This is a genomic window from Methylobacterium sp. J-001, assembly GCF_022829565.1.
GTDB lineage: Bacteria > Pseudomonadota > Alphaproteobacteria > Rhizobiales > Beijerinckiaceae > Methylobacterium.
In genome coordinates this window covers 1-108933 of the sequence record NZ_JAKSYN010000196.1, presented here as the reverse complement: position 1 = coordinate 108933, position 108933 = coordinate 1, and the positions used below count along the sequence as shown (strand labels likewise).

At 70.1% G+C, this 108933-nt stretch carries 119 protein-coding genes (1 of these 119 only partly in view); 49 read left to right on the top strand and 70 right to left on the bottom strand.

Annotated elements, in window-relative coordinates; all coding sequences use genetic code 11:
• Together MKK65_RS23550 and MKK65_RS23545 are read left to right on the top strand one after the other, a co-directional pair.
• Positions 1-1467, top strand: partial view of a ribonuclease E/G gene (locus MKK65_RS23550; RefSeq protein ID WP_243960425.1) — the 3' portion only. It extends 1644 nt beyond the left edge of the window; only the last 1467 of its 3111 coding nucleotides appear in the window; the start codon falls outside the window, past its left edge; its stop codon occupies positions 1465-1467.
• Between the two features lie 153 nt (positions 1468-1620).
• Positions 1621-2862, top strand: a complete 1242-nt coding sequence (locus MKK65_RS23545; RefSeq protein WP_243960424.1) for a methyl-accepting chemotaxis protein — start codon at positions 1621-1623, stop codon at positions 2860-2862.
• A 3-nt stretch (positions 2863-2865) separates the two neighbouring features.
• On the opposite strand, the gene uraD is transcribed toward MKK65_RS23545, so the two are convergent.
• The 7 genes from uraD to MKK65_RS23510 all read right to left on the bottom strand — a co-directional run bounded on the left by uraD (position 2866) and on the right by MKK65_RS23510 (position 5888).
• Positions 2866-3375, bottom strand: a complete 510-nt coding sequence (uraD, locus tag MKK65_RS23540) for a 2-oxo-4-hydroxy-4-carboxy-5-ureidoimidazoline decarboxylase (protein WP_243960423.1) — start codon at positions 3373-3375, stop codon at positions 2866-2868.
• A gap of 4 nt (positions 3376-3379) precedes the next feature.
• Positions 3380-3733 (bottom strand): hydroxyisourate hydrolase, encoded by a 354-nt coding sequence (uraH, locus tag MKK65_RS23535; RefSeq protein WP_243960422.1) that lies wholly within the window; start codon positions 3731-3733, stop codon positions 3380-3382.
• Positions 3734-3759: 26 nt separating this feature from the next.
• Positions 3760-4284, bottom strand: a complete 525-nt coding sequence (uraH, locus tag MKK65_RS23530; protein ID WP_243960421.1) for a hydroxyisourate hydrolase — start codon at positions 4282-4284, stop codon at positions 3760-3762.
• Positions 4285-4444: 160 nt separating this feature from the next.
• Positions 4445-4636: a DUF2934 domain-containing protein gene (locus MKK65_RS23525; RefSeq protein WP_243960420.1), complete on the bottom strand. Its 192-nt coding sequence runs from the start codon at positions 4634-4636 to the stop codon at positions 4445-4447.
• A gap of 104 nt (positions 4637-4740) precedes the next feature.
• Positions 4741-4911, bottom strand: coding sequence for a DUF3606 domain-containing protein (locus MKK65_RS23520; protein ID WP_082643189.1), 171 nt, complete (start codon positions 4909-4911; stop codon positions 4741-4743).
• Positions 4912-5075: 164 nt separating this feature from the next.
• Positions 5076-5420: a membrane protein insertion efficiency factor YidD gene (gene yidD / locus MKK65_RS23515; RefSeq protein WP_243960419.1), complete on the bottom strand. Its 345-nt coding sequence runs from the start codon at positions 5418-5420 to the stop codon at positions 5076-5078.
• Between the two features lie 6 nt (positions 5421-5426).
• Complete coding sequence (locus tag MKK65_RS23510; RefSeq protein WP_058191601.1) at positions 5427-5888, bottom strand: iron-sulfur cluster assembly scaffold protein; 462 nt, start codon at positions 5886-5888, stop codon at positions 5427-5429.
• A gap of 249 nt (positions 5889-6137) precedes the next feature.
• Here MKK65_RS23510 and folE point away from each other — a divergent pair, with 249 nt between their 5' ends.
• From folE to MKK65_RS23490, 4 genes are all read left to right on the top strand, one after another.
• Complete coding sequence (gene folE / locus MKK65_RS23505) at positions 6138-6974, top strand: GTP cyclohydrolase I FolE (RefSeq protein ID WP_058191546.1); 837 nt, start codon at positions 6138-6140, stop codon at positions 6972-6974.
• Positions 6975-7081: 107 nt separating this feature from the next.
• Positions 7082-7504, top strand: coding sequence for a phosphoribosyl-AMP cyclohydrolase (hisI, locus tag MKK65_RS23500; RefSeq protein WP_058191547.1), 423 nt, complete (start codon positions 7082-7084; stop codon positions 7502-7504).
• Positions 7501-8484 (top strand): patatin-like phospholipase family protein, encoded by a 984-nt coding sequence (locus MKK65_RS23495; protein ID WP_243960418.1) that lies wholly within the window; start codon positions 7501-7503, stop codon positions 8482-8484. The genes hisI and MKK65_RS23495 overlap by 4 nt, the downstream gene beginning before the upstream one ends.
• Positions 8485-8635: 151 nt before the next feature.
• Complete coding sequence (locus MKK65_RS23490) at positions 8636-10207, top strand: alkaline phosphatase D family protein (protein WP_243960417.1); 1572 nt, start codon at positions 8636-8638, stop codon at positions 10205-10207.
• Positions 10208-10232: 25 nt separating this feature from the next.
• Here the strand turns inward: MKK65_RS23490 and MKK65_RS23485 are convergent, their stop codons facing one another.
• Both MKK65_RS23485 and MKK65_RS23480 read right to left on the bottom strand, forming a co-directional pair.
• The gene (locus MKK65_RS23485; protein ID WP_058191549.1) at positions 10233-10664 is read right to left on the bottom strand and encodes a CBS domain-containing protein; all 432 of its coding nucleotides are present in this window, start codon (positions 10662-10664) and stop codon (positions 10233-10235) included.
• A 129-nt stretch (positions 10665-10793) separates the two neighbouring features.
• On the bottom strand, positions 10794-11615 hold the full coding sequence (locus tag MKK65_RS23480) for a rhomboid family intramembrane serine protease (RefSeq protein ID WP_243960416.1): 822 nt from the start codon (positions 11613-11615) through the stop codon (positions 10794-10796).
• Positions 11616-11921: 306 nt separating this feature from the next.
• Between MKK65_RS23480 and MKK65_RS23475 the strand changes: the two genes are divergently transcribed.
• Complete coding sequence (locus MKK65_RS23475; protein WP_243960415.1) at positions 11922-12521, top strand: PAS domain-containing protein; 600 nt, start codon at positions 11922-11924, stop codon at positions 12519-12521.
• A 229-nt stretch (positions 12522-12750) separates the two neighbouring features.
• A complete protein-coding gene (locus MKK65_RS23470) occupies positions 12751-13389 on the top strand; it encodes a PilZ domain-containing protein (protein ID WP_243960414.1) in 639 nt (212 codons plus the stop codon).
• Positions 13390-13407: 18 nt separating this feature from the next.
• Here MKK65_RS23470 and MKK65_RS23465 read toward each other — a convergent pair whose 3' ends face one another.
• From MKK65_RS23465 to MKK65_RS23455, 3 genes are all read right to left on the bottom strand, one after another.
• Positions 13408-13989 carry an SCO family protein gene (locus MKK65_RS23465; protein WP_243960413.1) on the bottom strand — a complete coding sequence of 194 codons (582 nt, stop codon included), beginning with the start codon at positions 13987-13989 and terminating at the stop codon, positions 13408-13410.
• Between the two features lie 97 nt (positions 13990-14086).
• Positions 14087-14590 (bottom strand): PRC-barrel domain-containing protein, encoded by a 504-nt coding sequence (locus MKK65_RS23460; protein WP_243960412.1) that lies wholly within the window; start codon positions 14588-14590, stop codon positions 14087-14089.
• Positions 14591-14672: 82 nt separating this feature from the next.
• Positions 14673-15650, bottom strand: coding sequence for a LysR family transcriptional regulator (locus tag MKK65_RS23455; protein ID WP_243960411.1), 978 nt, complete (start codon positions 15648-15650; stop codon positions 14673-14675).
• Positions 15651-15827: 177 nt separating this feature from the next.
• On the opposite strand from MKK65_RS23455, the gene MKK65_RS23450 reads away from it, so the two are divergent.
• Positions 15828-16454, top strand: a complete 627-nt coding sequence (locus MKK65_RS23450; RefSeq protein ID WP_243960410.1) for a LysE family transporter — start codon at positions 15828-15830, stop codon at positions 16452-16454.
• A gap of 60 nt (positions 16455-16514) precedes the next feature.
• The gene (locus MKK65_RS23445) at positions 16515-16994 is read left to right on the top strand and encodes a tRNA (cytidine(34)-2'-O)-methyltransferase (RefSeq protein ID WP_058191557.1); all 480 of its coding nucleotides are present in this window, start codon (positions 16515-16517) and stop codon (positions 16992-16994) included.
• Between the two features lie 106 nt (positions 16995-17100).
• On the opposite strand, the gene MKK65_RS23440 is transcribed toward MKK65_RS23445, so the two are convergent.
• The gene (locus tag MKK65_RS23440; protein ID WP_243960409.1) at positions 17101-17370 is read right to left on the bottom strand and encodes a hypothetical protein; all 270 of its coding nucleotides are present in this window, start codon (positions 17368-17370) and stop codon (positions 17101-17103) included.
• A gap of 167 nt (positions 17371-17537) precedes the next feature.
• Here MKK65_RS23440 and MKK65_RS23435 point away from each other — a divergent pair, with 167 nt between their 5' ends.
• On the top strand, positions 17538-17765 hold the full coding sequence (locus tag MKK65_RS23435; RefSeq protein ID WP_058191603.1) for a hypothetical protein: 228 nt from the start codon (positions 17538-17540) through the stop codon (positions 17763-17765).
• Positions 17766-17773: 8 nt separating this feature from the next.
• On the top strand, positions 17774-18130 hold the full coding sequence (locus MKK65_RS23430) for a hypothetical protein (RefSeq protein WP_243960408.1): 357 nt from the start codon (positions 17774-17776) through the stop codon (positions 18128-18130).
• Here MKK65_RS23430 and MKK65_RS23425 read toward each other — a convergent pair.
• From MKK65_RS23425 to MKK65_RS23410, 4 genes are all read right to left on the bottom strand, one after another.
• Complete coding sequence (locus MKK65_RS23425) at positions 18102-19265, bottom strand: GNAT family N-acetyltransferase (RefSeq protein WP_243960407.1); 1164 nt, start codon at positions 19263-19265, stop codon at positions 18102-18104. The two genes, MKK65_RS23430 and MKK65_RS23425, sit on opposite strands and share 29 nt — an antisense overlap.
• A 10-nt stretch (positions 19266-19275) precedes the next feature.
• Positions 19276-20691, bottom strand: coding sequence for a lipopolysaccharide biosynthesis protein (locus MKK65_RS23420; protein WP_243960406.1), 1416 nt, complete (start codon positions 20689-20691; stop codon positions 19276-19278).
• 172 nt (positions 20692-20863) lie between these two features.
• Positions 20864-22363: a 2,3-bisphosphoglycerate-independent phosphoglycerate mutase gene (gpmI, locus tag MKK65_RS23415; protein WP_243960465.1), complete on the bottom strand. Its 1500-nt coding sequence runs from the start codon at positions 22361-22363 to the stop codon at positions 20864-20866.
• 214 nt (positions 22364-22577) lie between these two features.
• Positions 22578-23657 carry a glycosyltransferase family 2 protein gene (locus tag MKK65_RS23410; protein WP_243960405.1) on the bottom strand — a complete coding sequence of 360 codons (1080 nt, stop codon included), beginning with the start codon at positions 23655-23657 and terminating at the stop codon, positions 22578-22580.
• 355 nt (positions 23658-24012) lie between these two features.
• Between MKK65_RS23410 and MKK65_RS23405 the strand changes: the two genes are divergently transcribed.
• From MKK65_RS23405 to MKK65_RS23395, 3 genes are read left to right on the top strand one after another with little or no spacing between them, the layout of a single operon-like run.
• On the top strand, positions 24013-24909 hold the full coding sequence (locus MKK65_RS23405; protein ID WP_243960404.1) for an ABC transporter permease: 897 nt from the start codon (positions 24013-24015) through the stop codon (positions 24907-24909).
• The gene (locus MKK65_RS23400; RefSeq protein ID WP_243960403.1) at positions 24909-26141 is read left to right on the top strand and encodes an ABC transporter ATP-binding protein; all 1233 of its coding nucleotides are present in this window, start codon (positions 24909-24911) and stop codon (positions 26139-26141) included. Before MKK65_RS23405 ends, MKK65_RS23400 begins: the two co-directional genes overlap by 1 nt.
• A 15-nt stretch (positions 26142-26156) precedes the next feature.
• Positions 26157-27824 (top strand): glycosyltransferase, encoded by a 1668-nt coding sequence (locus MKK65_RS23395; protein ID WP_243960402.1) that lies wholly within the window; start codon positions 26157-26159, stop codon positions 27822-27824.
• 203 nt (positions 27825-28027) lie between these two features.
• Here the strand turns inward: MKK65_RS23395 and MKK65_RS23390 are convergent, their stop codons facing one another.
• Genes MKK65_RS23390 through MKK65_RS23360 form a run of 7 tightly spaced genes read right to left on the bottom strand, consistent with a single transcriptional unit; the run spans position 28028 to position 34626 of the window.
• Entirely contained in the window at positions 28028-28996 is a 969-nt protein-coding gene (locus tag MKK65_RS23390; RefSeq protein WP_243960401.1) for a glycosyltransferase family 2 protein, read from the bottom strand.
• Complete coding sequence (locus MKK65_RS23385; RefSeq protein WP_243960400.1) at positions 28993-29793, bottom strand: polysaccharide deacetylase family protein; 801 nt, start codon at positions 29791-29793, stop codon at positions 28993-28995. Before MKK65_RS23385 ends, MKK65_RS23390 begins: the two co-directional genes overlap by 4 nt.
• Complete coding sequence (locus MKK65_RS23380) at positions 29790-30938, bottom strand: DegT/DnrJ/EryC1/StrS family aminotransferase (RefSeq protein WP_243960399.1); 1149 nt, start codon at positions 30936-30938, stop codon at positions 29790-29792. The genes MKK65_RS23385 and MKK65_RS23380 overlap by 4 nt, the downstream gene beginning before the upstream one ends.
• The gene (locus MKK65_RS23375) at positions 30935-31966 is read right to left on the bottom strand and encodes an SDR family NAD(P)-dependent oxidoreductase (RefSeq protein WP_243960398.1); all 1032 of its coding nucleotides are present in this window, start codon (positions 31964-31966) and stop codon (positions 30935-30937) included. The genes MKK65_RS23380 and MKK65_RS23375 overlap by 4 nt, the downstream gene beginning before the upstream one ends.
• Positions 31950-33065, bottom strand: a complete 1116-nt coding sequence (locus MKK65_RS23370) for a DegT/DnrJ/EryC1/StrS family aminotransferase (RefSeq protein WP_243960397.1) — start codon at positions 33063-33065, stop codon at positions 31950-31952. The genes MKK65_RS23375 and MKK65_RS23370 overlap by 17 nt, the downstream gene beginning before the upstream one ends.
• Positions 33062-34090: a Gfo/Idh/MocA family protein gene (locus MKK65_RS23365; RefSeq protein ID WP_058191571.1), complete on the bottom strand. Its 1029-nt coding sequence runs from the start codon at positions 34088-34090 to the stop codon at positions 33062-33064. Before MKK65_RS23365 ends, MKK65_RS23370 begins: the two co-directional genes overlap by 4 nt.
• A 14-nt stretch (positions 34091-34104) precedes the next feature.
• Complete coding sequence (locus tag MKK65_RS23360; protein WP_243960396.1) at positions 34105-34626, bottom strand: acyltransferase; 522 nt, start codon at positions 34624-34626, stop codon at positions 34105-34107.
• A 249-nt stretch (positions 34627-34875) separates the two neighbouring features.
• Between MKK65_RS23360 and MKK65_RS23355 the strand changes: the two genes are divergently transcribed.
• The 4 genes from MKK65_RS23355 (at position 34876) to MKK65_RS23340 (ending at position 42016) form a co-directional block, all read left to right on the top strand.
• Complete coding sequence (locus tag MKK65_RS23355; RefSeq protein ID WP_243960395.1) at positions 34876-36228, top strand: polysaccharide biosynthesis/export family protein; 1353 nt, start codon at positions 34876-34878, stop codon at positions 36226-36228.
• 244 nt (positions 36229-36472) lie between these two features.
• A complete protein-coding gene (locus MKK65_RS23350) occupies positions 36473-38869 on the top strand; it encodes a GumC family protein (RefSeq protein ID WP_243960394.1) in 2397 nt (798 codons plus the stop codon).
• 268 nt (positions 38870-39137) lie between these two features.
• Positions 39138-40301 carry a glucosyl transferase gene (locus MKK65_RS23345; protein ID WP_243960393.1) on the top strand — a complete coding sequence of 388 codons (1164 nt, stop codon included), beginning with the start codon at positions 39138-39140 and terminating at the stop codon, positions 40299-40301.
• 872 nt (positions 40302-41173) lie between these two features.
• The gene (locus MKK65_RS23340; protein ID WP_058191576.1) at positions 41174-42016 is read left to right on the top strand and encodes a response regulator transcription factor; all 843 of its coding nucleotides are present in this window, start codon (positions 41174-41176) and stop codon (positions 42014-42016) included.
• A gap of 116 nt (positions 42017-42132) precedes the next feature.
• Here MKK65_RS23340 and MKK65_RS23335 read toward each other — a convergent pair whose 3' ends face one another.
• Positions 42133-43485 (bottom strand): UDP-glucose dehydrogenase family protein, encoded by a 1353-nt coding sequence (locus tag MKK65_RS23335; protein ID WP_243960392.1) that lies wholly within the window; start codon positions 43483-43485, stop codon positions 42133-42135.
• Between the two features lie 400 nt (positions 43486-43885).
• Here MKK65_RS23335 and MKK65_RS23330 point away from each other — a divergent pair, with 400 nt between their 5' ends.
• Positions 43886-44107: a DUF6894 family protein gene (locus MKK65_RS23330; RefSeq protein ID WP_058191578.1), complete on the top strand. Its 222-nt coding sequence runs from the start codon at positions 43886-43888 to the stop codon at positions 44105-44107.
• A gap of 172 nt (positions 44108-44279) precedes the next feature.
• Positions 44280-44507 (top strand): hypothetical protein, encoded by a 228-nt coding sequence (locus tag MKK65_RS23325; RefSeq protein WP_243960391.1) that lies wholly within the window; start codon positions 44280-44282, stop codon positions 44505-44507.
• Between the two features lie 62 nt (positions 44508-44569).
• Here MKK65_RS23325 and MKK65_RS23320 read toward each other — a convergent pair whose 3' ends face one another.
• Positions 44570-46231 (bottom strand): methyl-accepting chemotaxis protein, encoded by a 1662-nt coding sequence (locus MKK65_RS23320; protein ID WP_409565488.1) that lies wholly within the window; start codon positions 46229-46231, stop codon positions 44570-44572.
• 616 nt (positions 46232-46847) lie between these two features.
• Between MKK65_RS23320 and MKK65_RS23315 the strand changes: the two genes are divergently transcribed.
• Together MKK65_RS23315 and MKK65_RS23310 are read left to right on the top strand one after the other, a co-directional pair.
• Entirely contained in the window at positions 46848-47111 is a 264-nt protein-coding gene (locus MKK65_RS23315) for a hypothetical protein (protein WP_243960390.1), read from the top strand.
• A gap of 174 nt (positions 47112-47285) precedes the next feature.
• Positions 47286-47594 carry a hypothetical protein gene (locus tag MKK65_RS23310; RefSeq protein ID WP_243960389.1) on the top strand — a complete coding sequence of 103 codons (309 nt, stop codon included), beginning with the start codon at positions 47286-47288 and terminating at the stop codon, positions 47592-47594.
• Positions 47595-47732: 138 nt separating this feature from the next.
• Here MKK65_RS23310 and MKK65_RS23305 read toward each other — a convergent pair whose 3' ends face one another.
• Positions 47733-48755 carry a glycosyltransferase family 2 protein gene (locus MKK65_RS23305; protein WP_243960388.1) on the bottom strand — a complete coding sequence of 341 codons (1023 nt, stop codon included), beginning with the start codon at positions 48753-48755 and terminating at the stop codon, positions 47733-47735.
• A 200-nt stretch (positions 48756-48955) separates the two neighbouring features.
• On the opposite strand from MKK65_RS23305, the gene MKK65_RS23300 reads away from it, so the two are divergent.
• A complete protein-coding gene (locus MKK65_RS23300; protein ID WP_243960387.1) occupies positions 48956-49792 on the top strand; it encodes a family 16 glycosylhydrolase in 837 nt (278 codons plus the stop codon).
• 298 nt (positions 49793-50090) lie between these two features.
• Here the strand turns inward: MKK65_RS23300 and MKK65_RS23295 are convergent, their stop codons facing one another.
• A complete protein-coding gene (locus MKK65_RS23295) occupies positions 50091-50828 on the bottom strand; it encodes a sugar transferase (RefSeq protein ID WP_243960386.1) in 738 nt (245 codons plus the stop codon).
• Positions 50829-51030: 202 nt separating this feature from the next.
• On the opposite strand from MKK65_RS23295, the gene MKK65_RS23290 reads away from it, so the two are divergent.
• The 3 genes from MKK65_RS23290 (at position 51031) to MKK65_RS23280 (ending at position 54065) form a co-directional block, all read left to right on the top strand.
• Positions 51031-51183, top strand: a complete 153-nt coding sequence (locus tag MKK65_RS23290) for a hypothetical protein (RefSeq protein ID WP_243960385.1) — start codon at positions 51031-51033, stop codon at positions 51181-51183.
• Between the two features lie 329 nt (positions 51184-51512).
• The gene (locus MKK65_RS23285; protein WP_243960384.1) at positions 51513-52592 is read left to right on the top strand and encodes an acyltransferase family protein; all 1080 of its coding nucleotides are present in this window, start codon (positions 51513-51515) and stop codon (positions 52590-52592) included.
• 726 nt (positions 52593-53318) lie between these two features.
• Complete coding sequence (locus tag MKK65_RS23280) at positions 53319-54065, top strand: hypothetical protein (protein ID WP_243960383.1); 747 nt, start codon at positions 53319-53321, stop codon at positions 54063-54065.
• Here MKK65_RS23280 and MKK65_RS23275 read toward each other — a convergent pair.
• Complete coding sequence (locus MKK65_RS23275; protein ID WP_058191588.1) at positions 54055-54276, bottom strand: DUF6894 family protein; 222 nt, start codon at positions 54274-54276, stop codon at positions 54055-54057. The two genes, MKK65_RS23280 and MKK65_RS23275, sit on opposite strands and share 11 nt — an antisense overlap.
• 75 nt (positions 54277-54351) lie before the next feature.
• Positions 54352-54576, bottom strand: coding sequence for a hypothetical protein (locus tag MKK65_RS23270; RefSeq protein ID WP_243960382.1), 225 nt, complete (start codon positions 54574-54576; stop codon positions 54352-54354).
• A 125-nt stretch (positions 54577-54701) separates the two neighbouring features.
• Here MKK65_RS23270 and MKK65_RS23265 point away from each other — a divergent pair, with 125 nt between their 5' ends.
• Positions 54702-55733 (top strand): glycosyltransferase family 2 protein, encoded by a 1032-nt coding sequence (locus MKK65_RS23265; RefSeq protein ID WP_243960381.1) that lies wholly within the window; start codon positions 54702-54704, stop codon positions 55731-55733.
• A 5-nt stretch (positions 55734-55738) separates the two neighbouring features.
• A complete protein-coding gene (locus MKK65_RS23260; RefSeq protein WP_243960380.1) occupies positions 55739-56671 on the top strand; it encodes a glycosyltransferase family 2 protein in 933 nt (310 codons plus the stop codon).
• A gap of 4 nt (positions 56672-56675) precedes the next feature.
• On the opposite strand, the gene MKK65_RS31425 is transcribed toward MKK65_RS23260, so the two are convergent.
• The 7 genes from MKK65_RS31425 to MKK65_RS23230 all read right to left on the bottom strand — a co-directional run bounded on the left by MKK65_RS31425 (position 56676) and on the right by MKK65_RS23230 (position 62591).
• Positions 56676-57803 (bottom strand): TonB-dependent receptor domain-containing protein, encoded by a 1128-nt coding sequence (locus MKK65_RS31425; protein WP_313902060.1) that lies wholly within the window; start codon positions 57801-57803, stop codon positions 56676-56678.
• On the bottom strand, positions 57800-58822 hold the full coding sequence (locus tag MKK65_RS31420; protein WP_313902059.1) for a TonB-dependent receptor plug domain-containing protein: 1023 nt from the start codon (positions 58820-58822) through the stop codon (positions 57800-57802). The genes MKK65_RS31425 and MKK65_RS31420 overlap by 4 nt, the downstream gene beginning before the upstream one ends.
• A gap of 180 nt (positions 58823-59002) precedes the next feature.
• The gene (locus tag MKK65_RS23250) at positions 59003-59827 is read right to left on the bottom strand and encodes a heme ABC transporter ATP-binding protein (RefSeq protein ID WP_243960379.1); all 825 of its coding nucleotides are present in this window, start codon (positions 59825-59827) and stop codon (positions 59003-59005) included.
• A complete protein-coding gene (locus tag MKK65_RS23245; protein ID WP_409565487.1) occupies positions 59820-60902 on the bottom strand; it encodes a FecCD family ABC transporter permease in 1083 nt (360 codons plus the stop codon). The genes MKK65_RS23250 and MKK65_RS23245 overlap by 8 nt, the downstream gene beginning before the upstream one ends.
• A 150-nt stretch (positions 60903-61052) precedes the next feature.
• Positions 61053-61931, bottom strand: coding sequence for a hemin ABC transporter substrate-binding protein (locus MKK65_RS23240; RefSeq protein WP_243960378.1), 879 nt, complete (start codon positions 61929-61931; stop codon positions 61053-61055).
• Positions 61928-62140, bottom strand: a complete 213-nt coding sequence (gene hemP, locus MKK65_RS23235) for a hemin uptake protein HemP (RefSeq protein WP_243960377.1) — start codon at positions 62138-62140, stop codon at positions 61928-61930. Before hemP ends, MKK65_RS23240 begins: the two co-directional genes overlap by 4 nt.
• 292 nt (positions 62141-62432) lie before the next feature.
• A complete protein-coding gene (locus MKK65_RS23230; protein ID WP_201025730.1) occupies positions 62433-62591 on the bottom strand; it encodes a hypothetical protein in 159 nt (52 codons plus the stop codon).
• A gap of 778 nt (positions 62592-63369) precedes the next feature.
• Between MKK65_RS23230 and MKK65_RS23225 the strand changes: the two genes are divergently transcribed.
• From MKK65_RS23225 to MKK65_RS23205, 5 genes are all read left to right on the top strand, one after another.
• Positions 63370-63642, top strand: a complete 273-nt coding sequence (locus tag MKK65_RS23225) for a hypothetical protein (RefSeq protein WP_243960376.1) — start codon at positions 63370-63372, stop codon at positions 63640-63642.
• Positions 63642-64517 (top strand): CheR family methyltransferase, encoded by an 876-nt coding sequence (locus MKK65_RS23220; protein WP_243960375.1) that lies wholly within the window; start codon positions 63642-63644, stop codon positions 64515-64517. Before MKK65_RS23225 ends, MKK65_RS23220 begins: the two co-directional genes overlap by 1 nt.
• A gap of 545 nt (positions 64518-65062) precedes the next feature.
• The gene (locus tag MKK65_RS23215) at positions 65063-65284 is read left to right on the top strand and encodes a hypothetical protein (RefSeq protein WP_058191599.1); all 222 of its coding nucleotides are present in this window, start codon (positions 65063-65065) and stop codon (positions 65282-65284) included.
• A gap of 107 nt (positions 65285-65391) precedes the next feature.
• On the top strand, positions 65392-65613 hold the full coding sequence (locus MKK65_RS23210; protein WP_243960374.1) for a hypothetical protein: 222 nt from the start codon (positions 65392-65394) through the stop codon (positions 65611-65613).
• A 75-nt stretch (positions 65614-65688) separates the two neighbouring features.
• Positions 65689-66129 (top strand): hypothetical protein, encoded by a 441-nt coding sequence (locus tag MKK65_RS23205; RefSeq protein WP_243960373.1) that lies wholly within the window; start codon positions 65689-65691, stop codon positions 66127-66129.
• 8 nt (positions 66130-66137) lie between these two features.
• Here the strand turns inward: MKK65_RS23205 and MKK65_RS23200 are convergent, their stop codons facing one another.
• The 6 genes from MKK65_RS23200 to MKK65_RS23175 all read right to left on the bottom strand — a co-directional run bounded on the left by MKK65_RS23200 (position 66138) and on the right by MKK65_RS23175 (position 69966).
• Positions 66138-67547, bottom strand: coding sequence for a TAXI family TRAP transporter solute-binding subunit (locus tag MKK65_RS23200; protein ID WP_243960372.1), 1410 nt, complete (start codon positions 67545-67547; stop codon positions 66138-66140).
• Between the two features lie 140 nt (positions 67548-67687).
• Complete coding sequence (locus tag MKK65_RS23195) at positions 67688-68071, bottom strand: CsbD family protein (protein ID WP_243960371.1); 384 nt, start codon at positions 68069-68071, stop codon at positions 67688-67690.
• 64 nt (positions 68072-68135) lie between these two features.
• Positions 68136-68339, bottom strand: a complete 204-nt coding sequence (locus MKK65_RS23190; protein WP_058191783.1) for a CsbD family protein — start codon at positions 68337-68339, stop codon at positions 68136-68138.
• Between the two features lie 83 nt (positions 68340-68422).
• A complete protein-coding gene (locus tag MKK65_RS23185) occupies positions 68423-69346 on the bottom strand; it encodes a PhnA-like protein (RefSeq protein WP_243960370.1) in 924 nt (307 codons plus the stop codon).
• A 46-nt stretch (positions 69347-69392) separates the two neighbouring features.
• Entirely contained in the window at positions 69393-69740 is a 348-nt protein-coding gene (locus tag MKK65_RS23180) for a CsbD family protein (protein ID WP_243960369.1), read from the bottom strand.
• A 67-nt stretch (positions 69741-69807) separates the two neighbouring features.
• Positions 69808-69966: a CsbD family protein gene (locus tag MKK65_RS23175; RefSeq protein ID WP_243960368.1), complete on the bottom strand. Its 159-nt coding sequence runs from the start codon at positions 69964-69966 to the stop codon at positions 69808-69810.
• A 616-nt stretch (positions 69967-70582) separates the two neighbouring features.
• Between MKK65_RS23175 and MKK65_RS23170 the strand changes: the two genes are divergently transcribed.
• From MKK65_RS23170 to MKK65_RS23145, 6 genes are all read left to right on the top strand, one after another.
• Positions 70583-70765, top strand: a complete 183-nt coding sequence (locus tag MKK65_RS23170) for a hypothetical protein (RefSeq protein ID WP_058191780.1) — start codon at positions 70583-70585, stop codon at positions 70763-70765.
• Positions 70766-70930: 165 nt separating this feature from the next.
• Positions 70931-71224 (top strand): hypothetical protein, encoded by a 294-nt coding sequence (locus MKK65_RS23165; protein ID WP_058191779.1) that lies wholly within the window; start codon positions 70931-70933, stop codon positions 71222-71224.
• Positions 71221-71451: a hypothetical protein gene (locus tag MKK65_RS23160; protein WP_058191778.1), complete on the top strand. Its 231-nt coding sequence runs from the start codon at positions 71221-71223 to the stop codon at positions 71449-71451. The genes MKK65_RS23165 and MKK65_RS23160 overlap by 4 nt, the downstream gene beginning before the upstream one ends.
• 162 nt (positions 71452-71613) lie before the next feature.
• Positions 71614-72576 (top strand): transaldolase, encoded by a 963-nt coding sequence (gene tal, locus MKK65_RS23155; protein WP_243960367.1) that lies wholly within the window; start codon positions 71614-71616, stop codon positions 72574-72576.
• Positions 72577-72707: 131 nt separating this feature from the next.
• A complete protein-coding gene (locus tag MKK65_RS23150; RefSeq protein ID WP_058191776.1) occupies positions 72708-72956 on the top strand; it encodes a hypothetical protein in 249 nt (82 codons plus the stop codon).
• Positions 72957-73002: 46 nt separating this feature from the next.
• Entirely contained in the window at positions 73003-73239 is a 237-nt protein-coding gene (locus MKK65_RS23145) for a hypothetical protein (RefSeq protein WP_058191775.1), read from the top strand.
• A gap of 141 nt (positions 73240-73380) precedes the next feature.
• Here MKK65_RS23145 and MKK65_RS23140 read toward each other — a convergent pair whose 3' ends face one another.
• From MKK65_RS23140 to MKK65_RS23125, 4 genes are all read right to left on the bottom strand, one after another.
• Positions 73381-73524, bottom strand: a complete 144-nt coding sequence (locus MKK65_RS23140) for a hypothetical protein (RefSeq protein WP_243960467.1) — start codon at positions 73522-73524, stop codon at positions 73381-73383.
• Positions 73521-73754, bottom strand: a complete 234-nt coding sequence (locus MKK65_RS23135; RefSeq protein WP_243960366.1) for a hypothetical protein — start codon at positions 73752-73754, stop codon at positions 73521-73523. Before MKK65_RS23135 ends, MKK65_RS23140 begins: the two co-directional genes overlap by 4 nt.
• 121 nt (positions 73755-73875) lie before the next feature.
• Entirely contained in the window at positions 73876-74034 is a 159-nt protein-coding gene (locus MKK65_RS23130; protein ID WP_201025735.1) for a hypothetical protein, read from the bottom strand.
• A 176-nt stretch (positions 74035-74210) separates the two neighbouring features.
• Entirely contained in the window at positions 74211-75074 is an 864-nt protein-coding gene (locus MKK65_RS23125) for a class II aldolase/adducin family protein (RefSeq protein WP_243960365.1), read from the bottom strand.
• A 138-nt stretch (positions 75075-75212) separates the two neighbouring features.
• On the opposite strand from MKK65_RS23125, the gene MKK65_RS23120 reads away from it, so the two are divergent.
• A complete protein-coding gene (locus MKK65_RS23120; RefSeq protein ID WP_058191771.1) occupies positions 75213-76118 on the top strand; it encodes a LysR substrate-binding domain-containing protein in 906 nt (301 codons plus the stop codon).
• A 147-nt stretch (positions 76119-76265) separates the two neighbouring features.
• Positions 76266-77642, top strand: a complete 1377-nt coding sequence (locus tag MKK65_RS23115; protein WP_243960364.1) for an NAD(P)H-dependent oxidoreductase — start codon at positions 76266-76268, stop codon at positions 77640-77642.
• Between the two features lie 39 nt (positions 77643-77681).
• On the opposite strand, the gene MKK65_RS23110 is transcribed toward MKK65_RS23115, so the two are convergent.
• The 8 genes from MKK65_RS23110 to MKK65_RS31605 form a co-directional block, all read right to left on the bottom strand.
• On the bottom strand, positions 77682-78416 hold the full coding sequence (locus MKK65_RS23110; RefSeq protein WP_348272354.1) for a DeoR/GlpR family DNA-binding transcription regulator: 735 nt from the start codon (positions 78414-78416) through the stop codon (positions 77682-77684).
• Positions 78417-78506: 90 nt separating this feature from the next.
• Positions 78507-79508 carry a 4-hydroxythreonine-4-phosphate dehydrogenase PdxA gene (gene pdxA / locus MKK65_RS23105; protein WP_243960362.1) on the bottom strand — a complete coding sequence of 334 codons (1002 nt, stop codon included), beginning with the start codon at positions 79506-79508 and terminating at the stop codon, positions 78507-78509.
• Positions 79505-80746: a four-carbon acid sugar kinase family protein gene (locus MKK65_RS23100; RefSeq protein WP_243960361.1), complete on the bottom strand. Its 1242-nt coding sequence runs from the start codon at positions 80744-80746 to the stop codon at positions 79505-79507. Before MKK65_RS23100 ends, pdxA begins: the two co-directional genes overlap by 4 nt.
• A gap of 1 nt (position 80747) precedes the next feature.
• Positions 80748-81761: a 2-keto-3-deoxygluconate permease gene (locus MKK65_RS23095; RefSeq protein WP_058191766.1), complete on the bottom strand. Its 1014-nt coding sequence runs from the start codon at positions 81759-81761 to the stop codon at positions 80748-80750.
• Positions 81762-82299: 538 nt separating this feature from the next.
• Positions 82300-83595 (bottom strand): MFS transporter, encoded by a 1296-nt coding sequence (locus tag MKK65_RS23090; RefSeq protein ID WP_058191765.1) that lies wholly within the window; start codon positions 83593-83595, stop codon positions 82300-82302.
• An 89-nt stretch (positions 83596-83684) separates the two neighbouring features.
• Entirely contained in the window at positions 83685-85277 is a 1593-nt protein-coding gene (locus MKK65_RS23085) for a gamma-glutamyltransferase family protein (protein ID WP_243960360.1), read from the bottom strand.
• A gap of 320 nt (positions 85278-85597) precedes the next feature.
• Positions 85598-86266, bottom strand: coding sequence for a helix-turn-helix domain-containing protein (locus tag MKK65_RS23080; protein WP_409565486.1), 669 nt, complete (start codon positions 86264-86266; stop codon positions 85598-85600).
• The gene (locus tag MKK65_RS31605; RefSeq protein WP_409565485.1) at positions 86203-86820 is read right to left on the bottom strand and encodes a hypothetical protein; all 618 of its coding nucleotides are present in this window, start codon (positions 86818-86820) and stop codon (positions 86203-86205) included. The genes MKK65_RS23080 and MKK65_RS31605 overlap by 64 nt, the downstream gene beginning before the upstream one ends.
• A 226-nt stretch (positions 86821-87046) precedes the next feature.
• Between MKK65_RS31605 and MKK65_RS23070 the strand changes: the two genes are divergently transcribed.
• From MKK65_RS23070 to MKK65_RS23060, 3 genes are all read left to right on the top strand, one after another.
• Positions 87047-91570, top strand: coding sequence for a S8 family serine peptidase (locus MKK65_RS23070; RefSeq protein WP_279596919.1), 4524 nt, complete (start codon positions 87047-87049; stop codon positions 91568-91570).
• A gap of 268 nt (positions 91571-91838) precedes the next feature.
• On the top strand, positions 91839-92186 hold the full coding sequence (locus MKK65_RS23065) for a hypothetical protein (protein ID WP_243960359.1): 348 nt from the start codon (positions 91839-91841) through the stop codon (positions 92184-92186).
• Between the two features lie 219 nt (positions 92187-92405).
• Complete coding sequence (locus tag MKK65_RS23060) at positions 92406-93800, top strand: FAD/NAD(P)-binding protein (RefSeq protein WP_243960358.1); 1395 nt, start codon at positions 92406-92408, stop codon at positions 93798-93800.
• A gap of 21 nt (positions 93801-93821) precedes the next feature.
• Here MKK65_RS23060 and MKK65_RS23055 read toward each other — a convergent pair whose 3' ends face one another.
• Positions 93822-94226 carry a helix-turn-helix domain-containing protein gene (locus tag MKK65_RS23055; RefSeq protein ID WP_058191762.1) on the bottom strand — a complete coding sequence of 135 codons (405 nt, stop codon included), beginning with the start codon at positions 94224-94226 and terminating at the stop codon, positions 93822-93824.
• Between the two features lie 457 nt (positions 94227-94683).
• Between MKK65_RS23055 and MKK65_RS23050 the strand changes: the two genes are divergently transcribed.
• Together MKK65_RS23050 and MKK65_RS23045 are read left to right on the top strand one after the other, a co-directional pair.
• The gene (locus MKK65_RS23050; protein WP_409565484.1) at positions 94684-97026 is read left to right on the top strand and encodes a TonB-dependent siderophore receptor; all 2343 of its coding nucleotides are present in this window, start codon (positions 94684-94686) and stop codon (positions 97024-97026) included.
• Positions 97027-97036: 10 nt separating this feature from the next.
• Entirely contained in the window at positions 97037-98635 is a 1599-nt protein-coding gene (locus MKK65_RS23045) for a PepSY-associated TM helix domain-containing protein (protein WP_243960357.1), read from the top strand.
• Positions 98636-98684: 49 nt separating this feature from the next.
• Here the strand turns inward: MKK65_RS23045 and MKK65_RS23040 are convergent, their stop codons facing one another.
• Entirely contained in the window at positions 98685-99194 is a 510-nt protein-coding gene (locus MKK65_RS23040; RefSeq protein ID WP_058191759.1) for a DUF3016 domain-containing protein, read from the bottom strand.
• Between the two features lie 267 nt (positions 99195-99461).
• Here MKK65_RS23040 and MKK65_RS31280 point away from each other — a divergent pair, with 267 nt between their 5' ends.
• Positions 99462-99590 (top strand): hypothetical protein, encoded by a 129-nt coding sequence (locus MKK65_RS31280; protein WP_279596917.1) that lies wholly within the window; start codon positions 99462-99464, stop codon positions 99588-99590.
• A gap of 14 nt (positions 99591-99604) precedes the next feature.
• On the opposite strand, the gene MKK65_RS23035 is transcribed toward MKK65_RS31280, so the two are convergent.
• The 7 genes from MKK65_RS23035 to MKK65_RS23005 form a co-directional block, all read right to left on the bottom strand.
• Positions 99605-99883 (bottom strand): hypothetical protein, encoded by a 279-nt coding sequence (locus tag MKK65_RS23035; RefSeq protein WP_058191758.1) that lies wholly within the window; start codon positions 99881-99883, stop codon positions 99605-99607.
• A 133-nt stretch (positions 99884-100016) separates the two neighbouring features.
• Entirely contained in the window at positions 100017-100262 is a 246-nt protein-coding gene (locus MKK65_RS23030; RefSeq protein ID WP_058191829.1) for a DUF6894 family protein, read from the bottom strand.
• Between the two features lie 453 nt (positions 100263-100715).
• On the bottom strand, positions 100716-101174 hold the full coding sequence (locus tag MKK65_RS23025; protein ID WP_058191757.1) for a MucR family transcriptional regulator: 459 nt from the start codon (positions 101172-101174) through the stop codon (positions 100716-100718).
• Positions 101175-101431: 257 nt separating this feature from the next.
• Positions 101432-102085, bottom strand: a complete 654-nt coding sequence (locus MKK65_RS23020; protein ID WP_243960355.1) for a hypothetical protein — start codon at positions 102083-102085, stop codon at positions 101432-101434.
• Positions 102086-102114: 29 nt separating this feature from the next.
• Positions 102115-102498: a hypothetical protein gene (locus MKK65_RS23015; RefSeq protein WP_058191755.1), complete on the bottom strand. Its 384-nt coding sequence runs from the start codon at positions 102496-102498 to the stop codon at positions 102115-102117.
• Between the two features lie 281 nt (positions 102499-102779).
• A complete protein-coding gene (locus tag MKK65_RS23010; protein WP_243960354.1) occupies positions 102780-103004 on the bottom strand; it encodes a hypothetical protein in 225 nt (74 codons plus the stop codon).
• A 104-nt stretch (positions 103005-103108) separates the two neighbouring features.
• A complete protein-coding gene (locus tag MKK65_RS23005) occupies positions 103109-103720 on the bottom strand; it encodes a PAS domain-containing protein (RefSeq protein WP_243960353.1) in 612 nt (203 codons plus the stop codon).
• Positions 103721-103899: 179 nt separating this feature from the next.
• Here MKK65_RS23005 and MKK65_RS23000 point away from each other — a divergent pair, with 179 nt between their 5' ends.
• A complete protein-coding gene (locus MKK65_RS23000) occupies positions 103900-104166 on the top strand; it encodes a hypothetical protein (RefSeq protein ID WP_243960352.1) in 267 nt (88 codons plus the stop codon).
• Between the two features lie 64 nt (positions 104167-104230).
• On the opposite strand, the gene MKK65_RS22995 is transcribed toward MKK65_RS23000, so the two are convergent.
• The 6 genes from MKK65_RS22995 to MKK65_RS22970 are packed head-to-tail and all read right to left on the bottom strand — an operon-like array spanning position 104231 to position 108556.
• On the bottom strand, positions 104231-104917 hold the full coding sequence (locus MKK65_RS22995) for a response regulator transcription factor (RefSeq protein ID WP_058191751.1): 687 nt from the start codon (positions 104915-104917) through the stop codon (positions 104231-104233).
• Positions 104918-104927: 10 nt separating this feature from the next.
• Positions 104928-105464 carry a hypothetical protein gene (locus MKK65_RS22990; RefSeq protein ID WP_058191750.1) on the bottom strand — a complete coding sequence of 179 codons (537 nt, stop codon included), beginning with the start codon at positions 105462-105464 and terminating at the stop codon, positions 104928-104930.
• Entirely contained in the window at positions 105461-106417 is a 957-nt protein-coding gene (locus MKK65_RS22985; protein WP_243960351.1) for a cytochrome D1 domain-containing protein, read from the bottom strand. Before MKK65_RS22985 ends, MKK65_RS22990 begins: the two co-directional genes overlap by 4 nt.
• Positions 106414-106947 carry an SRPBCC family protein gene (locus tag MKK65_RS22980; RefSeq protein WP_243960350.1) on the bottom strand — a complete coding sequence of 178 codons (534 nt, stop codon included), beginning with the start codon at positions 106945-106947 and terminating at the stop codon, positions 106414-106416. The genes MKK65_RS22985 and MKK65_RS22980 overlap by 4 nt, the downstream gene beginning before the upstream one ends.
• 2 nt (positions 106948-106949) lie before the next feature.
• Positions 106950-107981, bottom strand: a complete 1032-nt coding sequence (locus MKK65_RS22975) for a vWA domain-containing protein (protein ID WP_243960349.1) — start codon at positions 107979-107981, stop codon at positions 106950-106952.
• The gene (locus MKK65_RS22970) at positions 107978-108556 is read right to left on the bottom strand and encodes an MxaK protein (protein WP_243960459.1); all 579 of its coding nucleotides are present in this window, start codon (positions 108554-108556) and stop codon (positions 107978-107980) included. The genes MKK65_RS22975 and MKK65_RS22970 overlap by 4 nt, the downstream gene beginning before the upstream one ends.
• Positions 108557-108933: the final 377 nt, after the last annotated feature.

The following is a 108933-nucleotide window of genomic DNA, read 5'->3' as shown; positions in this document are numbered from 1 at the left end:
GTCTCGCTGAAATCCGGCGGCTACCTCGTTATCAACCCGACCGAGGCGCTGGTCTCGATCGACGTGAACTCGGGCCGCTCGACCCGCGAGCACGACATCGAAGACACCGCGCTGCGGACGAACCTGGAGGCGGCCGAGGAGGTCGCTCGCCAGCTGCGCCTGCGCGACCTCGCAGGCCTGATCGTCATCGACTTCATCGACATGGAGGAGAAGCGCAACAACCGCGCGGTCGAGAAGAAGCTCAACGACTGCCTGAAGAACGACCGCGCCCGCATCCAGGTCGGCCGGATCTCGCCCTTCGGCCTGATGGAGATGAGCCGCCAGCGCATCCGCACCGGCGTGCTCGAATCGTCCTCGATCCCGTGCGTGCATTGCGGCGGCTCGGGCTACGTGCGGGCCACCGCCTCGGTGGCGCTGCACATCCTGCGCTCCATCGAGGAGGCGCTGCTCAAGTCGGCCTCCCACAACCTGATCTTGCGCACCCGGACCGAGGTGGCGCTGTACATCCTCAATCAGAAGCGCGGCCACCTGCGCGAGCTGGAAATCCGCTTCGGCGTCACGATCACGATCGCGGCCGACGAGCGGCTGGCTGTGACCACGGCGTTCCAGCTCGACCGCGGCGAGCCGGCCCAGCGGGCGGAAGGCCCGGTGACGGGTGTGCGTGCGCAGGCGATCTCGCCCGCCATGGAGTTCGAGGACGAGGACGACGTCGAGGAGACCGACGAGCCCGAGGCGGATGCCGAGGGCGAGTCCGAGGAGGGCCGGACCGAGGAACGCGCCGACGAGTCGCGTGACGAGGGCGCCCGCGAAGACGGGACGCGTGACGAGGGCGACGGCCGCCGCCGCCGGCGTCGGCGCCGCCGGCGCGGTGGCCGCCAGGACGGCCGGTCCGAGGAGGGCCAAGCCGAGGGCGAGCGTCAGGACGAGGACGACCAGGATGAGGAGCGCGGCCCCGAGGAGGCGCCCGACTTCGCCGAGGCCGCGATCGCGGCCATGGCGCCCGAGAGTGGCGAATCCGACGAGACCGTCGCCGGCTCGGAGGAGGGTGCCCGGACCGAGGAGGATGGCACGCGCCGCCGCCGCCGCGGCCGCCGGGGTGGCCGCGGCCGCGCCGAGGGCCGCACCCGTGAGGGCAGCGATGCGGAGGGCTCCGCCGAGATGGAGTCCGATGCGGTCGCCCTGTCGGCCGAGGAGCCGGTGAGCGCTGAGGCGGTGGCCGAGGCGGTCGAGGCTGCGCCGGCCCCCGTCCACGACGAAATCGCCGTCGACCTGCCGGTCGCCGCGGCGCCGGAGCCTGCGACGCGCGCGGAGATCCCGGCCGCGGAGCCCCAGCCCGAGGTGGCGCCGGCAGAGCCTGCGCCGCCGCGTGAGCCGGTGGCGGTGGTGCTGACCCAGCCCAGCGATCCGGATCGGCCCAAGCGCGCCGGCTGGTGGTCCCGCACCAAGGCCGCACTGACCGGCGAATGAGCTGAGCTGGCGCCCCCGGACGGACCAGTCCGGGGGCGCCGACCGGGAACGGATACCGTTGTCCAAATCCAGTAAGGGACATTTATCCTTCATCTTCGGTTGAAGGTTGCGTGCAATTATGGGCTCCGAATCGATCTTCGCAGGAGCCTTCGCATGTTGAGTTTGCGCCGCAAGCGCCCGGTCCAGGATCTGGCCGGGACCGCGGTGACGGCCGAGGCCCAGGCGTCCGCGCCCGTCGCGACGCCCGTTCAGGATGCCGTCCCGCAGGCTGTTGCCGCCCCCGATCAGGAATTGATGGCGCTCCTGGCGCGCCTGTCGGCCGCGGCCTCGGATGCCGGCACCTCGATCGGCTGGATGACGCACGACGCCTCCGGCACCGCCGAGCAGGCCCGGCTGATCGCCGCCGCCAGCGAGGAACTCGCCGCCAGCACCAGCGAGATCGCGGCCCGCTCCTCCTCGGCCGCCGAGACCGCCGAGACCGCCCGGTCCGGCATCGCCACCTGCGTCGACGACCTCCAGCGCGCCAGCGACGGCATGCGCGGGATCGAGCAGGGCACCGAGGAGATCGGCAGCCGGCTGGACAGCTTCTCCGCGGCCGCCCTGCGGATCGAGGAGATGGCCGGGACCATCGCGGCGATCTCGGCCCAGACCAACCTGCTGGCGCTCAACGCCACGATCGAGGCCGCGCGGGCCGGCGAGGCCGGACGCGGCTTCGCCGTCGTTGCGGCGGAAGTGAAGATGCTCTCCGCACAGACTGCGAAGGCAACCGACGAGATCCGCGCCCGGCTCGGCGGATTACGCGAAGAGATGGCCGCGATGCAGGCCGCCGTCACGCGCAGCCGCAGCGCCGTCGAAACCGGCGCCGCCGCCATGGTTCGGGCCAATGTCCGGGTCGAGGCGGAGAGCGGCGCCGTCGCCACGGTGGCGGCGCAGATGCGCGAAGCCTCCGAGATCATGAGCCAGCAGATCCAGGCCACCGGGGAGATCGCCCGGAGCGTCGGTCGTATTGCCGAGGGCACCGACAAGGGCCGCCGGGAGATCGGCGACGCCCTGGGCCAGCTCGACCGGATCGAGGATCTCGGCCGCACCCTGCTCGACCGGCAGGCCGGGGACGACGCGACGATGCGGCTCGCCCGCATTCCGGCCGATTGCGCCGCCTGGCGCCGGGCCATGGCGGCGACCCTGGTGGGAATGCGCCCGGCGGACACGCCGCCGGTTGGCATCCCGGCCGATCCGAGCCGCCCGGCCGCCGTGGAATCAGCTCTGACCCGGGCCCGGGAACTCGCCGCTTCCCTGGCACGGCACGTTCGCGCCCAGGCCTGGGACGAGGCGACCACGGCCTTCACCAGCTTCGAGGCGGCCCTTGTCGAGGCCAAGGCTGCAGTCGGCGGCTGACGCTCAGTCCGAGACCAGCCCGTCCAGGCGCATGCGGGTGATCTGGGCGACCTCCTCCAGGGCGGTCGCCTCCTCGACGGCCGGGTCCCGGGTGAGCCGCGTTTCGAAGGCGACCAGGATTTCGGCGCGCCCACGCCCGCGCACCGCGATGATGAACGGAAAGCCGAACCGCGCCCGATAGGCCGCGTTCAGGTGGTCGAAAGCCGCGGCTTCGTCCGCCGTGATGCGGTCGAGGCCGGCGCTGCCCTGCTCGCTGGCCGAATCCGACGTCAGGGTGCGGGCCCGCGCCTCCGGGCCGGCGAGGTCCGGGTGGTTGTTGAGGAAGGCGCGGCGCCGCTCCGCCGGGGCGACGCGCACCGCCTGCATCATCGCGGCGTGCAGGGCGCCGACGGTGGCGAAGGGCCGGTGCGGGCAGGCCGCCTCGGCAATCCAGGGCGCATGCTCGAACACCCCGCCGAGCAGCGCCACGAAGGCCTCCGGCTCCATCCGGTTGACTGCAGCGAGATCAAGCATGGCCTCAGCTGCCGCGATAGGTGGTGAAGCTCGCCGGCGCGCACAGCATCGGCACATGGTAATGCTGCTTGGCGTCGAAGATCGCAAAGCGCACCACCGGGTCGTCGATGAAGATGTCGGCCTCGTCGGTACCAGGGCGCTGCCGGAAATACGCGCCGACGTGGAAGACCAGCTCGTACTGACCGGTCCTGGCCTCGCCGGCCGGCAGAATCGGCGCGTCCGTGCGCCCATCCGCGTTGGTGACCACGCTTCTGACCGGCCGCCAGGTCTCGCCATCGAGGACCGAGAGGTCGATGCGCACCCCGGCGGCGGGACGGCCGCGATCGGTATCGAGGACATGGGTCGAGATGCCGGCCATGGATGCAATATCCCGGGTGGGTGGGCTCAGCTGCCGCGATAGTAGGAATAGCCCCAGGGCGTGAACAGCACCGGCAGATGGTAGCGCTGGCGCGCATCGCGGATCTGGAAGCGGATCGGCACGCGATCCAAGAAATTCGGACTCGGAAGCGTCACGCCGAGCGCCGCGAAATACGTCGCGACATGCAGCAACACTTCGTAACGGCCGGGCTTCAGCGCATCGTCGATTAAGAGCGGTTCGGCCGGGCGGCCGTTGGCCTGGGTGATGACCGTCTTGATCGGCCGGTAAACGTCGCCCTCGCGGATCGACAGGTCGCAGACGAGAGCGGCGCCCGGGGTGCCATGGGCATTGTCGATCGCGTGCAGGGTCAGACGGGGCCCGAGCCCGTCCTGCGAGGTCGGTGCCACGGCGAGCGCTCCGGGGCGACCGTCAGGGATCGAGCCGCTCGACCCGGCCTGCGCCCGTGTACCGCCCGCACTCGCCGCGGCGGCGGCGGCCCCACCGAGTCCGAGCCCGGCGAGGCTCCGGCGGGTCAGAGCGAGAGGATCCACACCAGGCTCCCGTTCGTTCCAGGACGCGGAAGGCGTTTCAGCCACGCCGGACGGCGAAACCGGTGTGAAACGGATCTTGGCCTCATCTTGCACGGCCCTCGTGCTGTCGACACCTTCGTGCCGCAGGATCACGCAAGGGCTGAGCCAGCCGTCAGGACCTTCAGGGTTTGCCTGGATCGGTAGCTGGGTTTGCCTGTGCCTCATCGGCCCTCTTGCGGTCACGCTCTTTGCGCAGCTCCCGCTCGGCCAGCAGCCAGAACTCGATCTCGAACCCTTCGGGCCGGTGGTTGCGCTCCCATAATTCGTAGGCCCGTTCCCGGATTTGCTCGAAGGGGATCGCGTCCGGCGCCACCTTGTCCTCGGACCGATGCGGGGGCGGACGCGGGCCGCTCCCCGGAGCGCCAGGCTCCAGGGAAGACCGTACGTCGGGTCCGGATTCCGACGCCTCGGCTTTCATCAGGACGCCGGCTTGTCGAGATAGGCGGCGACGCTGGTGATCCGGCTTCCCACCATGGTCACGGCCTTGCGCAGCCGCTCCTCGCTCACGCCGAAGCGCTGCGCCCACTCTTCGCGCATCACCCGGTCGAAGATGTCGATATGCGTCTTGCCTTTGAACTCGGTGGACATGGTTCGCACGCTCTGCATTGCCGCTCAGCCGCGATCGTGCCGGGCTGTCTGGAAGGACAACCGGAATGGGCGTGATCGGTTGCCAGAGCGCGTCCGATCGGATGCGGCCTGTGAGGCTGCCGCGCACGGTCGTCAGGAGCGTCGGAACGCTGCGTCCCGCCTCCCTAAGCCGAGCGCCCGGGCCCGGCATCCTCCGACCCCACGGCCTCGCACTCGAAGGGCGATGGCGGTGCCTCGACACCGCGCCAGCGGGCATAGGCCCAGGGTCGGTACCAGGCTGCGTCCGCCGGCAGCCGGTCCGGCACGAGATCGATGCCGTGTGTGCCGAACGGGCCGCAGCGGCAGATCCGGGCAAAGCCCATCCAGCCGCCCGGCCAGAGCCCGTGTTGGGCGATGGCCTGGTCGGTATACGCGGAGCAACTCGGCCAATGGCGGCACTGACGGCCGATCAGGCCCGACAGGGTGAGCTGGTAGGCGCGAATCGCCCAATGCGCCGCGCGCCGGACCATCGGTCCCTACGCGGCAGCCGTCTTGGCAGGGACTTGGCGCTTGGCCGCGATCTGGTCGAGGGCATCGACCACCGCGTCGAAGGTCAGCAGCGTCGAGGCGTGGCGCGCCTTGAACTCCCGCACCGGCTCCAGGACCGCGAGATCCGCCCAGGCCCCGTCGGGGGTCGGGCCGTTGGCCTTGAGCATCGCCCGCATGGTCTCCCGGACGCTGCGCAATTCATCCTCGGTGGCGCCGACCACGTGCCGGCCCATCAGCGACGAGGAGGCCTGACCCAGGGCGCAGGCCCGGACCTCCTGGGCGAAATCGGCCACACGGCCATCCGCGCCGAGCACCAGGTCGACGGTCACGGTGGAGCCGCACAGGCGCGAATGCGCGGTGGCGCTGGCGTCGGGCTGCTCCAGGCGTCCCAGCCGCGGGATGTCGGCGGCCAGTTCAAGGATACGGCGGTTATAGATGTCGTCGAGCATCGGGGCCTCGGCCGGGTGCGTCATCCGATCGGCTTTTGCCCATCGGGATTCTGCCGCGCGACGTGTGCATTGCGTGTTGCCGCGCGAACAATGATATAGGCCGCAAGCGGTCGCTTCGCGAGGAGGCGGTTCGTCGACCAGGGTCGCGCCCACGGCCAAGGTAGTTCCCACGGCTCAAGTCCAACCGGGGCGCCGGCTCGAACCTGCTTCGAGCCCGGGATCTCCCTCTCAGCCCGACGCGATCCGACGATGTATGCCAAGCCTGATAGCACCACGATGAAGTCCCGTGTGGCGCGGGCCGGAGATGCCATGGATGCCGCGCTTAAATCATTGTCCTACCGGGGCGAGGGCAACGGTCTGGACCGTGGCGGCGTCGATGGGCGAGATCTGGGACAGAGTCTGACGGGCATGCGCAACGATAACCGACCGGTCGATGACGGCCGCCCCGCAGCGGTCGAGATTGCGCCGGAGCCCGCCTCCGCCACCCGCGTGCCCGAGGGCATCGAGACCGGCCGTCCCAGCCGCGCCGAGGCCGAGGCCGCCGTGCGCACGCTCCTGCGCTGGGCCGGCGACGATCCGACCCGCGAGGGCCTGCGCGACACCCCGGCCCGGGTTACCAAGGCGTTCGGACAGCTGTTCGGCGGCTACGAGATGGACGCCGAGGCCCTGCTGGCGCGCGTCTTCGAGGAGGTCGAAGGCTATTCGGATATCGTGTTGGTGCGCGACATCCCGTTCTACTCCCATTGCGAGCACCACATGGTGCCGTTCATGGGGCTCGCCCACATCGCCTATTATCCGACCCGCGGCGTCGTCGGGCTGTCGAAGCTCGCCCGCGTGGTCGACACCTTCGCGCGCCGCCTGCAGACGCAGGAGACGATGACCGCCCAGATCGCCGACGTGATCGAGAGCATCCTCAAGCCCCGCGGCGTCGCCGTGATGGTGGAGGCCGAGCATCTCTGCATGGCGATGCGCGGCGTGCAGAAGGCCGGCGTCTCGACCATCACCAGCCAGTTCCGCGGCGTGTTCAAGGACGACGCCAGCGAGCAGGTGCGCTTCCTCACCTTGGTGCGCGGCGGCACGAAGTAACTGCAGGCCGGATGGCCCGATCAGGCCGCGACCGTCACGCGGCTTTCATCGATGAGCCTACACCCCATAGCCTCGACTCAAGCTTCACCGGACTAGCGTTTGCCGCCATGACCGCAAGCGACACTGCGTTTGATCCCCCCGGCACCCGGGCCGAAGTCGAGGAAGGCACGGGCTTCACCCCGCGCTTCGACCGGGACGGCCTGGTCGCCTGCATCGCGGTCGACGCCCAGGACGGGCGGGTGCTGATGCTCGCCCACATGAATGCCGAATCGCTGGCGCGGACCATCGCCACCGGGGAGGCCTGGTACTGGTCGCGGTCCCGGCAGGAACTCTGGCACAAGGGCGCGACCAGCGGGCAGATCCAGCGCGTGGTCGAGATGCGGGTCGATTGCGACCAGGACGCGCTCCTGATTCGCGTGGAGGTCGGCGGCGACGGCGGCTGCTGCCACACGGGCCGCCGGGCTTGCTTCTACCGCCGCGTCGTCCGCGGGGCGGATGGCGCCGTCACCCTGGAGGCTGCCGGGGCATGAGCTCGTCCCTTGCCTTGCAGTGGCAAGCGTGTCCGGCCATCCCGTACATCCTCCCCGGCACCGTCGAGCCGATCCGGACCCTTCCCAACGCCGGTCCCCGGATCGGGCTGGCCCTCGGCGGCGGGTCGGCCCGGGGCTGGGCCCATATCGGGGTGATCCGCGCCCTCGAGGAAGGCGGCATCCATCCCACCGTGGTGGCGGGTTGCTCGATCGGAGCCGTGGTCGGCGCCTGCTACGCTGCGGGGCGCCTAGACCGCCTGGAGAGCTTCGCGCGGGAACTCACCCGGCGCCGGGTGGTCCGGCTGATCGATCCGCGCTTTCCCGGATCCGGGCTGATCGCCGGCAACCGCCTGCGTCGGCGGCTGTTCGCCGATCTCGGCTCGCGCCCGATCGAGAGCCTGCCGATCCGCTTCGGCTGCGTCGCTACCGAGTTCGGCAGCGGCCTGGAGGTGAGCCTGACCCAAGGCTCGACCGTGGAGGCCGTGCGGGCCTCCTACGCGATCCCGGGCCTGTTTCCGCCGGTGACCCACGAGGGCCGCGTGCTGATGGACGGGACCCTGGTCAACCCGGTGCCGGTGGCGCTTGCCCGCACGCTCGGGGCCGACCTCGTGATCTGCGTCAACCTCAACGGCGATACCGGCGGCCCGGTGGTGCACGAGGTGCCGACGCCGGCCCCGCGCCGCCGCTTCCTCCAGGTGATCCGCGAGCGCCTGCCGGGCTTCGAGCCCCAGGAGCCCGAGATCCCGGTCCCGGGCATCGCCCGGGTGGTGCTCGGCGCCTTCAACATCACCCAGGACCGGATCTCCCGGGCGCGGCTGGAGCGCGACCCGCCGGACGTGGCCATCGGCCCGGACGTGGCCCGCTTCGGACTGTTCGACTTCCACAAGGCCGCCGAGGGGATCGATATCGGCTACCGGGCGGCGCGGGCGGCCCTGCCCCGGATCCGCGCCGTCGTGAACGGCGCCGCCGCGCGGGCCTAGATTCGGGGTTCGACGCGCTCGCTTGCGCCGAACCGGTATCCCCGTCGGCGGCGCGCGCCCTCGACGTCCTGTCGATCGGCGGCGCGCCAGGATCGTCATGCGGTTGTCGCCGCCGGTTGCGATGGGCCCTCATCGACCTAGAGGGCTTCCAATGTATACGAGCCGCCGTCAGATCCTCCTGTCCGGAGGCGCGAGCCTCGTCGGGATGGCCACCGGCCTGGCCCGTCCCGGCCTGAGCCGGGCCGCCGACCGGCCACTCCTGAGCCACGGCCTCCAGTCCGGCGATGTCGGCACGGATTCGGCCGTGGTCTGGGCGCGCTCGGACCGGCCGGCCCGGGCGATCATCGAGTGGGCGACCACCGAGAGCTTCGCCGAGATCCGCGGCGGCGTCTTCGCGGACGCGCTGCCCGAGAGCGACGGCACCGTGAAGGTGGCGCTGACCGGGCTGCCGCCGGGGCAGGACGTGTTCTACCGGGTCCGGCTCCAGGATGTCGCCGCACCGACCATCGTCGGCCCCGCGCAGGTCGGCCGGTTCCGTACCGCGCCGGCGGACAAACGCTCGGTCTCGTTCTGCTGGTCGGGGGACACGGTCGGCCAGGGCTGGGGCATCGACGAGACGCGCGGCGGCATGACGATCTACTCGGCCATCCTCAAGAACCGGCCGGACTTCTTCATCCATTCCGGCGACACGATCTACGCCGACGGGCCGATCCAGGCCGAGGTGAAACTCCCGGACGGCAGCCTCTGGCGCAACCGCGTCACCGAGGAGGTCTCGAAGCCCGCCGAGACGCTCGCCGAGTTCCGCGGGCGCCACAAGTACAACCTCACCGACCGGAACGTGCTGGCGATGAACGCCGCCGTGCCGATCCTGGCCCAGTGGGACGACCACGAGGTCACCAACAACTGGTGGCCGGGCGAGCCGCTCACCCGGGCCGAGCACCTGAAGAAGAAATACGCCGACCCGAACGTGCTTTCGATGCAGCTGCGCGCGGCCCGCGCCTTCCACGAATACATGCCGATGCGCTTCGAGCCGGCCGAGCCCGGCCGGGTCTACCGCAAGATCGCCTACGGCCCCCTGGTCGACGTGTTCATGCTCGACATGCGCTCCTACCGGGGCCCGAACGGCGAGAATCGGCAGACGGAATACGGCCCCGACGCCTATTTCCTCGGGCCGCAGCAGATCGCCTGGCTGAAGCGGGCGCTCACCGAATCGCGCGCGACCTGGAAGGTGATCGCCGCCGACATGCCGCTCGGCCTCGTGGTGACCTACGACGTCGACCGCGATTTCGGCTCGGAGGCAGTGGCGCAGGGCGACGGGCCGCCGCTCGGGCGCGAGCTCGAGATCGGCGACCTGCTGCGCTTCATCAAGCAGTCCAAGATCCGCAACACGGTCTGGCTGACCGCGGACGTGCATTACACGGCCGCCCACTACTACGACCCCAACAAGGCGCAGTTCCAGGATTTCGACCCGTTCTGGGAGTTCGTCTCCGGGCCGCTGCACGCCGGCACCTTCGGCCCCAACGCGCTGGACAACACGTTCGGCCCGCAGTTGCGCTACGTGAAGGCGCCCGAGAAGGGCCAGGTGAACCTGTCCCCGGCCGCCGGCTACCAGTTCTTCGGCCACGTCGCGGTGGACGGCGCCACCGAGCAGATGACCGTGACCCTCAAGGACGCGGCCGATACCGACCTCTGGCACGTCACCCTCGACCCCGCGAAGGCGTGAGGGCGACGCCCGGCCGTCGCAGGGCCTACGCCATGGTGATGTAATCGCGCAGGGCTTGGTGCTCGGCCACCACGGTGGCGATGCGGCGTGCCACCACGTCGCCGATCGAGACCAGGCCGATGAGGCGGCCGTCCTCGCAGACCGGGACGTGACGGAAGCGCCCTTCGGTCATCAGGCCCATCACCTCCTCGATGGTGCTGCTCCGGCCGCAGGTCGTGACCTGGGTGGTCATGTGGTCCGAGACGGGGGCGTCGAAGGTCGCGCCCCCGTGACGGGCCAGGGCCCGCATGATGTCGCGCTCCGAGATGATGCCGGCCACCGCCCCGTTGGAATGGGCGACCACGAGCGCGCCGATCCGCTTCTCGGCCAGGATCTGGATCACCTCCTCGAGAGTCTTGTCGGGGCTCACGGTGACGACGGAGCTCCCCTTCTCGGCGAGGATGCGTGCGACGGTCATGGCTCTCTCCCTGTGACGCGGCCTGGGCGCCGTCAGCCGCGGCGCCATCGATACGCTGTCGTCCGGGTTGGCCCCGGCTCGTTCACATGTTGGTGAGTGTGTGACCGAACCGCCGCGTTGGCAAGGTGCTTAGGAGGGGGCCGTCTCGCGCCGATCGAGCAGCGGGAACAGCAGGAAGCCCGCGATGAAGCCGCCCAGATGCGCGTCCCACGCGATCGCGGCGTTCTCGCCCACGAGCGGCACGCTCACGAGCCCGAACAGCAGGTTGGTGACGAGCCAGATCGCCAGGAAGGCCACCGCGGTCCGATTGTGCAGGAGTTCGGGAATCGTCTCGGCCGGCCGGTGCGGCGGCAGTTGCCAGGCCGGTCCGGCATACCCGGAGGCAGGCGGCTGGAACACGAAGCGGGCAGCCGCCGCCATCAGGGCCGAGATCCCCGCAGAGGCGCCGACCAGCGGCCCCGCACTGAGGGGATCGATCAGCACGTGCAGCACGCCGCCGGCCACCGTTCCGGCGAGGGCGATCAGGAAGTACCGCCAGGCGCCACAGCGCCGGGCCACCGGCGACCCGAAGGCGGCCAGCCAGACGCTGTTGAAGATCACGTGCATCCAGGAGCCGTGCAGCAGGGCGTAGGTGCCCAGCGTCCAAGGCAGCAGCGCATGCTCGGAGGTGATGTAGCGGGCGAAGGCCTCGCGGGCCGCCTCCATGTCCGGATCGCCGATTCCGGCCGCCGCCTGGATCACATCGGCGGCCTTCCCGGGATCGAACCACACGGTCCAGCGGGCGGGCACCAGCGCCAGGTCGAGGACGACCCGGATGTCGAACATGTCCGATAGCAGGAACTCACGCACCGCCTGGATCGCCATCAGCAATCCGATCGAGAGCGTCACCACCCCCGGCATGTTGAACACGGGCACGCGGCTCTGGCGCGGGAATTCAGGGGAGGCGTCCATCCCGGCACCATGTCGGGGCGACAGGGGTTCGGGCAAGTCCCGGCGACGTATTGAAGCCTTTTCGGGCGATGTTTGGGTTTCATCGCGGCATTGAGGGCGGTCGACCATCGCCTTGATCACCGCCCCCGTAGGACCCGCTCCAGGCCCCCCGGCATCGCGCCGCGTTCGATCCCGGCAGAATCCTGAGCCGGGCGGCACGGCGAATGCGCTGGAAGCCCGAGATCGCCCTGGATCTCCGGCTCGTTCCACGCGGATGTGCCAAACCGATCCAGGGACGGACAACAGGCGTATCGATCCGGGACTCCGATGAAACATCCCACGAGCCGCATGCTCCATGCCTATTGGGAGCGCCTGCGCGGTGAGCGCGCCGCGCCCGAGCGTGCCGAGATCGAGCCGGGCGAGATCCGGCATCTGCTGGCCGACAGCCTGATCCTGGAACTCGACATGGCCACGCGCGCAGCCACGATCCGACTGGCCGGTACGCGGGTCTGCGCCCTCTACGGCCGGGAGCTGAAGGGCACGGACTTCGCCAGCCTATGGGGCTCGGACGCGCCCGACCCTTGGCGCATCGTCGACATCGTCGCCAGCGACACCCTCGGCGTGGTGGCGGGCCTGCGCGGCGTGAACACGGCCGGCGAGGCTGTGGACCTCGAGCTGCTGCTCCTGCCCCTGCGCCATCGCGGGCGCATGCAGGTCCGGGCTCTCGGGACCCTGAGCCTCGACAGCACGCCGCACTGGATCGGCCTGCGCCCGCTGGTTCAGGCGGAGACCACCTCCCTGCGCATCCTGCCCGGCCGCAGGATGGAGGCCGCTCCGCCGGCGCGACCGGCACTGCGGGGTCCGGCCGGCTTCCCTGGCCCGGTGCGCCGGGGACATCTTCTCGTCCATGCCGGCGGGCGCGCCTGATACCGTGAGACAAAATCTGAATTCGATATATTCAACATCAATTTTTCGGCGAGATATCGAATGCGTTCGGCGCAAATAGGGGCCTGTACAGGCCAAGCCGAATCGTACCACCGCGCAGGACAGAAAAATCCACCCTGCAGTGGATATTGCTGAATCGGAGAAAAGACTTTCGTAACAGTCCGCGTCTAGCCTGCGATAACGATTGTCGCGGCGCGGAGCCCATCTCGGTATGATCGCGGTCGACGCCACCGCCGGAACGGATGCGGGCCGCCACGTCAGCCGCGGGCGCGACGCCGCCGACCAGCGCCGCCACCAGCGCGTGCGGGTCTCCGTGCTCGGCCGCTACATGCTGGCCAACCGCCGGGAATATCCCTGCCAGACCGTGGACATGTCGCCGGGCGGCGTCCGGCTGACCTGCGCCGTGGTGGGCGAGATCGGCGAGCGCGTGGTGCTCTACCTGGAGCATATCGGCCGGATCGAAGGCGTCATCGTGCGCCACAGTGCCGGCGGCTTCGCGGTCCAGCTCAACGCGACGCCCCGCAAGCGGGATAAGATCGCGTCCCAGCTCACCTGGCTCGCCAACCGGGAGATACTGGGCCTGCCCGAGGGGCGCTCCCACGAGCGCCTTGTCCCGACGCATACGGCAGTGACGCTGCGGGTCGAGAGCGGGCGGGAGATCCAGGCCCGGCTCATCGATATCTCGATGTCGGGCGTGGCGATCGCCAGTTCGGCGACGCTGCATCTCGGGGCGTCCGTGACGGTGGGCAGCACCCCTGGACGGCTGGTCCGCTACTTCGATGGCGGTTTCGGCGTGCAGTTCCTGCTCCCGCTCTCCCCCGACCGCTTCCATGCCGGGATGACGCTGTAGGGTTTTCCTGGGACCAGCTCAGATCTTCTTCGCCAGCTGGGCCGCGGTCTCCTCAGCCGGACGGGACAGGTCCAGGGCGCCCAGAAAGCGGTTCTGCGCGTCCATCACGTAGACGATCGCCGTGTGCTCCATAGTGTAATCCCCGTCCTTGCCGGGCACCTTACGCGCATAGGCGCGGTACGCCTTCTCGGTGGCGACGATCTGCTCGGGGCTTCCGGTGAGGCCGGTGATGCGCGGATCGAAGCTCGACAGGTAGGTCTTCAGACTCGCCGGGTCATCGCGCTCGGGATCCACGGTGACGAAGGCAACGCGCATGCGCGCAGCCTTCGGCCCGAGGGCGGCGAGCACGTCCGAGACCTGCTGCAGCGTCGTCGGGCACACGTCCGGGCAATGGGTGAAGCCGAAGAACACGAGGTGCGGGGCGCCGGCGAAATCCCGCTCGGTGACGGTGCGCCCGTTCTGATCGACCAGCGTGAACGGGCCGCCGACCCCGGGCACGCCCACCGGCGCCCGGTCCGGCATGAACGCGAACACCGCTGCCCCAGTCAGGCCGACGAGGCCGAGGCAGAAGGCGAGGAGCGGGATCAGGGCGCGGCGCATGCTGTCGGTTCCGACCACGGTATGGCCGTTGGAACAGCACGGAACCGCGCGGGGAGGCAAGCCGGCGCTATGCCGCCGGCCTGCCCATAGTCGGCGATCAGGGCTTGGCGGCGGGCTCTCCGGCGGGCGGGGCGGCCGTGGCGCCCTTCGGCGGCTCCTTGCCGAGATAGATGTATTCCGGTGCCGCCTTGAGCTGATCCTTGGTCGTGTCGATACGCGCCTGGAGCGTCTTGTCGTCGGTCCGGTCGAGCTTCATCACCGACGGGTCAACCGCCACGTATTTCGAGCCGATCCCCAGGAAGCCGCCGACACCGATGATCCAGGCCTTCACGCTGCCCTTCTGGTCGAGGACGAAATCGGCGATCTGACCGATCGTGTCGTTGGCGGCGTTGGTGACGTTGGCGCCGATCAGCTTGCTGGCGACCATGTCGTCCGGGGTCTGAGCCACGAAGGTCGGGCGCAGGTTGTCGGCCATGGTGGCGGGCTGACCGGCGACCGGCGCGGCGGGCGCACCGGCATTCGGCGTCGGGCTGGCCGTCTGCGCCCCGGCGGTTGCGAGTCCGGCCAGCAGGAGGGCCGAGGCGAGGAGCGGGATGCGCATCGGGTCAGGACTTTCGGACGAAGGGCCGCGTACGAGGGTGCGCCGCCTTAAACCTTTGGCGCAGCGTAAGTTCCGCCGATCCTCATCGCGCCCCGTGGATTGCCCGCCCCTTTGCCGGCTGAGCGACCGCGGCCCCGGACGCGCCGAGTGACGGCAGCGCAGCCGTGAGGGTCGCGTTCATACGCGCGGAGAGCCAGTCCACGAAGCGGCTCGCCCGCGCGTCATCCTCGATCGGATGGGCCGTGAGGGCGACGTACTGGGTCCCGTCGGGCCAGAAGCCGTGCGGACTGCACAGGCGCCCGGCCGACACATCCCGCTCGACCATGTGGATCGATGCCAGGGCGACGCCCTGCCCGGCCAGGGCCGCCTCGATCGCCAGGTAGAAATGCTCGTAGGTCCTGTCCGCCGTGCAGGCGATCGCCGGGCGGTTCAGGCGCTTCCAGGCCGCCCAGGAATCGGGCCGGCTGCGGGTGTGGAGCGCCGGAAGCGGGAATCGGCGCATCTCCGCCTCGAACCGGGCGAGCACCTCCGGGGCGCAGACCGGCCCCATCGCCTCGTCGCAGATCACTCGGGCATGGAGCGCGCCGTCGATCGAAAAATCGTTCCGGCGGATGGCGAGGTCGACATGGTCCCGCCGGACATCGATGCGCCCGCCGGCCGCCAGCACCCGGACCTCGATCCCGGTTTCCTGCTGGAACGCGCCGAGGCTCGGGATCAGGAATTTCAGGCACAGGGTCGGCTCGCAGGAGACGACCAGCGGCTGCCCGGATCCCTCAGTGCGGAAATCGGCGAGCGCGTCTTCCAGATCGCCGAAGATGCCCCGGAGCCTGGCGGCCAGCGCGCGGCCCGGCTCCGTCAGGAACACCCCCCGGTTGCGGCGCACGAACAGCGCCGCGCCGAGATCCGCCTCGAGGTTCTTGATCTGCTTGCTGACGGCGCCGTGGGTGACGTGAAGCTCCTCCGCGGCCCGGGTCAGGCTCCCGTGCCGGGCTGCCGATTCGAAGACCCGCAATGCGCCGAGTTGCGGCAGGCGTTCGCGCATGGGGTCCGGGGCGCTCATCCGGTGAGTTTTCCTCACGCATCCCGGTGAGAGCAACTCGATTTTTTCGCCCGTCCGCCTGTGCTTCCATGCGCTGGGCCGCGGCATACCGAGGCCTCATACCGACATCAGCGACACCGCGGCCCGGTGCGTCGGCGACGACGCGCGGCCGGGTTCGCAAGCCTTGAGGAATCCGCCATGGAGCAGGCCGCTCTGATCGTTCCCGTCGTCTGGCTGGCCGTGCTGAGCCCCGGCGCCGACTTCGCCATGGTGTCGCGCAACAGCTGCCTCTACGGCCGGCAGGCGGGCTTCGCGGTCAGCACCGGGATCGCGATCGCATGCTGGTTCCACGTCGCCTACGCGATCGTCGGGATCGCGCTGATCGAGCGCACGATTCCCCACGCCTTCGGCCTCATCAGGATCCTGGGCGCCGCGTATCTCATCGGCATAGGCGTCTCGATGGTGTTGCGCCGCCGGTTGGCCGAGCCGGAGGCGGCCGGACCGCCCGCAGCCTTCAGCGCGCGCGGCGTCGTCACCGGCCTGCTCACCAACGGGCTCAATCCCAAGACCTCGGTCTTCGTGATCAGCCTCTACAGCCAGGCGCTGGGTCCGGACGCCGCATTGCAGCAGCAGGTCGCCTGGGGCCTGTTCATCTCCCTGTCCCACCTCGCGTGGTTCGCCCTCGTCTCGTCGTATCTCTCGAAGCCGGGCGTGCGCGACTACGTCCTGCGCCGCCAGATCCTGTTCAACCGCGTGATCGGCCTCATCCTGACGCTGTTCGGGACGATGCTCCTGTCCATCAACCAGCTGGCTGGCCTGCCGTAGCCCGGATCGGGAGCGCGGCGCTTTGACGGCGCGGCGCCGGCCCATCACAAGCCTGGCCCCATGCTCCGCCTCGTCCTCTACCAACCCGACATTCCCCAGAACACCGGCACGATGCTGCGGATGGCCGCCTGCCTCGGGCTCGCGGTCGAGATCGTGGAGCCGGCGGGCTTCGACGTCTCGGACCGGCACCTGCGCCGCTCGGGGCTCGATTATCTCGACCACGTGGCGATCACCCGGCACCGCTCGTTTTCGGCCTTCGAGGCGTGGCGGGCCGAGGCCGGCCTGCGGCTCGTGCTCGCCACCACGACGGGCGCCCTGCCCCATACGGATTTCGTGTTCGGTCCGGACGATTGCGTTATGGTCGGGCGCGAATCGGCCGGCGTGCCCGATGTGGTCCACGCGGCAGCCGATGCGCGGGTGGTTGTGCCGATCCGGCCGGGCCTGCGTTCGCTCAACGTCGCGGTCGCGGCCGCGATGATCGCCGGCGAGGCCCTGCGGCAGACCGGTGGGTTCGCATCGGATGGCGGCCAGCCCGCTTAAGCGGGGGCCGATCTCCAGGGGAACGCGCGCCCTTCGCGTGCGCCTTCTTCGACGGAGGCGGGGCGGACAAGTGCCCGCCCTCGCAACGGCTGGATCTCGACCGCCCCTATTTCGCAGACGCGCCCTGCACGATGCCGATCGCGGAGGTCGTCGATGGGTCGCCGTTCCCCGCCAAGCCCATCGTGCTGCCGCCGTTGGCCGCAGCGTGCGGCTCGGCGCCCGAGGCAGCTTGAGCCTCCTCTTCCGCCAGCCGCCGACGCTCCTCGGCGTAGCCCCACGCGATGGCCATGTCGACGAGGCGGCGGGTCAGCCGGAAGGCCAGCCAGAACAGGACGAGGCAGACGGCAGTCGCGGCGGCAGCCTTCAGCGGGTCCACGGGACTCCTCGAACAATCTCCCCTATGTCAGGGGCGTCCCTCTTAGAGCCGCCCGCGATCGCGTTGCAATTGGACTTGGTTCCAAGGTCGTCTCTTGAGACGGGTTCAGCCCGCGCCGAACCGGGATCCTTCCGGCAGCGGGCATTCGTGAGATCAGGCAGGTGCCGTTGCGCGAGACCTTCCATATCGAAGTCCTCGGTCCCGAGGCGGACGAGGTCCAGACGCGGATCTCGGTGCGCGTCGGCAGCCTGGAGACCGCCCAGGAGCGGGCCTTGCGCCTGTTCGCCCGCGCCCGGGTCCCCCAGCGCTCCGGCGAGCCGGCCCAGGCCGTGCGGGTGATCGACGGGGCCGGCCGCGAGGTGTTCTTCCGCAGCCGCTTCGACGCAGCCGATTGAGCCCGCCGATGCGCGCCGCCCTGATCTTGCCCGGAATCGTCCTGCTGACCTGCGGGCTGTTCCTGCGCAGCTACACCCTGGCGCCGGCCCCGGACCGGCGCGGCGGCACGACGCTTCAGCTGACTTGGCCGAACCGTCCGGTGTTCGGAAGCCCACGGGCCGATTGCCTCGGCACGCCCGCGGACGAGCCGGTCGTCGCCTGCCTGATCGCCTCGGTCGGACGGGCGCGGAGCGAGGGCCTTGCAGTGATCCAGCTCCCGTTCTGCGCGACCTGCTACGCCCTGTCCGAGCGAATCGGGCGCCTCGGGCGTGACGAGGCGGCGACGCAGGCGCGCCTCACGCAGATCGCCCGCCTCGGCTGGTGAGGCGTGCCCGCGCCACGCGCTCGCGGGCACGCTCCAGGGTCCGGGCCACCGGAAACAGCGGGTCGCGGTCGGCCTCGACCAACAGGTGAGCGATCGGCCGCCGTTCCGTCCAGAAGGTGGAGCCGAGGGCGAAATCCGGCGGGGCGCAGGAGTCGATCCGGTCGATCCGGTCGATGCCCTCCCTGGCCAGCACCGCTTCGGTCAGGCGGTGGACGAGTTGCACCCCGGGGGCGGCCTCCGAGTCGGCCTCGTCGTGGGCGATCTTGAGCACCCAGGCCTCGGCGCTGGTGATCGGCAGGATCGCGGAGGCCAGGATTCGGCCCTCCCGACGCAGCCGCGCCACGCGCACGCGCCCCTCGGATCCGAGATCGGCCAGCACGGCCCGCAGGAACGCGACCTCGTCGGGCCGCTGCCCCAGGCCAGTGCCGGCGCGGCCCTTCCAGCCCGCCGCCTCCAGGGCGACGTGGTCGTCGAGGGCGCCGTCGAGCGCCGCCGGCGCATCCAGGATTTCGAGGGCGACCGGACCCGTAGCTTCCAGGCGCTGGCGGGCAAGGCGCAGCTTGCGTCGCCGCTTGCCGGAGAGATGGTCGAGATAGGTTTTCCGCGCCTGCATCGACCGGCCGGTCAGATCGAGCAATCCGCGTTCATGGGGCCAGTAAGCCGCCTGCCGCGCCCCGCGGGTGGCCAGCAGGTCGGCCCAAGGGCCATCCGCGGGTGCGTTCGGCAGGAACAGCCGCGGCGGCAGCCCGAGCGCCCGCGGCGCGGCGAGGAGGCTACTGAGCGCAGCCTCCGGGTCAGCGGCGGCGAGCAGCGGGGCGCCGAACGGACAATAGCCGTGGGTCCAGCCCATCAGCACCGGCAGCGGCACGCCCCAGCGCCGCCAGGACGCCCGGAACGGCCAGGCGGCCAGGAACCGCGCGCCCCGCGCCTCGGGGGGCCGGTCTGCGACGATCAGGAGGCGTACGCCCGCACCGAAGACTCTTGCGGCCGCGAGCGCGTAGCCGGCCTCGTAGAACGGGTTGCGGATATGCGTGTCCCCACCGAGGGCCCGCCAGGCCGGGATCCAGGGAGCGTCCGGATCGAGGGGACGGACAGAAACCACCAGGCCGCCGGCGAGGATCGCGGTGTCCCGCATGGCGCGCCCGTCAGACCGCGAGCCGGTGGCGGATCGCCCCGGCGAAACCGAGCACGTCGTAACGCCACGCGGTCGCCCCGGCCACAGTGAGGAGCAGGACCAATCGCAGGGCCTGGCCGGGCGGCATCAGGCCCCCCGGCACCAGGCCGACCCCGGCCATCACCGTGCCGCAGACCAGGGCGGCGCCGGCGATGCCTGCCATGTCAGCGAGCGGCAGCGGCATCGTGGTGCCGGTCCGGTAGGCGCCGAGCACCAGCACCAGGCAGGCCGCCGCCTGCCCGCCCGCGAAGGCCAAGGCCGCCCCGGCGGCGCCGAGCGTCGGGATCAGCAGCAGTGAGAGCGCCGCCACCGCCGCCAGGGTGGCGAGGGCGGCCCCCGCCTCCAGCCGGCTGGTGCGGGTGAAGTAGATCACCTGGCCGAAATAATAGGCCCGGAACATCATCAGGATGCTGGCCAGGATCAGCACCGGAGCGAGCGCGCGCGCCTCCGCCCGGTAATCCGGCCCGAGCAGCACCGCGACGACGAGGTCGTCGAAACACAGGAAGAACACCGCCCCGAAGGCGGCGATCAGGGTCATGGCCCGGGCGGCGTCGCTGAGCACCCCGGAGGCGGCCGCGATGCCGCCCACCCGCGCCTCGCGCTTGGCAATGGAGATCAGCGACAGGGCGATCGCCTCGCCGAACACGATGAAGCTCTGCTTCAGAAAGTCGGCCAGCGCCCCGTAGGCGCCCAGCCCCGCGGGTCCCACGGTCTTGGCGATGATCAGCCGGTCGAGGCTCTGGGCCAGGGCCGCCGTCCCGAAGGACAGCACCAGCGGCCAGCCATAGGCGAACAGCCGCAGGGCCTCGGCCCGGCTGCCGCGGCCGGGCATCATCGGGGCGATGGTGATCGCGGCCGGCAGCGCGGCGAGCGCGTTGGCGGCGGCCACGGCAAAAGCGAGGTGCAGGGGATCGGTCGACAGGTGCAGCGCCAGGCTGCCCAGCCCGAGGATCAGCACCGCCCGGCTCATCACCGAGGCCGCCACCGCCCCGGCCTTGAGGCGCGTGCGGGCGATCTCGGTGGAGCCCTCGAACAGGGTCGTGCCGAAGGCGAGCGCCAGGATCGCCGCCGCCATAGGGCCCGAAACCAGCCCGAGCCCGGCCGCGAGCGCGCTGCCGAGGCCGGCGAGCAGCAGCGTGCCGCCCAGGATCCGCACCACGGTGCCGACCTGCGCCGGCTCGCGGGCCTCGTCGTAGAGGGCGAAGAACGCGAATTTCGGCCACTGGCAGGTGGCCCCGTAGAGCACCAGCGCCCAGGACAGGACGTACAGGTATATGCCGTAGCTCTCCACCGGCGCGAGCCGGGTGAACACCGCCACGGAGGCCATGTTCAGGGCGGCGGCGAAGCCGCGCGAGCCGACATAGATCAGGCTGTGCCGGGCAATCATGTCCTACGCATCATGCGCCATATCGGTCGCCGCTTCGGCGATAACCCTTATGCGGGCGCAAGCGTTAGAGCATCGTCTCTTTCCGAATGCCCGAAGCCACCTTTCGGGACGATGCTTTCAGACGACGTTGCTTCGATCCCGCATCCGGACAGGCGCCGTGTCGTGGCCCCCCTCAGCGCCTGATCAGCGACTTGCCGGTCATCTCGGCCGGCTGGTCGAGGCTCATCAGGTCGAGGAGGGTCGGCGCGACGTCGGCCAGCCGGCCGTCGGAGAGCGTCACGCCCTCGACGCCGACCAGCGTCACCGGCACCGGGTTGAGGGTGTGGGCGGTGTGCGGCTCACCGGTCTCCGGGTCGCGCATCATCTCGCAATTGCCGTGGTCGGCGGTGACGAGGAGCGCCCCGCCACTCGCCGTGATCGCGTCGACCACCCGGCCGAGGCAGGCATCGACCGTCTCCACCGCCTTCACGGCGGCGGCGAGGCTGCCGGTATGGCCGACCATGTCGGGGTTGGCGAAATTCAGGAGGATCATGTCGTAGCGCCCGGAGCCGATCGCCTCCACGGCCCGGTCGGTCAACTCCGCGGCCGACATCTCCGGCTGCAGGTCGTAGGTCGCCACCTTCGGCGACGGCACCAGGATCGCGTCCTGGCCCTCGAACGGCGCCTCGCGGCCGCCGTTCATGAAGTAGGTGACGTGGGGGTATTTCTCGGTCTCGGCCATGCGCAGCTGGGTGCGCCCGGCCCGGGCCACGGTCTCGCCGAGGCCGTTCGGCAGATCGAGGGGCTCGAACAGGGTGTCGGCGAAGGCATCGATCTCGACGCTGTACTGGACGATCCCGAGGGCGGCGGCGAACCGGACCGTCCGCGCGCGGGGAAAGCCCGCGAAGGCCGGGTCGAGCAGCGCTTCGAGGATCTGCCGGGTCCGGTCGGCGCGGAAATTGAAGCTCAGCACACCGTCGCCGTCCTTCATGCCGGCATAGTCGCCGATGATGGCCGGCCGCAGGAACTCGTCCGACAGGTCGACCACGTAGGAAGCGGCGATCGCCTCCATGGCGCTCGCAAACCGGGCGCCGCGCGCCGCAATCATCGCGTCGTAGGCGATCAATACCCGCTCCCAGCGCCGGTCGCGGTCCATCGCATAATAGCGGCCGCACAGGGTGGCGATGCGCGCGCCCTCCGGGAGGGCGGCCTCGACGGTCTCGAAGCAGCTGGCGGCGGAACGCGGCGGCATGTCCCGCCCGTCCGTGAAGGCGTGGAGGCGGACCGGCACGCCGGCCTCGACCATCACCCGGGCCAGCGCCACCGCGTGGTCCTGGTGGGCGTGGACGCCCCCGGGCGACAGCAGGCCGACAAGGTGGCAGGTCCCGCCGCTCGCCCGCAGCGCGGCGATGAACCGGACGAGCGCCGGGCTGGTGGCGAGCGATCCGTCCGCGACGGCGGCATCGATCCGCGGCAGGTCCTGCATGACCACCCGGCCGGCGCCGATATTGAGGTGCCCGACCTCGGAATTGCCCATCTGCCCCTCGGGCAGGCCGACATCGGCCCCGAAGGTCATCAGGCGCGCCCGGGGCCGCTCCCGCATCAGGGCGTCGAAGACGGGGGTGCGCGCCTGATGGACGGCGTTGTCGGCGACCGAATCCCGCAATCCCCAGCCGTCGAGGATCACGAGCATCACGGGGCGCGGGGTCCTGTCGGGCACGGTCACAACACTCCAAAGCCGTCACGGCACGGTGCGGGTTCCGGGCCCCACGGGCTCCGGAAAGATGCGCGTGTCGATAATCGGCTTGGCCGCGCGAGACCACAGCCCTGGATAGGAATTGGCGACGGATACGGAACGGCGTCCGGCTTCTGACACAGGATTCGCAGGATCCGAGCGCGGAACCCCGTCAGTTGACGCTCGCCGGGTCCGATCCGGGCGCGACACCCAGCAGGGGTGGTTTCCGGCGCAGCACAGTCCGCAGCAGGGTCCGGCGATAGCCTCGGTGCGACAGGAAGCCGACCGCCCAGGCCAGGTGCATGGTGATCGCCGCCAAGCCGCTCATGGCCAGACTCGGCTCCCGCGCCTTCAGCGCCAGAGCGAGGCCGCTCAGTCCGCAGCCGCCCGCATAGACCGCCAGCAGGACCAGCATCATCGGCGCGACCGTGGCGAGCGCCAGGGCACTGATTCCATAGAGCAGGACCAGGGGCGGCAGCATCTGGCGCAGCCGCGGCAGGCTGGCATGCTTCTCGAGGGTCCGGGCACAGCCGCGACCATACTGGAAGTATTGTTGCGTCAGGCTGAGCAGGGTCGCGCGGGGGTAGTAGGTCACGGCGAGATCGGCTGCGAGATAGATCCTGCCGCCGGCCGCGCAGAACCGGCGGTCGAGCTCGGCATCCTCGTTGTGGGAAAAGCTCTCGTCGTAACCGCCAACCCGCAGGAACTCGCGCCGGTCGAAGATGGCGTGGTGGCCGTGGGTGACGTAGCCCGAGATCCCGCCCAGGCGGTGCGCCGACCCGCCATTGCCGAGCCGGCTATTCTGGGCAGCCGCGATGGCCCTCTGCAGCGGCGTCACCCCGATGGTCCGCAGGGGCACGACCACCGAGACCGCCTCCCGCAGGCGGATCGTCTGCACCAAGTCCCGAACCCAGTTTTCGGGATAGGCGGCGTGGCAGTCGGCGCGCACGAGATAGGTCGCGCCCGGATGCGCCAGACGCGCCGCGAGGTTGAGGGCCGAGGCCTGGATGCGGCGGGGGTTGTGGATCAGCTGGATCCGGGGATCCTCGACGCTCATCGCCCGGACGATGGCGCAGGTCGCATCGCTGCTGCCGCCGTCCATCACCAGCAATTCGCACGCGAGCGTGTCCGAGGCCGGCAGCACCGAGCGGATCGCCTCCGCGATGTGCCGGGCCTCGTTCAAGGCCGGCATGGCGATCGTCACGAGCGGGATGCCCGCGCCGTCCGAGCCATCGACCGAAGCGTCCTGCATGGCGGTGCTCCTGAGAACCGGACCCGATCTTCTGTCGGATCCGCGGGGCCCCGTTCCGGCGGAAGCGCAACGCCTCGGTGAGGACGGCTCGTACGCCCGGCACGCGTGTCCGGGCCGGCCGAGCCGGTCTCGACAAAGACGACGTCCCGCGCCCGGGGTCTCTTCTGTCCTCATAGGCAATCAATACGGTGGTTAACGACAACCACCTCTTCAGTCGGGAGGCTCGGTACGACGAAAGATGTAATTCGTGCCGGATGACCGGGGTGATAGCCCGGCTCAGTGGGATCGCCGATCCGGCCGCCAAGCGTCGCGAGCGGATCCCGCAAGCACCGATCGTCGTGCGGGACTGCCTGGAATGATGGACTCTTTGGACGCGCTTGCGCTCGATGCGCCGAAACACGGCCTGACCGTGCCGCGATCAGAACCGACCGCGATGCCGGTCACCGAAATCCTTCCGGATCATCAGCTCCTCGCCTTCGATGCCGCGAGCGTCTGGCAGTATCGCGGGTTGTTGTGGGTCCTGATCCTGCGGGATCTGAAAGTGCTCTATCGCCAGACCGCCCTGGGCGCCTGCTGGGCCATTGCGCAGCCGCTGTTCACGGTGGCGATCTTCACCGTCATCTTCGGCCATTTCGCCAAGATCCCCACCGACGGGGCGCCCTACGCGCTGTTTGCCGGCAGCGCCATCATCCTGTGGACCTACTTCGCCGAGGCGGTGCGCCGGAGCGCCACCGGCCTCGTCACCGAGGCGGAGCTCATCCGCAAGATCTACTTTCCGCGCCTGGTGATCCCGCTCGCCACCGTGGTGTCGCCGATGGTCGACTTTGCCATCGCCCTCGTGGTGTTGCTGGTGTTGATGTTCGCCTACGGAGTGGTGCCGAGCTGGCACATCGTGTTCGCGATCCCGACGCTCGCCGTCACGGCGGTCCTGGCGCTCGGGGTCAGCCTCTGGCTCGGGCCGGTCAACGTCCGCTTCCGGGACGTCAAGCACACGCTGCCGTTCCTCATCCAGATCTGGATGTACGCCTCGCCGATCGTCTACGCGGCAAGCATCGTCCCCGACTCGGTGCGCTGGGTCTACGCGCTCAACCCGATGGTCGGGCTGATCGAGGCGTTCCGCTTCTCGATCCTCGGTGGAACTGCCCCCGACCTGTTCGCGCTCGCCGTCTCGGTCACGGTCGCATCCGTGCTGCTGCTCACCGGACTGATCTTCTTTCAGCGCATGGAGCGCTCCTTCGCGGATGTAATCTGATGTCGATGGCGATCAGCGTACAAGATATCGGCAAGCAATACTGGCGCGCCCCGCGGGCCACGCACGACAACTCCCTGCGCGAGGCGCTCATCGAGGGCGCACGGGGCCTGCTGACCCGCAAGTCCCATGCGCGCCCGTCCAAGGAGGGCTTCTGGGCCCTCAAGGATGTCAGCTTCGGCATCAAGCACGGCGAGAATGTCGGCATCATCGGGATGAACGGAGCGGGCAAGAGCACCCTGCTCAAGCTCATCTCGCGGATCGCCGCACCGACCACGGGCAGCATCAAGCTGGTCGGCCGGGTCGGCGCCCTGCTCGAAGTCGGCACCGGCTTTCACCGGGAGCTCACGGGGCGCGAGAACATCTTTCTCTACGGTTCGATCCTGGGCATGCACCGCCACGAGATCGCGGAGAAGTTCGACGCGATCGTCGCGTTCTCGGAGATCGGCGAGTTCATCGACATGCCGGTGAAGCGCTATTCCAGCGGCATGTATGTCCGGCTGGCCTTCTCGGTCGCCGCCCATCTCGAGCCCGACATCCTGCTCCTCGACGAGGTCCTGGCGGTCGGCGACTACACCTTCCAGAAGAAGTGCATCGACTTCGCCCGGCGCCTGCAGACCAAGGGCTCGACCATCCTGCTCGTCTCGCACAACATGTTCAGCGTGAAGACCATGTGCGAGCGGGTCATCTACATCAAGAACGGCCGCGTCGCCTTCGATGGCCCCACCGACGAGGGCCTGCGCCACTACGAGCAGGACAGCTACCTCGCCGACGCGCCGTGGTTCCGGCCGGAGGGCGGCCGCCAGCCGGTGGAGATCCGGGACGTCGTGATCGCCGATGAATCCGGGGCACCGAAGACGCTGTTCCGGCACGGCGAGCGGATGCGGATCACGGCGCGCTACACAGCCTCCGAGCCGATCACCGACCCGCATGTCCTGTTCTCGGTCACGCGGTCGGACGAGCTGCTCTGCTGCAACTTCAGCACGATGACGGACCGCGCCAAGCTGCCGACCCTGTCGGGCGAGGGCACGATCGAGCTGCTGACGCCGCCGCTGACGCTGACCGCGGACACCTACACGGTCTCGACGGTGGTCCGGCAGCGGGGCTTCGAGCGCCTGCTCGCCGCTCAGATCGGCGCCCGCTTCCACGTGGAGCACCCGGTCCTCGCGCCCGACGCGTTCGGTGTCTTCCACCAGCCCGGCACCTGGGCTGCGGACCCAGCACCGCATCGCTGAAGCCCGGAGGGCACGATGGCCACGATCGCATCAGGACTCCATCAGGACGGGAATGGATGGATCGACGACGAGGCCGCCCGGCGCGCCGGGCGGATCCGGGCGAACTTCTCGGCCTTCGATGCCCGGGTGCGGGAAGCGGAGCGCCTCGCGGCCTCCGGCGACCTGGAAGGCGCCGCCGTCGAGGCCGCCATCGCGGCGACGATGGCGGCGCATCGCCATTGTGGCGTGTTCGCGAGCCCGCGCCTGGAGCGCATGATGGCCGAGATCGGCCGGCGGCTCGAGCCGGAAGCCGATCACGGCCCGGCCCCGGAGCCGGTCCCGTTCCGGCGCGTCCTGCACGTCTGCACGCAGCTCGCCCCGGTGGGCGGCCTCACCAAGATGCTGGCGCTCTGGATCGGCGCCGATGCCCACCGGACCAACGGGCTCGCCCTGACCCAGCACCGGGGACCGGTCGATGCGCGGATCACCGAGGCGGTGCGCGCGAGCGGCGGCACGATCCACCACCTGAACCACCGTCACGGCGGCAAGCTGGCCTGGGCGCGCGAGCTGCGCCGAATCGCGCGGGATTACGACGTCGTCGTCCTGCACATCCATTGCGAGGACGTGGTCCCGCTGATCGCGTTCGCGGATCCGGGTCGGCACCCGCCGGTTATCCTGCTCAACCACGCCGATCACCTGTTCTGGATCGGGACGCGGATCAGCCACGCTGTCGTCAACCTGCGCGAGGCCGCCCGCCGGCTCGCGATCGCGCGGCGCGGCGTCGATCCGGCCCGGAGCCTCCTCCTCCCGACCCTGATCACCCTGCCCGAGCGCCAGCGAAGCCGCGCTGAGGCCAAGCGCGCCCTCGGCATCCCAGAGGACGAAGTCCTCCTGGTCTCGGTGGCGCGGGGCGCGAAGTACCGCAATGTCGGGCCGGTGACCTACGCCGACCGCCATATCGACCTCCTGGCCGCGCACCCGAACGCCCGGCTGATCGTGGTCGGCGCCGGCGAACGGGCGGATTGGGGCCCGGCCCAGGCCGCCACGGGCGGGCGCATCACGGCTCATGCGGAGCTGTCGGACCCGCGGGTCTTCTTCGAGGCGGCGGACATCTACGTGGATTCCTACCCGTTCGTTTCCTCGACCTCGATGCTCGAAGCCGCCGCCTACGGCCTGCCGCTGGTGACGCGCTTCGAGGCGCCCGAGGCGGCCGAGATCGTCGCGATCAACCATCCGGGGCTCGACGCCACGGCCCGGGTCGCCCGCGACCAGGTTGAGTACGAGGCCCACCTGACAGCGCTGATCACCGACGCAGACGCCCGCGAGGCCGCGGGCGCCGAGATCAGTGCCGCCATCGCGCGGCTCTACGCGCCGGCGAGCTGGCTTGCCGGCCTCGACGCCGTCTATTCCGAGGCGCAGGCGCTGCCCCGGCTAACGCCGGATTCCGGGCCGGTCCCGGCCGAGATGCCCCATCTCGGCGAGCCCGACCTGCGCCACCAGGACATGTTCGGCTCGGATTTCCCGGTCTCGGGCATGACCAAGAACTACATCGGCATGCTGCCCCTCCGGCAGCGCATCGCCTCCTGGGCGGCCCTGCGCCGCGCCGGCGATTTTTCCGGCCCCTGGGAGCGGGTGCGCCTGCTGCTGCCGGAATGGCTGGTGCGCAACGTGAAGGATCGGCCGGGGCTTCTGCGGGCCGGGTGATCGGGCGCGACCATCGCATCACGCTAAGCTCGGACCCGAGAAACCCCACGGTTTCCCGGGTCTATTCTTTGATCCGTATGACGCCCCCGGCCAGTCTGGGTCCGCGCAGCGGAGCCCGGAAGCACGGGGGGATGCCGGGACGTCCATGCGACGACCCAGACCCCGGAGATTGGGATGTCCGAGCGAGGCGAAGGCCCGACCTTTCAGCGCGTCCCCGGTCCGGCCGCGGCGAGCGGCCGGTTCGCCTGGGCGACAGCCAGCAGGGCTTCGCGCAGGTGCGTCGGCCGGAGCGCGTCCTTGATCGCGCGGTGCGGCATCAGCCGGAAGGCGGAGAAAAGCGCGCCCGCGGCGGCGCGTCGGTCGCCGCGGGCCGCATGGGCCTGGGCGCCATCGAGGAAAGCCTCGTAATAGCCTTGCACGGCCGCGAAATAGAGGCGCAGGGCCGCGAGGCGCGAGACGCCGAGCGCAGGCACATGCCGGCGGAAGACCAGCCGGGTGAAGTGGATCCGGCGGGCGATCAGGCTGTCGAAGGTCCCGGCCGGCCGCTGCCGGAAATGCACGCAGGGCACGGCGACGAAGCCGGCCCGGTGTCGGCGGACCGCGCGGATCTGCCAGTCCCAATCCTGATCGCCGAGTAGCGCCTCGTCGAACAGGCCGACGCTGTCGACGAGGCTCCGGCGCACAACGGTCGCGCCGACCTGTGGGAAGTAGCCGCTCAGCATCCGGCGCAGCAGCGCGGGCGCCTCCGCCGGCAGTTCCGCCGGCCAGGGTCCGTAGACCGGGTCCAGGTCCTGGGAGGTGGTGACGACCTGTCCGAAGACGATCCCGAGATCCGGCTCCGCCTCCAGCCGCTGGAGATGGGGACGGATATGGCCTGGCTGCCAGACGTCGTCGTCGTCGAGGAACGCGATGGAGGGTGCGCTGGCCTTGAGCAGGGCGTCGTTGCGGGCGGCCCCCGCACCGGGACGGTCGACCGGGATGTGGATGGCGCCGAATTCCGCGGCAGCCTCGGCGCCCGGCCCCGGCCGGCCGTTGTCGCCCACGATGATCTCGAAGGTGAGATCGGGCCCTTCCAGGGCGCGGATGCTGGCCAGGGCCTCACGCAGCAGGGACGCCCGGTTGCAGGTGGGGACCACCACGGACACCGTGGGGCGGGGCGCGGGCCGGATCATGTCCATTCTTCCCAGGCATCGTAGGCGCCCTTCAGCAGGGCGCCGAAGACGAGATCGTTGTCGAAATGCGTGACGAAGCTGCGCCCGACGGTCCCTAGCGGCCGCGTCTCCACGGCCTGCGCGTAGACGATCCGGTAGCCGGCCTGCTGGGCGGCGCGGGCGGCGGCGGGTGTCCAGTTCGCCGACTGTCCCAGCGGGATCGCGAAGCTGTCCGGCCGGATGCCGAGCCGGGCCCCGATCGCCCGGCGCGAGGCGTCCAGCTCCTCGGCCGCCCGGTCGGCGCCGATCCGCCCGAAATCCGGATGCGTGACGGAATGGCTCCCGATCTCGACGCCGGCCGAGGCCAGGGCCTCGATCTCGCGCCAGCCCAGGACCCCGCGCGGGCCGGTGCCGGGCCGGTCGAGCCAGCCGGAGACGACGAACAGCGTCCAGGGAATTCCGTGATCGCGCAGGATCGGCTCCGCGGCGTCGAGCACGCTGCGCCAGCCGTCGTCGAAGGTGATCGCGAGGTCCCAAGGTTCGCCGTTGCCCTCGGCGATGGTGGCGGCCGGCACGAAGCGGTAGCCGAGGCGCAAGGCCAACTCGATCTGGTGCCGGAAACGGCCGGGGGCGACGTCGTTGACGCCGCATTCGGGCTGACCGAGGGAATGGTAGCAGAGAATGCGCCCCCCCGGCAGCTCGCGGCGCGTCCCGGCGACCGCCAGGGTCGCGCGCTCGCAGGCCATCCGGGCGGCCGCGACCCGCGGGCGCGTGAGCCCGACGGTCCGGGCGAGGCTCTTGACCGGTCCGGGGATCATAGCAGGGCGGCGCGCAGACCGGCGACGACCTGATCCTGCATGGCGTCGTCCATGCCGGCGTAGAGCGGCAGGAGGATCGCGTGGTCGCGCGACCGCTCCGATTCCGGCAGGGCGAAGCGCCGGGGCGCCTCGGCATAGGGCGGCTCCAGATGGGCGCACATGATGCCCCGGCGGGTGGCGATGCCCTGGTCAAGCATCGCCTGCATCACGGCGCCCTGGTCGGCCGCCTCCGGCAGGCGGATGCAGAAGCTCTGCCAGTTGCTGCGCGAGCCGATCGGCTCGGGCGGCGGCGTCACCTCCGGCAGGTCCGCGAGCCGCGCCCGGTAGCCGTCCGCGAGGGCGCGCCGACGGGCGATCAGTCCGGGCAGCCGGGTGAGCTGGGCGCGGCCGATGGCGGCCTGCACATCGGTCATCCGGTAATTGTAGCCCGCGACCGTGTACGCCTCGGCGACCACCTTGGCGCTGCCGTGGCGCGCCACGTCGGACACGCTCATCCCGTGCTGGCGCCACAGCCTGAACTTGCGGTCCCAGTCGGGATTGGCCGTGGTGATCATGCCGCCGTCACCGGTGGTCAGGACCTTGCGAGGGTGGAACGAGAAGCAGGCGACGTCGCCCGTCATCCCACCCCCACCGCCGCCGATCGGCCGCCAGACATCGCCCTGGAGCCGCTCGGAGCCGATCGCGCAGGCCGCGTCCTCGATCACCGGGATCCCGGAGCGGCGCCCGATCGCCACGATGGCTTCGAGGTCGCAGGGCATGCCCATCTGGTGGACGCAGACGATCGCCTTTGTCCGCTCGGTCACCGCCGCGGCGGCGGCCTCCGGGGCCAAATTGAAGGTCGCCGGGTCGATATCGACGAAGATCGGCGTCGCCCCGCACTGGGCGATGGCGTTGGCGGTGGCGATGAAGCTGTGGCTCACCGTCACCACCTCGTCGCCGGGTCCGACCCCGGCGGCCAGCAGCGCGAGATGCAGCGCCGTGGTGCAGTTCGAGACCGCGCAGGCATGGGGGGCGCCGACGATCGCGGCGAACTCCGCCTCGAAGGCCGCGACCTGCGGCCCCTGGGTCAGCCAGCCGGAGCGGACCACGGCGGCGGCGGCCTCCGCCTCCGGCTCGCCGACATCGGGTTTCGCGATCGGGATCATGCGAGCGCCCGCCTCAGGTGATCCGAACCGGCCTCGTCGCTCCACCAGGCCACCAGGTCGGCGAGGCCTTCGGCCGCCCCGATCTCGGCCTCGAAGCCGATCAGCTCCCGGGCGAGGCTGGTGTCGCACAGGCGCCGGGGCACCGGGTTCACGGCGCGCTCGGCCTCGTGGAGGAGCGGGGTGCCCTCCCGGCCCATGATCCGGGTGAGATGGCCGGCCAGATCGACCAGCGAGGTCTCCACGCCGGTACCGACATTGAGCACCACGTCGGTGGCCGGCGCGGTCGCCGACAGGATGTTGGCCCGGGCGATGTCGCGGACATGGACGAGGTCCATGGTCTGGAGGCCGTCGCCGAACACGATCGGGGACTGGCCCTCGGCCAGGCGCTGCATCCAGCGCACCATCACCTCGGTGTAGCGGCCGGTCAGGTCCATGCGCGGCCCGTAGGCGTTGAAGTAGCGCAGGGCGACGTAGTCCAGCCCGTACATGTCGTTGAACGAGCGCAGCAGGCCCTCGCCGAAAGACTTGGCGGCCCCGTAGAGGGTGCGGTTGTCGTAGGGGTGATTCTTCTCCGTGGTCGGGAAGCTCTCGGCCATGCCGTAGACCGAGGCCGAGGACGCCATCACCACCTTGGCGACGCCGGCCTCGACGCAGCGCTCCAGCAGGTCGAAGGTCGCGGTCGCCATCACCTCGAAGGCCTGACGCGGCTCGGCGGCGCATTGCGTGATCCGCAGGGCCGCCTGATGGAACACCACGTCGGTGCCCTTGACCAGGCTGTCCATCAGGGCCCGGTCGCGGATGTCGCCCTGCACCAGCCGGACACGGCCCGAGCCGAGGGCGTCCTTCAGGTTCTCGGGGCGCCCGCGAACCATGTTGTCGATGGCCACGATCTCGTCGCAGCCGGCCTCGACCAGCAGGTCGATGATGTGGGAGCCGATAAAGCCGGATCCGCCGGTGACGAGGATCCGGGTCCCGCGCAGGTCGCCGCCGAAGCGGCTTCCCTTGGTGACCTCACGCAGCTTGGGCATCGGCGACCTCGCAATAGCTCGAGACGGCCCGGCAGACGCTGTCGATCTGGCTGGTCGTCAGTTCCGGGAACATCGGCAGGGACAGGGTCCGGGCGGCCAGCCGCTCGGTGACCGGCAGGCGGCCGGCTCCGTCATCGAGATGGCTGTAGGCGGGCTGCCTGTGGACCGGGACGGGGTAGTGGATGCCGGTGGCGACCCCGGCCTCGGTAAGGTGCTGGCGCAGGCCCTCGCGATCGGGGGTGCTGACCGCGTAGACGTGGAAGGCGTGGTCGCGTCCGGCCGGCCCCGGCAGGTCGAGGCCGAGGCCCGTGAGGCGCGCGCCGTACTCGGCCGCCACCGCCTGCCGGGCCCGGGTCCAGCCCTCCAAGTAGGGGAGCTTGGTGCCCAGCACCGCACCCTGGACCCCGTCCATGCGCAGGTTGAAGCCGTGCCTGACGTGGTTGTACTTGCCCTGCTGGCCCCAGTCGCGCAGGCACCGCACCGCCTCGGCGAGGTCGTCCCGGTCCGTGACGATGGCACCGCCCTCGCCGTAAGCGCCGAGATTCTTGCCGGGGTAGAAGCTGAAGCAGCCGATATCCCCGATCGTGCCGGCCTTCCGGCCGCCGCGCTCGGCCAGATGCGCCTGGGCGGCGTCCTCAATCAGGGCGAGGCCGTGGCGCCGGGCGATGGCGCCGAGCGCGTCGAGATCCGCCATCCGCCCATGCAGGTGCACCGGCAGGATCGCCTTGGTGCGGGGCGTGATCGCCGCCTCGACCAGGGCCGGATCCATGGTCCAGTTCACCGGGTCGATGTCGACCAGGACCGGCGTCGCGCCGGCGTAGATCACGGCCGCGACCGTCGCCACGAAGGTCGCCGAGACCGTGATCACCTCGTCGCCCGGGCCGATATCCAGGGCCAGCAGCGCGAGATGGAGCGCTGCGGTGCCGCTGCTGACGGCCACGGCGTGCTTGGCGCCACAGGCCTTCGCGAAGGCCGCCTCGAAGGCGGTGACGGCCGGCCCGAGGACGAAGTCGCCGCTGCGCAGGACGTTCAGGACGGCGGTCTCGACGTCGCCGCCGACGGCGGCATATTGCGCCTTGAGGTCGAGAAACGGGATCACGAGGCCCTCGCAAGTGGCATGAGGTCGATCGGGTGGCCGTTCTGGCGCAGGGAGCGCATGGCGGCCTCGAGCATCTCGACCACGCGCAAGCCGCTGTGGCCGTCGGTCTTCGGCGCCTTGCCGGTGGCGATGCAGTCGACGAAGTGCTCGATCTCGACGACGAGCGCCTCGCGGAAGGAGAGGTGCGGCGACCACATGTCCCCGGTCCGGTACGAGACCATCAGCTCGGTGATGTCCCCGGAGCCGTCGCCGACGGTGACGCCGCGATCGTAGACCTTGACCTTCTCGATCGGGTCCAAGTCGTTGTAGACGATCATCTTCTTGCTGCCGCCGATCAGCGTCTGCCGGACCTTCACGGGGGCCAGCCAGTTGACGTTGATCTGTGCGACGACGCCGCGCGGGTAGAACACGGTCATGTGGGCCATGTTCTCGGGGCGGCCGCTGAAATGGCCGGTGCCGCTCGCCGAGATCGCCACGGGCGCGGCGTCCAGGATGTGGTCGAGGATGGCGAGGTCGTGGACCGCGAGATCCCAGATCACGTTCACGTCGCGCTGGAACAGGCCGAGATTGACCCGGGTCGAGTCGTAGTAGAAGACGTCGCCGAGCGAGCCGTCCGTGACCAGTTCATGGATCTTCTCAACCGCCCCCGTGTAGACGAAGGTGTGATCGACCATGAGAGTCAGGTTGCGCTTGGCCGCCTCCGCGATCAGCAGCCGCGCCTCGGTGGCCGAGGCCGTGATCGGCTTCTCGATGAAGACGTGCTTGCCGGCCCGGAGCGCGTTGATGGCGATCTCGAAATGCGAGCTGACCGGGGTCGCCACCATCACGGCGTCGATCTGGGGATCCGCGACGAGGTCGTGCCAATCCTGATGAAGCTCGGCGGCGGGATAGCGCTTCCCCGCCCGGGCCAAGGCCGCGGGCGACTGGTCGGCGATGGCCGCAAGCCGGCACTGCTCGGTCTCCGACGTGCAGCGGGCCAGGTTGGGCCCCCAATAGCCGTAGCCGACGATTCCGATGGCGATCATGGGCGTGTGTCCCCTCAAGCGATCTGCAGAGGCTTGGCCGCGGACGGCCGGCGGGATCGCGCGCGCTTCTGGCGCGTGTCGCCGATGACCCGGGCGGGGCATCCGGCCACGATGGCGTAGGGCGGGACGTCGCGGGTCACGACGGCGCCGGCGCCGACCAGGGCGCCCTCCCCGATGGTGATGCCGGCCACGATGGTGGCGTTGGAGCCGATGGAGGCGCCGTCGCCGACCACGGTCTCGACGAGCTCCCAGTCGCCGTCGCGCTTGAGGCTGCCGTCCGGGTTGGTCGCCTCGGGGTAGCGCTCGTTGGTGAAGACCACGCCGTGGCCGACGAAGACTTCCGCGCCGATGAAGACGCCTTCGCAGATGAAGCTGTGCGAAGAGATCTTGCAGCGGGGGCCGATGATGCTGCCCCGCTGGATCTCGACGAAGGGGCCGATGCGCGATCCGGTCTTTATTTCACATCCGTAAATATTAACGAGATCCGGGTAGAATATACCCACGTCCCGCCCAATATCCGCATCGGTAATCGGCATCCCCGCAGCTCCTTCCGCCGAACTTCTGTACGGCAAAACTGCGCGGAGCTGTGGACAATCGGGAACCCAGGCTTTCGATATTGTTGCTCCCCCGAAAGGCGAACCGCCCTCCCCCGGGGTGACCCGGGCCGGAAAGCCCTACCTCGAAAGGCGCAGAGCGGGGCGTCGGGCGGTGCGGCCGGTGTCCTTTTGGACGAGTCCCGGCGCGCTGGGCCGCCGCGCATCATGCGGGATGACCTGCGCCCGAGCATGAAGGGACGACGCGTGAAGACCTGGTCCCGTCCGGCACGTTCCGAACTCTTCGCCGTAATGCCCGCCCGCCGGGGCGCTTCGCTGCGAAGAGCCTTCGCGGCGAGCGCGGCTGTGCTGCTGGCCTGCGGCGTCAATCCGGCTTCCGCCGAATACCGGATCTCGGCGGGCGACACCCTCGAGGTGACGGCGCTCAGCATCCCCGGATTCAAGCAGGAGGCGACGGTCGGGATCGACGGTTCCGTCATGGTGCCGCTGCTCGGCGACGTGCCGGCGGCCGGGCTGACCGTGGCGGAGCTGCGCAAGGCCCTCCAGAAGGCGCTGCCCGCCAAGGCGGTGCGGCAGCGCAATTCCGACGGGCGCGAATCGATCGCCGTGATCGAGCCCGACGAGATCGGGGTGCGAATCGCCAAGTACCAGCCGGTCTACCTGAGCGGCGACGTGACCAAGCAGGGCGAGCACCCGTTCCATCCGGGCATGACCGTCCGGCAGGCGGTGGCTCTGGCCGGCGGCTACAACCTCCTGCGGTTCCGGATGGAGAATCCGGTGGTCGAGAGCGCCAACCTGCGCGCCGAGTACGACGCGGTCTGGGGGAGCATCGCCCGGGAGAGCGCCAATGTCTGGCGGCTGAAGGCGATCATCGCGGGATCGCGGCCCGAGAAGGCGGCCGCCGCCGGCACGGAGGCGCCCCTCAACGTGCCGCCGTCCCGGGCCGGCGTCGCGCAGAAGCTCGCCGAGCAGCAGCTGCGCGTGCAGATGGCCGATATCGGCAAGGAGAAGGACCATCTGCAGCGCGCGCTGACCCGCGCCCAGGGCCAGCTGGTCAGCCTGACCGAGCAGCAGGCCAAGGAGAAGGAGGGCGTCACCGCCGACGCCGACGATTACGACGCGGTCCGCGCCCTGTTCCAGCGCGGCGCCGTGGTGACGACCCGCCTGACCGATGCCCGGCGGGCGGTGCTGCTGTCCTCGACCCGGGCGCTCCAGACCACCGTCCAGGTGTCTCAGCTCGAGCGCGACAAGGGCGAGCTGACCCGCAAGCTCGAGCGGGTCGACGACCAGCAGGCCCTGGAGGCCATGGAGAAGCTGCAGGTCTCGGAAGACAACCTGACCGCCCTGCGCTCCCGCCTGAACAGCATCAACGACAAGCTGGTCTACACCGGCGCCCTGCGGACCCAGCTCCTGTCCGGCAGCCGCACGCGGGCGTCGATCGCCGTCTTCCGCCCCAACAGGACCGCCCCCAGCACCATCGACGCGGCCGAGGACACCGAGCTTCAGCCGGGCGACGTCGTGGAGGTCGTGCTGAAGCCCGATCCCGCCCTGCGGGGCATCGGCGACGGCACCGGCCAGAACTGACGCCGCCAGACGTGAGCCCCCGCCGCGGCGGCGCTGTCCACATCGTCTTCTGACAGGCGGAACGCGCGCTCCTCCCCCTGCGGGGAGGCGTTGGAGGGGGGCAGACGGCACCGTGACGCGCGATCCGGCACCACCCCGCCCCTGACCCCGCTCCGCAAGGGGGAGGGAAAAAGCCCAGCGGTTCAGGCTCTTGCCGCCGAACCCGACCTGTGAAGCCGCAAGCCCGCCGCGTGAGGGAAGAGCCATGAACAGACACTCGACCAGCGCGTCCTTCCTGCGGGCCGATCCCGTCGGCCCGGCGCGCCCGTGGCGGGGCGGGGCGCGGGCGCCCGATACCGAGGATCAGGTCGCGATCCTGACGATCATGCGGCGGAACTGGCGGTCGATCCTGGCGCTCGGCGGCGTCGGCCTCGTCGCCGCGATCCTCTACGTCGCCACCGCCCCCTCGATCTACACCGCCCGGGCGCGAGTCTACATCGAGAGCCGGTCGAGCCCGGTCACCGCCCGCGACACGCCCGGCGCCGCGACCCCCCTGGAGATCCCCGAGGTGGAGAGCCAGGTCGAGTATATCCGCTCGGAGAAGATCGCCCTGGCCGCCGTGCACCGGCTCAACCTGCCGCCGTCGCAGGAGCTGGCGGTGCCGCCGCATCCGCTGGTGGCGAAAGTCCGCGAAGCGCTGGGTGCGGTCAAGCTGTTCGTCGGCGGCCTGATCGGCCTCTCCCCCGCCCCCAAGACGAGCGTCGTGGTGAGCCCGGAGGAGCGCCAGGCCGGGACGGTGCGCGAGAACCTGGAAGCCGCCCGCATCGGCGCGGCCTACGTCATCGAGGTCGGCTACAGCCTCGACAATCCCACGGCCGCCGCCGCCGTCGCGAACGCGGTGGCGGACGCCTACGTCGCCACGCAGCTGGAGAACCGGTCGCAGATCTGGAAGGTCGCGGGCGAGTGGATCCTGCCGCGGCTGAAGGAAATGCAGCAGCGCGCCAGCCAGGCCTCCCGGGAAGCCCAGACCTACAAGGCCGAGCACGCCATCATCGATCTCGGCAAGCGCGGCCTGGTGGGCGAGCAGCAGCTTGAGGAGCTGAACACCGCGGTCGCCTCCGCCCGGTCCAGGACCGTGGATGCCCGCGCCACCCGCGACCAGATCCACATGCTGCTCGCCTCCGACATCGCCGATCCGGGCATCACCGAGGCCTTCAAGGACACGGTGATCATCCAGCTGCGCAAGCAGTATGTCGACCTGGTGCAGCGCGCCGACGACCTGAAGCGCCGGCTCGGCTCCGATCATGACGCGGTCACGGCGATCCAGAAGGACGTGCTGGCGGCCAAGCAGTCCCTGCGCGCCGAGCTGGAGCGCCTCGCAGCCTCGCTGGACCGCGACTACGAGGTCGCCAAGTCCCGGGAGGACAGCATGACGGCGTCCTTCGACGCGCTGATCTCGAAGACGCTCGTGACCAGCGAAGCGCGGGTGAAGGCCAAGGAGCTCGACCGGGCGGCCGAGACTTACGACCAGATCTACACGAACCTGCTCAGCCGCTACATCGACGCCGTCAACCAGCAATCCTACCCGCAGCCCTCCGCCCACGTGATCACCCCGGCGAGCATCCCGGAGCGCCCAAGCGCGCCGCGCGGCGGCCTGATCGTGTTGCTCGGCATGCTGGTCGGGGCCGGGCTCGGGGTGAGCGGTGCCTTCGCGCGGCACTGGTTCGACCGGACCCTCCGGGTGCCGGGACAGCTCACCGGCCAAGGCCTGCCCTGCCTGGCTGCGCTGCCCGAGCTGCGGCGCGAGCCGGGCTACCGGGCCGCCCTGTCGCTGGCACAGAACCATGCCAGCGAATCCCTGCGGCCGGCGAGCGTCGAGGCGTTCAAGGCCGGCGCCGTGCGGTTCATGCCGCAATCGGTCTTCGTCGAGCGCCTGCACAGCCTGAAGACGCATCTGCTCGGCAACGACCGCCGCGGCCCGGTCTTCGCCATCGGGGTGACCTCGGTCGGGGCCGGCACCGGCAAGACCACCTTCGCGAGCAACTTCGCCCAGCTGCTGGCGCGCTCGCGCTCGGCCACCGCGAGCCGGATCCTGCTGATCGATGCCGACGTGCGGCAGGCGACCCTGTCGCGCCTCAACCAGGCCGCCGACCAGCCCGGGCTGCTCGACGTGCTCGCCGGCCGCTGCGGCACCGAGGAGGCGGTCCGGCACCCGCTCGGGGAGGTCCGCCTGCTCGCCTGCGGCAGTCTCCTCCCGGGCGACCCGCATTTCAGCGACCTGATGACCCCGGAGGCCATCGCCGGCCTGGTCCGCGACGAGCGCACCCATCTCGACCGCATCATCGTCGACCTGCCCCCGGCGGACGAGCTGCCGACGCTCCGGCCGCTCCTCGACATGCTGGACGGGATGATCCTCGTGGCCGAGGCGGGCAAGACCAACATCGACGACGTGGTGGCCGCCGTCCAGGACCTCGAATCCGCCGGCTGCACCGTGCTGGGCGTCGTGCTCAACAAGACCAACGCCACCCCGGAGGTCCGGCGCGGCACGATCGTGAACGCCCTAGTCCGCCGGACAACGGCCGCGGCCGCCCCGATCCGGCTCACCCGCTCCTGGCGGCGCCGCCCGGCCGCCGACGTCACCGATTCGGGGGCCTCCGCGTGACGGTGTTTCGCCAGGCGGAGCGCGCGCCGGCGCAAGGAAGGCTGAACGTGCTCTCCTCCCCCCTGCGGGGAGGAGTTGGAGGTGGGGGTGGCCCAGAAGGCACCGCCGCGTTTCATCCGGCACCACCCCCACCCCTGGCCCCTCCCCGCAAGGGGGAGGGGAAAACGCGGGGTGTTTCAACCGCGGGATCCCTGAACGGCTCCGCTGCGCTCCGCCACCTCACGATGGGGGAGTTTGGTGGGATGGCCGGTGCTTGGTGCCACACGCCATGACCCAGACCCACCCCGAAACCGCACGGCTCGGCCGGGTCGCCTTCTTCGGCCATGACCGGATCGAGCCGACGATCCGGAAGCGGGTCGGCGCCATCCGGGATACCGGCTGGTCGGTGGTCGAATACATGTTCGTGCGGGCGCGGGCCGGCCTGGCCGATCCCGTGATCGCCGGCGACGTGGTTCCCCTCGGCCAGACCGTGGACCGGCATTACGGCAAGCGGCTGCCGCTGCTCGCGCTCGGGATCGTCCGGGCGCTCGCGCGCTGGCGCGACCTGCGCGCCGCCGACGTGGTCTATGTCCGCAATCTCGACATGGCCCTGGTGGCCTGGGCCTCGGCCCGGCTCGCGGGCAGCCGCGCGCCCCTGGTCTACGAGGTGCTCGACATCCAGCGGCTGATGGTGCGGCCGGACCGGGTCGGGCGGATCGCCCGGGCGGTCGAGCGCTGGATCCTGGGCCGCAGCGCGCTGCTCGTCGTCAGCTCGCCGGACTTCGTGACCCGGTATTTCGCGCCGGTCCAGGGCTTCTCCGGCCCCTGGCACCTGCTCGAGAACAAGGTGATGGCCCACCGCCTCGCCGAGGTGGCGCACCGGCTCGATCGGGGCCGGGTCGCAGGGCCGCCCTGGGTGATCGGCTGGTTCGGCACGCTGCGCTGCCGCCGGAGCATGACGATCCTGGCGGCGGTCGCGCGGGCGCTCGGCAATTCGGTGCGGATCGTCATCGCGGGCCGGCTCTCCGAGGAGGATATCGACCCGCAGGATTTCGCCGCGACGCTGAGCCGGCATCCGAACATGGCGTTCCGCGGCCCCTACGCCAATCCGGGCGAGCTGCCCGACATCTACGGCGGCGTCCACTTCAGTTGGGCGGTCGATTACTTGGATGACGGGCTGAACTCGGACTGGCTGCTGCCGAACCGGCTCTACGAGGGCGGCCTGTGCGGGGCGCTGACGCTGGCGCGGGCCGAGACCGCCACCGGCCGCTACGCCGCGGCCGAGGGGTTCGGCTGGGCGTTCCCGGAGCCGCTGGCGGACTCGGTGATCGCGTTCCTGCGCACCCTCGACAGCCAAGCCTACGCGCAGATGCAGGGTGGCCTCCTCGCCTGCGAGACCGCGAAGTTCGTCGATACGCACGGCATGCGGGATCTGCTGGCGCGGGTCGCGTGAGGGGCCCGGCGCGTCGGGTCGCGGGACGAGATCCGACGCGCCGGCGGCGGCAATGGACGTCTATCCGCAGCCAGCACGCGCGCGCTCTCCCCTCTGCTGGGGCGGGAGACGCGCTTCGGGGTGACCGTTGCGCCTCATCCGGCAGCCCTGGCCCCGATGGACCGAGCCGGCCTCTCCGCGCCCCGCCGCGATCGATCCCGGACACCTTAGACGCCCGCCGACGAATCGCCCCCCATCGCCGCATCCGGCGCGGCTCTGATTCGCCCCCGAACGGGCCGTCATGTGGCCCGGATGCGTCGAGTCGCCTAAAAAAATCAGTCCCTATAGACCCGATAGTCGGCGAAACCTGATCTTTAGGCGCCTTATCGCTCAGGACCGGCACGCAGGCTAGAATCGGATCTGAACCGGCAAAATGGAACAGCACACACGGATTCCGATGACTGAATTCGTCACGCGAAACCGCCACTCCCATGGACGGAAACACCGGATTTGCGGGCTTGATATTACCGCCTGCCAAAACTTGAGGTCCGTCACTGCGATACCGGCGCAATGCCCAGCCGAACAGTCGCACACATGAAAAGACCTAGCGAATATCGGCCAAGATCTTTTCGAGACGTCGCGCCCGATTGAACGATCCCCTACGTACGTAGTCCGTGATTGAATTAACGTGCGTAGAAATTTAATCAAATAGGCGCTGACAGGGTATTTACAGCGCATTTTACGAAAGTTAGCATTATATCCGCGGTCATCGAGAACCTTTCCAGTAAGGCGCCGAGTCGACCGCAATTACCAGTGTCACGCCCAAGGCGCGGTCATTGGGTTCCCAAGTCACCGTCCGACAATGGGCTTCCTGCGAAAGGAGGTAACTTCTTATGGCCAGTCTTGGTACTCGAGACGAGCGCATCATCGTTGATCGGGACAGTCTCCAGACCCGTAGCGGCGTCTCGGGGGTGCAGGTCTCGGGGATGCAGGGCGGTGACGGTCCGGCCGTCATCGAGCGGCGGGACCCGACCCTGGCCCGCACGAACCGCATCGTGATCATCGATCGGCGGCAACTCGTCGGTCGATGCCTCGCGGCGTCCCTCCGGGAAGCCGACAAGGATACGGTGTTCGAGGTCTTCCCGGACATCGAGAGCTGGAAGCGCCAGACGCCGTTCGCGGCCGCCAACGTGGTCGTGCTGTGCCGGCCGGACGGCAACCTCTCGGAGGCCGCGTGGGCCGAGATCACCCGGGAGCTGGCGCTGCTGCAGGGCGAGGTCGACGCCCCGCCGGTGGCAGTGATCTCGGACGGGGAGAACCTCGACCAGATCGTGCGCATCATCAAGCTCGGGGTGAAGGGCTACATCCCGACCACGACCTCCGTCGACATCGCGCTGCAGGCGCTCCAGCTCGTTCAGGCGGGCGGCGTGTACATCCCGGCGGAATGCCTGTTCCCGCTGCTGGCCAGCATCAAGGTCGAGGAGCCGGTCGAGGCCGGCGAGGACGAGATCTTCTCCCCCCGCCAGCTCTGCGTCGCCCGGGCCCTGCGCAAGGGCACGCCCAACAAGATCATCGCCTACGAACTGAACATGTGCGAGAGCACCGTGAAGGTTCACGTCCGCAACATCATGAAGAAGTTGAAGGCGAAGAACCGGACCGAGGTCGCGTACCTGACCAACAAGTATTTTCTGCGCGAGGATTCGAGCCTCGCCACCGTGAAGGCTCCGGCGGCCTGAGCGACGCCTGACGCAGACCCGACGACACAGAGCCGTGCCCGATCGCGCCGCGATCCGGCACGGCTCTTTGTTTGGGCCTGCCCCGGCCGGCCGATCCGGCGACCGGGGCAGGCGTTTCAGCCGACGGCGCGGAGCGGCAGGACAATCTCCCGATCCGAAGCCGGCGCCTCGGCACGGCCGACGCTGCTATAGGAGAACCCGTGCTGCCGGGCCTCCTCGGGCCGGTAGACGTTGCGCAGGTCCACCAGGATCGGCGCCCGCATCGTGGCGCGCAGCCGCGCCAGGTCCAGCGCCCGGAAGGCGTTCCACTCGGTGACGATCACCAGGGCGTCCGCGCCCGCCGCGCACGCGTAGGCATCCTGCGCGAAGTCGACCCCGGGCAGGAGCGGCCGGGCCTGCTCCATCCCCTCCGGATCGTAGGCGCGGACCTGCGCGCCGGCATCCTGCAGGCCGGCGACGATCGCGAGCGCGGGCGCGTCGCGCATGTCGTCGGTGTTCGGCTTGAAGGTCAGGCCCAGCACCGCGATCGTCTTGCCCCGCACCCCGCCGCAGGCCCGGATCACCTTGCGGGCCATGCCGCGCTTCCTCTGGTCGTTGACCGCCACCACGGTCTCGACCAGCCGGAGCGGCGTCCCGGCATCCTGGGCGGTCTTGACGAGCGCCAGCGTGTCCTTCGGGAAGCACGAGCCGCCATAGCCCGGCCCGGCGTGGAGGAACTTGCCGCCGATCCGGTTGTCGAGCCCCATGCCGCGGGCGACCTGCTGGACGTCGGCGCCGACCTGCTCGCACAGGTCCGCGATCTCGTTGATGAAGGTGATCTTGGCGGCCAGGAACGCGTTGGCGGCGTATTTGGTCAGCTCGGCGGTGCGCCGGGACGTCACCAGGATCGGCGCGGCGTTCAGGTAGAGCGGCCGATACACCTCGCGCATCACCGCCTCGGCGCGGGCATCCTCTGTGCCGACCACGATGCGGTCGGGGCGCTTGAAATCGGAGATCGCCGCGCCCTCGCGCAGGAATTCCGGGTTCGACACCACGGCGAACGCGGCGTCCGGCCGGATCTCGCGGATGATGCGCTCGACCTCGTCACCGGTGCCCACCGGCACGGTCGACTTGGTCACCACCACGGTGAAGCGCGTCAGCGCCCGGGCGATGCTGCGGGCCGCCTGATGGACGTAGGACAGGTCGGCGAAACCGTCGCCCCGGCGGGACGGCGTGCCCACCGCGATGAACACCGCGTCCGCCTCCGCAACCGCGGCCTCCAGATCGACGACGAAGGAGAGCCGGCCCTGGCGGACGTTCTCGGCGACCAGCGCGTCGAGTTCGGGTTCGTAGATCGGGATCCGCCCGGCCTTCAGCGCGTCGATCCGGTCGCGATTGCTGTCGACGCACACGACCCTGTGGCCGAAATCGGCCAGGCACGCCCCCGAGACCAGCCCGACATAGCCCGACCCGACCATCGTGATGTTCATGCTTGCCGTGTCCTTGCCTCGTCGCACCGCGAACGTCCGGATGTCCCGCTCTACGGCGCGGCCATCGCGGCGGCACCTCAGGACTAAGGCGTAGGGGCGGTCGGCGGGACGGCGTACCCTGCCGCGATGATCCGGCCGGCCCCCCCCGCCCCCCCGAGGACCGCCAGCAGGCTGCCAGAGGGCCGCGAGGGGGCCGCGAGGGGGCCGCCACGAGACCGGGCGCGATACCTCGCTTGGCTTAGCCCCCGCAGATCCCGCGATGTTCGGGATACCTGCGCGAGATCAACCAGCCTAAAAGCTAAGTCTTTTTCTCTTCTTTAAGGGCTGGAAGCCGGGGTGTTTAGGCGGGCAAGATCGCAGGGCCAAACGCTCCGGGGGACTTTGGCTGGGGAGAGTCCATTTGGCCGCGCGCTTCTACTTCGAGCTAGCCAACGCCGAGATCACGTTCCACGACACGACCGGCGTCGAGGCCACCGACCTCGCGGAGGCCCTGTTCGAGGCGCGCAGCGTCATCGCCGAGATGGCCGACGCGATCGCCGAGGACCATCCGGGACCGCCCTGGACCCTGCTCGTGCGCGACGAGGCCGGCTGGCTGGTGGGACGCCTGCCCGTCCGGAAATGACCGGACCTGGGCTTTACCAATCGTTAACCATTCGTTCGGAGGATCGGGCCGCGCCGGAGCCTCGTCCGGGATGTCGGTTCGACGACGCGGCGCCGCGAGTTTGATGGGGCATCGCCGTTTCCCGAGAACCGGCGACCGCGTCTCGGGACGATGCGCGCAAGCAAGGGCAGACATGGCCATTTCGACCCCCGCGCCCTCCCAGGATCTGAGCACCGCGGCGCTGGCGGATGCCGCCGCCACCGACATGGCCGGCGCCGCCCAGGCCCTGGCCCGCGCCGGTGATCCCGAGACTGCCGAGGTGCTTCGCGTGATGGCCCGGCACAACCGGGTGCTGGCGCTCAAGCTCCGGGCGACGCAGGGCGCCGCACAGGACCGGATGGGCCTGGTCCGGATGTTCTGATTCGGGAACGCTGCGGGTCTCCCGGGCCCGCCCTCGCCCGGACGAACGCCACCCCAGCCCCGTCACGCAGCCCGCATGGTGGCGAGGAAGCGGCCGACCTCGGCGGAGAGCTGCTCGGACTGGCGCGACAGGCCGGTCGCCGCCGAGAGGACGTTGCTGGCCGCTTCGCCGGTCTGCTCGGCCGCCCCCGCGACCCCGACGATGTTGCCGGTCACCTCCTTTGTCCCGGCGGTGGCCTGGGCGATGTTGCGCACGATCTCCTGCGTCGCCGCCCCCTGCTGCTCCACCGCCGCGGCGATCGAGCTCGCCACCCCGTTGATCTCACGGATCCGGTTCGTGATCGTGCCGATCGCGCCCACCGCCTCGCCGGTCACGCCCTGGATCCGGCCGATCTGGCCCGCGATCTCCTCGGTCGCCTTGGCGGTCTGGCCGGCGAGTTCCTTGACCTCGGTGGCGACGACGGCGAAGCCCCGTCCCGCCTCGCCCGGACGTGCCGCCTCGATCGTGGCGTTGAGGGCCAGCAGGTTGGTCTGGCTGGCGATCGCCGAGATCATCTGCATCACGTCGCCGATCCGGCTGGCCGCCGCGCTCAGCTCGGCCACGAGGGCGGCGGTCTGGTCGGCCTCGCCGACCGCCTTCTGGGCCAGGTCGCTCGAACCCTGCACCTGCCGGCCGATCTCCCGGATGGAGCTGCCGAGCTCCTCGGTGGCGGCCGCGACCGTGGTGACGTTGACCGCAGCCTCTTCGGCCGCCGCCGCCACCGTGCCGGACTGGCTGCCGGCCTCCTGGGCGATATCGGTCATCGCCCGGGCGGTGGCCTGCAAGTCGGTCGCCGACGACGCGACCTGCTCGACGATGCCGGCGACCGCCTGCTCGAAGCTCTGGGCAAGGTCCAGCCGGGCCCGCCTGCGCGCGGCGGCGGCGGCGATGTCGGCGGCCCGCTTGCGCTCGGCCTCCTCGGCGGCGGTGCGGGCGACGCTCGCCTTGATGCCCTCGACGGCGCGCCCGACGGCGCCGATCTCGTCGCCGCGCTGCGCCTCCGCGATGGTGGCGTCGATCTCGCCCTTCGCCATGCGCTCCAGGACGGCGACGAGGCTCCCGAGCGGCCGCGTCACGCCGAACACGATGATGGCAGCCGAGAGGCTAAGGGCGGCGAGCAGGCCGGCCACCGCAGAACCGATCAGGACCAGCTTGGCTTGCTTGGCCGCGGCCTCGGTGGCGTTCTTGCCGTCGGCGAGCCGTGCATCGACCCGCCCCTCGTAGACCCGTGCGGTCTCTTCGAACCGCTTCGCGATCGGTTTACTGGTCTCCATGGCCAGCTGCGTCGCGGCACCGCGATCATCCCTGAGGGCGAGGGCATTGGACCTGTCCAGGACGTCATAATACGCGCGCGTGATCGCTCCGATCTCCAGCAGCAGATCCCGGACCTCCTTCTTCAAGGATCCCGCAGCCAGCGTCTGGATGTTGTCGGCCGTGCGTTTCACCGCCGCCTTGTACGTCGTCTCGAAATCCGAACGTTCGTTGGCCGGCCGGCCGATGAGGAGGTTGCGATTCATGAGGCCGGCCGTCTGGAAGTCCTGGCGCACCTCCGCGAACGCCTCCAGCCGCGCGACGTAATAATCCACCAGAACGTGATTCCGCTCGGTAATGTCGCCCAGTATATTGAGCGTATAGTATATCATGCCGACGCTTATGAGCGCCATGATCAGAAGCGGAACGGACATCTTGTAGGAGATTTTGTATCTTCCCAAGATACACATCTGCACAATCGCTCCCGCCCCTGATCACATCAGTTTAAAATCTCGATGACAAATTTATCAAGTTGCTTGACACAAACATTTGTTGCGAATCAGTATGTGTTCAGCACATGCAAAATCAATGGTTTTGGAAACTATGGAGCTTGGTGAATATGCCACTTGCGGATGAGCTACTGACAAAGACCGGAATTTATCGATGAACCATTCGGGGCGATGACACAGGACCGGAACGAAAATGCGTACCCTGCCCCCCGATCGGTCGACGGAGGCGCGTCATGTCCCAGGGACCGGTCACGGAGCCCCCAGCCCATTCGGCCGCATGCCGGCCGACGCCGTCAGCGATGGGCCGGCATGCGGCATGCGGCGTCGGACGGAGCGCGGGTTTCCCGGTCCGCGGGGTCGAATCAAGATCCATTCCGGCGCCGGGCCAAGCTCGTGGAAACTCAATAAAAATCACTATAGCGCGCATTTTTATTGATTGTTCGCGAGCAGACAGACTGATAGATTTGCAACTTAACGCTTGACAGGGAATCCACCTGCCGTGTCCTCCACAGAAAGCGAGACCAGCGAACGGAGCGCAAGTTTGGCCCTGGATATGGTCGGCCGCGCCTATCTCGCTTTGGCCCTCCTCTACGAGACGGCGCATCCGGGCGAGTTCGAAAGCGCCCAGCAGAAGATCCGAGCGTTCGTCGAGGACAATTTCCGCATCATTCAAGAGACCAGCGGCCGCGAAACACTGGCCGCCGGCACGGTCGAAGGTGCGGCCCACCTCGTGAACAGCGTGCTGGTCGAGGTCGAGGCCAAGATCGCCACGATGATCCGGCCGACGCGATACATGCGCGGCTGAACGCGGCCCGCGGATTGGTCTTGCCGACCGTGCGACTGTTGCCGTTGAGCCATGAGCTCGCAATAAATGTCGCGCCGCACTTCAGTGACGACAATTGACGTGAATGGAAGCGTCGACAGTGTTGATAAGGCATGTTACCCCCAGATAACGGGTGGAAACTAGTTTATCGGCGCTATGAAGAGCAGCGATGATTTCGGCCAGAGCTCACGCAGCGCAGATGTTGCGCTCGAGGTTTTGGTGCGCGCCTATCATGCCTTGGCAGTCGTCTATGAACTCTCGAGTCCCGGAGCCTACCTGGCACTTCATGGGAAGATGATGCCGTACCTGCTGGACAGCTTCCAGGATGGGGCGGCGGCGCAATCCGGCGACCCGCAAATCACCGAACTGTTCAGTGCCGCTCTGGAGCGGGTGCGCTGCGCCCTCGACGACGTCCAATGCGACGTGTCGGCGGTCCGGACGCGGAACGGCGAGCGCGATCACTGACGAACCCAGCCGGTCGCGCGCTGGGAGCGACGTCCCGAAAGGTGGCTGCCGGCTTTCGGGGTGCGGCCCATCGAACAGCGCGCGCGGCCCATCCCGGCGTCAGGGGCGAGCCCGATCGCGCCGCTCGCAGGAACGGCCCTAGCGCGCCGGCCGCAACAGCGGCCCCGGCCCGAGCAGGAGGCGTGGCGCCCCATCCCCCTCGGGCGCGCGGTCCGGGACGAGCCGCGCCAGCTTGGCCGCCAGGGTCTCGGACAGGATGTGCCGCCAGGCCCGGGGCGCGTGGAGCAGCTCGCGCAGGGCGGCCGCGTAGCCATGGGAGCGCCGGCGGTCGAGGACGCGCCGGTGCTGCCATTTCCGCATCGTGGCGTCGCGATGGGCCCGCAGGGCCTTGCGGGCGTCCGGCGCGAGCCCCGACTGGGCGATCATCGCGTCGTCGAAGGTGATGATCGCCCCCAGATCGTCGGTCCGGTGCTGGGCGCTCAGCGAATCCGCGCGCTCGATCGCGACGTAGCCGCAGGGTGCCGTCACGGCGAACACGGCGCCCGCCGCCAGGGCCTCGACATAGAGGGCGTAATCCTCGCCGAGCCGCAGCCGTTCGTCGTAGCGCAGGCCGTGGCGCTGCAGGAACGACCGGCGCATGATCGGCTTCAGGAACCCGAGTTCCCGCCGGTGCTCGCCCGCGCGTCCGATGTTGCCGGCGACGAAGGCCGCGAGCGAGAGCCGCAGCGGCTGGCCGGGCCCGGTCACGAGGCCGGCGACGGTGGCGGCGTTGCCCCGGACCAGGACGATGTCGTCGGCGATCAGGTCCCAGGAGCGAGGGGCGGCCAGGAGCCGGCCCAGGCGCCCATCCAAAAAATAATCGTCGGCGTCGAGGACGCAGAGGAGCCGCGCGGTCGCGACCGCCAGGGCGGCGTTGCGCGCGGCCGCCGGCCCGGCATTGCGCGTCAGCCGCAGCAGCTTCAGCCTGCCGGAGCCGTCGCCGGCGGCCTCGGCGACCGCGCTGGTCCGGTCCGTGGAGGCGTCGTCGACGACGATGACCTCCGCGACCTCCGGCTGCCGCAGGGCCGAGGCGACCGCGGTCGCGATGGTGGCCTCGGCGTTGCGCGCCGCGATGATGACGCAGACATCCGCTTCGTCGGGCTGGGCCTGGACGCTTCGCACCGGACAACTCCAAACGCCTTCGGCCGGCGGGGCCGGACGACCATTCCGCAGGCTAGGCAGCCCGCGCGCGAGACGCGAGATCGTCCAAAAGGAGGGTTCGGGCGCCGGGTCCGCTCGTCCGAAAGATCACGGCTCCGCCGACCGGTCGCGTCGATACTCCCGCCGGACTGCCCGAATGCGCTTCAGGCGAGGATGTGAGCATGACGAGACCGCGCCGCCCGATCCGCCGCGCCTGCCTGGCGGCGACCCTGCTGCTGCCGGCCCTGCCGGTCGCCGCCGGGGACGACGCCCCCAAACCCGCCGGCCCGGCCCCGGCCTTCCAGGGCGGCGGCTCCTTCGTCGAGACCTTCGCCAGCCTCGGCGACCGGCGCTGGTACGTGTCCGATGGCTGGGTCAACGGCGATCACCAGGGCTGCACGTGGTCGCACCAGCGCGTCCAGATCCCGACGCCGGGGGAACTGACCCTCAGTCTGACCGACAGCCCCTACAAGGACCGCGCCTTCAGCTGCGCCGAGATCCAGACCAAGGCGCGCTACGGCTACGGCACCTACGAGATCCGGATGCGCGTGGGCGCGGCCTCGGGTCTCGTCTCGGCGTTCTTCACCTATAACGGCCCGGAGGACGGCGACCGCAGCACCAACGACGAGATCGACTTCGAATTCCTGGGCAAGGACCCGAAGGGCGTCCAGCTCAACTACTTCACCGGCGGCGCCGGCGAGCACGAGACCGTCGAGAGCCTCGGCTTCGACGCCTCGACCACCATGGCCGATTACGCGCTGGAATGGCTGCCCGACCGCCTGCGCTGGTCGGTCAACGGCCGGCTGCTGCGCGAGGTGCGAGCCCGGCCCGACAAGCCGATCCCGTCGCATCCCGGCAAGATCATGCTCGCCATCTGGATCGGCCAGGGCCGGGACATCGAATCCTGGCTCGGGCCGGCGCGCTACCCGGGCCGGCCGATCGCCGCCACCTTCGAGCGCATCGCCTTCACCAAGCTGGGCGACCCGTGCGGCTTCAAGGGTTCGATCGCCTGCCGGTAGAGCGGTCCCCACCGGCTGGATCGGCTCCGCGGGCGCGCGCATCGCCGTGCGCGCCCGTCGCGCGTCCGCCCGAGGATGGCAGGACGGGGCGTGGTGCCGCAGGCCGCCCATTTGCGGAACGCTAACGAAGCGTTAACCATACCTCCGGCAGGCTGAGGCCCGCGGTCACTGCGGGGCCCCTACGATGTCCGGGTACAGTCTTCTCGTCGCACTCTATGCCGTCGGTTTCGTGGAGTTCTGGCGCCTGTGCGTGCTGGCCCCCGCGGCGCATGACGATCCGGCCTGACGGGCGCGGATTTCAGCGGCTGCCGCGCTGGCGCAGGACCGCCGGGAGGGTGCGCAGCAGGATCGCGAAATCCCGGCGCAGGCTCCAGCGGCTGGCATAATCCAGATCCAGCGCCACACGCTCGGCATAGGTGGTGTCCGAGCGCCCCGAGACCTGCCACAGCCCGGTCAGCCCCGGCGGGACCGAGAAGCAGGCCGCGAACGCCGCGCCGTAGCGGGCGACCTCGCCCTGCACGATCGGGCGCGGCCCGACCAGGCTCATCTCCCCGCGCAGCACGTTCCAGAGCTGGGGCAGCTCGTCCAGCGAGGTCTTGCGCAGAACCTGGCCGAGGCTCGTCACCCGGGGATCCCGGGTCAGCTTGTGCGTCGCCTCCCACTCGGCGCGGGCGTCCGGATGCGCCGCGAGATGCCCGGCCAGGATCGCGTCGCCGTCCGGAACCATCGAGCGGAATTTCAGGCATCCGAAGGGACGCCCGTGCCGGCCGAGCCGCATGTGCCGGAAGATCGGGGCGCGTCCGTCGCTGCCCCAGATCAGCAGGGCGATGAACAGCAGCAGCGGCAGCAGCAGACACAGGGCCGTCAACGCGACCGCGGTATCGAGTGCACGCTTCGTCGTCCAGCCGAGTCGGAGCCGGAATCGCACGGGGGATGCGACCGGCAATGTGTTGACCAACGCTTCGTTGATCGTCTCGACCATATGGTGCGGCGACGATGGGGTGATGGAGGTGGGGGTTCCAACCGGGCGCAGCATGGCGGCGGCTCCTCACTCGGTGCGAAAGGTGCAAGAGACAGTGCGCGATGTGATCGAAAGCGGGGATTCCATGCGGCCGGACAGGAAGCCGCCGGGACTGGACAAATATTGGGCACGTGAATGTCTAGAGATATTGGCACGTCCGGGGACTTGCGTGTTACAACTGCACATAGCCGGCCGAATCGCCAGTGGAGATAAGTAATTGCTGGTCCTACTGGTCTTCGCTGCCCTGATCGGCGGCGCGGTCGGCTTCGCGTTGGGCCTGCTGCAGGGCTGGCTGGCCGCGCTGCTGGCAGCCCAGGCCGGGGCCGCATGCGCCGTGGGCTTGGTCATCCTGCTCGGGATGCGCCGGTGAGCGTCGCGAATCGGTCGGACCGTACGGCCGGACATCGCGCAGCGACGCCCCGAGGCTGCCTGCGGCCGGGAGCGCCGCAGGATATCGCATCTTCCGCGGGCCGGCGTATGTGAGCGATGACCGTTCACATCAGTGTTCCACCCGGAATCGGACGGGCCATCGCGATCATACCCCACTTCGATATTGTTAAACAACCCTAAACGGGGCCTCGCCAATGCCGAATACAGCAATGCGGCAGATGTTCGAGCGGCCTTGCCTACGCCGATCGAGGTAGGCCGCCCTCGCACAGGGACGGCCTAGACAGCGGGATCGACGCGGACGAGGCGTGCATGAATCCGGCAGAGCGCCGTATCCTCGGGTTCGACGGCCTGCGGGCTGTGGCCTTCCTGATGGTCTTCGTGAGCCACAAGGTGCCGAGCCCGCGCACCGAGGCGGCCGGCAGCGCCGGGGTCTGGCTGTTCTTCGTGATGAGCGGCTTCCTGATCGTCCGCATCCTCGCGGCATCCCGCGCACGCATCGATGCCGGCGCGGCGACGCCGATGGACAGCCTGCGGGTGTTCTACCGGAACCGATTCGCCCGCATCGTGCCGGTCTATTACGTCTTCCTGTTCGTGCTCTACGCGACCCCGCTGGGCGGCCCGCTGCACCTCGGCGACGAAGCGTTCAAGCTCTCGACGTGGCTGTACGCGACGAATGTCTACATCGAGCGGCACGGCTGGGGGACGGAACTCGGGCACCTCTGGAGCTTGGCGGTCGAGCAGCAATTCTACCTGCTGTTCGCCCCGGCAGCCCTGTTCCTGCCGCGGCGCCATCTCGGGGCACTGTGCGGCGCGCTCGTCGGTGCCAGCGTACTGATGCATGTCGCCCTGTGGTCGACCGGCGCTTCGCGGGTGAGCTTGGACGTCGACACCCTGGCCAATCTCGGGCTGATCGCGCTCGGCGGCCTGGCCGGGCTGCGCGCGCCGCCCCTGCCGGGATGGCTCCGGAGCGATGCCGCGCTGGTCGCCGTGCTGGCCCTGTTCCTGACCCTGCCGCTCCTGGCCGGGGAGACCGGCCGATGGCTGCTCGTCGGGCGCCTGAGCGGGGGGCTCGCGGCGCTCTTGCTGCTGCAGATCGTTCAAGCCCCGGAAAGCCGCGTGGTGGCGCTCCTGGACAGCGTCTGGCTACGCCGGATCGGCGTGATCAGCTACGGCGCCTACCTGTTCCACGTGCCCCTGCACGCGGACCACGTACTGTCGGCGCTCGGGCTGCCACTCGCCGCGCCGCGCTCCGTCACCCTGGGGCTCGATCTGGCGCTGACCCTGCTGCTGGCGGAGGCCTCGTGGCGGCTCCTCGAATCCCCGGCCCGCCGGATCCTGCGGGCCCCGACGCGGACGGTTCGGCGCCCCGCGCTGATCACGCCGCTGTAGAGGTCAGGGTTCCGACAGGTCCGTGACCATTTGCGGGTGCAGGCAGCGCCCTGCCTCACCGAAGCACCGTCCCGATCCCCCCGCAGGCGCGGCCGTGTCCGGTGAGAGCCGACCGCGGCCGCGCCACCACAAGGACCGGCATCGGATTTCGGATCCGGATTCGGCGGCCCCTCCATGGGGCAGCCGGCGATGGCCGAACGACCCCGGTCCGCCCAAGTGGATAAATAATGTTTCCTGCCGAAACCGGAAGATGCGCAGCAAAATCCGGAAATACTACAGATACGCCAGGATAAACCCACGGCCAGACCCGAATTTTACCCCGGATACATCTTGCCTTGACTCGAAAATGCTTCACGGTCTTTATAACAGGCAGCGAGGTGAGGAGCCGCAAAGCGGCTCGTCCTGGATCATGATGATCCTGCGCGCGACTTTGGCACAACATTTCCCGTCCGCGATCCCGTCCGGGTGGGCCTCACCCAGCGCAAGCCTCCGAGGGGCACACCGGGCGTCGCAGCGGCTCCCTCGTGGATGCTGACGCGGGCGCATCGAAGCGCGGGGGGATCACAACCTCGCGCGGGCTTCGAGCCTCAGGTGCCCTCGATCATGCCGCGCGCCATCGGCTGGGCGGATCGCCGCGTCCGATGACCGCCCACAGGTCTTTCATCGCGCATGGCGCGCAGCATCCGTGCCCGCGCGGCCGGAGCGGAACGGTTCGGAGGCGAAGCGATGAACCTCGTCGGGTCTGCACCGTCCCCTCAAGCCAACACGCTGATGCTGTTGCAGATCGACACGTCCCTGAAGGCCCGCTCGGCACAGGAGGACGCCGAGACCGATCCGGTCTCGCTGGCAGCCGCGACAGCGCTCCAGGTGCTGGATCCGCGATCCGCCCCGACCCTGTCGACGCGGACCAGCGATGCGATCCTGTCTCTGGCTCACAAGATCCCCCACGGCCGGAACAACATCTACATGCTCGGGGGAATCGACGAGAGCGCGATGCTCACGGACGAGGCCTTCGCCAAGACGCTGGCGGCCACGCCTGCGCGCTACATGGAGGCCATGAAGGGCTTCGGAGCGGCCCGCTGGGTCTGGCGTCCCGAAATCCACCGCTCGGGCGCCGATTTCTTCGCGGCCCTGTCCAGGGCCATTCCGCGCGACTTCAAGGACCCCAATTCGATGGCGAACGCACTGTTCGTGAACAAGTCCGCCAAGATCGTGCGCGCCATTGACATTCCGGCCGCCAAGATGGTGTCCGGATATTACGACATGTACAACGATAAGAACGAGTACATCGGAACAGTTCGGCGACGGGAATGCGACCCCGCCTATCTCGGGGCGCTCGAGGCCGGCAACCCCGACCTGCGGATCGCGCCCATCTATTTCGGCAACGATGCCGTCTTGGTCATCTGGGCGGACGCACTCGTCCGGCGGACCAATCCTGATGCGCTCAGGCGCCTGAAATTGCCTACCGCCTGATCGGCAACCGCGCCAGCAGGGTCCCGGTCGCGTCCCGCACCACCAGCGTCCAGGCGGTACCGAGAGCGTCGGCACAGACCTCGCCCGCCATCTCCTGAATGACGCTGCGCGCCTCGGCCAGAACCTCGGCGAGATCCGCCGCCTCCACGCCCTCGCGGTCGCGGATCGTCTCCGTGCCGTTCTCGACATCGAAATAGAACCGGATAGGCACCGAGATCCCCCGTGATTGATGCCCTCGGAGGGCCGTCCGTTCGTGGCTGCGCGGCCCGGCTGCGCCCGACAGCAATCATCTGGAGACATAAAGTTTAACAAATATCAAAGCTGATTTCGCCAGCCGCGTGGCAATAATGTCTGATTTTTTCATGCATAGCACAATATAGGTATCGATCATTGTCCATTTGATCATGGCGGCCGGGCGGAATGCGGTATCGTCCCTTCCCGCGGGCAGGCCGGCAGCCCGCCGGCGTAATGGGCGGCCGAAAAAATCCGGCCCGCCCCGGGTCTCGGCCATCCCCCGCAATGAGACGGTACGACCACGCCCCTACGCCCTTTGAGCGTCGTGCGCCGAGGCGGCTTCGCGGCATGCTCGGCTTCGGCGCCCCGTTGGATTCTCGGGGGCGGCAAGCAGGACCAGTGATGGCGAAGCAGATCGTGGCCGATGCGCGGGATGCGCCCGTGGACGTCTCGTTCCTCATGGCCGCCCACAATGCGGCCCTCTGGATCGAGACGGCGATCCGCTCGGCCCTCGACCAGGCCGGCGTCGCGGTCGAGATCCTGGTGGTGGACGACGGCTCGGTGGATGGCACCGCGTCCGTGCTGGCGCGGCTGGCGGCGGACGACCCGCGCATCCGCCGGATCCCCCTCAACGGGGCGCAGCCCGGCGCGCCGCGCGGGCCCTCGGCCGCCCGGAACGCCGCCCTCGGGGCCGCCCGGGGCCGGTGGCTGGCGATCCTCGACGCGGATGACCTGATCGTCCCGGACCGGACCCGGACCCTGCTGGATCTCGCCGCGGCCACGGATGCCGACCTCATCGCCGACAACCCGATCCCGTTCGCGGGTGGCTTCGATCCGCGCGGCGCCGGCATGCTGGAACGCGGCCGGGAGCCCTACCTGTTCACGGTCGCGCTCGCGCCGTACCTCACCAGCAACCGGATGCTCACCCCGGGGGTGAAGCTCGGCTATCTCAAGCCGATGCTGCGCGCCGATCTCGTGCGCCGGCACGGCCTGCGCTACGACGCCGATGTCCGGATCGGCGAGGACTTTTTATTTTGCGTGGCCGCGCTGGCGGCGGGGGCGCGCTTCGTCGTCAGTTCTTACGCCGGCTACGGCTACCGGCGGGGGGCATCCTCGCTGTCCCACCGGCTGCGCCTGCCCGACATCCAGCGCCTCGACGCGGCCTTCGCGGCCTGGGCGCGACACGGGGCGCGATCCGCCGAGGACCGGCGGGCCGCCCACGCCTATCGCGACAGCCTCGCCACCGCGCAGATCATCGCCCGGGTGATCGACGCCGCGCAGGGCGGCCGGTGGCTCCGGGGCGCCGGGCTGGCGCTCGCCCGGCCCCGGGCCTGGCGGTTCCTGACCCGGTCGCTGATGGAGGCGGCGGGCAAGCGCCTCGGCTCAGGCCCGCGCCCCGCGATGCCGGATGCGCCGCCCGTCGGACAGAGGTGAACCGCATGCGCCTGTGCATCTGCATCTGCACCTGCGAGCGCCCGGCGGGGCTCGCGCAGCTTCTCAAGGCCATCGACCGGCAGAGGCTCGGCAGCCTCGCCGATTCCGCCCTGAGGATTCTGGTGGTCGACAACGGGCGCAGCGATGCCGCGATCCCGGTGGTGGAGGCCTACCGGATCGAGGGCCGCTTCCCGATCACCTATGCGCGGGAGCCGGTCCGGGGTCTGGCGGCGGTGCGCAACCGCAGCCTCGATGCCGCCGCCACGCTCGGCGCCGACTGGATCGCCCTGATCGACGACGACGAGGTCCCGGACCCGGACTGGCTGCGCGGCCTGCGCGACACCGCCCGGCGGACCGGCGCCCCGGCCTGCGTCGGCCCGGTGGTGCCGCTCTTCGACCGGCCTCCACCGGCCTGGGCGGTGGCCGGCGGCTTCTTCGCCAAGACCCTGCCGGTCCGCAACGGGCTGGTGGCGGATGCCTACACGGCCAACGCCCTCGTGGACCTGCGGGTGGTGCGGGCGCTCGGCCTGTCCTTCGACATGCGCTTCAACACGATGGGCGGCGAGGACACGTTCTTCTTCCACGCCCTGCTGCGCGCCGGGCACAGGATCGCCTGGGCGCCCGACGCGATCGTGTACGACAGCATCCCGGCCCACCGGATGCGGGTCCGCTGGCTGCTCGCCCGCTGGTATCGCAGCGGCAGCGTCGAGGCCTATCTCGGGCGCCTCCGGCCGGAGACGGTGAGCGGGCGGCTCACCAACGCCGCCCGGGGCCTCGCCCGCCTCGGCGGCGGCCTGGCGCGCCTCGGGATCGCCGGACTGTCGCTCCGGCCCGCCACCCTCATCGGCGGCGGCTACACCCTGTGCCGCGGCGCCGGCCTGCTCGCCGCCGTCCTCGGCCTGAGCTACCGGGAATACCACCCGTCCCGGCACCGGTAGGGTCTCACCGCGTCGCGAACTTGATGCTGAGCGCCGCCTTGGCGACGAGGCCGGGACTGGCCAGCGCGTCGAGATATTGCCGATAGCGCTTGTCAAAGGCGTTCTGGACGACGAACTCGGCTTTGACCCGGTCATCGAAGTCGTAGGACGCGAAGAGATCCACGAGACCGTAGGCTTTCGTCGCCCGATCCTTCGCGCCGCGGGGCAGGTCCGTCCGCGCATCCACGAGGTTCAGACGCGTGCCCAGCTCAAGGTGGTCGCCAAGGAACCGGAAGCCCAGGGTCGTGCTGATCCGGTCCGGCGGCACCGAGAGCAGGGTCTCGCGGGTGGCCCGGTCGCGGCCGTCGGTGTGTGTGGCGGCCAGCGTCACGAAGCCCCCGCCCCAGTCGTAGGTGCCCTCCAGCTCGACGCCCGACAGGTCGGCCTGGGCGAGGTTGCGGTACCGGTACGACTGGACCGGGATCACGCAGGGGAAGCGCCCGGGCCGCGCCGCGCAGATCGAGGCCGGAATGCCCGGGATCGCCGGGACGTAGTAGGTCGGCCCGACGCCCTTCATGTCGATGAAGTTGTCGACCGCGTTGTCGAACACGGCGAGCTTAGCGCGCACCGCGTCGCCCGGGATCAGCACGGCGTCGTAGCGCAGGTTGATGCCGCCCTCGACAGTGTGGGCCACCTCGGGCCGGAGCGCCGGGTTCGGCAGGATCGTGAAGGCCGGGAACGGGTGGATGCCCTGCACCAGGGTCTCGGTGATCGTGGGCGCCCGATAACCCTCGGCATAGGTGCCGTAGAACTCGATCCCCGTGACCGGCGAGATTCCGAGGGTGATCTTGGCCGAGATCCGGTCGCCGCCGGAATGGTAGGCGCCGCCGTCCAGCGCATAGGTGTCGTAGCGCAGGGCGCCGATCACCCGCAGCCAGGGCGCGTACCTCACCTCGTCCTGCACGAAGGCGCCGGCCAGTTCGCGCCGCCCCGAGGGCGTGAAGGCCGCGCCGAACCCGCCGGCTTGGTCGCTGGTCCGGACCCGGTTCTCGACGAAGTCGCCGCCGAAGGTGACGGCGTGGGCGAGCGGACCGGTCTCGAAGCGGGCGGTGTCGTGGGCGTCGAAGCCGGAGGTGTCGATCGTGTAGGTCAACCGGTCCCCCCCTTCGTGCCGAGGCGGCCGTAGGTGCCCCGGGGCGAATCCGCCAAGAAGGTCAGGGCGTTGCGTGTGGTCGTGGTGTAGCCGTTGAGGCTGAGGTCGACGAGCGGCACGTCCGGCCGGGCGAAGCGGTAGCCGAGGCTGTAGGTGTCGGCCTGCACGGCGTTGGCGAAGCGCGCACCCGCGCCGCTGCTGCCGGCATTGGCGAAGTCGAAGCGCTGCAGCAGCGCCGTGCCGCGGATCTCATGGCCGTCCGCCGGCCGCACGGAGAGCTTGGCCAGCCCCGAGGTCAGCGCGTTGCCGGTGTCGCGCACGAGGGTGCCGAAGCCGTCGCGATAGGGATCGTTGGTGCGGTAGGTGAACTGACCGAACAGGTCGGCGGCCTGGCCGATCCGGGCGCCGAGCGCCGAGGTGTTCAGGAACGTCTGGCCGTTGGTCCCGAAACCCTGCTTCTGCACGAAGCCGGCCGTCTCGTCGGGGGCGAGGATGTCGTCGATCGAGCGGGTCCGGAAGGCGACGACGCCGCCGATGGCGCCCGAGCCGTAGATCGTCGCGGTCGGGCCCCGGGTGATGTCGACGCCGCCGACCAGCTCCGGATCGAGGTAGAACACGCCGTTGGCGTTGTGGCCCGAGGTCTGGAAGTCCTGACGGGCACCGTCGATCAGCACGTTGACCCGGCCGAAATCCTGCAGGCCGCGGATGTTGATCGCCTGGGCCGGGTTGGTCTGGCTCTCCTGGGTGATCACGCCCGGCACGTCGCGCAGGATGGTGGAGAGCCGGCTCGGCTGCACCCGCTGGATCTGCGCCTGCGTGACCACGCTGGTCCCGGACAGTGCGTCGATCGCGGGCCCGGCGGTCTTCGTGGCGGTCACCGACACGGAGTCGAGGCTGATCTCGGACTCGGGCTGCGGGCGCCCGGCCGGCGGCGCGGCGGCCGGCTGCGCCTGCGCGGCGGTGAGGGCCAGGAGCGAGACGCCAAGCGCGAACAGCGCGCGGCGGGAAGAATAAGACATGACACGATCCGCGAGGGCACAGTCGAATGGGGCGCTGGCTGGCGGATGGCTGGCTTGCGGTCAGATCTCTTGGGCGCATGCGACAGTTGAGCGCAATCGTCCCCGCGACGCGCCAGATTGCAATGCTTGCAATGTGCCTCTGCAGCACATCACAACATTTCCAGAGCGCGCGATCGGCGATCAGGTTTGTTGCGGAGCGGCAACATTCCGATGCGGCAGGATGAACGGCTGATCCGGGCCGGGGATTTTCCCGACCGGCCAGCGCACCCCGAAGACCCGGGCGATCAGGTCGTCCCGCAGCACGTCCGCGGGTCGTCCGGCGGCGACCAGCCGGCCGGCGTCGAGGACCAGCAGCGTGTCGGCATAGGCAGCCGCGAGGTTGAGATCGTGCAGGATCGCCACCACGGCGACGCCCGAGGCCGCGAGCGCCGCGGCGGCATCGAGGAGCGCGCCCTGGTGGTTCAGATCCAGGCTCGCGGTCGGCTCGTCGAGGAACAGCACCTGCCGGTCGGACACCGTGCGGCCGGCCTCCATCTGGCAGAGCACCCGGGCGAACTGCACCCGGGCCTGCTCGCCGCCCGACAGGGTCGGGTAGGCCCGGGCCGCGAGATGGGTGACGTCGGCCCGGTCAAGGGCGCGGGCCAGGATCGCGTCCCGGTCGCGGGCGGTCAGGCCGCGGCCGATGCCGTCGAGGCCGATCCGGGCCACCTCGGCGGCGGCGAACGGGAAGGCGAGGCGCGCGGCCTGCGGCAGCACCGCCCGCATCCCGGCGAGCCGCCAGGCCGGGATCGCGTCCACCGCCTCGCCCCCGTAGGCGACCTGCCCGCGCGTGGGGCGCAGCTCGCCGCAAAGCAGGCGCAGCAGGGTCGACTTGCCGGCCCCGTTCGGGCCGACGATCACCTGCAGGGAACCGGCCGCCACGGCGAGGGACACGTCGCGCACGAGGTCGCGCCCGGCCACCGTGACGGTGAGGTCGCGGGCGGAGAGCAGGGCCGGCTCAGGCATCGACGGCGACCCGGGCCCGGCCGAGCAGCAGCCACAGGAAGACCGGAGCGCCGACCAGCGCGGTGACGATCCCGATCGGCAGCTCGGCCGGCGCCGCGACCAGCCGGGCGACGAGGTCGGCCAGCACCAGGAAGGCGCCGCCGAGCAGCGCCGAGGCCGGCAGCAGCAGGCGGTGCTCGGGGCCGATCGCCAGGCGCAAAGCGTGCGGCACGACGAGGCCGACGAAACCGATCACCCCGGCGCCCGCGACGCTCGCCCCCACGGCGACGGCAACCAAAAAAATGCAGGCGCGCTTCAGCCGCTCCACCGGGATCCCGAGATGGAACGCCTCCGCCTCCCCCAGCACCAGGGCGTTGAGGCCGCGCCCCAGGAACGGCACCGCGACCAGGACCGGCAGGATCAGCGGCGCCGAGGCCGCGACCTTGCCCCAGGTGGCACCGCCGAGGCTGCCCAGGGACCAGAAGGTGAGGTCGCGCAATTGCCGGTCGTCGCTGGCATAGGTCAGCAGGCCGGTGAGCGCGCCGCTCAGCGCCCCCAGGGCGATCCCGGCGAGGAGCATCGTCGCCACCGCGGTCCGCCCGGAGCGCGTCGCCAGCCCGTATAGGGCCAGGGTCGCGCTCAAGCCGCCCACGAAGGCGCCGGCCGGCAGGACCAGATAGGGCAGCGGCCCCGGCATGCCGGCATAGGCGAGGAGCCGGTCGCCCAGAACGATGATGCAGGCGGCGGCGAATCCCGCCCCCGACGAGACCCCGACGAGCGCCGGATCGGCCAGGGGATTGCGGAACAGCCCCTGCATCAGCGCCCCCGAGACCGCGAGCCCGGCGCCGATCATCAGACCCAGAAGGGTCCGGGGCAGCCGGATGTTGAGGACCACCAGCGCATCGCGCGCCAGAGCCGGATCGCCCCCGCCGCCGGTCAGCACCGCCAGGACCCGCTCGGGCGGGATGCGGATCGCCCCCAGGCTCACCGAGAGCAGCGCGACGGCGAGCATCAGGAGCGTGAGCGCCGCCAGCACCCATGGGAGCGCGCTGCGGCGGTTCAGCAGACCCCGGGGATCTCCCAATCGCCCCCTCATCCTGAGGTGCTTTCGCGCAGCGGAAGCTGCGAAGGAGCCCTCCAGATGTCACCGCGATCGCTGAAGGGCTCCTTCGAGGCCCGACGATCTTCGATCGCCGGGCACCTCAGGATGAGGTCGAGATGGGGAAAACCGGAGTCAAAGAAAAGCTCACTCACCCGGCAGGCCCGGATAGATCGACCGCATCAGCGTGATCGCGGCCTCGGGGGTGCGCGGCCCGAAGCCCAGGAGATACAGACCGTCCATGGCGACGAGGCGGCCTTGCACGCCGGCCGGGGTGCGGCCCAGGGCGGTGTCGGGGGCGAAGATCGTCTCGGGCCTCGGCGGCTCCGGGCCGTTCTGCATCATCACCACCGCGTCGGGGGCGGCGGCCACGATGGCCTCGTCGGTCATCGGCTTGAACCCGGCGACGCCGGCGGCCGCATTGGTGATGCCGGCGAGCGCGAGCATGCCGTCCGCCGTGGAGCCGGTGCCGCCCACGACCGTGCGCCCGCCCTGGAGGGACAGGACGACGATCGCCCGGGCGGGCGTCTCGATCCGGGCGCGGCGGGCCGCGACCTCGGCGAAGCGGGCACGCACCGCGGCGGCGAGGGCGTCGGCCTCGGTCTCGAGGCCGGCGAGGCGCCCGACTACGGTGATCTTGTCGAGGACGCCCTCCGGGCTCGGCGGCTCGGCGACGGTCTCGACACGCAGGCCGGCCTCGCGCAGCTGGGCCAGCACGGCGGGCGGGCCGGCCCCGTCGGCGGCGATCACCAGATCCGGCCCGCAGGCGAGCACGCCCTCGGCGGAGAGCGCCCGCAGGTAGCCGACATTCGGCTTCTCGCGCAGGGCCTCGGGCGGGTACAGGCTGGTGGTGTCGACCGCCACGATCCGCGGTCCGGCGCCGATCCGGTACAGGATCTCGGTGACGGCCCCCCCGAGGGAGGCGATCCGGGCGGCGGGCGCCGCCGCGGCGCCCCGGGGGCCGAGAACCGCCGTCGCGGCGGCGGCGAGCAGGGAACGGCGCGACCAGGCGTGCGGCATCGTCATTTGGTCAGGATCAGCTTGTCGTTGGCGGTGATGCGCAGCCGGTAGCGCTGGCCGGCATGCCGGATGACGATCTCGCGGCGGCCCTGCAGGAGGCTGGCCGACACGATCTCGTCCGCCCGCTCCGAGGCCAAGGCCCGGAGTGCCACATATGGGACTTGGCGCGGATCCTGGCGGCTCCCCGGCTTCTCATCCCCGTCCAGACCGGACATGCGCGGAACACCTCACATTCGTTCTTTGTAACACTTCAAAATACAAAGACACATGGCAGAGATCGAACCATAGGGGCGATCTGCGGCAATGACCAGAGGTGGGACGGCGCGGATAATCTTGAGGACATCAAGTCCCGCTCGACTGATCTACGCTGCTAAACAGCGCTGCCGACACGGGGCAAGATTGCAACGCGGCGCGCCAAGCGTAGCCAGGGTCGGTCGATCCGCCGATCCTCACGGCGAAAACCGCGCCGGCGTTCCGGGTGCGGGGCGGGCCGGATCCGGGTCGACCTCAGCTGAACAGGGGCAGGCCCGCGCCGATGATGACGAGCCCGAGCACGATCAGGCTGCCGCCCGCGCTCTCCAGGGCCGCCTGCTGCACGGAGCGCCGCGGGGCGATGCCAGCAAGGGTCGCACCGGTGACGAGGCAGAGGACGCTCAGGATGGTCATGACAGGCGCCCCGGTGGCCGAATTGGACACGCACAACGGTTTCGGTGCCGATAAGGATGCAGCGCCCGCCTTAACGAACACCTCTCGGGGATCCCGGGCTGGCCGCCCCCCACGGGCGTCCCTTGCCGCGGCGAGCCCGCCATCGCCGCGGGCAGCGCCGGAGGTCGACCGCGATGGCGGCCCGGACGGGGCCGGTCACGGAGAACCGGATCCCGGCATGCCTCAGAGCCCGCGTGTCGCGATCGCGAGCGCCCCGCAGGCGGCCTCACCCGCGCCTCGACCCGCCTCGGCATCCGATCGGACGAGGCGGAATGTCTTTCCAGGCCCGCTCCACCGCGCGCGATGCGCAAGCCAAGTCGAGCCCGCAGGATAGGTCAAGCGTGCGTCGAGCAGATTGGAATCGGAATCATTTTTGGCTCGACACCGTCTGGATAAACAGCGCGACATCACTACCTGATTCAGATCACGGCCCCAGCATGCGCCCGATTTCGTCAATAACGCCCACGATGATGCAGTGACTAAATATCGATACGGATCAAAATGCACACACTATTTACACATCGATTCGAATATCATCACACGCACGTCTTCCGAGATCGGAAACGTTTCTGAATCCGAAGGCGTCGACACATGGCTCACGCGAAAGAATCTGTCCTGCCGCTCGGCCAGACCGCGACCGCCCCGAGGGAAAGCACGTCAGCCTTCAACGGCTCGGCCGAAGCGGCCCGGGCCGGCGCGTCGCTTGCGTCCCTGCCCCCGAGAGCCGGGGGATACTGCCATGGACCTTGAGAAGCCGAACCCGATCGCGAAAGCCGCCGACGGACCGCCGCAGGCCGGCCTTGCCGCGCCCGCGAGCGCCGAGCGGCGCCGGATCGCGAGCCTGACGACGCGGATCCGCATCACGTCGCCCGCGGCGGGGGTGGACGGCTTGCCGGAGATCGGCAAGGCGAGCGCCATCGCGCCGCTCCAGGCCTTGGCCGCGCGCTGTCCCGAGGTCTCGTTCATCCGCTTCGCGGCCGCCGTGGCGATTCGCCGGATCGGAGGATCGTGATGCAGACGACCCGCAGCTCCTGGCCGGCCGGCCCGGCGATCCCGATCACCGAGGACGAATACAAGCAGTTCTACGCGTATTTCTATCGCCGCACCGGAATCTCGTTCAGCAGCGAGAAGGAATATTTCGTCGAGACGCGCCTGCTGGAGCGGATCGCCAAGACCGGGAGCGACAGCTTCAGGTCGTATTTCACCCTGCTACGCCTTCAGGCCTCGGGCGAGGAGCTGCAGCATCTCGTCAACCTGATGACGGTCAACGAGACCTACTTCTTCTGCGAGGATTACCAGTTCGACGCGCTGGTACGCGGCATCCTGCCCGAGATCACCCGGACGCGCCGACCCGGCGGGACCTTGCGGATCTGGTCGATGCCGTGCTCGACCGGCGAGGAGCCGTACTCGATCGCGATCCAGATTCTCGAATACTGGTCGCGGGCAGGCGAGTTCGCGATCGAGATCACCGGATCGGACATCGACTCCCGGGTCCTGGCGGATGCCAGCAAGGGGATCTACGGCAATCGCTCCCTGCAACGGCTATCCCCAGAATTACGCAGAAAGTATTTCCGCCGGATCGGCGAGGACCAGTTCGAGATCCACGAGGATCTGCGCGGCTCCATCGAGTTCTCGATCGCCAACCTGTCCGATCCGCTTCACATGCATGCCTACCGCGCGATGGACGTCATCTTCTGCCGCAACCTGCTCATCTATTTCGACGACACGTCGCGACGCTCTGCGATCGAAGCGCTCTACGAATGCCTGACTCCGGGGGGCTTCATCTGCCTCGGCCATTCCGAGAGCATGAGCCGGATGTCGTCGCTGTTTCTGCCGCGCAAGTTCGGCGACACGATCGTCTATCAGAAACCGATCGAGCAGGATTGATACGGGTACGTCCGGCCGGCCGGGCTCACCGTCGAGGAGGCCGCCAACGGCGTCGAGGACTTGGAGAAGGCGCCGCTCGGCGGTATCGCGCCGATGATCCTCGACATCGGCAGGCCCAAGATGAACGGGCTGCGCCTCTGTGTTCCGGATTCGCCGCCTGGTCGCTTCAGGCGCCCCCGGTAGCCACGATCAGCACCGAGGCCCGGGGCCCGGACGCGAACCGGGTCTACGCGGCGGGCGCCAACGTCCACCGCGTCAGACCGGCCGATCCCGTGTTTCTCGTCGAGGCTGCGTGCCTGCTGACGGGTGCGCCGGCATGACCCGTTCCCTGCGGGCCCGCCCCATCCTTCAATCGCCGCGGTCTGCCGCGGGACGGCGCGATTCCGGGCCCGTCGGGCGGGCGCGGTAAGGCCCCGCCGGCATTGCGGTTTTCGGGATCGATCAACAGCCCTCCACCGGAATCCGGCCTTGCGGCGCGCGAGGGGTTGAACCGAAGCCGTGCCTGCGGTTTGTTCGCTATATGTTCTCATAAGGACGGACTGGCTATGCATGCACACCCGCACGAACCGCCCGCGGACCTACGGCTGACCGAGGCTGAGGCGATCGCGCTGGCCTATCACCGGGCAGCCCGGGGCGATGCCTGGAGCGCCTTGGTGGCGGCGATCGCCGACGCACTGATCGACCTCGACGAGGCGGAGCGGCGCGCGGCCCAGCAGGGCCGGCTGATCTCCCGGGGTTATGCCCGCTGCCGGACGGGGGCGCATTGAGAGGGGGTTGGCCCGGCCGTGTCGGCCCTTGCAGCGGACCACAACTTCTGGTAATAATTCCTTCTGTATGAAAATAAGCTTGCATTCGCCCGCGATGGGAGCCGGCCATGGGCGACATCAACGATGAACGGCGCCGCCTTTCGGCGACGTGGCTCAACACCATCGCGTCCGGCGTCGTCTCGGCCGGGTCGTGCGGCTCGCTGCTGGCCTACAGCTTCGGCCCGCGGCCCGGCATCAGCGGGCTGCAGGTCCTGGTGGTCTCGACCTGCGCGCTCGGCCTCGGCGCGACCCTGCATCTCCTGGCCCGGTCGCTCCTGAACAACCGTTGACGCGACGCCGCCGGCAGGGTCCTCGACGCCGAAACCGTATAAGACCGCACCGAATCTGCCGATCCGGGACCCGCCATGACGCCGGCCGAGCGTGACCGCTTCGAGAAGTGCCTCGCCCTGGCGGCCCGAGGTGCGACTGCGGGCGAGCGGGACGCGGCACGCGCCGCCGCGACGCGCATCGCCGCCGGCCTCGGGCTGACGCTGGACGCGGCCATCGCGGGCCTGCGCGGGTCCCGGCCCGGGCCGGATCCGGAGCCGCCGCGCAGGCCGCCACCGCCGCGGCGGCCCTTCGCGTGGGCGCAGCCGAAGGAGCCGGTGAAGCCGATCACCGTCGAAGAGTTGCGGCGCCAGAAGGCGGAGACGGAGGCGTGGAAGAAGCGGGCCGCGGCCTCGGCCGAGCTCAAGCGGAAACGGGAGCGGGCCGAGCAGGAGGCCTACGCCGCCGAGCAGCGCGCCGCCCAGGCCGAGCGCGACCGGGAATGGGCCGCCGCCCAGGCCCGCCGGAAGGCACCCTGAGCTTCGGGTCAGGCCGTCTCGGGTCCGGCGGTGACGGTCTGGCCCGCCAGCGCCGGAGCGTCGTCGCCGTGGCGGCCGGCGGCGATCACGCGCTTGATCGTCGAGCGGGCGGCGTCGATGGCGATGGCCGCCGCCGACAGGGTCCGGGCCTCGGTGGGCCGCTCCAGGGCATGCCGGGCGATGTCGCCGGCCAGATCGTCGATCTCGCGGGCGAGCATGATCAGGCGTTCGGGATCGGGCGCATCCTGCGCCTCCTGCCGGATCGCCAGGAGCCGGTCGGTCGCCTCCTCAATCCGCTCGCGCCGCAGCCGCGAGAGCCGCTGCCCGACCCAGGCGACGCCCGAGCCGATGCCGCCGCCCAGGAAGGCGACGAGATAGATCCAGGTCTCGTAGCGCTCGACGAAGCTCTGCTGCTCGCGCTCGAAATAATCGACCGCCCCCGGATGGATCGGCAGCCGCGCGCTCGTGGCGCCCGCGGTGCTGTCATAGGCCGGCGCCTGGACGTAATCGGCGGCCGAGGTCGCGTTGGCCATGCCGCTGCGCAGCTCGAACAGGTGCTGGGTCACGTCCGCCGCCACCGGGCAGGACAGGCTCGCGCGCGCCATGAGCCGGTAGGAGGCCCCGACCGTGTGCACGTCCGCCTCCGGCACTTTGGGTCTGCCCCCGAAGGTCTCGGCCGGCATGCTCACCATCTGGAGGCGCGGCATCCGGGCCACGATGGCGTCGGCATTCTCCACGTCGACGAAGGCGACCTTTCCGGTGGGGCTCGCGGCCTGGACGCTCTCGACGATGCGCTGCGCCGCCGGGGCGGTGGGGGCGATCACCGAAACCACGGCGTCCACCGCCTTGCGGGTCAGGGCGGCGGTCAGGTCGGCCTCGCCGACCTCCACGAGGGCGACCTGCCCGGGCGGGAGCGGTCCCGTGCTGTCCTGGCCGGCCAGCGTCAGGCCGTAATGGGCCAGCATCGACCGGATCAGCGTCTCGTCGGCGTCCCGGTGGGCGAGGATCGCGAGGCGCTTGCGGTCGAGATCGGGAAACGCCGTGATGCCCGAGGCCTCGGGCGAGGCGATGATCATGGCCTGATCGCGCAGGATGGCGAGGGTCAGGCCGTTATCCGGCAGCGCGACGTCGGGCCGGACCACGGCCAGGTCGGCCCGGCCGTCGCCGAGTGCCTCGGCGCTGTCGCGCACGTCGTCGAAGGGCAGGATCTTGAGCCGGATCTCCTTGTGCCGCTTCGCCAGGGCGTCGGCATAGGCCTGGATCACGGCCGGCTCGGTGCCGTCCCGGGGAGCGACCGCCACCGTCAGCACCGTCGCGCGCGAGGCCCAATAGGCCGCAGCGGCGGCGAGCCCGAGCCCGATGGCGAGGATCAGGAAGACGATCTCCGGGCGCAGGAGCAGCGTGCCGAACCGCCTCATCGGCCGTGCCCTCCCCCGTCCAGGACCGGAACCCGCCCGACCTCTGCGGACGAGGCCGGGCGTCGGTCGGATCTCGGCTCTATCCTAGCGCCTGATGGTTTCGGAAAACCGGTTCCCACGTTTCCGCATCGGGCGCGATATCAGCGGCCGCGGCGGGTCAGCCAGCCGGCCGCGAAGGCCAGCGCGGCGATGCCGAGCAGGGTGCTGCTGCGGTTGGTGTCGGCGTAGCGGACAGCCTGGCGGCCGTAGGTCTCACCGCGGCGGCGGGCCTCGCGGGCGTAGCGGCGGCCGTCATCGATGAGGTGGTCGGCACGCTCGGAGGCGGCGTGAGCCAGGTGCCGGCCATCCTCGGCGAGATCCTCGGCCCGGTCGCGAGCGCGGCCGTAGACGTATTGCGCCCCGCCGGCCACCTGATTCACGGCGCCGCGGACCTGCCGGCCCGCATCGCCGGTGAGGCCGCCAAGGGTGGTCTGGGCCCGGCCCTTCACGTGACGGGATGCGCCCTCGATCTGGTCGCGGTTCATGCTGCTCTCCTGGTTTCACGGTTGATCGGGACGGGACCGGCGCTGCCGGCCCCGCCGATCGGCCTCAGCTCCGGCCGGTGACCTTGTCGGCCAAGTTCTTGGCGCCGTCCTTGACGTCGCCCACGGTCTTCTGCGCCTCGCCCTTGAGCTCCTGCGCCTTGCCCTCGGCCACGAGCTTGTCGTTGCCCGTCACGTTGCCGGCGGCCTGCTTGACGTTGCCGACGGCCTCGTTGGCCAGGCCCTTGATCTTGTCTGTGGTGCTGCTCATCGAAACTCTCCTTCAGGGTTGCGACATGGCCGGCTTGTGCCGGTCGGGAGGGGTCCCTGCCGGAGGGCGGGGACCGATGGGGATCAAGCGCGGCGGGTCTCGTAGGCGCCGAGCAAGCTGACGGGCTTGGGAGCGCCGAAGCGGCCGCCCAGGAAACCGGCGAGCGCGCCGAGCACCAGCGCCAGGGCGGCGTAGAAGGCGCCCTGCGTGGCCGCGGACTTCGCGGCGACGGCGGCGGCTTCAGCCTTCTGCTTGGCCGTGGCGACCGCCTGGTCGTACTGCTTCTCGTAATCCTGGACCTGCTGGCGGGCCTGCTCGACCGGGATGTTCTGCGCCTTGGCGAGGGCGTCCGCAGCCCGGGCCTCGGCCTGCTGCTTCTGGGCCGGATCGCCGGTGAACAGGGCCTTCACGGCCGCCACGGCGGCATCGCGGGCCGCCTGCGGGTCCTGGCCGGCGGCCTGCTGGCGCACCGTGCTCTCGATCCCGTCGAGCGGGTTCGTGATCTTGGCGAGCGAGGGCGCGGCGGCCTGGGCGGCCGTCTGGACCGTGCCGCCGACGAGGCTGCCGGCCCCGCCCAGCGTGCTGGTCACGCCGCTGAAGGCGCCGCCGATGAGGCCGCCGACCGCGGAGGTCAGAAGGTAGAGCACCACCAGGGTCGTCACCGCCCAGGAGACCAGACCGTGCAGGCCCGCCGTCCCCGGCAGCGGCTTACCGGACAGCCGCCCGGCGATGGCGCCGCCGACCAGAGCCGCCACGATGCCCGAGGCCACGAACCAGATCCCTGCGCCCATGGAGGCGGTCGAGGCGGCGGGGTTGTCGGCGGCCACGGGGCCGAAGGACGCCAGGCCCACGCCGGCACCGATCAGGTTCAGGATCACCTGGGTCACCAGCGCCGTGGTGGCACCGGCGAAGATCGCGCCCCAGGAAACCTGGTTCAGCAGGACGGCGCGCGTATCGGCGGCCGCGCCTGCGGCCACGGGGGACGCGGTGGTCTGGATGGTGGTCACGCTGTTACTCCGGGTCGTCGGTCGTCTGTGGACGTGGAAGCTGGGATCAGTCGCGGCTGGCGCTGACGAGGAGGCCGAGGCCGAAGCCGGCGAGGCCGGCGACCAGCAGGGAGGCGAGCGGGTACTCGGCGACCTGATGGCTCACCTCGCGGGTGCCGCGGCGCAGGTAATGACCACCGCGCTCGTAGGCCTCCTCGGCGTAATCGGCGGCCTCATCGGCCGCGTGCCGGACCGTGTCGCGGGCCTGGCCGTAGAGGTTCTCGGCCTGTCCGCTCGCCTCACGGAAGCGGCCCTCGACGGAATCGGTCCGCGAGCCGGTGAGGTCGCCGACCGCACCCTGTACCTTGCCGCCGAATTCCTTCGCAGCGCCCGTGATCCTGTCGATATCGACCATGTCGTTCTCCGGTTGAACTTGGTTCGTGGCGAACGGCACCGGGGGTGGCGCCCTTCGGAAACGTGGCTCAGTCGTCGCGGGGCTCGGCCGGCCTGGATGGCCGGGGTGCCCGTTTCTGACGCTTCCCCTCGGCCGCGATCCGGGGATCGCCGGTGAGCTTGCCGATGGCCTCCTTCACCGAGGCCTGGAGGTGCTCGGCGGACGGGACTTTCGTGCGTTCGGTCATGGGCACCTCGGCGGGCTTCAGCAGACCCCGGACCGGACATCAGATGTGCGCGACATTCGCGCGTTCAATGGTACAAAAGGACTAGATTTTTAGACGAAAGAGATGGGCTCCAGCAGGGGATTTTGCGCGAGACCCGGCCTGGGCGATCTCGAATATTTGTATGGATCGGCCCCGGGATTCGGTGTCGATCGGCCGGACCTTCTGTCTTCGACGCATGCCGTCACGACCTGTCCGGCTCCCCTGACGTTGATCCCTGCCCTGTCGGCAGCGGGGCTCAAACGGGTTGCGCACAAGCAGGTTCCCTGACCTACGTTATTTTTACTGGTATGCCTGCATCACTGACGCGGTTGTTATCGATCAGAAATGGTCTCCCGCCCGTCGATAGCCGGAGATCGCCGGCCGATTCAGGCGTCGCCCCCCGTACGGTGCCGGTCCAGGCGGCCCATCGGCCTGCATCGGAACGCGCAGGCCGGAACGGTTTGCGGACCGTCGGGCCATGCGTCATCGGCGGCATGCATCCGTTCGACGGACCGTGGATATTCAGGAGCGCTGATCCGTTGGCCGTATCTGCGGAGGTTGGTCAGTCCCGCCACCGGCGGATGAAGGATCAACCCCAATGACACTCTTGATGTCGGTCGCACTGGCCCTCGCGGTGCTCGGTGCGCTCGTAACGCATTCCGCCTATCGCTTCGCGCCGGTCACGAACAAGTTCGCCGGCTGGGACGTCGCCTTCATGAGCGGCATCAGCGTCACCGCCCTGGGCAGTCTCGGTGCGCTGCTGCTGATCTTCACCGCCTGACGGCCCGGATCCCGGGACACCCCGGCCGATGCATAAGGCCACAGGGGCGGACCCATCCGACCAACGGCCTGTTCCTTTCACATGGTCAACGCGCACGCTGCCGCCGAACACCCCTTCGGTGGCACGCGCTTCAGCCCCCGCACGGCGGGGCAACGAGGATCCAAGATGGCAGAACAACTCTCCGGCCAGGACGGCCGGCAGGGCAAGCGCGGCCGGCCCGCGCTCATCGTCCTGATCGCCAGCGTCGCGCTCATGGTCGCCGCACTGGCGGGGCTGATGACGTGGCAGGGCGCGAGCTCGCCGCCGGATTACGCCAGCCAGAGCCAGGCGGCCTCGCGCAAGCAAGTCACCGGCAGCGAGAACGGCACCGGCGGTGCGACGTCGCCGTCGAACAGCAGCGCGGTTCCGGGCGGCAACCCGTCCTATCCGCAGCCGGCCGCGCGCAGCGCCAATCCGTGACCCGACACGATCACCGGTGCGCGGCGGAGATCTGCCGCGAGCAGGGCTGGAACGTCGGGACCTGCCTCGTCGGTGATGCCGGCTACGGCCCCACCGTGATCCAGATCACCGCGGTGGGCGACAGGATCATGCTGGCCAAGATCGTCAGCCACGGCTGTGTGGCTGTCGCCTACAACGAGGCGCAGGCGTGGTCCCTGTCGCTGCGCAACTGGCGCGCGGTCGGCTGATCCGACGCCGGTGTGCTACGGAGCGGTCCGGGTGCGCCCACCGGGCGATTCGGCTGGAACCGTGCGGCGTCGAAGCCTTCCGGACGCTTGGTATGGGTCCGGGAGCACGGGCGCGGCGGTCCGACGGCATCGCCGACCGGGGGCCAATCTACGAGGTACGCCATGACATCGCTGCTCGATCAACTCCGCGCCATGACCGTGGTGGTCGCCGATACCGGCGACATCGGCGCCATCGAGAAGCTGAAGCCGGTCGATTGCACGACCAATCCGTCGCTGCTTCTGAAGGCGGCCAGCATGGAGGGTCTCGCCCCGATCGTCGACGAGGCGGTGGCCTGGGGCAAGACGCAGGGCGGCGAGACCGAGGATGTCGTCCAGGCTGTGGCCGACCGGCTCGCCGTGTCGGTGGGCTACGAGCTGACCAAGCTGGTGCCGGGCCGCGTCTCCACCGAGGTCGACGCCAACCTGTCGTTCAACACCGACCGGACGCTGGAGAAGGCCCGGGCGATCGTCCGCGCCTACGACGAGCGCGGCGTGTCGCGCGACCGGGTGCTGATCAAGATCGCCTCGACCTGGGAGGGCATCCAGGCCGCCCGCGTGCTCCAGCGCGAGGGCGTGGACTGCAACCTGACCCTGCTGTTCTCCCTGGTCCAGGCCATGGCCTGTGCGGATGCCGGCGTGTTCCTGATCTCTCCCTTCGTCGGCCGGATCACCGACTGGTACGCCAAGGCCGAGGGCAAGACGTTTTCGGGCGCCGAGGATCCGGGCGTCCAGTCGGTGCGGGCGATCTACGCCGCCTACAAGGCGCGCGGGATCAAGACCGTTGTGATGGGCGCCTCGTTCCGCACCATCGGCCAGATCCAGGCGCTTGCCGGGTGCGACCGGCTCACCATCTCGCCCAAGCTCCTCGAAGAGCTCGCCGCGACGGAGGATCCCCTCCCCCGCGCCCTGTCGCCCGACTCCTACGGCGAGGCGCCCGAGGTACCGGCGACCGACGAGTTCTCGTTCCGCTGGGAGATGAACGAGAGCGCCATGGCCACCGAGAAGCTCGCCGAAGGCATCCGGCAGTTCGGCAGCGATCTCCGTGCGCTCCACGCGCTCATCCGCGAGCGGCTCGCGCGCGGGTGATCTGAGCGCGTTCCCATGCCAAGAGGCAGGCCGGCCCGGAACGCGGGTCGGACCCGCGCGTCGCCGGTGGATCGTTCCGGACGACCGCCGAGTTTAGTCCCCGCCGCATCTGCCGCGGTTCGGAGTGTGCCGTGTACAATCCCTTCTTCTCTTGGATGATGCTGGCGATCGAGGCTCAGCGCGTTGTCGAACTGCGCCTGGTCCGCCTCGCCTGGGGCGGCAGTGAGGGGATGGCCGAGGCGCAATCCATGGTCACCGAGAAGATGCAGGCCGCCGGCGAGGCCATGACGACGCTGATGACGGGCGGCTCCCCCGAGACGGTGATCGCCCGCTACCGCGAACACGTCGCGTTCAACACCAAGCGCCTGACCGCGGCCTGACCCTCGGGTTATCACTCCACGTCAGGAACGGAATACGACGTCTGCCATGATCGAGCCGAACCAAACCGCCTTCATCGTGAAGGTCGCGCGCCGGGACGAAGACGCCCCGGACTGCCTGCTGACGGTGTTCTACGCGGTGATCGCGGACAATCCCGACAGCGGCGTTCAGATCGTCAAGGAGGCCGTGAAGGACGGCGCCGAGGTCACGCTGACCGAGGTGCGCCTATCCCAGGCCACCGCCCAGGCCATCGACCTGCGGCCCGGCTACGCGCGGGCGCTCTGAGGCGGACTGGCGGGGATCGCTTCGGCTTCCACGCCCACCCGTGTTGAGGGGCGAAATCGGATGGGCGTGGAAGGCCAGCGAGCGGCTGGTGCAGTCTGGCTAGATCGACAGGGTTAACGATTCCTTGCGATCGATACCCGCTCAGGAATGCGGGGCAATCCAGCCCAGGACCGTCGCGCAGCGCTCAGCCTGATGGCGGGTCAGCCCGGAGGCCACGGCCGCGCCGTTGCGATAGACCACGAAGGTGCCGTCATCGGTCGCGCGGATCTTGATCGAGGCCATCATACGCCTCCCGCAGCGAAGGTGTGAAGCTGCGTCAGGCCGGCGGAGGTGATCTGCCAGATCGCGCATTCGTCGCCGTGACCGATCCGCTCCAGATGGCCGACGCTTTCGAGGGCGGTGAGCCGGCTGTGATCGGCGGGCCAGGACGCGTTCGGCTTCCGCTGGATGGAAATCCGACAATCGCCGGATTCGGCCGCCTTATTGAGCAAGCGGCGCGTGTGATTGACCAGCATTGGCACTCCGGGGCGGCTCCAATTGGGACGCATTACTTACGTACAGGCTGGCCTATATGGTCAAGCTTGGCAACCCCGCCCCGCGAAAACCCGCTGGATCGTTCCGGCCGATCGGCGCGGATCAGGATGCCAGCGCCAGATCCGCACCGGCGCAGCCCAGCCCCGCCAGGAACAGGCAGCCGCCCATCCCTTCCAGGAGGGCGCGGTACCGGGGCGCCCACAGGGATGCGGCGGCCAGGCTGGTGCCGGCGACCACACAGAACACACCCAAACCCATCATGACGGCCTCTCCGACGCCCCGCGACGGGAGGACGACACGTTTCAAGCCGGAAAGGTTGCCGACCGCGCAGGTTGTCGACAGGCAAATCGGGCGCCGACAGCAGAAGGGCCGACCTTGCGGCCGGCCCTTCGTGCAGAGGCGATGCGTCCGCGACCGGCACCGGGCCGGCGCCGGCCTTATTCGAACATATCGGGCTGGGTCGCCGCGATGTGGCTGTAGAGCGTCTGGAAGTGCAGCCAGCCGATATAGTCGCTGCCGACATGCTCGCGGCTGTAGCGGGCGGTCTTCTCCGACAGGAGCTGCGGCTTGATGCCGGTCGCCTCGACCAGGAGTTGCTGCTTGCAGGCCCGCTCCAGGGCGATGAACCAGAACGCCGCGTCATCGATGCTGTGGCGGCTGCAGGTGAGCAGGCCGTGGTTCTGGTGCAGCACGCCGCGGTTGCGGCCGATCTGCTGGGCCACCGAGAGGCCGCTCGCCTTCTCCACCGCCACGGCGCCGGCCGAGGCGCCGATCACCGCGTGGCTGTTGTAGAAGGCGGCCGCGTCCTGGCTGATCATGTCCAGCGGCCGGCCGGTGGCGCACCAGGCGGTGCCGTAGGTCGTGTGCGCGTGGCACATCGCCATGACGTCGGGATGCTCGTCGTGCACGGCGGCATGCAGCACGAAGCCGGCGCGGTTGATCGCGTAGCGCCCCTCGACCACGTCACCCTTGTGGTCGGCGAGGATCAGGTTCGACATCCGCACCTGCGAGAAGTGCACGCACATCGGGTTGGTCCAGTACAGCTCCGGACGCTCGGGATCGCGGATCGTCAGGTGACCGGCGAAGCCGTAATCGAAGCCGTGCATCGCGAAGGCGCGGCAGGCGGCCACAAGGTGCTGCTTGCGGTATTCGCGCTCTTCGGCGTGGTTGGCGAACTGGGGGATCTCCGGGAAGATCAGGCCCGCCTGCTCGGGCTGGTAGATCGAGGTCCGCTTGCGGCCCGCGCTGTCGTTGGGCAGGTCGATGGCGATGTCGCTGTCGTGGGCATGGTCGTCCAGCATGGCGGATCCTGTTTGGGTCAGGCGAAATACGGATCATGGTCCGTTATCGGGGCATGACAAGCACTATCGTGCCGGGTCCTCGCGTTGACAAACGACGATTTTTCACTGTTTTCGTGAATCCAATTCACGGATTGATGCATGCGCCGGATACCGAGCTTTCCCGCCCTGCGGGCCTTCGAGGCGGCCGCGCGCCTCGGCAGCTTCGCCCGGGCGAGCGAGGAGCTGCATCTCACGCCCTCGGCGGTGAGCCACCAGATCCGCGCGCTCGAACGTACCCTCGGGCGTGCCCTGTTCCGGCGCGCCAACCGCCAGGCGACGCTGACCGCGGACGGCGAGCGCCTGTGCGCGGGCCTCGGACAGGCCTTCGACGCGATCGAGGCGCTCTGCGCGGAATTGAGCCCGCCGCCGCCCTCCTCGCTCGCCGTGCATTGCACCCCGAGCTTCGCCGCCAAGTGGCTCGGTCCGCGGCTGCATGCCTTCGTGGAGGCGCATCCCGATATCGGCATCCGCCTCTCGAGCAATGCCGATCCGATCGACCTCGGCCGGCACGAGGAGATCGATATCCTGATCGCCTATGGCCGTCCGCCGCGCGGTCCCGGCTTGGCGGTCGAGTCGCTGGGCCCCGAGGAGATCGCGGCCCTGTGCACACCGGACCTTGCCCGGTCCATCGGGCCGATCGAGCCCGCCACCATCCAGGGCTTCACCCGGCTGGATTCGTCGTTCAGCCCCGTGCGCTGGCCGGACTGGTTCGCGCATAACGGCTGTCCGGCCCCCGCCGCGGCCTCCGGGCCGGCCTTCGACCGCGGTTCCCTGGTGATCGCGGCCGCGATCCAGGGGCTCGGGGTCGCGCTGGAGAGCCTGCGATTCGCCCAGCAGGAGCTCGGCGCCGGGCAGCTCGTGCGGCTCGGCGCAGGCCGCCTCGCGAGCCTGTACCGGGATCTCCACTTCATCTGCTACCGCGAGCGGGATCGGGACCTGGAGAAGATCCGGGCCTTCCGCCGCTGGCTTCTGGATCGCGAACAGGAGAGCCGGGCCGCGGGCTAAGGCGAGTCCCGCCGGTCGCAGAGCGCGGCCGCCGCCGCATGGGCAGGCGCTGAAACGCATGATAATGCCGAACCGGCAAGACCATGCATACGCGGCGGGCACGGACCCGGACGTCCGACCGACCGCGCGACACGCCGGGAGAGCGCCATGTCGATGTTCGCCAAGCTGCAGCGTCGCGCCGAGGAGGGGCGCCCGGTCCGCGTGGGCCTGATCGGCGCCGGCAAGTTCGGCTCGATGTACCTGTCGCAGGCGCCCCGGACGCCCGGCATCCACCTGACCGCCTTGGCCGACCTCTCACCCGACCGGGCACGCCAGGCGCTGCGCCGGGTGGGCTGGGACGAGGCCCGGTTCGCGGCCCCCAGCCTGGAAGAGGCCGCACGGACCGGCGCGACCTGCGTCACCGACGATGCCGACGCCCTGATCGCCAGCCCGTTCGTGGACATCGTGATCGACGCGACCGGCAGCCCGGCCGCCGGCATCCACCACGCCCTCAAGGCCTGCGCGCACGCCAAGCACATCGTCATGGTCAACGTCGAGGCCGACGTGCTGGCCGGACCGCTGCTCGCCCGCCGCGCCGCCGAGGCCGGGGTGATCTACTCCATGGCCTCCGGCGACCAGCCGGCGCTCATCGCCGAACTGGTCGACTGGGCGCGCACGATCGGGCTGGAGGTGGTCTGCGCCGGCAAGGGGACGAAGTACCTGCCGGCCTATCACGCTTCCACCCCCGACACGGTCTGGGGCCATTACGGCTTCAGCGCCGAGCAGGTCGCGGGCGGCGACTTCAATCCGCAGATGTTCAACTCCTTCCTGGACGGCACCAAGTCGGCCCTGGAGATGGCCGCGGTGGCCAATGCCTGTGACCTGACCCCGCCGCGCGACGGCCTGGCCTTCCCGGCCTGCGGCGTCGACGACCTGCCGATGGTCCTGCGGCCGGTGGCGGATGGCGGCATCCTGACCGAGCGCGGCACCGTCGAGGTGGTGTCCTCCCTCGAGCGGGACGGGCGCCCGGTCTTCCGCGACCTGCGCTGGGGCGTCTTCGCCGTGTTCGCGGCGCCGAGCCGCTACGTGCAGGATTGCTTCGCGCAATACGGGCTGAAGACCGACGACACCGGCCGCTACGCGGCCACGTACAAGCCCTACCACCTGATCGGCCTCGAGCTCGGGATCTCGGTCGCCTCGATCGCAGTCCGGGGCGAGGCGACGGGCGCCACCGGCGCCTGGCGCGGCGACGTGGCCGCCACCGCCAAGCGCGCCCTGAAAGCCGGGGAGCGCCTCGACGGCGAGGGCGGCTTCACGGTCTACGGCAAGCTGATGCCGACGGCCGAGTCCCTGGCGCAGGACGCGCTGCCGATCGGGCTCGCGCACAACCTCGTGCTGGCCCACGACGTCCCTGCCGGCCGGGCGGTCCGCTGGAGCGACGTGGCCTACGATACGAGCCACCAGGCGATCCGCATCCGGCGCGAGATGGAGGCGCTGTTCCGCGCCGAGCTGGGTCTGGCCTCGCCCGCGCAGCGGGTCGCCTGACCGAGGCCGATGCTTGGCGGCTTCGGCGCGGCCAGGCGTCTACCGCAGGGTGTCGGCCACCACCAAGCTGGCACCGTCCGCAGCCAAGTGCTGCCGCTGGTCCTGCGAGGCCGCCGCATCGGTCACCAGGGTCCAGCGCGGCGGCAGCGGCGCCCAGGCCCGCTGCTCGGCGCGACCGAGCTTGCCCGCGTCGGCCAGGACAACGGTATCCTGCGCCTGCGCGATCATCGCAGACTTGAGCGCGACCTGATCGAGGCTCGCCTCGCACAGGCCGCGTCCGGCGACCACGCCGTCGGCGCTCATCACCGCGCGGTCCGCCGTCATCCGGCGGAGCGCCTCGACCGCCAGCGGGCCGACCGTGCCCATGCTGGTCGTCCGGACGCTGCCGCCGAGCACTACGAGGTCGATCTCCGGGGCGCGGGCGAGAAGGGGCAGCAGGGCGAGGTTGTTCGTGATGATGCGCAGGCGCCGGTCGAGCAGGAGGCGCCCGAAGGCCGTCACGGTGGAGCCGGCATCGAGGATCAGGGTCTCGCCGTCCGTGATGAGCGCGAGCGCCGCGCGAGCAATCGCCTGCTTCTCGGGGCCGTTGACCGCCAGCCTCTGGTCGAGCGTCGTCTCGGCCGAGGGGGCGGCCAGGATCGCGCCGCCATAGGTCCGTCGCACCGCCTTGGTGTCGGAGAGGTGCTGGAGGTCGCGCCGGACGGTGGAGGCGGAGACGCCGAACCGGCGCGCGAGATCGTCCACGTCGATCTCGCCGAGCCCGAGCGCCTCCAGCAGCCGCGCCCGGCGCTCACGCCCGCGCAGCGCCGTACCCGCTTTGCCGATCCGCGACAGAGGATCCTCCCACCGATACGAGCGCGCCCGTCAGGCGGCTGCCGGCTTCGGGGCCAGCTCGACCGCCTGGCGGAGCGCCTCGATGAGGCTGCGCTCGTCCGCGACGCCCGTGCCGGCGATGTCGAAGGCCGTCCCGTGGTCGACGGAGGTGCGGATCACCGGGAGGCCGACGGTGATGTTCACCCCGGCTTCGAGGCCCAGCACCTTGATCGGTCCGTGACCCTGATCGTGGTACATGGCGACCACCATGTCGTAGTCGCCCCGCCCGGCGAGGAAGAACAGCGTGTCGGCGGGCAGCGGCCCGCGCACGTCCCAGCCCTTGGCCCGGCAGGCCTCGATGGCCGGCGTGATCTTCTCCGCCTCCTCGCCATGGCCGAACAGGCCGTTCTCGCCCGCATGCGGATTGATGGCGCAGACGCCGATCTTCGGATCGGCGATGCCGGCCTTCACCAGCACGGCGTGCCCGCGGGCGATGACCCGCTCGACCAGGCCGGGCTCGATCCGCGCGATCGCGTCGATCAGGCCGATATGGGTCGTGACGTGGATCACCCGGAGCTTGGGCGAGACCAGCATCATCGACACTTCCGGCGTCCCGGTGAGGTGCGCGAGCATCTCGGTATGGCCGGGAAACTTGTGGCCGGCCGCGTGCAGCGCCTCCTTCGAGAGCGGCGCGGTGCAGATCCCTTGAGCGTGTCCCGCCTGCACGATCTCCACCGCCGCCGCGATGCAGCGATAGGCGGTCTCGCCGGCGATCGGCGACACGCGTCCGAACGGCAGGTCGTCGGGGACGCATTTCAGGTCGACGCACTGGACCGCTCCGGCGCCGAACGCCGCCGCGCCCGCGTCGGCGAGCGAATCGACACCGATCGTGGCCCCGACGATGCGTCCCGCCTGCCGCAGGCGCCCGGCATCGCCGATCACCAGCGGCCGGCAGAGCGCGTGAACCTCCGGGTGGGCCAGCGCCTTCATGATGATCTCCGGCCCGATGCCGGCGGGATCGCCCATGGTGATGACGATGGTCGGACGGGTCATGAGAGGTTTCCTTCGGTTCGCGCGCGGCGCAGGCGGTCACGGATGCGCGTGAGGCTGTCGGCATCGCCGAACGCCCCCGCCTTCGTGGCGATGGGGATCGAGAGCCGACCCAGGGTGAGGCCGAGCGAGACGCCCGGCTCGATCTCGTCGGCGAGCTGGATCCCGTGGATATCGAAGCGCGTCAACAGGGCGGCCGCGGTCTCGCCACCCGTGGCCGCCAGCGCCCCGATCTGCCCGGCGATCGGGGCCAGCGCATCGGCGAGCGCCTGCGCGAGCCGGGGGCCGAGGCGCATGTCGGGCTCGCCCGCCAGCAGGATCTCGACCAAGACGTCCTGGCCGGCGGCCAGCCGCGCCGCGATGGGCGTCGCCAGATGCGACGGACCGTCCGCCGCGAGCAGGGTCTCGGGCGCCACCGGCAGATGTACCACGGCGCCATCGGCGAGGAGACGCCTGGCGCCCGCGCGCGAGACTTCGGCCAGCGAACCGACGACGAGGAGCGAGCCGCGCCGGTCCGGTGCGATCCGAACCGGCTCAAGGGCAGCCGTCGGGCCGGAGGCCGCGAGCGCATGCGCCAAGCCGGCGCTGCCGATGAACACGGCCCAGGGCGTCGCGGCGAGGCCCGCCTCGGCGATGCGGCGCAGATCGTCATCGGTCTCGGCATCGCAGACGGCGACCGCCTCGGGGCCGGCCGCCACCTCCGCCAGCCCGTCGGCGAGGCGACCGCCGCGCACCGTCGGCAGGGTGAGCGATCTGGACCGGATCCCGGCCGAGGCCAGCATCGCGCCGAGCGCGGCGCTGGCATAGGTGTGATCGCGCCGCCAGACCTCCGCCTCCTCCAGCGGACGACCGCCGACCCGCATCCGGCCGTCCACCGTGGTCCGGCCGGTCCCGGGGAAAGCCGGCGCCAGCACGCCGAAGGCCCGACCGGAGCGGGCACGCAGATGCGCCAGCGTCGCGGCGCTCTCGGCCGCGGGCTGGCCGCGCAGGGTCGAGTCGATCTTCTTGAACAGGCGCCGCTCCGGATCGTGCAGCCGCTCCAGCAAGGCCGCATGACGCTGCGCGGCCGCCTCCGCGGCGAGGCCGCGGCTGTCGGCATCGTAGGAGAGGACCGGGATCGACGGGTCCGGGACCGCCGCGCCCCAGGTCACGGCGGCGCTGCGGCCGCGTCGCCGGAACGCGATCGCGCAATCCGCGGCGCCGGTCAGATCGTCGGCGAGGATGAGCCAGCGCGCGTCCATCTCAGGCGCGGCTGACCGGCACGGGCACGACGGGTGCGTCCTCGGACATCTCCGCCTCGTCCGCGCCGCGGCCGACCATCTTGGCCGTCCAGGCGGTGACGATCGGGACCAGGATCGCCGTGACGACGACGCAGGCGGCGACCAGGATCGTCGCGGGACCGGCCGCGTCGGCATAGGCCGGGTTCGCGGCGGCGACGATCGCCGGGACGGCCGCCGCGTTGCCGGCGGTGGACGCCGCGGCGACCCCCGCGACACCGGTGCCGCCGGTCAGGCGATCGGCGAGGAACAGCGGGATTCCGGTGAAGACCACGACCGCGACGCCCATCGCCAAACCGAGCAGGCCGGCCTGCCACACCTTGGTGAGATCGAGGCCCGCGCCCAGCGCGAAGGCGAAGAACGGGATCATCACCGGGATCGCGCGGCTCAGGAAGGCGCGCATCTCGCGGTCGAGATTGCCGATGATCATGCCGACGAGGAGCGGCAGGACGGCACCCACCAGGGTCTGCCAGGGAAAGGCCGAGAGGCCGGCGACGCCCAGCGTCACCATCGTGAGAAACGGGCCGCTCTCCAGCGACATGACCGTGTAGGCGCCGACATCGCGCGGGCGCCCGTACTGGCCCATCAGCGCCATGTAGAGGCCGCCGTTGGTGTCGTTCATGCTGGCGACCACGGCCAGGGTGGACAGACCGGCAAACATTCCGGCCGCCACCGGCGCCTCGCCGAGGACCCGGCCGAAGACGAGCCCCAGGATCAGGGCGATCCCGATCTTCACGATCAGCAGCGTGCCGCCCTTCTTGACGATGTAGGGGGTGGCGCGGAAGTCGATGCTCGCCCCCATGCAGACGTAGAACACCGCCAGGATCGTCAGCGCCCCCGAGAACAGGGCGCCCGTGAACGACCCGAAGAATTTCGGGGTGCCGGGGAAGAAGGTCGCGATGAGCGCGCCCGTGAGCAGGGGGACGACCATCATGCCGCCGGGCACGCGCTCGATCGCCCGCTTGATCGGGATCTGCATCTCTGTTCCCTCCCTGCGCATAGCGCGCAATTCCCGCGCTTGGCTGCGGGATTTTAGCGTATTGAGCCACGATGAACTTCGTGACCGCGTTCAAATGCGCGCATTACGCGCAACGGGTCAATAGAATTGCTCACAGTGCGCATTCATTGCGCCGGCTGACGATACCGCTCGCCCGCGTCACGCCCGTGAGGCGGCCGCTGCATCGGCTGGAGATATCGCAGCGTCGCGGCCGCCACCGACAGCGCCTCCGGCCGATCGTGGATGCCGGCCTCGCGCGGGCGATCCGCTTTCCGGCGCCGCCCCCGGCGCATACCGATCGACCTCGCCGGCCCGGCCCTCACGGCGGCGGGCGCGATCGGGTTCGGGGCACGGCATCACCGGCAAGACGCGGCCCTGAATCCGCATTTCGACTTCGACGCGGCGCTCGCGGCCGCGCTGACCGAAACGCTCCGAGACGGATCGCGCAGGGCCGGTTGTCGGCGGCGCCCGGCGCACCGACCGACGATGCCCGCTGCGGACCGGGAGGCCCCGGCGGCCGTCAGCGCAATCCGAATTTCCGCCGGACCAGGACGATGCAGACGAGGCTGACGCTCGCCGCGAACATCAGGAAGAAGCTGGGGGCGAGCGCCGTGTGGGTGATCGCGATCAGGCTCTCGATCCAGAACGGCGCGAAGCCGCCGAACAGCGTCACGCCGACATTGTAGCTGATGTTCATGCCGGTGCTGCGCGTGCGCGTCGGAAAGATCTCGGCCATGAGCGCCGGCAAGGCCGCGCTGTAGCTCGCCTTGAGGGCGCCGATCAGCGCGAGCACGGGGACGATCACGAGCAGCACCGGATAGCTGATCAGCAGCGCGAAGGCCGGAAACATCAGCACGAAGACGCCGATCACCACGGCCCGCATGATCGGCGTCCGTCCGACCGTGTCCGACCAGTGCCCGACCAGCGGCGCCACCGTCATCAGCATGACGGCCCCGACGAAGGAGGCGACGAAGCCGATCCAGGAGGGCAGGCCGAGCTGGTTGACGGCGTAGGTCGGCGTGTAGCTGATCATGTAGTTCAGGGCCGTGGAGGTCGCCACGAGCCCGGTCGCCAGCAGCATGTTCAGCCATTGCTGCACGAACAGGTCGCGCACGGGCGAGCGTGTCGTCTCCTCGTCCGCCGAGGCCTCGAATTCGGGGGTCTCTTCGATGTTGCGCCGGATGTAGAGGCCGACGGGACCGATCAGCAATCCGAACGCGAACGGCAGGCGCCACCCCCAGGAGCCGATCTGGTCCGGGCTGAGCGTGGCGCTCAGGATGACCCCGGACAGGGCCGCCATCACGCTGGCCAGGCCCTGGCTGGCGAACTGGAAGCTCGCGAAGAACCCCTTCCGCGCCGGACCGTGCTCGACCATGAAGGCGGTCGAGGCGCCGAACTCGCCGCCGACGGAAAAGCCCTGGATCAGCCGCGCGGCGAGCACGCCGATCGAGGCCAGGATGCCGATCGACTCATAGGACGGCATCACCACCATCATGAAGGTGCCGACCATCATCAGCACGATCGACAGCATCAGCGCGGGCTTGCGCCCGACCCTGTCGGCGTAGAGGCCGAGCACGATCGCGCCCAGCGGACGCATCAGGTAGGAGATGCCGAAGCTGCCGAGCGCCAGCAGCAGCGAGGTGGTCGGGTTGCTGGTCGGGAAGAACAGCTTCGAGATCGTCACCGCGAAGTACAGGTACAGCGTGAGATCGTAGAACTCGAGGGCGTTGCCGATCGAGGAGGCGATCACCGCCTTGTACATCTGCGACGCGCCGCGGGAGGGTGTCGGACTGACGGCCGCGTCCGGTGCTGACATGATGAATGTGATCCTCGGGCGCCGCGATGTGTCTGGGATCCACGGCGCTCGCTTGCGCCGGACCGGTAGCGATTCCGGTGGCGAGCGCCCTAGAAACCGCCCGCGTGGCCGTCCTTGCGGGGATCGGAGCCGCCCACGTAGCCGCCGTCGATCCGGCGCACGAGCTGCGCGCCGCCGAAGCCGAAGGCGGAATCCGGCGGCTCGCGCACGAGCTCGTGGCCCCGCGCCTCCAGCGCGCCCAGCACCGCGGCGGGGAACGCGGTCTCGACCGCGACCTGCAATCCGGCGACGTGGCGCCAGCGGGGCGCGTCGACGGCGGTCTGCGGGTCCTGCCCCCAGAGCTGGGTCCGCACGAGCACCTGCACGTGGCCCTGCGCCTGGATGGGGCCGCCCATGAAGCCGAAGGCGATCAGCGGCGCCCCGTCCTGCATGACGAAGCCCGGGATGATCGTGTTGAACGGGCGCTTGCGCGGGCCGACCTGGTTGGGATGGCCCTCGGCGAGGGTGAAGCCGTAGCCACGGTTCTGCAGGCTGATGCCCGTCCCCGGCACCACCACCCCGGAGCCGAAGCCCGAATAGTTCGACTGGATGTAGGAGACCATCATGCCGCCGGCGTCGCCGGTGGCGAGGCACACCGTCCCGCCCTCGTTCGGCGCGCCCGCTCCGAAGACCTGCGCGCGTCGGCGGTCGATCAGGGCCGCCCGGGCGGCGAGATAGGCCGGGTCCAAGAGATGGTCGTGGGTGACCTTGGTCATGTAGCGCAGGTCGGCCGCGTAGGCGTAGACATCCGCGAAGGCGAGCTTCATCGCCTCGATCTGGAGATGGAGCGCATCCGGGCTGTCCACCGGCAGGTCCGCGAGGCCGGTCGAGCGCAGGATCCCCAGCGCCATCAGGGCCGCGATGCCCTGCCCGTTCGGCGGGATCTCGTGCAGGCTCGCGCCGCCGAAATCCTGCCGGATGGTGCCGCACCAATCCGTGCTGTGCTCCGCCAGGTCGCCCTCGTCGAGGGCGGCACCGTGCTGGCGGGCGAAGTCCGCGATCCGGTGCGCCAGCTCGCCCCGGTAGAAGGCCTCGCCTTGCGTCTCGGCGATGAGGCGGAGCGTGCGGGCATGGCCGGGGGCCCGGAACAGCTCGCCGGCGGCCGGCGTCCGCCCGTCGGGCATGAAGGTCGCCGCGAAGCCGGGCTGCGTCTTCAGCTCCGCCGCGCCGCGCCGCCACAGCTCGGCGATGACCGGCGAGACCAGGAAGCCCTCTTCCGCGTAGCCGATGGCCGGCTCGAACAGGCGCGCGAACGGCAATTGTCCGAACCGCCGCGACAGCTCCACCCAGGCGGAGACCGCACCCGGCACCGTGACGGTGTCCCAGCCACGATGCGGAAACGCGCTGTGATGGGCAAAGCGCTCCGGCGTCCAGCCGGCCGGCGCGCGCCCGGAGGCGTTGAGCCCGTGCAGCTGGCCCTCGTGCCAGAGGATGCAGAAGGCGTCCGACCCGATGCCGTTGCCGGTGGGCTCGACCACGGTCAGCGCGATCGCCGCGGCCAGCGCCGCGTCGAGGGCGTTCCCGCCCAGCTGCAGCATCCTCAGCCCGGCCTGCGTGGCAAGGGGCTGCGAGGTGGCGACGAGATTGCGGGCGAAGACCGGCGAACGCCGCGAGGCGTAGACCGCATCGTGTCTGAATTCCATCCTCGGCCTCGTGACTCTGCCCGGCGTCCGGAACTGCGATGGGCAAGCCTTATGCCCGTTCTTCCAAGCGGCGCAGCATTGGATTTCGCAACCCACGGATGAACGCGGCGACGAGCTCCCCGGGTCGGCCTTCTGCGGTAGCGGGATACGCAGTCCCGCACCGGCGATGGCGCGGTTCTGTCGCTGCGACAAGCCGGAGGGACGCTGATCCGGATCCGGGATCGTCGGGCCTCACACCCCAAGGGTGCGACACGGCTGTGCCGCACGCCGCGACGACGGGCTTTCGTGAGCGGTTCGCCCATCCGGGCGGCAGGCCGGGTTCAGAGGCTCTCGATCCAGCTCTGCAGGACCGACAGGGATTCGGCGCTGCTTCCCGGGCTGAGGCGCTGCGCGGCGTCGCTCGGGATGAAGCCGAACCGGCGCTTGAAGGCCCGCCGGAAGGTGCGCTCGTCTGAGAAGCCGACCGCGTAGGCGATCCGCGCGATGCGCGCCGGATGCGCTTCGTCCCGGATGAGCATCCGCATCGCATGCATCAGGCGGCGGTCGCGGATGTAGCTGACGATGCCGTTCGGCGTGAACAGGCGGTACAGGGTCGAGCGCGACAGGCCGAGCCGCGTGGCGATCAGCGCCGGCGAGAGCTTCGGATTGCCGAGTTCCGCCTCGATGAACCGGCGGACCCGGATCCGCACGTCCTGGTGCTGGGGGGAACTCCCCGCTTCCCGGCCGCGCAGCCAAGTCGCGCAGAGATGGGTGATCGCGGACGCCGCCGCCAGGGCTTCGCGCCGGTCCAGCCGGTCGCCGCAGGCCACGACGTTGGCGACGAAGTTGTGGACCAGGCGCCCGAACGGGTCGCCATCGTGGTCCAGGGGACGGCCGTGCAGGGCGTCCGGGCGGCAGCCCTGCTTCTCCAGCAGGGCGCGGGGGATCAGGACATTCGTGGCATCGACGGCGCCCGCCACGATGCGCACGGGCTGCGCCAGATCGAACACGATGCACTGGACCTCGCTGACCGGCCCGGCGGCATGGTCCGTCTCGACGAGGCTGCGGCCGCGCCTGTAGAACTGCAGCAGGATGTGATCGAGCCCTGCTGACGGATCATCTCCGGCGACCGTTCGAGGATATGGGCCGGCGCAATCACGTCGCCGACGAGCAACTCGCCGAGGTGATAGCTGCGCATCGCGATCGGGACGGTGAGGTCGGTCTCCGGCCCAAAGCTCACCGCGAAGACCGGCGCCAGGTGCGCCTGCCAGGCCCGGCCCAGCGCGTCCGGATCCGCGGGCGGCTCGAAGCGCAGGCAGGCGATGCCGGTGGCGGGCGGCTCGGGCTCCGCTTCACGCGGGCGAGACGCCTCCGCGTCGGCAGCGGACGCCGTGGCGGTGGCAGGGCCCGGCTGCTGTTCGGCAGAGGCTTTGAGGGCGGCGGCGCTGTAATATCTCATCGTATCGGATCCGCAATGATCCCGATTCTTTCGATCGACGACAGTCCTTCGATAGTCGACATCGCAAGTAATCGAATGAATACGCCCAATAATATCGATTCGCATCGACACAACTCGGCAGGACCGTTTGGATGGTCTCCCCCGCCGGTCGCTCCGGATCGAGAGCGCTCATCGCGCGGCCCCGCTTCATGCAGTATGTCCCAAAAGGGGTGAAGGAAGTGCCAAATCGCGCCTGCGCCGCATCCTGTGGCCGGGACGGCATAGTCTGCAAAAGGTGCATCCGCCTACATCGCGCACTGCGCTTTGAGCCGAGGATGACGGGGCCTTGCTGATGTCGAACCAGCGCGATCTGGCGCACGACATGCGTGCGGTGGGCGAACATTGCCCGAGATCGTTCCGTACCGGAGATCGGCGCGGTTGGGCCCGACGCGGGCTCCTGCTCGGCTGCTCCCTCGCCGCGCTGACCGCCTCTCTGGCGCCGGCGGCGGCGCAGAGCGTCGTGAGACGCCCCCCCTCCTTCCTGGGCCTGACGGCAGCGGATTTCGACACGCCCGAGTACCGGGCCGATTGGGGCCTCGCCCAGATCAACGCCGCGACCGCCTATGCGCGCGGCTTCACCGGCGCTGGAGTGCTGGTGGCGGTCTACAATACCGGCATCGATCGAGGGCACCCGGAATTCGCTGGCCGCATTTCGTCTGCATCGCGAAACTTCTTCTCGGCTCCGGGCATCGCCATCGATCCGGGTTTCATTCAGGATGCGGTTGGTCACGGCACGCACGTGTCGGGCACGATCGGCGCAGCCCGAAACGGCGTCGGCACCATGGGCGTCGCCTACGACAGCACGATCCTGACCCTCTACACGTTGCCGCCGGACAGCGCATGGAAGACCATACTGGATCTCAGCATGGATGGCCCCGGGGCCATCGACCACGCGACCCGGCAGGGCGCGAGGATCTTCAACGGCAGCTATGGGCCTACGCTGCCCCAACTTTATATTGAAGACATCCAGGGAAATCGGATTCCCAATCCGAATTACGAAGAACTTCAAGTCCAGCAATACAGACTCGAAGCAACGAAAGGCGAGTACGACGCGATCAAGCGGGCGGCCGACAGCGACATGCTGCTCGTGTTCGCGGCCGGCAACGATCGCCGTGATCAGCCCGTCATCTCCGTGAACCCGAGCGGGGCAGCTCTGTACCCCTTTATTCGTCCCCGCAACGCTGACAGTGACGTCTACCAGTTCTACGACAATGCGGGTCGCCCGATCGACCAGAGCGAAATCGACTTTTCAGGTGTCGCCGGCTCGATCGTTTCCGTTGTCGCGACCGATAAGAACAACAAGATTGCGTGGTTCAGCAATTGGTGCGGCGTCACCGCTGCCTGGTGCATCGCCGCGCCGGGGTTCAGCATCCTCTCGACCGTGCCGGGCGGCTACGGTGTCAAGAGCGGCACGTCGATGGCGACGCCGCATGTGGCAGGCGCGGCCGCGGTTCTGCGCCAAGCCTTCCCGTTCCTGACGGCTCCGCAGATCGCCCAGACGATGTTCACCACCGCCACCCCGATCGGGCCGGCCTATATCTACGGCTGGGGCCTGCTCAACCTCGGCAAGGCGATCGACGGGCCGGGCCAATTCACCTCCACCTGGACGGTCGACACAAAGGGCTATTACGGCCGCTTCGCCAACGACATCTCCGGACCCGGCAGCCTGATCAAGACCGGGGCCGGCATCCTCGATCTCACCGGCACCAACAGCTACGCCGGCGGCACCACCATCAACGGCGGCGTCCTCGGCGTGCTGGCCGATCGCAATCTCGGCGCAGCGACCGGCGGGCTCGCCTTCGGCGGCGGCACCCTCGAAGTCCTGGCCGACGGCTTCGCCACCGCCCGGCCGGTGACCCTCAACGGCACCGGCACGCTGCAGATCGATACCGGGACCTCGAGCTTCGCGGGGGTGATCGCGGACGGGACCGAGCCGGGTTCGCTCATCAAGACCGGCCTCGGCACCGCCAGCCTGTCGGCGGCCAACACCTACACGGGCAGCACCCTCCTGACGGGCGGCACGCTGGCGCTGACGGCAACCGGCCGCCTCGTGGCGCCGATCACCGTCGGCACGGCCGGAAGCTTCGTGAACGCCGGCACCGCCTCGGGCGGCCTGGTCAATGTCGGCTACACCGCCAGCACCGGCACCCTCGCGGGCGGCGTGATCAATGCCGGCCTCCTCGCCAGCAGCGGAGCGATCTCCGGCGGCCTAGCCAATGCCGGGTACGCCCTCAACAGCGGCACCATCGCGGGCGGCGTGAGCAACGCCGGAACCCTCATCACCAGCGGCAGCCTCGCCGGTGCCCTCGCGAATGCCGGCTACACCGCCAACACCGGCGCCATCGCGGGCGGCGTGATCAACGCCGGAACCCTCATCACCAGCGGCAGCCTCGCCGGCGGCCTCGCCAATGCCGGATACACGACCAACACTGGCACGATCGGCGGCGGCGTCGCCAATGCCGGGACCCTGACCACCAGCGGCACGCTGTCGGGCGGCGTGACCAACACCGGCACCCTGGTCGCCAGCGCCGGCCGGGTCGATGGCGCGATCCGGAACGCGGCCGGCACCTTCACGGTCACCGGCACGGTCGCCAGCGACGGCGCCTTCACCAACGCCGGCGGTGCCACCCTGACCGTGGCCGCCAGCGGCGCCTACAGCCTGGCCGGCGCGCTCGGCAATGCCGGCACGGTCGCGGTCTCGGCCGGGGCGAGCCTCTCGGCCGCCGAGATCGGCAATGCCGGGCTGCTGGTCAGCGACGGCACCCTGAACGGGCCCGTGTCCAACACCGGCACCGCCCGCCTGTCCGGCCGGCTCAACGGGGCCCTGACCAACGCCGGCGCCCTGCTGTTCACCGGCCCGATCGCCGGGATCACCGCGCTCGCCACCACCGGCTCGCTCGACCTCGGCGGCGGCGCCTTCAGCATCGCGAGCCTGTCCGGCTCGGGCACGGCCGTGCTGGGCAACGGCCAGCTCACCGTCGGCGGCCCCGCCTCGTCGACCTATGCCGGTGCCATCGTGGACGGCGGCAGCGCCACGACGCTGACCAAGGTCGGCACCGGCGCGCTCAACCTCACGGGCACCGGCCGCTTCTCCGGCCCGACCACGATCCAGCAGGGCACCCTGTCGCTCAACGGCGTCTGGACCTCGCCCGTCACGGTGGCGTCGGCCGGGACCCTGCGCGGCACCGGCACGATCGCCGCCCCGGTCGACGTGGCCGGCGCCCTGCGGCCGGGCAATTCGCCCGGCACCCTGACCGTGGCCGGCCCGGTGCGCTTCGCCCCCGGCAGCGTGTTCGGGCTCGACATCGACGGGACCGGCACCGGCGCCGGGGCGGGCACCTATGCCCGCCTGCTGGCTCTCGGCCCGAGCGGCACGGTTTCGGCCAACGGCACCCTGGTGCCGGTCCTGCGCGGGATCACCGGCAACGCCGGCAATGGCTTCACCGCGGGGCTCGGCCAGCGCTTCTCCGTGCTGGTGGCACAGGCCGGACTGATTGGCTCGTTCAGCGGCCTGGCCCAGCCGGCCGCCGGCCTCCCCGCCGCCACGCGCTTCGACGCGCTCTACGGTGCGACCGGCCTCGACCTGGTGGTGACGCCCGCCGCCTACGGCACCCTCGCGCCCCTGGGCCTGGCCCAGACCGGCAATGCCCGGATGGTGGGCGCCGCCCTCGACCGCGCCCGGCCACAAGCCGGCACCAGACCGGACGCTGCCCGGGCACGGGTGTTCGACCCGCTCTACGCCGCCGCCCCCGGAACCCTGGCGGGCGGGCTCGCGAGCCTGTCGGGCCAGAGCTACGGCGATGCGGTGATGACGGACCTCACGGCGCGCCGGCTGGTCACCGCCACGATCGACCGGCACCTGACGCTCGGCGGTGGCGGCGCCAGCTTCAGCGCCGGCGGCCCCGGTCTCGGGCCGAACCGCACCGCGCTCGACCTGCGCGGCGGCGCCGGGGCGCCCGACCAGCCGCTGGCCGCCGGCGAGGGCCGGATCTGGGCCGACGCGCTCTACGGGTTCGGCGGGCGCGCGGGCGACCGTGCCGCCGGCGGGGCGAATCTCGAGGCCGGCGGGCTGCTGCTCGGCGTCGACCGTCAGGTTCAGCGCGACACGCTGGTCGGCGGCGCGTTCAGCTACCTGCGCGAGACCGGCGTGTCTCGGAACGGTGGGACGGGCATCGGGCTCGGGACGTTGAGCGCCGACAGCTACGGCGGCACGCTCTACGGCACCACCCGGTTGGGCGCGGTCGTGCTGCGCGGCACGGCCGGGGGCGCCTATGCCGACGGGCGGGTCAACCGGACGGTGACCCTGGGCTCGGCCCTGGTGCGGGCCAGCGGCGCGCCCGCGGGCGCCGACATCAGCCTGTCTGGCTTTGCTGGCTACGCGATCGACACCGGGCTGCCGGTGGACATCGTGCCGGAGCTGGGCCTGAGCTACGACCGACTGACCCGGGGCCGGGTGGTCGAGCGCGGCGGGCTGGCCGAGCAGGCCTTCACCACAGCGGCGCTCGACGGCGCGCGGATCCTGGCGGGCGGGCGTCTCGCCAGCCTGGCGATGGACGAGACCGCGGGCCTGCGCTTCGAAGCCCGGGCCTACTGGGCGCATGAGCTGGCCGACACCGCTGCAATCGTGCGCTCGCGCCTGTTCGGGGTGCCGTTCTCGACAGGCACGAGCGCGCTGGCGCGGGACGGCGCGGTGCTGGGCGTGAGCCTGTCCGGCGCGGTGGCGCCCGGCGTCTCGCTGTCGGCTAGCTACACCGGCGAGGTCCGTCCCGGCGCGACCGCCCAGGTGTTCTCCGGAGGGTTACAGGCGGCCTGGTGATCGCGGCGGACCGATCCGGCGGCGTGGCACGGGCGACCTTTGGGATGGCACGACACCGCCGGGCCGATCGAAGGCGGCGCTGATAGGTGAAAGCGTCGGCGCGGCGTCGATGTCCGCGAGCAGCCGCAACCGGGCGCAGTCCCTCCGTTGCGCGCCTTTAACGACGAAGCCCGAAGGCTCTCGAACAAGGTCCGATAAATACAACTTTTGATTGCATTCAGTCGCGCAATGGGGGACCCTGCTGGAATATCAGGGTTGGAGCTCCCCCATGCGCGGGATCGAAAACACGCAGCCGTTGCATCCCGGCATCGCCCTGCGCCGGGAAACGATCACCGGCGCGGCGGCCATCGGGTTTCTGGCCGGCGGCGGCGTCCGCCTGATCAACGAGCTCGGAGATGTGCACCACATCCTCACCGGCGCACTGTCCCTGTGGCTCGGAGCCATCGCGGCGGCGGTGCTGGCGGGCATCGTGCTGAACCTGATCGCCCTGCCCGCACTGAGCTGGGCTCTTCCCGGACGCCGGCTGACGGCGGGGACCTATCGGGCAGCGGGAGCGCTCGCCAGCGGTGCGGCTTTTGCGGGCGCCTTCGTTCAGTTCGCGCCCGGGACGGTTTAAGATCCCGCCGCGGAGAACGGCTACCGATGGAGCGGAGGCGCCTGCAGTAGCGGCTCAGCGTTAATGGACGATGTTTCACGGGAAACATCGCGTTGTGCCGTTTCAGCGCAGCCTGGAATGGCCGGCCCCTGCGCGCATCGCGGGCCGATGCCCCTCCTCGGGGTTGCGCGCGCATCGCGGGCCTGATCGAAGATCTCCGGAAATCTTCGGGACTGCTCCGTGATCACACCACGCACCGACCCATTCCTGCGCCTCGCGATCGTCGGCGGCGGCTTCACTGGCGCGGTTCTGGCCATCCACGCCATCCGGGCATCAGGAGGGCCGCTCGATATCGTCGTGCTGGAGCCCCGGGCTGAGCTCGGGCGCGGGGTGGCTTATAGCACCCAAGATCGCAGCCATCGCATCAATGTGCCGAGCGACCGTCTGGATATCGGTACCAACGAACCGGGGGCCGTGACCGCGTGGCTGCATGCGCAGGGCATCCTGCCCGACGCGGCGAGCGAGGATGCCACCGGCGCCTACGTGCCCCGGGCCGATTACGGCGCTTATATCGGCGACACCCTGGCCCGGACCCTCGCGGCAGCGGCGGATCGGGTGCGCCTGCGCCATCTGCGCACCACCGCCACGGAGGTGCGGATGGCGGGCGGGGCGTGGGTGATCGTCACCGGATCCGGCGAGCGGATCATGGCCGACCGGGTTGCGCTGTGCTTCGGCCACGCCGTGCCCGCCCTCCCCTGTCCGATCGCGGCGGGCGTCGCGCAATCCGGTCGCTTGGTCGCCGATCCCTGGGCGACCGACGCGCTGGCGGGAATCGACCCGGACGCCTCCGTCTTGGTGGTCGGCACCGGGTTGACCATGGCCGATGTCGTGACGAGCCTCGGCGCCGGCGGGCATCGCGGTCCGATCACGGCCGTATCCCGGCGCGGTCTCCTGCCGAAGACACACGGGGTCTTCAAGATGGATCTCGACGTAGTCGGCGGGCAGCGGCCCGCGACCGCGCTGGACCTGCTCCGGCTGGTCCGGACGCGGATCGCCGCGGTCGACCCGGCCCTGGGTTGGCATGCGGTGGTCGATTCCCTGCGCCCGGCCCTGCCGGATCTCTGGGGCAGCCTGCCGCCCGACGAGAAGCGGCGGGTCGTCCGCCGCCTTCTGCCGTTCTGGGAGGTGCACCGCTTCCGCATCGCGCCGCAGATCGAAGCGGCCCTCTCCCGAGCCCGGACCGAGGGACGCCTCACGGTGGAACGGGCGGCCATCACCGGCCTGGCGCTCGGCCCGGACGGGCGCTTGGAGGCGGAACTGGGACGCAGCCGCAGCGAGACCGAGCGTCGTCGGTTCGACGCGGTGGTTCTGTGTACGGGGCCGGAGCGAGAGGTTGCGCGCAACCCGCTGGTGGCTGCCCTGCTGGCCGACGGAACAGCCAGCCTCGACGCCGTGGGTCTCGGCCTCGCCGTCGATCGCCGCAGCCGCGTCCTCGATCCTTCGGGAGAGGCCCAGGCCGGCCTCTACGCCTTCGGGCCGATGACCCGGGGCAGCTTCGGCGAGATGACCGGCGCCCCCGACATCGCCCAGCATATCGTGAACGCGGTCGGCGGGCTGCTCGCCGGCCAGGCTTGAGGGCCGGCGTCCGGGATTTGGTCAGGCTTCGGCGTGGGCCTGCCGAAGCGCGGCGGCGGCCTTCACGATCGACAGGACGCCACTGCGGGTGGTCTGGTCCGGGATGGACCGGAACGCCGTCACGAGGTCCATAATCTCGGGATCGTCGAACAGCGCCTGGACTGGCTCGGCGCCGGCTTCTGCCGGCAGCTTATCGGTGAAAAACGTCTCGACCGGAACCTTGAGCAGATCGGCAATCATCTGCAGGCGGCTGGCGCCGACCCGGTTGCGGCCCTTCTCGTATTTCTGCACCTGCTGGAAGCTGACGCCGATCGCATGGCCGAGCGTCGTCTGGCTCAGCCCCTGCGCGGCCCGGAGCGCGGCGATCCGGCTTCCGATCGCGCGATCGGCTGCGGTCGCGAGCTTCGGCTTGGTCACGGTCATCATGTCGAAACGGTCTTTCACGCTGCGCGGCCGAAAGTGGCCCCGCTCTAGAAGCTGCCAAACTGTATCGCGCACGATTGAGTTTCGCGCCACCATGCAACCCTCGCTTGTGTAGGTTGCATATCTTGGCCGTAACCGCGAGCCGCTGCCGCCGCGTCATCACGTCGTCGCATCTCGGCGTAGGCACCGCGATGGCGGATTCCGTCGCGTCCATACCGAGCGCGGCCCGGATACCCACAGCGTCGCGTGCACGGCTCCGGCGGCGGCGGCGCTCCTAACCCTCGGGATCATCGCTGTAAGCCCGACGCAACCTGGAATAGATCCAAGTTATATTAGAACGGCTCCACAACATAGCGGTTGCCTCGATTAATATTCTGATGCCAACACGATCACGACGGCGTGAGGCCGATGTTTTCGTGAAGAGCGTGGGCGTTTTCGCGCTCTTATTAGAGGCATTACAATGAACCGGTCCCGGGCAGAAACGACCTGGAGCGCAATCGAACGGTCGCTGGCCGGATCCCTGTCTCTCGCGTTGCTCTCGACGACTTGCGCCCTGGTCGTGCCCGGCGCCGCCCGAGCCCAGAGCGCGCCGACGACCGATATCGAGTTGTCCGAGCTGAGCGTCATGGGCGAGGGCGGCGGCCGGACCCTCAACGGCGACCTGTACGGCGCCCGCGGGGCGGTCGGCCCGGTTCCGGGCTATGTCGCCAGCCGCAGCACGGTCGGCACCAAGACCGACACGCCGATCCTGGAGACGGCGCAATCGATCTCGGTCATCGGGCGACAGCAGATCGAGGACCAGAACGCGCTGACGGTCACGCAGGCGCTGCGCTACACCCCGAGCGTCACCACCGAGCAGCGCGGCGGCGCCGGGGCGACGCGGCTGGAGCAATTCTACATCCGTGGCTTCGTCGCGCCGCTGTTCCTCGACGGGCTCGCCCTGCCCACCAACCGCGACGCGTTCCCGTCGGTCGACGCCTATCGGCTAGAGCGGATCGACATCATCAAGGGACCGGCCTCGGTCCTGTACGGGCAGTCCGGTCCGGGCGGCATCGTCAACCTGGTCTCGAAGGTCCCGCAATTCGTCCGCCACGGCGAGGTCTTCATCCAGGGCGGCGGCTTCAACGAGGTGCGCAGCGGCTTCGACGTCGGCGGCCCCATCGCCTCCGACATCCCGGGCCTGGCCGACCAGTTCGCCTACCGGGTGGTGGGGCTGGGCTGGAACGGCGACGCCCAGGCGGTGACCACCCGGGTGGAGCGGGCCTTCATCAACCCGAGCCTCACCTGGCGGCCCTCCACCGACACGTCGCTGACGATCATCGGCAACTACCAGCGCGACCCGTTCTCCGGCTTCTACGGCGGCTTCCCGGCGGTCGGCACCGTCTTCGCCCGGAATTTCGGCAGCGGACGGATCGGCCGCCTGCCGGTGGATTTCTACGACGGCGACCGCAACTTCGAGCGCTCGGACCGGACGCAGGGCTCGATCGAATACCTGTTCGACCATCGCGTCACCGACTGGCTGCGGTTCCACTCGGCCGGCCGCTATCTGCGCACGGAAGGGGATTACCGCAGCGTCTACAGCGCTTTCGCGGATGCCAACGGCCCCTTCGCCAGCGGGCCGCTGCTCGGCCGCGCCCGCATCGGCACCCGGGTCGATATCGACACCTACACCCTCGACAACAACGCCGTGGCCAATTTCGACACCGGCCCGGTGGCGCACACCGCCCTGCTCGGGGTCGATCACCGGACCTTCCGGACCTGGAGCCTCACCACGCCGTTCCCGAGCGCGCCCGACCTCAACGTGCTGGCGCCGAACTACGCCATGAACATCCCGACCCCGGCCTTCACGTCGGCGGCCAAGATCACGGCGGCTCAGACCGGCGTGTACTTCCAGGATCAGATGAAGCTCGGCGGCCTCGTCCTCACCCTGGGCGGCCGCTACGACGTGGCGCGCCAATCCGGGCCGACCCGGACGCTGGCCACCGGCGCGGTCGCGTACCAGGACGTGCCCTCCGATGCCTTCACGGGCCGGGCGAGCCTTCTCTACCTGTTCGAGAACGGCGTGGCCCCGTACGTCTCCTACAGCCAGGCATTCGAGCCGATCACCAACGGGCGCATCTTCGACACCGCCCTCGGGTCGGCCGGGCGTATCCCGGATCCGATCTCCAGCGATCAGTACGAGGCCGGGATCAAGTACCAGCCGCCGGGCACGGACATCCTGCTCACCGCCGCGGCCTTCGACATCCGCCGGTCGAACTCCCTGACGCCCGACCCGGCCAACAATGGCTTCAGCCTGCAGACCGGAGAGGTCGGGGTTCAGGGCGTCGAGTTCGAGGCCCGGGCGAGCGTGACCGAAGGGCTCAGCCTGATCGGCGGATTCTCTCTGCTGGACGCGCGCAACACCCGGGACACGAGCACGACGCAGAACGACCTGACCCGGCGGCAGGTCCCGCTCCTCGGCCGCCGCCCGGTCCAGATCCCCGACACGACAGCCTCGCTGTTCGTCGATTACCGCTTCACCGGCGGCCCGCTCCTGGGCCTCGGGCTCGGCGGCGGCGTGCGCTATCTCGGTTCGTCCTGGGGTGACCCGGCCAACACCTTCGAGGTGCCGTCGAGCCTGCTCGTCGACGCCGTAGCCTCGTACGACATGAAGCATCTCGACCCGCGCCTCGCCGGTCTCAGCGCGCAGATCAACGTCCAGAACCTGCTCGACGAGCGCTACGTCACCGGCTGCTTCAGCTATTCGAGCTGCTTCTACGGCCTGCCGCGCACGGTCTACGCCACCCTGCGCTATCGCTGGTGAGGCCAGCCTGATGCGCAACAGCTTCCGGCAGTCGATGGCGTGGCTGCACGCCTGGTCCGGCCTGATCGTCGGCTGGGTGCTGTTTTCGGTCTTCGTCACCGGAACCGCGAGCTATTACCGGCCCGAGATCTCGCGCTGGATGCGGCCGGAGCTCCACGCCGGTCCCGCGCTCGGCCCCGACGCGCTGGCGGCCTCGGTGGAGCGCGGCGTCGCCTACCTGCAGGCGCAGGCAGGTGGGGCGCGGTCGTGGTTCATCACACCACCACGCCCGGACGTGCCCCTCCTCGAGCTGTTCTGGCGGACCGGGCCGGGCCAGCCGCCGAACCGGGTGTTCCTCGACCCGGCGACCGGGGTGCCGGCCGTCCTGCGGGACACCCGCGGCGGCGACTTCCTCTACCGCTTCCATTTCGAGCTCAACATGGCGCCCCTGTGGGGCCGCTGGATCGTCGGCATCTGCGCGATGATCATGCTGGTGGCGCTGATCTCGGGGATCATCACCCATCGGCGGATTTTTGCCGACTTCTTCACCTTCCGGCGGGACAAGTCCGCCCAGCGCGGCTGGCTCGACGCCCACAACGTCACGGGCGTGCTCGCCCTGCCGTTCCACCTGATGATCACCTATACCGGGCTGGTCACCCTGTCGTTCCTGTACATGCCGTGGGGCATGAACACGGCCTATCGGGGCGACACGCAGCGTTTCTTCGCCGAGGCCGGCCAGATCACCGCGCCGCGCCCGCCGGCAGGCCAGCCCGGCACGCTGGCCCCCGTCGGCCCGATGGTGCTGCGCGCCCTGGAGACGGTCCACGAGCCCCTGGAGCGGATCTCGATCGTCAATCCGAAGGACGCGAACGCCACCGTGGTGGTGGTGTTCGAGGAGCCCCGCGGGCTCTCGCACGAGCATCCGCAGGTCGCCTTCGACGGCACCACCGGGGCCGTCGTGGAGGTCCGGGCGGGCGGGTTGAAGCCAGCGGCCAGGACCTTCACCACGATGGTCGGCCTGCACGAGGCGCATTTCGCCGGGCCGGCCCTGCGAATCCTGTTCTTCCTGTGCGGGCTTGCCGGCAGCGCCATGGTGGCCACGGGCCTGCTCCTGTGGTCGGTGGCCCGCCTGCCCAAGAAAGCCGTGACCGAGGCCGGGACCGAGGCCGGAACCGTGCCGCATCTGGGTTTGCGCCTGGTCCAGGGCCTCAACATCGCGACGATCGCCGGGCTGCCGGCGGCCATCGCGGCCTATTTCCTGGCGAACCGGATCTTGCCGGCGGGGATGCCCGACCGGGCGCTCTGGGAGATTCGCGGCTTCTTCGCCGTTTGGGTGCTGATCGCGGGGGTCGGCTTGCTGCGTCCGCAGCGCCGCGCCTGGCCCGAAGTGCTGAGTGCGGCCGCCGCCCTCTATGCAGCGGCGGCTGTCGCCGATGCCTGGCGGATGCAGCGGGCCTTCGGCGGGGGCGACCCGGTCGAACCGCTGTTCGCCGGGGTCGACCTCGTCCTGCTGAGTCTCGCGGCCCTCCTGCTCTTCGCCGCCGGCAAAGCCGCCCGCTACGACGGCACCCGGCCTTCGCGCCCGCGCAGCGCATCCCGGCAGGCCTTGAGCGGTGCCGCCGCCGAGTGACCGGTGGGACGGGTTTCGGGATTGCCGGGCGATCGCCCGGGCTTTCCCTTCAACCGCGCTCGGCCCCTGTGGGAAAGCGGCGCGCGAACCAGTCCCGCAGAAGCTGGCGCTCGTAATACAGGCCGCCGGTGGAGAAGCGCGGGTTGGACGTCAGCAGGAAGTTGATGTCCGTGACCGTGTCCTCCCCCTGCGCGACGATGCGGCCGCCCCGGCGCAGCACGTAGGCGAGGCGGATGCGCGGCGGCGTGGCGTCGGTCACGATACGGACGCCGGTCGGCGAGGCGAAGCCCGACCGGTCGAACCCGGCGAGATCGATGTCGAGCACGGTGATGTCGAGGCGCTCGTCCGGGCGAAGCCGGGTCTTGCCCAGATCGACCAGGATCCGCGTCAGCTCGGCCAGCGTCACCCGGAGCGGCTGCCCCGAGGCGAAGCGGTTCTCCGCGTCGGTGAAGCGCTCCGGCGCCGCGTAGCGGACCTGCACCTCCGCGGCGGCTGGTCCGGCCGCCATCAGTATCCCAACCAAGACGAGGCCGGCCCAGCCTGCACCGTGTTTGCGCATGTCGACCCCACTGCCTCGGCTGTCGTGATCCGCGGTTGCGGCCGTGTGTCACCGCGGCGGCCTACGGATCGCCAGGACCAGAGTGGGCGAGCCGCGCACAACAGCAAAACCCCTTGTCGGGCCTTCCGTTTCCGCGTTGCGGGCGACGATCGGATGGAGCCGCACGAATTCAGTCGCGCGCCGAAGCGTCCATAGTCTCGCCGCGTTCCGGGCGCCACCTGTCGTCACCAGCCCGCGAGGGCAGCCCTTCATGGGAGCGCGCACCGCTTGCTCAATTCTTTTCTGGCGATCCTCACCGTCATCGCGGTCCTGGCCCTCACGGCCCTGTTCAAGCTGCCGCTGCTGCCGTTCCGCCTAGCCGGTCGTCTGCTGCGGAGCCGTCCGGCGGTCGCCTGATCGGCCCACCCGGATCATCCCGCCGCGTCGATGGCGAATTCCATGCCGCGGCCCGGCCCCTGATCGGCATAGTCGATCAGCGCCAGACCGCGCTCGGCCAGCGTCTCCTCGACGATTGCGCGCTCCTTGCGCACCATCTGGCCGATTGCCAGGGGCGTGAGGCGCGGGCTCACCCGGCGCAGCTGGTCGACGCCGATGCTCGTCGGCGTGCCGTCGCTCTCGGCGATCCGGGCGAGCGCGAGGCCCAGATCCTTCGCCTTGGTCTCCGCGGCCGATTTCGGCTTGAACGCCATCTGTCTGTCTCCCTAAATTCCTAGAGCCTCGTCCCGAAAGATCGCCGCCGGCTTTCGAAAACGACGATGCGCCTCAAAAGCCAGCGCATCGCGCCGGTTCCGATATCCGGCATGCTGCGCTTGCCGCTGCGTCTCAGGCGGCCTGCACATCCACGTTCACGTCGACGAACGCCCGGATCCAGACGCGCCGCCCCTTGGCATCGTAGGCCTCGACCTGCCAACCCGACCAGTCGAACCGCTCGACCCGCTCCATCAACCCGAGGGCGACCCGCTCGGCATGGACGCGCATCTGCGCCAAGGTCGGCAGGCGTCGGCCCTTCAGGTCGATCACCAGCTCATGCCCGTCCGTGCAGTGGAAGCGATAGAGCTTCGTCGGCATCGGCCGTTCCTCGATCAATCGACAGCCCTCCACTCCGGTTCGACGCCGCGGCACCGGGACAGACAACCGGCCTGACCGGACGCCATGTTCACGATATGTTCTATGTGAGGTGGGAACGCGATGCACCTGCAACCATACGAACCGTCTGTGGAGATTCGTCTCACCCAGCCGTTGCAGTTCCTGCGCGGGCAGGCGTGCCCTGCTGTCGTGGGTAGCTAAGACGCTTCGGATCGGTCGGGGTGGCATCCCCGTCCGCACGATCGGGACGGCCGTTCCTGAAGTACGGCTCACGGATGTGCCGAACCGCGCCTGGGTCGGAATGTCTGAAGCCCCGGCTCTCCCGGAGAACCATCGCCCTGACCGTCGAAACGGGCAGGTTCCAGGTCAATCAATCTGCCCAACGGACACGCTGACGGCGGTCTACACCGCCGGCCCCACCGGGGATGAGCGCGCTCAGGCGGCTTGGCCCTTGCGCTTGGCCATGGACCCGGGCTGGCCCAGGCCGATCGCCTTGGCGAGGGCGGAGCGCTGCTCGGCGTAGCTCGGAGCGACCATGGGATAATCGGTCGGCAGACCGTAGCGCTCCCGGTAGCTCTGTGGGCTCAGGCCGTTGGCGGCCAAGTGCCGCTTGAGGGTCTTGTAGGTCTTGCCGTCGAGGAAGCTCACGATCCCGTCCGGCTGGACCGATTTGCGGATCTGGGCGGCGCTCGGCTTGTCGACGGCAGCCGGTGCAGTCGCGCCGGTCTCGACCGAAGCCGTGCCGGAGGCCAAGCCGGCGATCGCGCCGTATATCCGGGCGATCAGCGCCGGCAACTCTGTAGCCGGGACAGGATTTTTGGCGACGTAGGCAGCGACAAGATCAACCGTCAACTCGGTGAAGTTGGACGATTTCCCATAGGATGTGTCGTTCATATTCAGCCCCTCTCATCATGTGACTGCTCCTTGTTGTTTCGGGCCGACTTGCGATTCAACACGTTAAATTCGGCTTTCAACGTTATTCTGCTCGCACCAGCGGCTCCGCCGCCAGCATCGCAACATTCGGACACATCGAACGGAAAGCGGCCGGGACGCATGTCCCGGCCGCTGAAGGCGCGTTTATCGATTTTGAGGGCTGCGCTGGCCGATCCAGCGCGAACCCGTCTATGCGCTCGGTCGCGCCCCTTGACCGATCAAAGTCTCGTGGTGCCGGGATAAGACCGCACGCGGTTCCGGCCGTCCGTCGGGCCGGCGGCGACGGTTCCGGCGGCGGGGGCCGGCGCCTCCCAGCCATCTGCACGCCACGCGCTGGTCTTCTGATCGAGATCGACCGAGCCGTGCTGCTCCAGAACGTCCATCACCATCGGCACCATCGTGGTGCGCGCTTCGTCGACGCGAACGGTGACGAGCGTCCCGCCGCGGCGCACGCCCTCGCCGTAGGCATGGGCGTCGGTCTCGCTGACGCCAGCGCCGGTAAGGGCCCCGCCCAGGCCGCCCGCGGCGGCACCGATGCCGGCGCCGGTCAGGGTGGCGACGAGCCAGCCAGCCGCCACGACCGGGCCGACGCCCGGGATCGCGATCAGGCCGAGACCCGCCAGAAGGCCGGCCGCGCCGCCGACCACGGTGCCGAGCGTGGCTCCGGTGCCGGTCCCGTCCTTGGCCTTCTCCTTGGTGTCCTCGCTGACGTGGGTCCCGTCCGTACCGGTGCGACCGGCGTGGCGATCGCCCTCGTTGTTGCTGACGATGCTAATGTCACCGTGCGGAATGCCGCCGGCCTCGAGCTTGCCGACAGCCGTGCTGGCATCCTCGTACCGATCGTAGAGGGCCGTAATGGTTTGCTGAGCCATGAAAAATCTCCTTGGTGAAGGTCAGGGGATCACTGGGCCGACACGTTGCCCTTGAAATCGAGGCCGACGTTGACCTGCTTGCCGCCATGCATGGCGGTGCCGCGCCAGATGCCGTCACCGTCCTTCATGAGATTCTTGGCGTCCGCGTAGCCGGACTTCTCGAGCCGCGCGCGCGCCTCACCCTCGGTGAAGCTGTTGGCGCCCTTCTCGAGCTGGACGTTAGTATGGGCAGCGGCGCCGGTGCCGTTGGGGGTCATCTTGTCGGTGTTCGGCCGGGTGACGCTCTCCTGCCCACCGGATTGCTGGCTCGTCTTCGCGTCGGGGGCCGCCGGCGTGCCGGTCACGGTGGTCTGCGCGAAGGCGCTCGATCCAGACAGCGTGGCGACAAGAAGGGCGGCGATGGTGGTACGCATGATGGGCTCCGTCGATCATTCCGGACCCCATCAATCCCCCCGATCCATGATACGTTCCATTCAATTGGTATTTACAGACCAAGCCTTACGTTTTCTGGCCTGGATTATATTTAGTCCCGGAAAATTCATTCCTGAACATCCGCCGAATAAAAGCGGCTCTTAAAAAACATCGTTCGTTCGACCGCCGTACTCCGGAGATAGCCGGGGGCGTCCCCCCGGAGCGTATCCCGACGCCGCCTTCCGGTCGGTTCCCGCGAAGGTCGGCAGCCAGATGGGATCGGTCAGCCGGCGCCGTAGCCACCCTTGCGGTTGTCCGGCCGGGGCACGGGTGGGCGCGTATCGTAGCCGCCGCTCTCCGGCGCCGTCTCGTCCGGCGCCTCGGGGTTGCCCGGGGCATGCGGGCCGCTGCCGCCGGCAGTCGGGTCAGGCGTCTTCACCGCGCCCGCCGGCCGCCCCGGCGGCACCGTTCCAAGGGCTTCGCGTGCCGCGTCGACATCCTGTCCCATCTGATCCTCCCGGGTGGTCCGTGGAGGGCCAAGACGATAGGGCCGCGGCATGTTCCCGGATCTCGGGCGCAGGCGCCGTCGTGATCGTCCGGGATCGGGGCGGTTCAGCGCACGCGGCCGGTCCGGGCGATCGCGCGACCGAGGCTCATCAGCAGCACATCCGCGGCGGCGCGAACCTCGGCCGGCGTGTCGGCGTCGAGGGTCCGCTTCAGCGCGATGGCCAGATCGGCGGCCCGTTCCAGGGGATCGACCGGCGCCATCAGGTTGCTGAACACGTAGCGCTCGCCGCCCGGATGCTGAAGCTCGGTGATGTCGATGATGACGCCGCGGCAGCGGACCGGACGCCCATTCGGATCCTCGAACGTGCGCCCACGGCTGAGCAGCCACCGCACCGTGCCGTCCGGGGCGATGACCCGGTACTCGGCAATCACCAGGCCGCTGGTCCGCGATGCCTGTTGGATCTGCTCGATCAGCCACGCATGGTCGGCCGGATGCACCGTGGACATGGCGGCGTTGCCGCTCAACTCGGTCTCGGCCAGATCGGGATCGCCGGCGAGCAAGCGCGCCGCGCAGGCATCGTACACGACCACGTGGCGGACGATGTCCCAGTCCCAGACGCCGACCACGCACGAGTCTTCCAGTGCAGCACGGAGCTGGTCGTGCGGTTCACGGAAGCCGCCGGTCGCGTTGACCGGCGTCTTCGAGCGCTGTCCCATCGTAGCCATCCCGCTTGGTCGCGTCAGGGCGATTTGGTGCGCGAGCGTACCATTTCATCCGGGAACCTGTCGGAAATTTCATGATCGGATCGGGGGGCCTTCGCGTCGCAGGACGGTTGGAACGACAGGCCGTCGCTGCTTCGCCCGCACAACCGAACCCGAGCCGCGCAGAACCGATCATGGGTGACGATTCCAAACCGTCGCGCCCGGAGAACCGGGCCACCGCCTTCGGCAGCCCTCTGGGTGAGATCGCACGCGCGCTGGGTGTGCCGGTCTCCAGCTTCTTCGCATCGGGCACGGGCGCCACGGGACCGATGGCGGGCACCGACCCCGACGGTACCGTCCTCCTCGATCTCGTGCGCTCCTACCTGCTGCGCGTCAGCCCGGAGACGCGCAGGCGCTTCGTCGCCCATGTGCAGGCCTTGGCGGAAACCCTGCCCCGGTAGAGCGCGCAGCGCCTCGGATCACACGTCGCGATGTCTCGGATAGCGGCCGGCCCGGCCGTGCCCCTCAGGGCAGCGTCCGGGCCTGGGCCGCAGCGATCTGCATGAGCTCGGCCGTGCTGCCGACGCCGAGCTTGCAGCGCAGCGCGGCGGTGGCGTTCACGACGCTGCGGTAGTTGAGCGTCAGGATGTCGGCGATCTCGTCGTAGGATTTGCCCTTCCCGATCAGCACCAGGATCTGCATCTCGCGACTGCTCAGATTCGCCAGCGGCAGGTCGCGCGCGCCGGCATTCAGCATCGCGATCTCGATAGCGATGTCGTGGGGCAGGTAGGAGCGGCCATTGGTGACCGCCTCCAGCGCGTCCAGGAAGGACGCGGCGGGCGTATCCTTGAGCACGAAGCCCAGAGCCCCGCATTCCAGGACGCGGGCGACGATGACCGGGTCGCGATGCATGCTCAGCGCGAGGATCCGCGCCCCGGGCTCCAGCGCGCGGATCCGGCGGATCAGCGACAGGCCGGACAGGCCGTCGTCCCGGAAGCTCAGGTCGGTCACCACCACGGACGGCCGGTGGCGGTGGAACGTGCGATAGGCGCCGACGATGTCGCGCGCCTCGTGGACGCGCGCGATCCCGGCTTCCTCGGCCAGGAGCCGGAAGCCCTGGAGAACAATCGGATGGTCGTCGACGATCAGGAGGTCGCGCGGCCGGGCGGACCGCCGGGACATGGGCTCGACCCGACGCAGTGCGGCGCTCATCGGGAGGCCCTCATGGGGTTTCCCCATCGCCGGCGAGCGGCGCGAACCGGTCGGCGAGCAGCGCCAGGGCGGCGGCATGGTCGATACCGCGGGCGCGGGTGTTGAAGTAATGCTGGCACATCTCCCCATAGAGGCTCTTGTGGCGGCCGCGTCGGGCCGCGACGGTGCTGAACCCGGTCAGCAGCAGCGCGTATCGTTCCGTCTTGCCGATCTCGGCCAGCATCAGCCCGAGCTGGGCCGTGCGGTTGGCGATCATGCGCGGATCCTCGATGAAGCCGCCCTTGGCCTCCGCCAGGGCGTCCTGCATCGTCCGGACGGGTTCGGACCCGGCCGGCAGCGGGTGGCCGACCTCCCGACCGGCGAGCCACCGGCCCGGGTCGGTCCCGTCGGTGGGCGACAGCCAGGCCGGAAGCTCGCTCTCCGAGGTCCGCGCCACGACGGCCTGGCCCTCCTCGGAGCCCGGTTCCTGGGGCCGGTCGCAGGCGGCGAGCAACAAGCTGCCGAGCATCTGGCCGGCGAGGATCAGGCTGGCGAGCCGCCGCGTCATCGGCCGGCCTCCGCCGAAACCGGCGCCGTCTGGGCCGCCACGAGGGTGCGCGGCCCCTCGGGCACCGGGATCCGGCCCGTCTCCGTCCGGGCCGCGAGGTCGACCACGGAGACGTCGTCGGAGAACCAGTTTGCCACGTAGGCGAGGCCTTCGAGGATCGCCACGCCCTCGGGATAGCGGCCGACCGGCACCGTGGCGGCGACCGTGAGGGTGTCGGCATCGACGATCGAGACGGTGCCGGCATGCTGGTTAGTGACGACCACGCGCCGCCCGTCCGGGCTGACGGCGACGCCGTAGGGGCTCGCCCCGACCGGCAGCGTCGCGACGGGCTTGAGCGCACCCGCGTCGATGACGGTGAGGTCGTTGCTGCGCACGTTGGCGACGTAGACCCGGTCGCGGACCGGATCGTGGGCCAGGGCGAAGGGTCCGTCGCCGACCGGGATGCCGGCGATCCGCACCATCCGGGCGGTGTCGACCACGCCGACGCTGCGGCCCTCGCGCTCGGCCACGTAGAGCCGGCCGTTGGCGCCGAGGGTGAGCCCGGCCGGGTCGGGCCCGACCGCGACCTCGGCCTCGACCGCGCCGGTCGCCGCCGAGAGGCGCAGCACCCGGTTGCCGGACCAGTCACCGACATAGAGAAAGCGCCCATCCGGGTCCGCCGCGAGCCCGAAGGGCTGGCCGGGGACAGGCCATTGCCGTGTCGCTCCGTCGGCGGCGATCACCGTGATCGCGCGGCCGTCCGGATGACTGAGATAGAGCCGCCCTCCGGGACCGGCGGCGACCACGGCCGGGGACGGCGCCACAGCGACCTCGGCGGCGGATGCGCCGTCCGGCCGCTCGATCCGGGCGGCGCGGGCGCCCTGCTGGCTCGCGACCCAGACGGAACCCGCATCCGCCGGCCCGACGGCAAGCGCGAGACCGGCGAGCCCGAAAAGGCGCCGCGCGCGCCTCATCGCTGCGGCCCGCTCTCCAGCTTCGCCTTCAAGCCCTTGAGGCCCTCGGAGAAGTACCGGTTCATCGCCTCCTTGCCGGCGGCGTCGCTCAGATTCTCGGGCGGCTCGTTGCCGGTATCGCCCCGGTAGAAGCGGCCCATCCACTCGACCTTCGCCCCCTCGCCGTCCGGCGTCACCGTGAGGGTCGCGGAGTAGGACGAGACCGGCAAGGCGTCGAGATCGGGGTCGGACATGCGGTACGAGTAGGTCCGCTCCGCCCCCTTCCACTCGTCGAGCCCCTCGACCAGGGTGCCGCCGCGCTTCAGCGTGACCTTGCGGACGGCGCCAGCACCGTCGCCCCCTGTGGCCTCGACCTTGGCCACGTCCGGATGCCAGGCGCCGATGCCGCCGAACGGCCCGACCACCTTCCAGACCGCGTCCGGGGTCGCCCGGATGGTGATGGTCTGATCGATTTTTTGGGGGGTTGGCCCGTGAGCCAAGGCCGTGCCGGCGGCGAACAGGATGGCGAGGGTGGTGAGGACGCGACGCATGATCAGGCTTTCCGGAAACGCAAACGATGGGTGGTGGTGAACGGGGTGATGCGGCGGCCCAGCCCGCGCAGGGGCTCGGCCAGCAGGACGCCGAGCACGAGGGCGAGCGCCAGGGCGCCGAGCGCGGGGCGCGGGTCGATCCGGCCCGGCAGCGGACGCGGCGTCCCGGCCTCGATCAGGGGCCGGTCGAGCCCGCCCGGCCCGTCGAGATGCGCGTAGGCGAGGCCCGTGACCGCGGCGAGCTGCTTGAGGTGGCCCTCGCGCACCGACGAGAGGTGCTCGCTGCCCTGCGCGGCGGCGGCGCCGAACGGGGCATTGCGCGGATTGTAGCCGGCGCGGGATTCGGCATCGGCCGGTGGTGGCCCGAACCGGTTCTCCTGCTGCACGTCCGTTTCGGCGTAGAAGCCGCTCTCGCGGCCGCGATCGTCGAATTTCGGGATCGGCGACAGGCCGTTGGCGCCGGCGCCGACGATCAGGCCCCGGACCGCCCCCGGCCTGCCCTCGAAGCGCGGGACCTGCCCGGCGGGGAGCGGCGGCGTTTCCTGGCCATCGGTGACGAACAGCAGGTCCGTCCCGAGCCCGACCGCCATCTCCACCGCCCGGTAGAGGCCGGCGCTGATCCGGCTGTCGCCCTCCCAGGCCATCCGCCAGTCGAGGGCCGCCAGGGCGCCGTCGAGGGGCGCGAACTCGGCGCAGACCTCCACGGGCTCGAACAGGAGGAACGGCTTCCGTTCGGTGAACAGCGCCAGCGCGACCCGCGACCCGCAGGGCAGGTCCGCCACCAGCCGGCGCAGGGCCGCCTTGGCGATCTCCAGCCGGCTCGCCGGGCGGCCGTCGACGGCGTAGTCGCGCACGTTCATCGAGCCGGTGATGTCCACCACCGCCAGCACCGCGACGCCCGCGCGGGTCACCTTCAGGGCCGGCACCACCAGGGCGGCGATCACCAGGGCCAGGGCGAGGGCCAAGGCCTGGAAGCGGCGTCCGCGCAGGTTGCGCGCGAGCGGCAGGCCTTCCAAAATCGTTTGCCGGCTCATGGGCCACCTCGCGGTTGTCCCGGGATGTCGGTCCAGATCTGCTTCGGCTCGGCGCGCATCTCGTCGCCGCTGGCGCGATCGAATTCCGGGAAGTCGCGGATCAGCCGCGAGGCGACGTCGAGATTGAACTTCGCGTCCCAGAAATCCGGCCGGTCGCGCAGCGCCCGGCGGTAATCCTGGCGGGCCAGGGTCACCTGCGGGCCGGCCTTGTCGAGGGCGCCGCGGGTCAGGAGCCCGAAGGCCTCGCGCATCCTTGCGTTGGCGATGCGGTAGCGCGCACGGGACGCGGCGTCGGCGGCCCCCGCCCGGTCGAGGGCGGCGACCAGGGGCTCGGTCTCCTCCAGCCGCCCGTGCCCGACGAGGTACCCGATCCGCGCCACCAGGACAGGCGCCGGCGCTCCCGCGCCCACGTCGAGATCCGTGCCCGCCTCAAGCGCCGCGATGCGCCGGTTGCCCGAATCCGCCCGCCAGGCGGACACGCCGAAGCCCGCGGCCGCGAGGCCAAGCAGCACCGGCAGGGCGAGGAGGAGCCGCGGCCGAAGCCGGCCCCAGAGGCGGCGACCGGACTCACGCATGGCTGGACGCGGCACGGATGCCCTCTCGCGTGCGGGCGACCGGACTCAGGGATCGGGCTTCGGATCCTCCCCGGCTGAAAAGGTGACGAGCTCCGGAGAGGGCGGGCGCCCTCCCTCCCCCCTCTGCGGGGGAGGGTGGCCCCCGAGGCGTGTATCGTTAGCGGCTTCCGTCCGAGGTAGGAGCGACCAGCAGTCCCCACCCCTCCGCCATCGCCACTCGGCACGCCCGCGGCAGGCGAACAGCGCAGCCAGCGTCCCCCGTGGAAGCGGGCGGCGTGGCAGCGGGCCCAGGCTCATTGCGCTCCCACGCCAAAGCTGCATGCCCCCCTCAGCCTACCCGCGTTAGTAAGCGCCAGCCGCCGCACTCTCGGCAGTAG

Bases quoted from the DNA above. Each gene is read 5' to 3' on its own strand.
- uraD (WP_243960423.1), bottom strand. From the start codon at position 3,375: ATGCTTGATCTCGCTGCAGTCAACCGGATGGAGCCGGAGGCCTTCGTG.
- folE (WP_058191546.1), top strand. From the start codon at position 6,138: ATGTATGCCAAGCCTGATAGCACCACGATGAAGTCCCGTGTGGCGCGG.
- MKK65_RS23400 (WP_243960403.1), top strand. From the start codon at position 24,909: ATGTCGATGGCGATCAGCGTACAAGATATCGGCAAGCAATACTGGCGC.
- MKK65_RS23465 (WP_243960413.1), bottom strand. From the start codon at position 13,989: ATGCGCCGCGCCCTGATCCCGCTCCTCGCCTTCTGCCTCGGCCTCGTC.
- MKK65_RS23100 (WP_243960361.1), bottom strand. From the start codon at position 80,746: ATGGACGCGCGCTGGCTCATCCTCGCCGACGATCTGACCGGCGCCGCG.
- tal (WP_243960367.1), top strand. From the start codon at position 71,614: ATGACATCGCTGCTCGATCAACTCCGCGCCATGACCGTGGTGGTCGCC.
- MKK65_RS23180 (WP_243960369.1), bottom strand. From the start codon at position 69,740: ATGGTCGATATCGACAGGATCACGGGCGCTGCGAAGGAATTCGGCGGC.
- MKK65_RS23350 (WP_243960394.1), top strand. From the start codon at position 36,473: ATGAACAGACACTCGACCAGCGCGTCCTTCCTGCGGGCCGATCCCGTC.
- MKK65_RS23240 (WP_243960378.1), bottom strand. From the start codon at position 61,931: ATGACGATGCCGCACGCCTGGTCGCGCCGTTCCCTGCTCGCCGCCGCC.
- MKK65_RS23030 (WP_058191829.1), bottom strand. From the start codon at position 100,262: ATGCCGACGAAGCTCTATCGCTTCCACTGCACGGACGGGCATGAGCTG.
- MKK65_RS23195 (WP_243960371.1), bottom strand. From the start codon at position 68,071: ATGAACCGCGACCAGATCGAGGGCGCATCCCGTCACGTGAAGGGCCGG.
- MKK65_RS23450 (WP_243960410.1), top strand. From the start codon at position 15,828: ATGGAGCAGGCCGCTCTGATCGTTCCCGTCGTCTGGCTGGCCGTGCTG.
- MKK65_RS23125 (WP_243960365.1), bottom strand. From the start codon at position 75,074: ATGCTGGACGACCATGCCCACGACAGCGACATCGCCATCGACCTGCCC.
- MKK65_RS23120 (WP_058191771.1), top strand. From the start codon at position 75,213: ATGCGCCGGATACCGAGCTTTCCCGCCCTGCGGGCCTTCGAGGCGGCC.
- MKK65_RS23390 (WP_243960401.1), bottom strand. From the start codon at position 28,996: ATGATCCGGCCCGCGCCCCGCCCCACGGTGTCCGTGGTGGTCCCCACC.
- MKK65_RS23470 (WP_243960414.1), top strand. From the start codon at position 12,751: ATGATCGCGGTCGACGCCACCGCCGGAACGGATGCGGGCCGCCACGTC.
- MKK65_RS23260 (WP_243960380.1), top strand. From the start codon at position 55,739: ATGCGCCTGTGCATCTGCATCTGCACCTGCGAGCGCCCGGCGGGGCTC.
- MKK65_RS23050 (WP_409565484.1), top strand. From the start codon at position 94,684: ATGAACCGGTCCCGGGCAGAAACGACCTGGAGCGCAATCGAACGGTCG.
- MKK65_RS23220 (WP_243960375.1), top strand. From the start codon at position 63,642: ATGCAGACGACCCGCAGCTCCTGGCCGGCCGGCCCGGCGATCCCGATC.
- MKK65_RS23055 (WP_058191762.1), bottom strand. From the start codon at position 94,226: ATGATGACCGTGACCAAGCCGAAGCTCGCGACCGCAGCCGATCGCGCG.
- MKK65_RS23410 (WP_243960405.1), bottom strand. From the start codon at position 23,657: ATGCAGGACGCTTCGGTCGATGGCTCGGACGGCGCGGGCATCCCGCTC.
- MKK65_RS23200 (WP_243960372.1), bottom strand. From the start codon at position 67,547: ATGAGGCGGTTCGGCACGCTGCTCCTGCGCCCGGAGATCGTCTTCCTG.
- MKK65_RS23010 (WP_243960354.1), bottom strand. From the start codon at position 103,004: ATGGGACAGGATGTCGACGCGGCACGCGAAGCCCTTGGAACGGTGCCG.
- MKK65_RS22975 (WP_243960349.1), bottom strand. From the start codon at position 107,981: ATGAGCCGGCAAACGATTTTGGAAGGCCTGCCGCTCGCGCGCAACCTG.
- MKK65_RS23495 (WP_243960418.1), top strand. From the start codon at position 7,501: ATGAGCTCGTCCCTTGCCTTGCAGTGGCAAGCGTGTCCGGCCATCCCG.
- MKK65_RS23095 (WP_058191766.1), bottom strand. From the start codon at position 81,761: ATGCAGATCCCGATCAAGCGGGCGATCGAGCGCGTGCCCGGCGGCATG.
- MKK65_RS22970 (WP_243960459.1), bottom strand. From the start codon at position 108,556: ATGCGTGAGTCCGGTCGCCGCCTCTGGGGCCGGCTTCGGCCGCGGCTC.
- MKK65_RS23285 (WP_243960384.1), top strand. From the start codon at position 51,513: ATGAATCCGGCAGAGCGCCGTATCCTCGGGTTCGACGGCCTGCGGGCT.
- MKK65_RS23265 (WP_243960381.1), top strand. From the start codon at position 54,702: ATGGCGAAGCAGATCGTGGCCGATGCGCGGGATGCGCCCGTGGACGTC.
- hemP (WP_243960377.1), bottom strand. From the start codon at position 62,140: ATGTCCGGTCTGGACGGGGATGAGAAGCCGGGGAGCCGCCAGGATCCG.
- MKK65_RS23385 (WP_243960400.1), bottom strand. From the start codon at position 29,793: ATGATCCCCGGACCGGTCAAGAGCCTCGCCCGGACCGTCGGGCTCACG.
- MKK65_RS23245 (WP_409565487.1), bottom strand. From the start codon at position 60,902: ATGAGGGGGCGATTGGGAGATCCCCGGGGTCTGCTGAACCGCCGCAGC.
- gpmI (WP_243960465.1), bottom strand. From the start codon at position 22,363: ATGCTCGTGATCCTCGACGGCTGGGGATTGCGGGATTCGGTCGCCGAC.
- MKK65_RS23425 (WP_243960407.1), bottom strand. From the start codon at position 19,265: ATGCGGGACACCGCGATCCTCGCCGGCGGCCTGGTGGTTTCTGTCCGT.
- MKK65_RS23070 (WP_279596919.1), top strand. From the start codon at position 87,047: ATGTCGAACCAGCGCGATCTGGCGCACGACATGCGTGCGGTGGGCGAA.
- MKK65_RS23000 (WP_243960352.1), top strand. From the start codon at position 103,900: ATGGGTGACGATTCCAAACCGTCGCGCCCGGAGAACCGGGCCACCGCC.
- MKK65_RS23480 (WP_243960416.1), bottom strand. From the start codon at position 11,615: ATGGACGCCTCCCCTGAATTCCCGCGCCAGAGCCGCGTGCCCGTGTTC.
- MKK65_RS23420 (WP_243960406.1), bottom strand. From the start codon at position 20,691: ATGATTGCCCGGCACAGCCTGATCTATGTCGGCTCGCGCGGCTTCGCC.
- MKK65_RS23445 (WP_058191557.1), top strand. From the start codon at position 16,515: ATGCTCCGCCTCGTCCTCTACCAACCCGACATTCCCCAGAACACCGGC.
- MKK65_RS23345 (WP_243960393.1), top strand. From the start codon at position 39,138: ATGACCCAGACCCACCCCGAAACCGCACGGCTCGGCCGGGTCGCCTTC.
- MKK65_RS22990 (WP_058191750.1), bottom strand. From the start codon at position 105,464: ATGACGCGGCGGCTCGCCAGCCTGATCCTCGCCGGCCAGATGCTCGGC.
- MKK65_RS23310 (WP_243960389.1), top strand. From the start codon at position 47,286: ATGAAGAGCAGCGATGATTTCGGCCAGAGCTCACGCAGCGCAGATGTT.
- MKK65_RS23025 (WP_058191757.1), bottom strand. From the start codon at position 101,174: ATGAACGACACATCCTATGGGAAATCGTCCAACTTCACCGAGTTGACG.
- MKK65_RS23115 (WP_243960364.1), top strand. From the start codon at position 76,266: ATGTCGATGTTCGCCAAGCTGCAGCGTCGCGCCGAGGAGGGGCGCCCG.
- yidD (WP_243960419.1), bottom strand. From the start codon at position 5,420: ATGGTCCGGCGCGCGGCGCATTGGGCGATTCGCGCCTACCAGCTCACC.
- MKK65_RS23210 (WP_243960374.1), top strand. From the start codon at position 65,392: ATGGGCGACATCAACGATGAACGGCGCCGCCTTTCGGCGACGTGGCTC.
- MKK65_RS23365 (WP_058191571.1), bottom strand. From the start codon at position 34,090: ATGATCGCCATCGGAATCGTCGGCTACGGCTATTGGGGGCCCAACCTG.
- MKK65_RS23175 (WP_243960368.1), bottom strand. From the start codon at position 69,966: ATGACCGAACGCACGAAAGTCCCGTCCGCCGAGCACCTCCAGGCCTCG.
- MKK65_RS23045 (WP_243960357.1), top strand. From the start codon at position 97,037: ATGCGCAACAGCTTCCGGCAGTCGATGGCGTGGCTGCACGCCTGGTCC.
- MKK65_RS23300 (WP_243960387.1), top strand. From the start codon at position 48,956: ATGACGAGACCGCGCCGCCCGATCCGCCGCGCCTGCCTGGCGGCGACC.
- MKK65_RS23545 (WP_243960424.1), top strand. From the start codon at position 1,621: ATGTTGAGTTTGCGCCGCAAGCGCCCGGTCCAGGATCTGGCCGGGACC.
- MKK65_RS23165 (WP_058191779.1), top strand. From the start codon at position 70,931: ATGGCAGAACAACTCTCCGGCCAGGACGGCCGGCAGGGCAAGCGCGGC.
- hisI (WP_058191547.1), top strand. From the start codon at position 7,082: ATGACCGCAAGCGACACTGCGTTTGATCCCCCCGGCACCCGGGCCGAA.
- MKK65_RS31420 (WP_313902059.1), bottom strand. From the start codon at position 58,822: ATGTCTTATTCTTCCCGCCGCGCGCTGTTCGCGCTTGGCGTCTCGCTC.
- MKK65_RS23140 (WP_243960467.1), bottom strand. From the start codon at position 73,524: ATGATGGCCTCGATCAAGATCCGCGCGACCGATGACGGCACCTTCGTG.
- MKK65_RS23375 (WP_243960398.1), bottom strand. From the start codon at position 31,966: ATGCCCAAGCTGCGTGAGGTCACCAAGGGAAGCCGCTTCGGCGGCGAC.
- MKK65_RS23215 (WP_058191599.1), top strand. From the start codon at position 65,063: ATGCATGCACACCCGCACGAACCGCCCGCGGACCTACGGCTGACCGAG.
- MKK65_RS23005 (WP_243960353.1), bottom strand. From the start codon at position 103,720: ATGGGACAGCGCTCGAAGACGCCGGTCAACGCGACCGGCGGCTTCCGT.
- MKK65_RS23335 (WP_243960392.1), bottom strand. From the start codon at position 43,485: ATGAACATCACGATGGTCGGGTCGGGCTATGTCGGGCTGGTCTCGGGG.
- MKK65_RS23360 (WP_243960396.1), bottom strand. From the start codon at position 34,626: ATGCCGATTACCGATGCGGATATTGGGCGGGACGTGGGTATATTCTAC.
- MKK65_RS23405 (WP_243960404.1), top strand. From the start codon at position 24,013: ATGATGGACTCTTTGGACGCGCTTGCGCTCGATGCGCCGAAACACGGC.
- MKK65_RS23145 (WP_058191775.1), top strand. From the start codon at position 73,003: ATGATCGAGCCGAACCAAACCGCCTTCATCGTGAAGGTCGCGCGCCGG.
- MKK65_RS23380 (WP_243960399.1), bottom strand. From the start codon at position 30,938: ATGATCCCGATCGCGAAACCCGATGTCGGCGAGCCGGAGGCGGAGGCC.
- MKK65_RS23355 (WP_243960395.1), top strand. From the start codon at position 34,876: ATGAAGGGACGACGCGTGAAGACCTGGTCCCGTCCGGCACGTTCCGAA.
- MKK65_RS23295 (WP_243960386.1), bottom strand. From the start codon at position 50,828: ATGCTGCGCCCGGTTGGAACCCCCACCTCCATCACCCCATCGTCGCCG.
- MKK65_RS22985 (WP_243960351.1), bottom strand. From the start codon at position 106,417: ATGAGGCGCGCGCGGCGCCTTTTCGGGCTCGCCGGTCTCGCGCTTGCC.
- MKK65_RS23205 (WP_243960373.1), top strand. From the start codon at position 65,689: ATGACGCCGGCCGAGCGTGACCGCTTCGAGAAGTGCCTCGCCCTGGCG.
- MKK65_RS23490 (WP_243960417.1), top strand. From the start codon at position 8,636: ATGTATACGAGCCGCCGTCAGATCCTCCTGTCCGGAGGCGCGAGCCTC.
- MKK65_RS31605 (WP_409565485.1), bottom strand. From the start codon at position 86,820: ATGCGAATCGATATTATTGGGCGTATTCATTCGATTACTTGCGATGTC.
- MKK65_RS23340 (WP_058191576.1), top strand. From the start codon at position 41,174: ATGGCCAGTCTTGGTACTCGAGACGAGCGCATCATCGTTGATCGGGAC.
- MKK65_RS23270 (WP_243960382.1), bottom strand. From the start codon at position 54,576: ATGGCCGAGACCCGGGGCGGGCCGGATTTTTTCGGCCGCCCATTACGC.
- MKK65_RS23135 (WP_243960366.1), bottom strand. From the start codon at position 73,754: ATGCTGGTCAATCACACGCGCCGCTTGCTCAATAAGGCGGCCGAATCC.
- MKK65_RS23035 (WP_058191758.1), bottom strand. From the start codon at position 99,883: ATGGCGTTCAAGCCGAAATCGGCCGCGGAGACCAAGGCGAAGGATCTG.
- MKK65_RS23325 (WP_243960391.1), top strand. From the start codon at position 44,280: ATGGCCATTTCGACCCCCGCGCCCTCCCAGGATCTGAGCACCGCGGCG.
- MKK65_RS23085 (WP_243960360.1), bottom strand. From the start codon at position 85,277: ATGGAATTCAGACACGATGCGGTCTACGCCTCGCGGCGTTCGCCGGTC.
- pdxA (WP_243960362.1), bottom strand. From the start codon at position 79,508: ATGACCCGTCCGACCATCGTCATCACCATGGGCGATCCCGCCGGCATC.
- MKK65_RS23090 (WP_058191765.1), bottom strand. From the start codon at position 83,595: ATGTCAGCACCGGACGCGGCCGTCAGTCCGACACCCTCCCGCGGCGCG.
- MKK65_RS23040 (WP_058191759.1), bottom strand. From the start codon at position 99,194: ATGCGCAAACACGGTGCAGGCTGGGCCGGCCTCGTCTTGGTTGGGATA.
- MKK65_RS23225 (WP_243960376.1), top strand. From the start codon at position 63,370: ATGGACCTTGAGAAGCCGAACCCGATCGCGAAAGCCGCCGACGGACCG.
- MKK65_RS23320 (WP_409565488.1), bottom strand. From the start codon at position 46,231: ATGTCCGTTCCGCTTCTGATCATGGCGCTCATAAGCGTCGGCATGATA.
- MKK65_RS23250 (WP_243960379.1), bottom strand. From the start codon at position 59,827: ATGCCTGAGCCGGCCCTGCTCTCCGCCCGCGACCTCACCGTCACGGTG.
- MKK65_RS23170 (WP_058191780.1), top strand. From the start codon at position 70,583: ATGACACTCTTGATGTCGGTCGCACTGGCCCTCGCGGTGCTCGGTGCG.
- MKK65_RS23430 (WP_243960408.1), top strand. From the start codon at position 17,774: ATGCGCGCCGCCCTGATCTTGCCCGGAATCGTCCTGCTGACCTGCGGG.
- MKK65_RS23190 (WP_058191783.1), bottom strand. From the start codon at position 68,339: ATGAGCAGCACCACAGACAAGATCAAGGGCCTGGCCAACGAGGCCGTC.
- MKK65_RS23065 (WP_243960359.1), top strand. From the start codon at position 91,839: ATGCGCGGGATCGAAAACACGCAGCCGTTGCATCCCGGCATCGCCCTG.
- MKK65_RS23280 (WP_243960383.1), top strand. From the start codon at position 53,319: ATGAACCTCGTCGGGTCTGCACCGTCCCCTCAAGCCAACACGCTGATG.
- MKK65_RS23485 (WP_058191549.1), bottom strand. From the start codon at position 10,664: ATGACCGTCGCACGCATCCTCGCCGAGAAGGGGAGCTCCGTCGTCACC.
- MKK65_RS23455 (WP_243960411.1), bottom strand. From the start codon at position 15,650: ATGAGCGCCCCGGACCCCATGCGCGAACGCCTGCCGCAACTCGGCGCA.
- MKK65_RS22995 (WP_058191751.1), bottom strand. From the start codon at position 104,917: ATGAGCGCCGCACTGCGTCGGGTCGAGCCCATGTCCCGGCGGTCCGCC.
- MKK65_RS23230 (WP_201025730.1), bottom strand. From the start codon at position 62,591: ATGACCATCCTGAGCGTCCTCTGCCTCGTCACCGGTGCGACCCTTGCT.
- MKK65_RS23015 (WP_058191755.1), bottom strand. From the start codon at position 102,498: ATGCGTACCACCATCGCCGCCCTTCTTGTCGCCACGCTGTCTGGATCG.
- MKK65_RS22980 (WP_243960350.1), bottom strand. From the start codon at position 106,947: ATGCGTCGCGTCCTCACCACCCTCGCCATCCTGTTCGCCGCCGGCACG.
- MKK65_RS23020 (WP_243960355.1), bottom strand. From the start codon at position 102,085: ATGGCTCAGCAAACCATTACGGCCCTCTACGATCGGTACGAGGATGCC.
- MKK65_RS23395 (WP_243960402.1), top strand. From the start codon at position 26,157: ATGGCCACGATCGCATCAGGACTCCATCAGGACGGGAATGGATGGATC.
- MKK65_RS23520 (WP_082643189.1), bottom strand. From the start codon at position 4,911: ATGTCCACCGAGTTCAAAGGCAAGACGCATATCGACATCTTCGACCGG.
- MKK65_RS23130 (WP_201025735.1), bottom strand. From the start codon at position 74,034: ATGATGGGTTTGGGTGTGTTCTGTGTGGTCGCCGGCACCAGCCTGGCC.
- MKK65_RS23510 (WP_058191601.1), bottom strand. From the start codon at position 5,888: ATGCTCGACGACATCTATAACCGCCGTATCCTTGAACTGGCCGCCGAC.
- MKK65_RS23460 (WP_243960412.1), bottom strand. From the start codon at position 14,590: ATGCGCATCCCGCTCCTCGCCTCGGCCCTCCTGCTGGCCGGACTCGCA.
- MKK65_RS23475 (WP_243960415.1), top strand. From the start codon at position 11,922: ATGAAACATCCCACGAGCCGCATGCTCCATGCCTATTGGGAGCGCCTG.
- uraH (WP_243960422.1), bottom strand. From the start codon at position 3,733: ATGGCCGGCATCTCGACCCATGTCCTCGATACCGATCGCGGCCGTCCC.